Origin of the sequence: Sinorhizobium sp. CB7 (genome assembly GCF_041357635.1) — a bacterium.
Taxonomy (GTDB): domain Bacteria; phylum Pseudomonadota; class Alphaproteobacteria; order Rhizobiales; family Rhizobiaceae; genus Rhizobium.
Window position 1 is genome coordinate 341894 of the sequence record NZ_JAULLL010000001.1, and the last position, 115343, is coordinate 457236.

The 115343-nt window shown below is 60.5% G+C and carries 102 protein-coding genes (2 of these 102 running past the window's edge); 57 read left to right on the forward strand and 45 right to left on the reverse strand.

The genetic code is table 11. The features are described 5' to 3' along the window. The 3 genes from AAE029_RS01600 to AAE029_RS01610 all read right to left on the reverse strand — a co-directional run. Window positions 1–1657: the 5' portion of an ABC transporter ATP-binding protein gene (locus AAE029_RS01600; protein ID WP_371071032.1), read on the reverse strand. The gene continues 197 nt to the left of window position 1, outside the view; 1657 of the gene's 1854 nt are visible here — the first part of the coding sequence; its start codon is at window positions 1655–1657; the stop codon falls past the left edge of the window. A 203-nt stretch (window positions 1658–1860) separates the two neighbouring features. Beyond that, window positions 1861–2685 carry an alpha/beta fold hydrolase gene (locus AAE029_RS01605; protein ID WP_371071033.1) on the reverse strand — a complete coding sequence of 275 codons (825 nt, stop codon included), beginning with the start codon at window positions 2683–2685 and terminating at the stop codon, window positions 1861–1863. A 96-nt stretch (window positions 2686–2781) separates the two neighbouring features. Beyond that, on the reverse strand, window positions 2782–3528 hold the full coding sequence (locus AAE029_RS01610) for an isochorismatase family protein (RefSeq protein ID WP_371071034.1): 747 nt from the start codon (window positions 3526–3528) through the stop codon (window positions 2782–2784). Between the two features lie 223 nt (window positions 3529–3751). On the opposite strand from AAE029_RS01610, the gene AAE029_RS01615 reads away from it, so the two are divergent. The 4 genes from AAE029_RS01615 to AAE029_RS01630 all read left to right on the forward strand — a co-directional run bounded on the left by AAE029_RS01615 (window position 3752) and on the right by AAE029_RS01630 (window position 6991). Further along, window positions 3752–4756 carry an ABC transporter substrate-binding protein gene (locus tag AAE029_RS01615; protein WP_371071035.1) on the forward strand — a complete coding sequence of 335 codons (1005 nt, stop codon included), beginning with the start codon at window positions 3752–3754 and terminating at the stop codon, window positions 4754–4756. Between the two features lie 27 nt (window positions 4757–4783). Further along, window positions 4784–5566 (forward strand): ABC transporter ATP-binding protein, encoded by a 783-nt coding sequence (locus AAE029_RS01620; RefSeq protein ID WP_371071036.1) that lies wholly within the window; start codon window positions 4784–4786, stop codon window positions 5564–5566. A 10-nt stretch (window positions 5567–5576) separates the two neighbouring features. Further along, window positions 5577–6407, forward strand: a complete 831-nt coding sequence (locus AAE029_RS01625) for an ABC transporter permease (RefSeq protein WP_371071037.1) — start codon at window positions 5577–5579, stop codon at window positions 6405–6407. A 98-nt stretch (window positions 6408–6505) separates the two neighbouring features. Further along, window positions 6506–6991 carry a TIGR02444 family protein gene (locus AAE029_RS01630; protein WP_371071038.1) on the forward strand — a complete coding sequence of 162 codons (486 nt, stop codon included), beginning with the start codon at window positions 6506–6508 and terminating at the stop codon, window positions 6989–6991. Window positions 6992–6998: 7 nt separating this feature from the next. On the opposite strand, the gene AAE029_RS01635 is transcribed toward AAE029_RS01630, so the two are convergent. The 3 genes from AAE029_RS01635 to AAE029_RS01645 form a co-directional block, all read right to left on the reverse strand. Further along, window positions 6999–7571: a UbiX family flavin prenyltransferase gene (locus AAE029_RS01635; RefSeq protein ID WP_371071039.1), complete on the reverse strand. Its 573-nt coding sequence runs from the start codon at window positions 7569–7571 to the stop codon at window positions 6999–7001. Window positions 7572–7603: 32 nt separating this feature from the next. After that, window positions 7604–8299, reverse strand: coding sequence for a GntR family transcriptional regulator (locus AAE029_RS01640; RefSeq protein WP_371071040.1), 696 nt, complete (start codon window positions 8297–8299; stop codon window positions 7604–7606). 288 nt (window positions 8300–8587) lie between these two features. Continuing rightward, window positions 8588–10222, reverse strand: coding sequence for a UbiD family decarboxylase (locus AAE029_RS01645; protein ID WP_371071041.1), 1635 nt, complete (start codon window positions 10220–10222; stop codon window positions 8588–8590). Window positions 10223–10475: 253 nt separating this feature from the next. Here AAE029_RS01645 and AAE029_RS01650 point away from each other — a divergent pair, with 253 nt between their 5' ends. The 5 genes from AAE029_RS01650 to AAE029_RS01670 are packed head-to-tail and all read left to right on the forward strand — an operon-like array spanning window position 10476 to window position 15901. Then, window positions 10476–12908 (forward strand): xanthine dehydrogenase family protein molybdopterin-binding subunit, encoded by a 2433-nt coding sequence (locus AAE029_RS01650; protein WP_371071042.1) that lies wholly within the window; start codon window positions 10476–10478, stop codon window positions 12906–12908. Between the two features lie 21 nt (window positions 12909–12929). Then, window positions 12930–13862, forward strand: coding sequence for an ABC transporter substrate-binding protein (locus tag AAE029_RS01655; protein WP_371071043.1), 933 nt, complete (start codon window positions 12930–12932; stop codon window positions 13860–13862). A 30-nt stretch (window positions 13863–13892) separates the two neighbouring features. Next, the gene (locus AAE029_RS01660; RefSeq protein ID WP_371071044.1) at window positions 13893–14543 is read left to right on the forward strand and encodes a carbon monoxide dehydrogenase subunit G; all 651 of its coding nucleotides are present in this window, start codon (window positions 13893–13895) and stop codon (window positions 14541–14543) included. Window positions 14544–14563: 20 nt separating this feature from the next. Then, window positions 14564–15055, forward strand: coding sequence for a (2Fe-2S)-binding protein (locus AAE029_RS01665; RefSeq protein WP_371071045.1), 492 nt, complete (start codon window positions 14564–14566; stop codon window positions 15053–15055). A gap of 30 nt (window positions 15056–15085) precedes the next feature. Then, a complete protein-coding gene (locus AAE029_RS01670) occupies window positions 15086–15901 on the forward strand; it encodes a xanthine dehydrogenase family protein subunit M (RefSeq protein WP_371071524.1) in 816 nt (271 codons plus the stop codon). A gap of 61 nt (window positions 15902–15962) precedes the next feature. On the opposite strand, the gene AAE029_RS01675 is transcribed toward AAE029_RS01670, so the two are convergent. The 6 genes from AAE029_RS01675 to AAE029_RS01700 all read right to left on the reverse strand — a co-directional run bounded on the left by AAE029_RS01675 (window position 15963) and on the right by AAE029_RS01700 (window position 24149). Then, window positions 15963–17012, reverse strand: coding sequence for an alpha/beta hydrolase (locus AAE029_RS01675; protein ID WP_371071046.1), 1050 nt, complete (start codon window positions 17010–17012; stop codon window positions 15963–15965). 93 nt (window positions 17013–17105) lie between these two features. After that, window positions 17106–19910: an AAA family ATPase gene (locus AAE029_RS01680; RefSeq protein WP_371071047.1), complete on the reverse strand. Its 2805-nt coding sequence runs from the start codon at window positions 19908–19910 to the stop codon at window positions 17106–17108. Window positions 19911–20090: 180 nt separating this feature from the next. Next, entirely contained in the window at window positions 20091–21011 is a 921-nt protein-coding gene (locus tag AAE029_RS01685) for an SMP-30/gluconolactonase/LRE family protein (protein WP_371071048.1), read from the reverse strand. 140 nt (window positions 21012–21151) lie between these two features. Beyond that, window positions 21152–21793, reverse strand: coding sequence for a ThuA domain-containing protein (locus tag AAE029_RS01690; protein ID WP_371071049.1), 642 nt, complete (start codon window positions 21791–21793; stop codon window positions 21152–21154). Between the two features lie 19 nt (window positions 21794–21812). After that, window positions 21813–22913, reverse strand: coding sequence for a Gfo/Idh/MocA family protein (locus AAE029_RS01695; RefSeq protein WP_371071050.1), 1101 nt, complete (start codon window positions 22911–22913; stop codon window positions 21813–21815). Window positions 22914–22949: 36 nt separating this feature from the next. After that, window positions 22950–24149 (reverse strand): ROK family protein, encoded by a 1200-nt coding sequence (locus tag AAE029_RS01700; RefSeq protein WP_371071051.1) that lies wholly within the window; start codon window positions 24147–24149, stop codon window positions 22950–22952. 245 nt (window positions 24150–24394) lie between these two features. Between AAE029_RS01700 and AAE029_RS01705 the strand changes: the two genes are divergently transcribed. The 4 genes from AAE029_RS01705 to AAE029_RS01720 all read left to right on the forward strand — a co-directional run bounded on the left by AAE029_RS01705 (window position 24395) and on the right by AAE029_RS01720 (window position 28713). Next, complete coding sequence (locus AAE029_RS01705) at window positions 24395–25693, forward strand: extracellular solute-binding protein (RefSeq protein ID WP_371071052.1); 1299 nt, start codon at window positions 24395–24397, stop codon at window positions 25691–25693. A gap of 123 nt (window positions 25694–25816) precedes the next feature. After that, window positions 25817–26743 carry a carbohydrate ABC transporter permease gene (locus AAE029_RS01710; RefSeq protein WP_371071053.1) on the forward strand — a complete coding sequence of 309 codons (927 nt, stop codon included), beginning with the start codon at window positions 25817–25819 and terminating at the stop codon, window positions 26741–26743. Then, on the forward strand, window positions 26736–27617 hold the full coding sequence (locus tag AAE029_RS01715) for a carbohydrate ABC transporter permease (protein ID WP_371071054.1): 882 nt from the start codon (window positions 26736–26738) through the stop codon (window positions 27615–27617). Before AAE029_RS01710 ends, AAE029_RS01715 begins: the two co-directional genes overlap by 8 nt. Before the next feature lie 25 nt (window positions 27618–27642). Continuing rightward, window positions 27643–28713: an ABC transporter ATP-binding protein gene (locus tag AAE029_RS01720; RefSeq protein WP_371071055.1), complete on the forward strand. Its 1071-nt coding sequence runs from the start codon at window positions 27643–27645 to the stop codon at window positions 28711–28713. Here the strand turns inward: AAE029_RS01720 and AAE029_RS01725 are convergent. Beyond that, complete coding sequence (locus AAE029_RS01725; RefSeq protein ID WP_371071056.1) at window positions 28677–29822, reverse strand: LacI family DNA-binding transcriptional regulator; 1146 nt, start codon at window positions 29820–29822, stop codon at window positions 28677–28679. The two genes, AAE029_RS01720 and AAE029_RS01725, sit on opposite strands and share 37 nt — an antisense overlap. Window positions 29823–30141: 319 nt before the next feature. Here AAE029_RS01725 and AAE029_RS01730 point away from each other — a divergent pair, with 319 nt between their 5' ends. Continuing rightward, window positions 30142–30954: an IclR family transcriptional regulator gene (locus AAE029_RS01730; RefSeq protein ID WP_371071057.1), complete on the forward strand. Its 813-nt coding sequence runs from the start codon at window positions 30142–30144 to the stop codon at window positions 30952–30954. 97 nt (window positions 30955–31051) lie between these two features. Here the strand turns inward: AAE029_RS01730 and AAE029_RS01735 are convergent, their stop codons facing one another. After that, window positions 31052–33250: an alpha-amylase family protein gene (locus AAE029_RS01735; protein WP_371071058.1), complete on the reverse strand. Its 2199-nt coding sequence runs from the start codon at window positions 33248–33250 to the stop codon at window positions 31052–31054. Window positions 33251–33625: 375 nt separating this feature from the next. Between AAE029_RS01735 and AAE029_RS01740 the strand changes: the two genes are divergently transcribed. The 7 genes from AAE029_RS01740 (at window position 33626) to AAE029_RS01770 (ending at window position 43153) form a co-directional block, all read left to right on the forward strand. Continuing rightward, window positions 33626–34723 (forward strand): LacI family DNA-binding transcriptional regulator, encoded by a 1098-nt coding sequence (locus tag AAE029_RS01740; RefSeq protein ID WP_371071059.1) that lies wholly within the window; start codon window positions 33626–33628, stop codon window positions 34721–34723. A 238-nt stretch (window positions 34724–34961) separates the two neighbouring features. Next, a complete protein-coding gene (locus tag AAE029_RS01745; protein ID WP_371071060.1) occupies window positions 34962–36581 on the forward strand; it encodes an ABC transporter substrate-binding protein in 1620 nt (539 codons plus the stop codon). 105 nt (window positions 36582–36686) lie between these two features. After that, window positions 36687–39260, forward strand: coding sequence for a hypothetical protein (locus tag AAE029_RS01750; RefSeq protein WP_371071061.1), 2574 nt, complete (start codon window positions 36687–36689; stop codon window positions 39258–39260). An 80-nt stretch (window positions 39261–39340) separates the two neighbouring features. Continuing rightward, window positions 39341–40276: an ABC transporter permease gene (locus tag AAE029_RS01755; protein ID WP_371071062.1), complete on the forward strand. Its 936-nt coding sequence runs from the start codon at window positions 39341–39343 to the stop codon at window positions 40274–40276. Beyond that, complete coding sequence (locus tag AAE029_RS01760; RefSeq protein WP_371071063.1) at window positions 40276–41160, forward strand: ABC transporter permease; 885 nt, start codon at window positions 40276–40278, stop codon at window positions 41158–41160. Before AAE029_RS01755 ends, AAE029_RS01760 begins: the two co-directional genes overlap by 1 nt. Next, window positions 41157–42161: an ABC transporter ATP-binding protein gene (locus AAE029_RS01765; RefSeq protein ID WP_371071064.1), complete on the forward strand. Its 1005-nt coding sequence runs from the start codon at window positions 41157–41159 to the stop codon at window positions 42159–42161. The genes AAE029_RS01760 and AAE029_RS01765 overlap by 4 nt, the downstream gene beginning before the upstream one ends. Then, window positions 42158–43153: an ABC transporter ATP-binding protein gene (locus AAE029_RS01770; protein WP_371071065.1), complete on the forward strand. Its 996-nt coding sequence runs from the start codon at window positions 42158–42160 to the stop codon at window positions 43151–43153. Before AAE029_RS01765 ends, AAE029_RS01770 begins: the two co-directional genes overlap by 4 nt. Before the next feature lie 15 nt (window positions 43154–43168). On the opposite strand, the gene AAE029_RS01775 is transcribed toward AAE029_RS01770, so the two are convergent. After that, window positions 43169–44104 (reverse strand): LysR family transcriptional regulator, encoded by a 936-nt coding sequence (locus AAE029_RS01775; RefSeq protein WP_371071066.1) that lies wholly within the window; start codon window positions 44102–44104, stop codon window positions 43169–43171. Between the two features lie 171 nt (window positions 44105–44275). Here AAE029_RS01775 and AAE029_RS01780 point away from each other — a divergent pair, with 171 nt between their 5' ends. The 8 genes from AAE029_RS01780 to AAE029_RS01815 all read left to right on the forward strand — a co-directional run bounded on the left by AAE029_RS01780 (window position 44276) and on the right by AAE029_RS01815 (window position 54583). Then, window positions 44276–45484, forward strand: coding sequence for an ABC transporter substrate-binding protein (locus AAE029_RS01780; protein ID WP_371071067.1), 1209 nt, complete (start codon window positions 44276–44278; stop codon window positions 45482–45484). Between the two features lie 18 nt (window positions 45485–45502). After that, entirely contained in the window at window positions 45503–46285 is a 783-nt protein-coding gene (locus tag AAE029_RS01785) for an ABC transporter ATP-binding protein (protein WP_371071068.1), read from the forward strand. Then, window positions 46285–46986 (forward strand): ABC transporter ATP-binding protein, encoded by a 702-nt coding sequence (locus AAE029_RS01790; RefSeq protein WP_371071069.1) that lies wholly within the window; start codon window positions 46285–46287, stop codon window positions 46984–46986. Before AAE029_RS01785 ends, AAE029_RS01790 begins: the two co-directional genes overlap by 1 nt. A gap of 4 nt (window positions 46987–46990) precedes the next feature. Then, window positions 46991–47878 (forward strand): branched-chain amino acid ABC transporter permease, encoded by an 888-nt coding sequence (locus AAE029_RS01795; RefSeq protein ID WP_371071070.1) that lies wholly within the window; start codon window positions 46991–46993, stop codon window positions 47876–47878. Between the two features lies 1 nt (window position 47879). Next, complete coding sequence (locus tag AAE029_RS01800) at window positions 47880–48869, forward strand: branched-chain amino acid ABC transporter permease (protein WP_371071071.1); 990 nt, start codon at window positions 47880–47882, stop codon at window positions 48867–48869. A 113-nt stretch (window positions 48870–48982) separates the two neighbouring features. Beyond that, window positions 48983–50578: a GMC family oxidoreductase gene (locus AAE029_RS01805; protein WP_371071072.1), complete on the forward strand. Its 1596-nt coding sequence runs from the start codon at window positions 48983–48985 to the stop codon at window positions 50576–50578. A 17-nt stretch (window positions 50579–50595) separates the two neighbouring features. Continuing rightward, window positions 50596–51483 (forward strand): 3-hydroxyisobutyrate dehydrogenase, encoded by an 888-nt coding sequence (gene mmsB, locus AAE029_RS01810; RefSeq protein WP_371071073.1) that lies wholly within the window; start codon window positions 50596–50598, stop codon window positions 51481–51483. Window positions 51484–51559: 76 nt separating this feature from the next. Then, the gene (locus tag AAE029_RS01815) at window positions 51560–54583 is read left to right on the forward strand and encodes a glycoside hydrolase family 38 C-terminal domain-containing protein (protein WP_371071074.1); all 3024 of its coding nucleotides are present in this window, start codon (window positions 51560–51562) and stop codon (window positions 54581–54583) included. 12 nt (window positions 54584–54595) lie between these two features. On the opposite strand, the gene AAE029_RS01820 is transcribed toward AAE029_RS01815, so the two are convergent. The 8 genes from AAE029_RS01820 to AAE029_RS01855 all read right to left on the reverse strand — a co-directional run bounded on the left by AAE029_RS01820 (window position 54596) and on the right by AAE029_RS01855 (window position 66714). After that, complete coding sequence (locus AAE029_RS01820) at window positions 54596–56707, reverse strand: beta-galactosidase (protein WP_371071075.1); 2112 nt, start codon at window positions 56705–56707, stop codon at window positions 54596–54598. A gap of 108 nt (window positions 56708–56815) precedes the next feature. After that, entirely contained in the window at window positions 56816–57691 is an 876-nt protein-coding gene (locus tag AAE029_RS01825) for a 2-hydroxy-3-oxopropionate reductase (RefSeq protein ID WP_371071076.1), read from the reverse strand. Further along, window positions 57688–58479: a 2-oxo-tetronate isomerase gene (otnI, locus tag AAE029_RS01830; RefSeq protein WP_371071077.1), complete on the reverse strand. Its 792-nt coding sequence runs from the start codon at window positions 58477–58479 to the stop codon at window positions 57688–57690. Before otnI ends, AAE029_RS01825 begins: the two co-directional genes overlap by 4 nt. Window positions 58480–58489: 10 nt before the next feature. Continuing rightward, a complete protein-coding gene (locus AAE029_RS01835; RefSeq protein ID WP_371071078.1) occupies window positions 58490–60196 on the reverse strand; it encodes an ABC transporter ATP-binding protein in 1707 nt (568 codons plus the stop codon). A 10-nt stretch (window positions 60197–60206) separates the two neighbouring features. Beyond that, window positions 60207–61397, reverse strand: a complete 1191-nt coding sequence (locus AAE029_RS01840) for an ABC transporter permease (RefSeq protein WP_371071079.1) — start codon at window positions 61395–61397, stop codon at window positions 60207–60209. A gap of 10 nt (window positions 61398–61407) precedes the next feature. Beyond that, a complete protein-coding gene (locus tag AAE029_RS01845; protein ID WP_371071080.1) occupies window positions 61408–62394 on the reverse strand; it encodes an ABC transporter permease in 987 nt (328 codons plus the stop codon). Window positions 62395–62489: 95 nt separating this feature from the next. After that, window positions 62490–64598: a family 10 glycosylhydrolase gene (locus tag AAE029_RS01850; RefSeq protein ID WP_371071081.1), complete on the reverse strand. Its 2109-nt coding sequence runs from the start codon at window positions 64596–64598 to the stop codon at window positions 62490–62492. Window positions 64599–64788: 190 nt separating this feature from the next. Beyond that, window positions 64789–66714 (reverse strand): ABC transporter substrate-binding protein, encoded by a 1926-nt coding sequence (locus tag AAE029_RS01855; RefSeq protein WP_371071082.1) that lies wholly within the window; start codon window positions 66712–66714, stop codon window positions 64789–64791. A gap of 178 nt (window positions 66715–66892) precedes the next feature. On the opposite strand from AAE029_RS01855, the gene AAE029_RS01860 reads away from it, so the two are divergent. From AAE029_RS01860 to AAE029_RS01885, 6 genes are all read left to right on the forward strand, one after another. Beyond that, window positions 66893–67933 (forward strand): LacI family DNA-binding transcriptional regulator, encoded by a 1041-nt coding sequence (locus tag AAE029_RS01860; RefSeq protein ID WP_371071083.1) that lies wholly within the window; start codon window positions 66893–66895, stop codon window positions 67931–67933. A 216-nt stretch (window positions 67934–68149) separates the two neighbouring features. Next, the gene (locus AAE029_RS01865; protein WP_371071084.1) at window positions 68150–69676 is read left to right on the forward strand and encodes an ABC transporter substrate-binding protein; all 1527 of its coding nucleotides are present in this window, start codon (window positions 68150–68152) and stop codon (window positions 69674–69676) included. A 66-nt stretch (window positions 69677–69742) separates the two neighbouring features. Further along, window positions 69743–70684, forward strand: coding sequence for an ABC transporter permease (locus AAE029_RS01870; RefSeq protein WP_371071085.1), 942 nt, complete (start codon window positions 69743–69745; stop codon window positions 70682–70684). Then, window positions 70684–71553 (forward strand): ABC transporter permease, encoded by an 870-nt coding sequence (locus AAE029_RS01875; RefSeq protein ID WP_371071086.1) that lies wholly within the window; start codon window positions 70684–70686, stop codon window positions 71551–71553. The genes AAE029_RS01870 and AAE029_RS01875 overlap by 1 nt, the downstream gene beginning before the upstream one ends. Window positions 71554–71556: 3 nt before the next feature. Then, window positions 71557–72768 carry an amidohydrolase/deacetylase family metallohydrolase gene (locus AAE029_RS01880; RefSeq protein WP_371071087.1) on the forward strand — a complete coding sequence of 404 codons (1212 nt, stop codon included), beginning with the start codon at window positions 71557–71559 and terminating at the stop codon, window positions 72766–72768. Window positions 72769–72793: 25 nt separating this feature from the next. Beyond that, window positions 72794–73306 carry a RidA family protein gene (locus AAE029_RS01885; RefSeq protein ID WP_371071088.1) on the forward strand — a complete coding sequence of 171 codons (513 nt, stop codon included), beginning with the start codon at window positions 72794–72796 and terminating at the stop codon, window positions 73304–73306. Between the two features lie 115 nt (window positions 73307–73421). Here AAE029_RS01885 and AAE029_RS01890 read toward each other — a convergent pair whose 3' ends face one another. Continuing rightward, window positions 73422–74249 carry an IclR family transcriptional regulator gene (locus AAE029_RS01890; RefSeq protein ID WP_371071089.1) on the reverse strand — a complete coding sequence of 276 codons (828 nt, stop codon included), beginning with the start codon at window positions 74247–74249 and terminating at the stop codon, window positions 73422–73424. Between the two features lie 110 nt (window positions 74250–74359). Between AAE029_RS01890 and AAE029_RS01895 the strand changes: the two genes are divergently transcribed. From AAE029_RS01895 to AAE029_RS01965, 15 genes are all read left to right on the forward strand, one after another. Next, on the forward strand, window positions 74360–75556 hold the full coding sequence (locus tag AAE029_RS01895) for an aminotransferase class V-fold PLP-dependent enzyme (RefSeq protein ID WP_371071090.1): 1197 nt from the start codon (window positions 74360–74362) through the stop codon (window positions 75554–75556). Window positions 75557–75593: 37 nt separating this feature from the next. Continuing rightward, window positions 75594–77429 carry a dipeptide ABC transporter ATP-binding protein gene (locus tag AAE029_RS01900; protein ID WP_371071091.1) on the forward strand — a complete coding sequence of 612 codons (1836 nt, stop codon included), beginning with the start codon at window positions 75594–75596 and terminating at the stop codon, window positions 77427–77429. 113 nt (window positions 77430–77542) lie between these two features. Further along, window positions 77543–78022, forward strand: coding sequence for a GNAT family N-acetyltransferase (locus AAE029_RS01905; protein ID WP_371071092.1), 480 nt, complete (start codon window positions 77543–77545; stop codon window positions 78020–78022). Between the two features lie 34 nt (window positions 78023–78056). Next, window positions 78057–79082 (forward strand): glycoside hydrolase family 3 N-terminal domain-containing protein, encoded by a 1026-nt coding sequence (locus tag AAE029_RS01910; protein ID WP_371071093.1) that lies wholly within the window; start codon window positions 78057–78059, stop codon window positions 79080–79082. 43 nt (window positions 79083–79125) lie between these two features. Beyond that, entirely contained in the window at window positions 79126–80778 is a 1653-nt protein-coding gene (locus AAE029_RS01915) for an ABC transporter substrate-binding protein (protein WP_371071094.1), read from the forward strand. A gap of 77 nt (window positions 80779–80855) precedes the next feature. After that, window positions 80856–81833 carry an ABC transporter permease gene (locus AAE029_RS01920; RefSeq protein WP_371071095.1) on the forward strand — a complete coding sequence of 326 codons (978 nt, stop codon included), beginning with the start codon at window positions 80856–80858 and terminating at the stop codon, window positions 81831–81833. Window positions 81834–81836: 3 nt separating this feature from the next. After that, complete coding sequence (locus AAE029_RS01925) at window positions 81837–82727, forward strand: ABC transporter permease (protein WP_371071096.1); 891 nt, start codon at window positions 81837–81839, stop codon at window positions 82725–82727. Then, a complete protein-coding gene (locus AAE029_RS01930; protein WP_371071097.1) occupies window positions 82724–83542 on the forward strand; it encodes an ABC transporter ATP-binding protein in 819 nt (272 codons plus the stop codon). The genes AAE029_RS01925 and AAE029_RS01930 overlap by 4 nt, the downstream gene beginning before the upstream one ends. Then, a complete protein-coding gene (locus AAE029_RS01935) occupies window positions 83539–84453 on the forward strand; it encodes an ABC transporter ATP-binding protein (RefSeq protein ID WP_371071098.1) in 915 nt (304 codons plus the stop codon). Before AAE029_RS01930 ends, AAE029_RS01935 begins: the two co-directional genes overlap by 4 nt. 162 nt (window positions 84454–84615) lie before the next feature. Then, a complete protein-coding gene (locus tag AAE029_RS01940) occupies window positions 84616–86256 on the forward strand; it encodes an ABC transporter substrate-binding protein (RefSeq protein ID WP_371071099.1) in 1641 nt (546 codons plus the stop codon). A gap of 38 nt (window positions 86257–86294) precedes the next feature. Beyond that, window positions 86295–87341: an ABC transporter permease gene (locus AAE029_RS01945; protein WP_371071525.1), complete on the forward strand. Its 1047-nt coding sequence runs from the start codon at window positions 86295–86297 to the stop codon at window positions 87339–87341. Next, the gene (locus AAE029_RS01950) at window positions 87338–88273 is read left to right on the forward strand and encodes an ABC transporter permease (RefSeq protein ID WP_371071100.1); all 936 of its coding nucleotides are present in this window, start codon (window positions 87338–87340) and stop codon (window positions 88271–88273) included. Before AAE029_RS01945 ends, AAE029_RS01950 begins: the two co-directional genes overlap by 4 nt. Continuing rightward, entirely contained in the window at window positions 88270–89103 is an 834-nt protein-coding gene (locus AAE029_RS01955) for an ABC transporter ATP-binding protein (protein ID WP_371071101.1), read from the forward strand. The genes AAE029_RS01950 and AAE029_RS01955 overlap by 4 nt, the downstream gene beginning before the upstream one ends. After that, the gene (locus tag AAE029_RS01960; RefSeq protein ID WP_371071102.1) at window positions 89100–89846 is read left to right on the forward strand and encodes an ABC transporter ATP-binding protein; all 747 of its coding nucleotides are present in this window, start codon (window positions 89100–89102) and stop codon (window positions 89844–89846) included. Before AAE029_RS01955 ends, AAE029_RS01960 begins: the two co-directional genes overlap by 4 nt. 130 nt (window positions 89847–89976) lie before the next feature. After that, window positions 89977–90417, forward strand: coding sequence for a BA14K family protein (locus AAE029_RS01965; RefSeq protein WP_371071103.1), 441 nt, complete (start codon window positions 89977–89979; stop codon window positions 90415–90417). A gap of 748 nt (window positions 90418–91165) precedes the next feature. On the opposite strand, the gene AAE029_RS01970 is transcribed toward AAE029_RS01965, so the two are convergent. Beyond that, the gene (locus tag AAE029_RS01970; protein WP_371071104.1) at window positions 91166–92059 is read right to left on the reverse strand and encodes a LysR family transcriptional regulator; all 894 of its coding nucleotides are present in this window, start codon (window positions 92057–92059) and stop codon (window positions 91166–91168) included. A 104-nt stretch (window positions 92060–92163) separates the two neighbouring features. Here AAE029_RS01970 and AAE029_RS01975 point away from each other — a divergent pair, with 104 nt between their 5' ends. Then, window positions 92164–93072 carry an NmrA/HSCARG family protein gene (locus AAE029_RS01975; protein WP_371071105.1) on the forward strand — a complete coding sequence of 303 codons (909 nt, stop codon included), beginning with the start codon at window positions 92164–92166 and terminating at the stop codon, window positions 93070–93072. Continuing rightward, window positions 93065–93328, forward strand: a complete 264-nt coding sequence (locus AAE029_RS01980) for a DUF2798 domain-containing protein (RefSeq protein WP_371071106.1) — start codon at window positions 93065–93067, stop codon at window positions 93326–93328. The genes AAE029_RS01975 and AAE029_RS01980 overlap by 8 nt, the downstream gene beginning before the upstream one ends. 31 nt (window positions 93329–93359) lie before the next feature. Here AAE029_RS01980 and AAE029_RS01985 read toward each other — a convergent pair whose 3' ends face one another. The 6 genes from AAE029_RS01985 to AAE029_RS02010 form a co-directional block, all read right to left on the reverse strand. Further along, entirely contained in the window at window positions 93360–94106 is a 747-nt protein-coding gene (locus AAE029_RS01985; protein ID WP_371071107.1) for a tyrosine-protein phosphatase, read from the reverse strand. Next, the gene (locus AAE029_RS01990) at window positions 94106–94951 is read right to left on the reverse strand and encodes a carbohydrate ABC transporter permease (protein ID WP_371071108.1); all 846 of its coding nucleotides are present in this window, start codon (window positions 94949–94951) and stop codon (window positions 94106–94108) included. Before AAE029_RS01990 ends, AAE029_RS01985 begins: the two co-directional genes overlap by 1 nt. Beyond that, window positions 94941–95873: a carbohydrate ABC transporter permease gene (locus AAE029_RS01995; RefSeq protein ID WP_371071109.1), complete on the reverse strand. Its 933-nt coding sequence runs from the start codon at window positions 95871–95873 to the stop codon at window positions 94941–94943. Before AAE029_RS01995 ends, AAE029_RS01990 begins: the two co-directional genes overlap by 11 nt. A 57-nt stretch (window positions 95874–95930) precedes the next feature. After that, entirely contained in the window at window positions 95931–97229 is a 1299-nt protein-coding gene (locus tag AAE029_RS02000) for an ABC transporter substrate-binding protein (RefSeq protein WP_371071110.1), read from the reverse strand. A 22-nt stretch (window positions 97230–97251) separates the two neighbouring features. After that, on the reverse strand, window positions 97252–98091 hold the full coding sequence (locus AAE029_RS02005) for a metallophosphoesterase (RefSeq protein ID WP_371071111.1): 840 nt from the start codon (window positions 98089–98091) through the stop codon (window positions 97252–97254). 165 nt (window positions 98092–98256) lie between these two features. Continuing rightward, entirely contained in the window at window positions 98257–98895 is a 639-nt protein-coding gene (locus AAE029_RS02010) for a TetR family transcriptional regulator (protein ID WP_371071112.1), read from the reverse strand. A 239-nt stretch (window positions 98896–99134) separates the two neighbouring features. Here AAE029_RS02010 and AAE029_RS02015 point away from each other — a divergent pair, with 239 nt between their 5' ends. Both AAE029_RS02015 and AAE029_RS02020 read left to right on the forward strand, forming a co-directional pair. After that, complete coding sequence (locus AAE029_RS02015; protein ID WP_371071113.1) at window positions 99135–99725, forward strand: ankyrin repeat domain-containing protein; 591 nt, start codon at window positions 99135–99137, stop codon at window positions 99723–99725. Window positions 99726–99829: 104 nt separating this feature from the next. After that, window positions 99830–100291: a YHS domain-containing (seleno)protein gene (locus tag AAE029_RS02020; protein WP_371071114.1), complete on the forward strand. Its 462-nt coding sequence runs from the start codon at window positions 99830–99832 to the stop codon at window positions 100289–100291. Window positions 100292–100418: 127 nt separating this feature from the next. Here the strand turns inward: AAE029_RS02020 and AAE029_RS02025 are convergent, their stop codons facing one another. From AAE029_RS02025 to AAE029_RS02040, 4 genes are all read right to left on the reverse strand, one after another. Beyond that, window positions 100419–102635: an adenylate/guanylate cyclase domain-containing protein gene (locus AAE029_RS02025; protein ID WP_371071115.1), complete on the reverse strand. Its 2217-nt coding sequence runs from the start codon at window positions 102633–102635 to the stop codon at window positions 100419–100421. 240 nt (window positions 102636–102875) lie between these two features. Then, window positions 102876–103778 (reverse strand): DMT family transporter, encoded by a 903-nt coding sequence (locus AAE029_RS02030; RefSeq protein WP_371071116.1) that lies wholly within the window; start codon window positions 103776–103778, stop codon window positions 102876–102878. Window positions 103779–103976: 198 nt separating this feature from the next. Then, on the reverse strand, window positions 103977–104459 hold the full coding sequence (locus AAE029_RS02035; RefSeq protein ID WP_371071117.1) for a DUF2380 domain-containing protein: 483 nt from the start codon (window positions 104457–104459) through the stop codon (window positions 103977–103979). Window positions 104460–104611: 152 nt separating this feature from the next. Further along, entirely contained in the window at window positions 104612–105067 is a 456-nt protein-coding gene (locus AAE029_RS02040) for a GNAT family N-acetyltransferase (RefSeq protein WP_371071118.1), read from the reverse strand. Window positions 105068–105507: 440 nt separating this feature from the next. On the opposite strand from AAE029_RS02040, the gene AAE029_RS02045 reads away from it, so the two are divergent. Further along, window positions 105508–105759 carry a type II toxin-antitoxin system ParD family antitoxin gene (locus AAE029_RS02045; RefSeq protein ID WP_371071119.1) on the forward strand — a complete coding sequence of 84 codons (252 nt, stop codon included), beginning with the start codon at window positions 105508–105510 and terminating at the stop codon, window positions 105757–105759. Between the two features lie 4 nt (window positions 105760–105763). Further along, window positions 105764–106126 carry a type II toxin-antitoxin system RelE/ParE family toxin gene (locus AAE029_RS02050; RefSeq protein WP_371071120.1) on the forward strand — a complete coding sequence of 121 codons (363 nt, stop codon included), beginning with the start codon at window positions 105764–105766 and terminating at the stop codon, window positions 106124–106126. An 85-nt stretch (window positions 106127–106211) separates the two neighbouring features. Here AAE029_RS02050 and AAE029_RS02055 read toward each other — a convergent pair whose 3' ends face one another. From AAE029_RS02055 to AAE029_RS02080, 6 genes are all read right to left on the reverse strand, one after another. Further along, the gene (locus AAE029_RS02055) at window positions 106212–107270 is read right to left on the reverse strand and encodes an ABC transporter ATP-binding protein (protein ID WP_371071121.1); all 1059 of its coding nucleotides are present in this window, start codon (window positions 107268–107270) and stop codon (window positions 106212–106214) included. 4 nt (window positions 107271–107274) lie between these two features. Further along, window positions 107275–108105: a carbohydrate ABC transporter permease gene (locus tag AAE029_RS02060; protein ID WP_371071122.1), complete on the reverse strand. Its 831-nt coding sequence runs from the start codon at window positions 108103–108105 to the stop codon at window positions 107275–107277. A gap of 4 nt (window positions 108106–108109) precedes the next feature. After that, window positions 108110–109045, reverse strand: a complete 936-nt coding sequence (locus AAE029_RS02065) for a carbohydrate ABC transporter permease (protein ID WP_371071123.1) — start codon at window positions 109043–109045, stop codon at window positions 108110–108112. 91 nt (window positions 109046–109136) lie between these two features. Beyond that, on the reverse strand, window positions 109137–110396 hold the full coding sequence (locus tag AAE029_RS02070) for a sugar ABC transporter substrate-binding protein (RefSeq protein ID WP_371071124.1): 1260 nt from the start codon (window positions 110394–110396) through the stop codon (window positions 109137–109139). 39 nt (window positions 110397–110435) lie between these two features. Then, window positions 110436–111602, reverse strand: a complete 1167-nt coding sequence (locus AAE029_RS02075; protein WP_371071125.1) for a PLP-dependent transferase — start codon at window positions 111600–111602, stop codon at window positions 110436–110438. Continuing rightward, window positions 111599–112318: a FadR/GntR family transcriptional regulator gene (locus AAE029_RS02080; protein ID WP_371071126.1), complete on the reverse strand. Its 720-nt coding sequence runs from the start codon at window positions 112316–112318 to the stop codon at window positions 111599–111601. The genes AAE029_RS02075 and AAE029_RS02080 overlap by 4 nt, the downstream gene beginning before the upstream one ends. A 311-nt stretch (window positions 112319–112629) precedes the next feature. On the opposite strand from AAE029_RS02080, the gene AAE029_RS02085 reads away from it, so the two are divergent. Continuing rightward, the gene (locus tag AAE029_RS02085) at window positions 112630–112848 is read left to right on the forward strand and encodes a hypothetical protein (protein WP_371071127.1); all 219 of its coding nucleotides are present in this window, start codon (window positions 112630–112632) and stop codon (window positions 112846–112848) included. A 117-nt stretch (window positions 112849–112965) separates the two neighbouring features. Here the strand turns inward: AAE029_RS02085 and AAE029_RS02090 are convergent, their stop codons facing one another. The 4 genes from AAE029_RS02090 to AAE029_RS02105 all read right to left on the reverse strand — a co-directional run. Beyond that, window positions 112966–113292, reverse strand: a complete 327-nt coding sequence (locus AAE029_RS02090) for a hypothetical protein (protein ID WP_371071128.1) — start codon at window positions 113290–113292, stop codon at window positions 112966–112968. Window positions 113293–113330: 38 nt separating this feature from the next. Then, window positions 113331–113990 (reverse strand): dihydrofolate reductase family protein, encoded by a 660-nt coding sequence (locus tag AAE029_RS02095; protein WP_371071129.1) that lies wholly within the window; start codon window positions 113988–113990, stop codon window positions 113331–113333. 194 nt (window positions 113991–114184) lie between these two features. Further along, window positions 114185–114661, reverse strand: a complete 477-nt coding sequence (locus tag AAE029_RS02100) for a CDP-diacylglycerol diphosphatase (RefSeq protein WP_371071130.1) — start codon at window positions 114659–114661, stop codon at window positions 114185–114187. 656 nt (window positions 114662–115317) lie between these two features. Next, window positions 115318–115343, reverse strand: partial view of a type II toxin-antitoxin system VapC family toxin gene (locus AAE029_RS02105; RefSeq protein WP_371071131.1) — the 3' portion only. 370 nt of this gene lie beyond the right edge of the window; the window shows 26 of its 396 coding nt (coding positions 371–396); its start codon lies beyond the right edge, outside the window; its stop codon occupies window positions 115318–115320.

The following is a 115343-nucleotide window of genomic DNA, read 5'->3' on the forward strand; positions in this document are numbered from 1 at the left end:
GGCGCATGGCGCTTCGGATGCGCTGCTCGGTCGCCGCGTCGATTGCTGCGGTCGAGTCGTCGAAGACCATGACCGCCGGCTTCAGCATCAGCGCACGCGCGATCGAAAGGCGTTGCCGCTGGCCGCCGGAAAGCGACACGCCACGTTCGCCGACGACGGTACCGTAGCCTGTCGGCAGACCGAGCACGTAATTGTGAAGCTGCGCGCTTTCGCTGGCGCGCTCGATACGCTGTTCCTTCGCCCAGGGGTCGCCATAGGCGATATTGTTTTCGATCGTCGTGGTGAAGAGGAAGGAATCCTGCTGTACCACAGCGACGGCGCGGCGCAGTGATTGCAGCGTCGCCTTGCGGATATCCTGACCGTCGATCGTGATCCTGCCGGCGCTGACGTCGTAGAAGCGCGGGATCAGATGGGCAATGGTGGACTTGCCGCTGCCGGGAGGGCCGACGATGCCGATGGTCTCGCCGCGTTTCCCTTCGAAGCTGACGCCATGCAGAACCTCCCGGTTTTCGGAGCCGGGATAGGCGAAGCTGACATTTTCGAACCGAACGGTACCCTCGGTTACCTTCAGTTCGCGCGCATCGGGCGCATCCTTGATCGCAATGTCGAGATCGAGCAGGCCGAAGAGACGTGAACCGCAAGTCGACGCACGGGCAAAGGAATTGACCATCAATCCGAGCTGGCGCACCGGCATCTGCAGAATAGTCATGAAGGTCAGGAAGGACGCGAGCGTGCCGACGGTGATCTCTCCCGCCATCACCTTGCCGCCGCCAATCCAGAGCACGAGGCCCATGGCCGCAAAGAACGAGAAGGTCATGGCGCTGGTGTTTGTGACTCGAATGCCCACCCGCCGATGGGCAAGTTCGAGCGCACTCTGGGAGGCCGTCTCGAATTTCGCCAGCTCATGCTCCTGTGCGGCGAAAGCGCGTACCACGCGAATGCCGCCGAGGTTCTCTTCCATGATGCGGGTCAGGACCGACAGTCGCTCCTGCAGATCGAGCCAGGTCGCGCGCAGGCGAAGCTGGGTCACCGACGAGCGCCATGCGACGAAGGGCACGAAACTCAATGCCAGCAGACCGAGCACCAAGTCGGTTGTGAGCAGCATATAGGCGCCGATGCCGATCAGCACGGTCAACAGGATCATGCGCACCAACCCGGTCGAAAAATACATACGCACGCCTTCGAGATCGAGAAGGCCGACAGTGATCAGGTCTCCTGAATGAACACTGTCATGGAAGCTGAAGCTCAGGCGTTGGATCTTCTCATAACAGGCAAGGCGCAGCTGATAGCCCATGCGGTGGCCGACCGCTTCGCTGTAATAGTTCTGGATCATAGTGAAGATGCCGCGCAATATGCTTGCGCCGAGAAGCAGGAGCGCCGTCATCAGCAGCGCGTCTTCCGCCGCCTTTCCTGCCGCACCACCGGTCACTGCCACCTGCGTATGGTCGACGGCCTGGCCAAGAAGCCGCGGGATCATCAGTTGGAATGTCGAGGCGACCAGCGTTGCGCCTATCGCAAAACCTGCCTGCCATGGATGGCGGAAGGCCATGATGGTGATGCGCACCAGAGTGTAGAGGCCTCGCCCCCAGCCCGCCGCACTAACATGCGCCAGCGAAGCGGATTGCTTCGTCGCGCGTCTTAACGCATCGCTGCTCACTTTATTTTCCAGACGATGATTGCTCGAACGCTCTCCCGGGCAGTTCGAAGGGGATTTGATTAGCGCACTAAATTTCGCCGATTCCTGTTTCGGGTTCAAGCGCTTTTTCCCGGAATCCGGAAATAATACAGCCTCCGGATGTCACTCTCTGGTAATGGGACGACCGGAGGCTGGGATTTAGCGATCGGTAAGCTTTTAAGCGATCATGCTCCGCGCGCGGCGGCGATTTCCTTCAGCGCCGCGGCAATCGTCGCCGGAACTTCGAGCGGCGAGAAATGTCGGACGCTTTCCATGATTTCCATCTTCGCGCCGGGGATATTCTCGGCGAGGTATTTCGCCATCTCCGGAGGTGTGGCGTAATCCTCCGAGCCGACGCGGATCACGCAGGGGAAGTCGAACTTCGGCAGCGCCTGGCGCAGGTCCGCAGCCCCGAGCATCGTACAGGTCGCGGCGTAGGCGGAAAGATCATTTGCTAGGAAGACCTTTACGGCCGCCTCGACGACATTTGGATTGGCCTCGCGGAAGGCGTCGCTGAACCAGCGGGTCTTCTGGAAGCCGACCAGGGCGCCAAGGCCTTCCGCCAACGCCTTGCTGCTGCGCTCCGCCCAGGCCGCCGGGGCGTTCTCGCCGTACCAGGCTGTGGTATCGAACAGGCCGAGCCCGTCGACGAGCTTGGGATGACGGGCGCCGAAAGCCAGCGTGACACAGCCGCCCATCGAGGCGCCGGCGACGACAGCCGAAGACCAGCCCACGTGTTTCATGACATCGGCGATATCGTCAGCGAACTGTTCGACGGTATAGGGACCGGCCGGCTTGTCGGAGGCGCCGTGCCCCCGGCAGTCGATAACGAGCATGTCGCCCGATCCGGCAAGTGCCGTGAGGGTCGAATCCCAGAAGCTCTTGTCCATGGCAAGAGAATGAATGAGGACGAAGCGGCTCTTTCCGTCACCTGGGACAAGACGATAGGAAATGCGGATACCGTCACGCGTGGTGGCAAAGTCTGTGGCGGCTTTGGGGGAGACAGTCACGAGAATGTCCTTTCGTTTTCCGTTTTCGGAAGGCGCGGTGATCGCACCGCGAGGATAATCCCGCCACCGGGCGGACGGTCGCGGGATCGATTCGATTTACTCTGCGGCCCTGACGGCCGGACCCTTCGGAAGATTGAACATGCCGCGCTCGAGTGTGCTCATGAAGGCGAGTACCTCCTCGCTCTCGATCACATCAGCATATTTCGCATTGAGATCGCACAGTGCCATGGCGTGGCTGGCTTCCGAACGTTCGAAGCAGGCATCTTCGACCATGGTAACGCGATAATTGTGGCTGAACGCATCGACGACGCTCGCGCGCACGCAGCCGCTCGTCGCCGTTCCCACGACGATCAGGCTGTCGCAGCCGAGAAGCGTTAGATAGCTGACGAGGTTGGTGCCGTGGAAGGCGCTTGGCTTCTGCTTGTAGATGACGAGGTCCTGGGCGCTCGGGGCGATCTGCGGCATGATTTCGTTGCCGTCATGGTTCGTACCGCCCGGCTTTTCGCCGCTTCGCGCATTCTTCCATGCCCAGCTGCCGGCATCCCAGTTATCGGCGCGGCGTATACCGGTCGTATAGATGACGGGGAGCTCCCGGTCATGGGCCACATCGATCAGCTTGCGGATGATCGGCAGTGCATCCCAGGCAGCCTCTCCGCCGGACTGGCGCCAGCGCTTGACCGATTCGAGCAGCGGCTCGCGGCGATCGCCGCAAAAAGCATAATTGACGTCGATCACAAGCAGCGCCGGTCGTTTCCCGAACCCCTGGCGCACCCCGTATCCGGCAAGCTTGAATACCTCCTTGTCCCTTTCCGTCAGGAACTTATCCCATATCCGCTCAGTCATTTTTTCTCCGTTCAGGTTTGCGAGTTCGCCGCAGTCTGGCTGCGCATCCCCCTGCTTTGTAGGTGGCGAGGGGGCAAACAAATCGCGGCTCCCACTTGACTTGTCGCACATTTGTGTTTGTATGGCAAACATACACTATGACAGAATGACAACTGTTCGTGATCATTGTCATGGTGATTTAAGCCCCTTAAGTGACAGGCGCCGGTAGGCCTACGGGAGGAGTATGATGGTGAAATTTTCTAAGGCAGCAGTGCGTTCCGGACGGATCGCGATGATTGGGGGGGTGTTCGCAGCCGTCGCTTTTGCTTCCGGCGCCAACGCCCAGGAAGCATGGAAGCATGGTATTGTGGAAGCCAAGGGTGACTCCGGCTTCCTCTTTCAGGCTGCCGAAGGTGGCTTTGCTGAGAAGCATAGTCTCAACGTCGACATGGTCGAATTCACCGGCGGTCCGACCGCCCTCAAGGCCCTGATCGCAGGCGAACTCGACAGCTTCGAAGCGAGCCCCGTTATCGCCTTTGCTGCCATGCATCAGAATGCCGACATCAAGATCATCGGTTGCAACTGGCCGGGCATGACCTATACGGTCTTTTCTTCCCCGGATATTGCCTCGGCCACTGATCTCAAGGGCAAGTCCATCGGTGTTTCCGCGCCGGGCTCTCTGCCGGACCTCTTCGCGCGTCTCGCGCTTGAAGCCGAAGGCGTCAAGGGTGCAGATGTGACCTTCGCCAATGCCGGTGGTAGCGCCGACCGCGTTCGCGCCATCAGCTCCGGTGTCGTTGCCGCGGCCGCAAGCTCGAGCGAATTTGCCGTCAACGCCGAGACGCTCAAGGTCAAGCCGCTGCTCGCAGGCGCCGAAGTGACGCCGAAGTTTGTCAAGGTTTGCATTATGACGACCGGTGAGAAGATCGCCGACCGCCATGACGACATGGTCAAGTTCCTTGCCGCTGAAATGGAAGGCCTGACTTACGCCGTCAACAACAAGGATGCCATGGTCGCTCTTGCCCGCAAGGTCGCGAACCTTCCGGCAGACGACAAGACGGCCGAATTCATCTATGATGAGGCCATCAAGTACAAAGCCATCGCTACCGATCTCGCAATTCCGATGGAAAACCTTCAGTGGACCGATGATCAGATGGTTCGCCTCGGTGCTCTCAAGAGCAAGGCGGATGTCAAAAACTTCGTTGACGACAGTATCCGCACCGAAGCCGTGGCGGTGGTGAAGAAGTAAGCTGACGTTCAGTAAGGAGGAACCTGCATGGCCCACCTGGAGGTGCAGAATATCACTAAGACTTTCCGCACGCGCGGCGGCACCGAATTCGCCAAGGCATTGGACGGCGTTTCATTCGATGTCGAAAAGGGCGAGGTGATCGCCCTCATTGGACCGAGCGGATGCGGAAAGACGACGGCGCTGCGCATCATCATGGGCCTGGAGAATGCGACCTCCGGCCAGGTCAAAGTTGCCGGCCGCCCGATTTCGGGCTGCGGGCACGATCGCGGAATGGTGTTTCAGCATGCCGAACTGCTGCCCTGGCGCAGCACGCTGAGCAATATCGGCTACGGGCTTGAGATGAAGGGCATGAAGGAGCCGGAACTGAGCCGGACCGCTGGCCACTATCTTGAGCTCGTCGGCCTCGGTCGCGCTCGCAACATGCGTCCGCATCAGCTTTCGGGTGGTATGAAGCAGCGTGCCGGCATCGCCCGCGCTCTTGCGATCGATCCCGAAGTGCTCCTGATGGACGAGCCGTTCGGCGCTCTCGATTCCCAGACGCGCGAAACACTTCATGGTGAGTTGCTCGCTATCCACGCGAAGACGGGCAAGACCATCATCATCGTTACCCATGATCTCGATGAAGCCGTCATGCTGGCGGATCGTGTCGTGGTCTTGCAGTCCGGCAGGGTCAGCCAGATCATTCCGATCGAGCTCGGCCGGTCGCGCGAAGACATGCGCGCCATCCGCACGTCCGCGGAATATTCGAAAAAGCGGACCATGATCTGGGAAGCGCTGCACGATAACGGCAGTGGCAAGAAGGCAGCCTGAGGAGGGTTTGATGTCGACAACTGAAGCACAGGGCAGCATGACTTCAAGCGCCAGCAGATCCGAACGCACGACGTGGTCCATGCCGAGCTGGATGATCACCACGATATCGATCATCATCGCTCTTGCGATCTGGGAATATTTCGGCCGGAATGCGAACCCCTTGCTCGGCACCTATCCGAGCGCGATTTTCGCGGCATTCATCGACATGTTGAAGGACGGCCGGCTGCTCAAGGCCTTCGTCGAAAGCAGCCAGCCCTTTGCCGCAGGCTATATCGCAGCGGCGATCATCGGTATTCCCGTCGGTCTCCTTCTCGGCCGCTATCGTTTTCTGGAAGCGGCCTTCGGCATTTATATCACCGCGGGCTACGCGACGCCGTTGATCGCACTCGTGCCACTGATGATCCTGTGGTTCGGCCTCGGCTTCATGGTCAAGGCCGTGATCGTGTTCCTGCTTTCCTTCTTCCCGATCTGTCTCAACACCTGGTTCGGCGTGAAGGCTGTTCCGAAGACGCTTGTCGAAGTGGGTACGGCATTCTGTGCTCCCCAGACGCAGATCATGCGCGGTATCGTTCTGCCGGCGACCACGCCATATATCATGGCCGGTCTGCGCCTCGGCATCGGCAAGGCGGTCATCGGCATCGTGATCGCAGAGTTCCAGACCGCCATCTCTGGTCTGGGCGGTATCATCATCACCTCGGCCAATGCCTTCCGGACGGCGGAGATGTTCGTGCCTGTAATTCTCATCATGGTGGTGGCCGTCGTCCTGACTGCTCTGGTCGGATGGCTTGAAAAGGTTGTCGCGCCCTGGCAGAGCGAAATTACCGGACAGGACGCGCCCTGAGGATCGGGTGAGTTCGAACAAGCCGTCGGATCGAAACCGGCGGCTTTTTTGTTTGTGGTTTGCTTGTGGCCATTGATGTGTGCGGGGAGAGCAAGACAATGGACGATACCAATCTGTGGGACTTTGCGGTCCGTCTCTACGGGATGCCTGGCGTTGCGGATACCTGCCTTGCTCTTCAGGAGGAATGCGGTGTCGACGTACCCGTGCTGCTTTTCTCGGCCTGGCTTGCCGACCGTTCCGTGGCTTTATCGGCGCCGGAAATGCGCCGGATCGCCACCGTCGTCGCGGACTGGCATCGCGAGGTGGTCGTGCCGCTGAGAACCGTGAGGCGGCGTCTGAAGTTCGGGCCGCGACCGGCGCCCGATCAGAAAACGGAAAGCCTGCGCAACACGATCAAGGGTGCGGAGCTTTCAGCCGAGCGGATCGAGCTCACTCTCCTTGAAGCGGAAGGTTTGAGCCTTTCGAGTACCGGAAAAAGCGATCCTGTCGAGAACATGATGACGGTCGTGCGTTACTACCGCGGCTGCGAACCGGACGAGCGCGCGGTTGCTGCAATAGGCCTTATTGCACGATTACTGGCGTAGCTGTGAATCACCTCTTTGGCTCTTCCTTCCAGCGTTTCACGATCGGCAGATCGATGTCGAACAAATCCAGAGCGCGGCCGACCGTCTGGTTGATGATGTCATCGATTGTCTGCGGCCGGCTGTAGAAGGCCGGCACGGGCGGCATGACGATGGCGCCATTGCGGGTCGCCTGTTCCATCAAGGCGATATGGCCGGCATGGAGCGGCGTCTCCCGGAACAGGAGAACGACGCGCCGGCGCTCTTTCAGGCATACGTCGGCGGCGCGCACGATGAGTTCGTCATTGTAGCAGTTGGCAATTCCGCTCAGCGTCTTGACGGAGCAGGGGGCGACCAGCATACCCGCCGTGCGGAACGAGCCGGAAGATACGGCCGCGCCGATATCGCGGTAGTTATAGAGCGTGTCGGCAAGGTTGCGGATCTCTTCCGCGCTTATGTCGAGTTCGTCGGATGCGGTTCTGAGCGCCGCAGGCGAAATGATCGCATGCGTCTCCACATCCGGCAGATCCCGCAGGAGCTGCAGCGCGCGCACCCCGTATATGACACCGGAGGCTCCGGTAATGGCGATGATGATGCGTCGCATGCACTATCCTAAACGGTCTTGTCCTGTAGAATTCAACCGGCTGCCTTTGCAGTCTCCTGAGAATGCAACGCCGACCGCGCCGAATTCGCCACGTGCTTTTCCGCCGCCGCATGGGCTGCAACCTTGTCGCGGCGAATGATCGCGTCGACGATCTGCTCGATCTCGGCGATGCTCTGTTTGCGCCGTTCAGGCCTGACGACCGAGCGACGGCGCAAAGGCGAGGTCAAGAGCGTCAGTTTCTTGAGCAGGTCGAAGGCGATCTGGTTGCGCGCCCCGGAGCATATCAGGTCGTAGAAGTCGCGCTTGATGGCAACGATTTCCTCGGCTGTGCCGAGCTGATAGGCGGCCTTCAGGCGCTCACTATGCGCCTTCAAACCTTCGAGCTCGGCGTCCGGCGCATTCTCGATGAACTGCTCCACGATCATGGGCTCCAGCACGCCCCGGATGCGATAGATGTTTTCGGCATCTTCCCGCGTCACCGTGACGACCGCCAGACCGCGATTGTTGAGGTCGGTCAAGACGCCTTCCGCCTGCAACTGACGCAGCGCCTCGCGCAGCGATGTCCGACTGACATTGAGCTGCTGGCACAGGTCCTTTTCGACAAGCCGTGTCCCGGGCTCAAGATAGCCGGTCTCGATCGCCCGCCGCAGCGACTGCATGATCTTGTTTCGCAGCGGCGCCGATTCCTGCTTCAAGGGTCCGAACGGCTCAAATCCCGGATGGTTCATTAACTTTCCCCGCGATGCTTCACGATTCCTGTTTCGACCCCGGCCCGCGTGAGCAAGCCGGTCATTCATGCTATTGCGCTAAAAAATGTTTGTCCGTCAAGCCGTTATACCAACGTGGATATAACGTGTCGTTTTATGCCGTCTCATTCGATGGTCCGACTAGAAGCAGATCTCCATCGCAGATGGCCGGCATTTCGGCGCAACCTGATTCGGCATGATCCTCCCTTTGCGTCCGATCTGTCCAGGAATGGACGCAGGCCAAAGATCTGCGTCCATTCGTCCTTAATATTACTTTTTCTTTTCGATGTCGCGTACCGGTGTTTCCGGCTTCATGCCGCCCTGGCGGCGCGAGTAGGTGTTCTCGCCAGTTGCCTTCCAGTCGCCAGAAACGGCTGCATCGGCGAACTGCGTCCAGAGATCACTCCAGTCGCCCAGCGAATAGCCATGCCATGGCGGCTGCGGGGTCAGGCGCGGAAGCTGCAGCTCTTCCCAGATCTTGCGGGCGCGCGTCATGTATTTCTCCGCCGGCAGAGCGAGCGGCGGCATTGGCGCCTTCAGCGTCGCATCGATCAGCAGTGTTCCCTCGGCACTCTTGGAGCCCGATTTCGGTCCGTGACCGCCGGAGCGGTATGGCGTGATGTGAACGTCGTCAATCATATTGGCGCGATAGGCGAGCGACCAGAATACGGCGTCGGCATTGCGCGAATCGATATCGTCCGAAACTGCGATGACGATCTTGCCGCATTGCGCCTGTAGCGTGGCCGCACCCTGCAGCCCGCGCCAGATTTCCGACTGCGGCGCGCTGCGATCGAATTCCAGAAAGATCACCTTGCGGATGTTGGTCAGAGGCTCATGCATGACAACGCGTTTGATACCCTTGACGTTCAGCGCCTTCTTCAGGTGGTTGAGGAAGAGGGGCTCGTAGGCGACGCGCTTCAGCACGCTTGATTCGCTCGGGGTCACCTGGCTGACAATCGATACTAGGACCGGGTTGCGCTTGCGCGTGATTGCCGTCACCCGCATCGACATGTTGAAATCCTCGAGCGCCACATGGCCGTGGCTTTCGCCGAATGGCCCTTCAGGCTCCAGAAGCACGGGATCGATCAGGCCTTCGATGACGATTTCGGCGTCGGCCGGAACTTCGAGATCGATCGTCTTGCAGCGGGCGATACGGATCGGCTGGCCGATCAGGCCGCCTGCGACTCCGAGCTCGTCCTGGTCGATCGGCAGCTTCTGCGGGCCGGTGAAGAGCACGGCCGGCGCGCAGCCGATGACGATCGCACAGGGCATCGGCTCGCCGCGCTTTTGATATTTCAGCCAGTGCTGGTATCCGCCGGCGCCGCTGAGGCGGCTTGCCATACGCACGCCGAGCCGGTCTTCGGCCTTGAGCGCTGCGCGATAGGTGCCCATGTTGCGAATGCCGTTATCGGGATCGCGCGTCACACAGAGAGTGGCGGTAAAGTAAGGGGCGCTGTCGAAGCCGGGTGTTGAGATCGGCACCGGCAGGCTGCCGAGCCCGCCGCCTTCGGCCTTCAATGCGTCACCGGTAATCACGACTTCCTGGCACGGCGCCTCGTCGACCATGACCGGGTCGATCGGGTGCTCCATTGCACGGACCCAGACATCGCCGATTTCATCTTCGGAAACGCCGAGGCCGGCGGCATAAATGGCGGGCGAAGCGGCAAGCACGCCGACGGCCACCGGAATATCGTAGCTCTCGCCCTTGGCGCCGCGCACGTCGGTGAACAGGAAGCCGCGTCGCTGCTCATCCGGCAGACCACCTTGGAACTGCCAGCGCGCCAGCGGATGCAGCTCGCTGTCCTTGTCGATCGGCACCTGTATGCGCGTCAGAAGTCCGCGCTCTTCGAGCCGTGCAAGATGCTCCTGCAGGTCCAGAGGCGCCTTTTGCTCTCTTGTCGTCATGAAAATCACGCTCCCAAAATGCGCCATTTTGCCGCCGTCGACGGCCGTCACGCGCACGATTCTATACCGTAGCCACGCTCTCGAAAAATCTCAGCCAGAGCGAACGAGGCGCAGGTGCCTCTCTTTTTCGATTGCATTACACGGCCATACTGTCATACATTATGACGAAGAGCAACAGCGCACCTGCAGTGCTCGGCGCGAGCCCGGCCTGAAGTCGCTGCCATTCAGCTTCAACGAAATACGAAGAGGTCTTATGAACAGCCCGCTCCTGAAAACTGTACCGGACACCACGGAAAGCGCGCAGGAAAAGATCAGCTATCCTGCGATCACTCCGGAGATGAAGCTTGTGCAGGAGGCGCTGTTCCGCCATGTCGGCAAGCCCATTCCCCGCAAGGAAGACAGACGGCTTATTACCGGCAAGGGCCGTTTCTCCGACGATTTCAGCATGCCAGGGCAGACCTACGCGGCGATGGTGCGCTCGCCCTATCCGCACGCCCGCATTCTCGGTATCGATCCATCCGAAGCTTTGGCAATTCCGGGCGTACTCGCCGTCCTGACGGGTGAGGACGTGCTTGCAGACGGAATCGAGCCGATCCCGCACAGCCCGGTTCCCTCGACGAAGTTCGACATGAAATTGACCGCGCCCGACGGAGGCAAGCCCTTCATCGGCCCTCATTATCTCCTGCCGGCCGACAAGGCGCGCCATGTCGGCGAAGCCGTTGCGATGGTGATTGCCGAAACTGCCGCCCTTGCTGTCGACGGCGCCGAGAAGGTGATGGTCGACTACGAGGAGCTTCCCCATGTCACCAATACGGCCGCTGCCGCAGAACCGGGCGCTCCGGCTGTCTGGGACGAAGTTCCGGATAACGTCTTCATCGAGTCGAAATTCGGCGACTGGGAAGCAACCGATGCAGCCTTCGCAAAGGCCGATCACGTCATCCGGGCGAGTTTCCACATTGACCGCGTCACCGCCGTTACCATCGAGCCGCGGGCAGCACTCGGAAACTTCGATGCCGAGACCGGTCGTTACACGCTTTATGCCGGCAGCGGCGGTGCCGTTCGCCAGAAGGGGGAGCTTGCCAAGGTACTGGGCATCGAGCCCAAGAACCTGCGCGTGCTTTCTTTTGATGTCGGCGGCAATTTCGGCGCGCGCAACCGTGCCTATGTCGAATTCGGTCTGGTCCTCTGGGGATCGCGCAAGGTCGGCCGTCCCGTGAAATTCACGGCGACGCGCTCGGAGGCGTTTCTGACCGATTATCAGGGCCGCGACCTCGTCACCAAGGTTGAGCTGGCGCTGAACAAGGAAGGCAAGTTCCTGGCAATGCGGGCTGACAATCTCAGCAACGTCGGCATGCGCGCCGTCTCGCTTTCGCCGCTGAGCAAAGGATCGGGCCTTATCACGGGTTCCTACGACATCCCCGTTGCCGCGTTGCGCGCGCGCGCTGTGTTTACGAATACGATGTGCACGCAGGCCTATCGCAGCTCCGGCCGCCCGGAGGTTACCTATGCGATCGAGCGCATGGTCGAGATCGCGGCCCGCGAGCTCGGCTTCGATCCTCTCGAACTGCGCCGCAAGAACCTGGTTCCGGTCGAGAAGATGCCATACACGAACGCGGTCGGTCAGATCTACGACAGCGGCGAATATGCAAAGAATATGGAGCGCGCGCTCGAAATGTCCGGCTGGAACGGCTTCGAGGCCCGCAAGGCAGAAGCCGCCAAGCGCGGCAAGCTGCTCGGCCGCGGCTTTGCCAATTACGTCGAATCCTCGATCGGCTCTCCGAAGGAGCGTGCCGAGATCGAAGTCAAGGATGACGGCACTATCGAAGTCGTGATCGGCACGCAGCCGAGCGGGCAAGGCCATGAGACGAGCTTTGCCCAGGTCGTCGCCGACATGGTCCAGGTGCCGGTCGAAAAGGTCTGGATCGTTCTCGGCGATACCGACATCGTCAGCGTCGGCGGCGGATCGCATTCCGGCCGTTCGATGCGTCATGCGGGGACCGTCATGGCGATCGCCTCTGCCGATCTGCTCGCCGAAGGACGGCGACGCGCTGCCGACCTCTTTGAGACCGACGTCGACTCGATCGAATTCGAGGGTAGCTATTTCAAGGTGACAGGGACCAACCAAGCGATCGACATCTTCGCACTCGGGCGTCAGACACGCGATAAGTTCGGGCCGCTTCGTGTTGCCCGCGACAACGAAATGCACACGCCGGTCTTCCCGAACGGAGCGGCCGTCTGCGAGGTCGAGGTCGATCCCGAAACCGGCCACGTGCAGATCACCGCCTATTCCACGATCGACGACGTCGGTCGCTGCATCAATCCGCTGATCGTTCATGGCCAGACCCATGGCGGCATCGCCCAGGGCGTCGGTCAGGCGATGTGGGAGCTCTGTGCGATCGACCCGACGACGGGTCAGCCGCTCGCTGGCTCCTTCATGGATTACGGCATGCCGCGCTTCGACAACCTGCCGTCCTTCAACTGCGAAATCGCCGAGGTGATCTCGCCGACCAATCCACTGGGCATCAAGGCGGGCGGCGAGGGCGGTACCACGCCTGCGCTGGTGACGGTGACCAACGCCGTCATCGATGCGGTGAAGGACTACGGCGTCACCCAGATTTCCATGCCGCTGACACCCTTTACTGTCTGGAAGGCGATGCATCAGGCCGACCTTCAGGCAGCCGAGTAATTCCGGAGGAGTTTTCAAAAAATGACTGATCAACAGACCGTGCGCGTCATCGCTTTTCCCGGCGCTCCCAATCTGCCGACCTTCGCAGCCATCGAGAAAGGCTTCTTCGCTGAGGAGAAGCTGGCGATCGAACTGACGCTCACTCCGAATTCCATGGCCCAGGCCGAAAGGACGGCCGCCGGCGAATTTGACGTCATCTTTACCGCCTTCGATAACGTCGTTGCCTATGGCGAAGGCCAGGGTCCAGCGGGTGCGGCGGTCAATCCGGAATATGAAGTCGTCATGGGTGCGACACAGCTTGAGCTTGCGATTGTCGCTGCCCCTGATGTCAAGGACTATGCCGACCTCAAGGGACGGACGATTGCGCTCGATGCGCTGTCGACCGGTTTCGCTTTCGTGCTTTACGAGATGTTCGCCCGCGGCGGCCTAAAGCCGGAAGACACCACCTACGTGCCGGTCGGCGCGACGCCGCAGCGCTGGCAGTCCGTCAAGGGTGGCGAGCATGCGGCGACGCTCACCATCGAGCCGTTTACCAGCATCGCACGCAAGTCCGGCTTCAACCTTCTCGGTCTGTCGACCGAGATCTTCGACAGCTATCAGGGCGGTGTCGTTGCCGTGCGCGGCCCCTGGGCGAAGCAGAATCCGGAGACGGTGAAGGCCTTCATTCGCGCTTATCTGAAGGGGCTCGCCTGGACCCTCGATCCGCAAAGCCGTGCGGAGGCCGAAAAGATCCTGCAGGAGAAGATGCCGGAAATTCAGCCGGCCGCACTGCAGTCCGTCATGCAAAGCCTGCTGTCACCGCGTTCCGGCCTCACTCCGGATGCGAAGATCCTGCCCGAAGGCATGCTGCGCGTTCTCGAACTGCGTTCACGCTTCGGCAAGGGCGGCAAGGCTCTGACCGATGCCGGAAAATATCTGGACCTCTCCTATTACGAGGCCGTCACCGGCAAATGATGAGACGAACAACATCGACGGAGGAGATCCATGGATCTCAAGGGTGAATACCGCATCAAGGCGCCACGCAGCGACGTCTGGGCACTGATCAACGACCCGCAGGTGCTGCGCGAGTGCATTCCGGGCTGCGACAGCCTCGAGGGCAATCCTGACGACGGCTTCACCGCGCGGGTCACCACCAAGATCGGACCGATCAAGGCGACCTTCGAGGGCGCGGTGAAGCTGAGCAACATCCAGCCGCCCGAGAGCTACACGATTTCGGGCGAAGGCAAGGGTGGCGTAGCCGGCTTTGCCAAGGGCGGTGCGGATGTGCACCTTGCCGAGGCCGAAGGCGAGACGATCCTGACTTATGCCGCCAAGGCGCAGGTCGGCGGCAAGCTCGCCCAGCTCGGCGCCCGCCTTATCGACTCGACGTCGAAAAAGCTCGCCGACGAGTTCTTCGCCAAGGTGGCAGCGCGCGCCTCGGCATCCGCTGCTACGCCGGCGTCACAGCCGACAGCCTACGAGGCGGTCATCGTTCCCGATGGAAATCCGGCGCCTGTGGCCCCGGCTGCTGCGGCAGTCGCCGCTCCGCCCGTCACTCAGGCGGGCGCAACATCCGGAAAGTCAAGCTCGATGCTTTGGCTCGTGGGGCTTGCGGCGGTTCTGGTCGTCATCGTCATCGCCGTGGCCGTCCGCTGAAACAGATCGAGGTATACCCCATGACCACCGTTACCCTTACCGTCAACGGCACGCCCCAGACGAAAGACATCGAGGACAGGACGCTGCTCGTCCATTTCCTGCGCGATCATCTCGGCCTGACGGGTACCCATGTCGGCTGCGATACCACCCAATGCGGCGCGTGCACCGTCATTCTCGATGGCCGTGCGGTCAAATCCTGTACGATCCTGGCCGTAGCCGCTGACGGCGGTTCGGTCACGTCCATCGAAGGATTGGCGGACGGCGACAAGCTGCACGACGTTCAGACTGCCTTCCATGAATGTCATGGCCTGCAGTGCGGCTTCTGCACGCCCGGCATGATCATGGCGTCCGTCGACATGATCCGCCGTCATGAGGGCGTGCTCGACGAGCATACGGTCCGCCATGAACTGGAAGGCAATCTTTGCCGGTGCACCGGATATCACAACATCGTCGAGGCGGTTCTGACGGCGGCGGAGAAATACCGCGGCGAGCATCGCGCCGCAGCCGAGTAAGCGAGAGGAGCCGAGGGCAAAGCCATGTATATGTATGAGACCAAGTACCACCGGCCGAAGACGCTCGCCGAAGCCGCCGAGCTTTACTCCAGCCTGGACGAACCGGCCTATCTTTCCGGCGGCCATACGCTCATTCCGGCCATGAAGGGACGGCTTGCGGCTCCGGCCAACCTTATCGACATCAGGCAGATACCGGAGCTTTCGGGCATCAGGGTGGAGGCCGGTCGCATGATCATCGGCTCGGCGACGACCCACGCGACGGTTGCGGCCTCGAAGGAAATCGCAGATGCCATTCCGGCGCTGAGCGCACTTGCCGGCTCGATTGCCGATGTCCAGGTCCGCCATGTCGGCACGATTGGCGGCTCCACCGCCAACAACGACCCGGCAGCCGACTACCCCTCTGCCGTCCTCAGCCTCGATGCGACAGTGCATACCGACCGTCGCGCCATTCCGTCCGACGAATATTTCGCCGGCCTCTATACGACGGCCCTCGAAGAGGGTGAAATTCTTACCCGGCTGGAATTCAAGGTCCCCATGGTCGCCGGTTATGCCAAGTTCCGCAATCCCGCGTCCCGCTACGCGCTCGCCGCAGCTTTCGTCTCGAAACATCGCGACTGCAGCGTGCGAGTGGCGATCACCGGCGCGGGAAATTCCGGTGTGTTCCGCTGGACCGAGGCGGAAGAAGCCTTGATGGAAGATCTCGTGCCGGAAGCGGTGCAGGGACTGATGCCGGATCCCGCCGACATGATGAGCGACATGCACGCCTCGGCCGAGTATCGCGCCCATCTCGTCGCGGTCATTACGCGGCGTGCGGTCGAGAATCTCGGTGGCGCGCTGATCATCTGAGACGACTATCGCGCTGGCGCAGCGACGCGGCGGCATGGGCACGCCGCGTCGTTGTAATCAGTTAATGCGTTGCTGGCTCGAGATACTGGCGCAGACTGGCGTTGATCTGTTCGATCGCTGCCTCGGTGGAAGGCACGTTGCGGATCGCGTTCAGTAGTACGAAGTCGTGAATCGTGCCGTTATAGCGAATTGCGGCGACGGTCACTCCGGCTTCCTTCAGTTTCCTTGCGTAAGCCTCACCCTCGTCGCGCAGCGGATCGTTCTCGGCGGTGATGACGAGCGCCGGCGGCAGGCCTTTGAGTTGGTCGAGACTGGCGCGCAGCGGCGACACATAGGGGTTGTCGCGGGTCTCGGCATCGGGAGCGTAGAGATCCCAGCCGTACTTCATGAATGCACGTGCCAGAAAGCGGCCGTCTCCATACTCGCTATAGGAGCCGGTATCGACGCTTGCGTCGGTCGCCGGAATGAGAAGCGCCTGGAAGGCGATCTTGGGGCCGCCGCGGTCCTTGGCCATGAGCGTCAGCGCTGCGGTCATGTTGCCACCCACTGAATTGCCGGCCACGGCGATGCGGCTTCCGTCCGCGCCGAACTCTTCAGCATGAGCCGCCACCCATTTCAGCACGGCATAGGATTGATCGAGCTGCGTGGGGAAGCGCGCTTCGGGCAAGGAGGTATACTCGACGAACACGCCGATCTGGCCGGAACCGACCACCAGATCCCGCAGAAGCCGTTGATGGTTTTGAAAGTTGCCGACTATCCAGACGCCGCCGTGAATAAACAGCAACACGCCGGGCTTACCGGCGACCCGCTCGGGTTTCATGATGTAGATCTTCACGGTTTGACCATCCTGGGTGATAGTCTGCTCGGTCGTGTTCACCCCCGACATGTCGACAGGGGTCATATTCTGAAGACCGGTCAGGATCTCCTGGGGCTTTGGCTGCGGCAGTTCCCAAAACGGGCTCGGATCCTTGTTGATCTTGGCAAGGAACGAGCGAACCTGAGGGTCGATACGGGGGTCGGTGGCGGCGTCTGGAGCCGCATGAACGGGTTGAGTCACAAGGATTACTCCGAGGCTGAGGGTTGCGAGTGAGGGCAAGAGTTTCACGGTCATTCTCTCCGAGAAGGTTGCACGCAGCCGCACAGGTAGCCCGCAAGGAGGAGCCCGCGCTTCTGTCAAATGACCAGTCCGATGATAGATTGGCGGTTAACTTTTTGGATCGCGTGGGTCGGTAAGAATGGAGCGTAGCCCCGAGCGCGAGGTGACGCCGGTCTTGGAAAAGATCCGGTGAAGGTGGTAACCGACGGTCCTGTGAGACAGATAGAGCCTGCTGCCGATTTCCTTATTCGAAAGACCCTCGGCTGCCAGTTGCGCGATGTGAAGCTCCTGCGGAGTGAGCATCTCCCACGCGTAGTCGGTTCGTCGGCGGCTGGCTTCCCCCGAAGCGCGCAATTCCTCTCTCGCGCGGTCGCTCCAAGGCAAGGCGCCCAGCGCATCGAAAATATCTCGGGCCTCGCGCAACGGAGCTCTCGCATCGACGGATCTGCGCTGGCGGCGCAGCCATCCGCCATAAGCCAGGAGAAGACGTCCTCTTAGAAATGGCCACCTCTTCGCGACCGGCCCCAGACCTTGCAGGAAGAACCGCTCGGCGTCCGCAGGCGCCGCGAGCAACGCTTTGCCATAATGCAGCATCGCCTCGACCCATGGCACCGGCGACGGAGCCGAGACACGCTCCATCTCTTCGATCACTTCACGGGCCGCTTCGGCATTTCCGGAGAAAACGGCGGCTTCCACGAAATCCGCGAGGCCGAAGAATTGAAGACCGGAATTGAAAGCCGGATCGGCAGGAGCAAAAAGACGCCGCAGATGCTCGTAAGCTTCCCAATGCCGGCCTGCGCCGATTGCAGAGATGCCCCGCGCGATCTGCAGCATTGCCAGCAGGAAACTGGCGCCGACGGACAGAACCAGGCGCTCTGCCTCAGCCGCATATGCTTGTGATTGCTCCAGATTGCCCATCATCCCGGCGAGCTTCGCTTTCACAATCGTGGCCGCGGCAATCCAAAGAGTGCCACCCGTCTCCCCGGCAAAGCGAACGGATTCTTCGGCCTCACTCATTGCCCCCGTCCAATCGCCCACCTCCATTTCGGCCCACGCCTGCGCAAAGAGTACACGCGCGAGGTCGCTGAGCCGCCCTTGATCACGCAGTGCTGTAGCGGAATCAGTCAGGAAACTTACACCGAGGTCAAAGGCGCCAATGACGTTGGCCGTACTGCCGAGGATTCGCGCAACCGTGGGATTGCCCCCGCTTGTCCCGGTGTGTCGCTGGAGCTTGTTGAATACGTCGCCCCCGAGTTGAAGCGGCTCAGCGTAAGCGGATATTGCGATCAAACGTGGATCCGCCTCTGGCAGCTTAAGGCTGTTTGCAGCAAGCAGGATGCTTTCTCGAATGTCCCTATTTGCATTGCTCCACCAGCAGCGTTGGGCTGCGCGCCAGAGCAGGTTGCTTGCCAGGTCCTTGGCGCCGGCGGCATTGGCCTGCGCGGCCAAGCCAACCAGATTGGGGATTTTCGCCGGATCGCTAACCATTGGAGGCTGGCTGATCTCACGACACCAACCGGTCCGCGCACATGCGACAGGATCAGATTCGTCCACGTCGGCCTGACGCAGCAGATGCTCCAGTAGTTCCGGCTGCCCGAGGTCGGCGGCAAGTTCGGCGGCATGCAGGAGCCGGTCGCTTTTGGCTCTTGTCGTGCTGCTCAATCGTGCCGCTTTTTCGAGAACCTCGATTGCCATGGCTACCGCCCCTCGCCGTAGTGCCCGGGCCGCCATGCGATCGTATTCGCCGGCGAGCTCGTCATCTGGTCCGATGGTCGCCGCCGCACGATGCCACAAGTGACGATCCAATTGGTCATGAACGGCCGCCGCGAGTGCTGCATGGATTCGTTGCCGCGTTGCCAGATCGGCCGCCTGGTGCATGGCCGAACGCACCAGTGGGTGTCGAAACCGCACTTCCGTTTCGTCAATCTCGATCAGCTTGGCGGCTATCGCCGGCGTCAAAGCATCAACACCAACTTGCTCACCCAACACCGCTTCTCCCGCGCGCAGGATTTCGTAGAGCGATGTCCCGTCGTTTTCTGCAGCCACGAACAGCAGAGTTTGGGTGGTAGCCGGAAGATCGGACAAACGGGCTGAGAAGGCACGTTCCAAGCGCTCCGTGAGTGGAAGCCACCTCGTATCCCCAGCGTCCGCTGTTCGCTCGTCGCGAGGCAGCTCCAAAAGGGCCAGGGGATTTCCTGAGGCCTCTTTGAGGAAGCGGCTGCGCAGATCGGTCGAAAGGCCCGGTGCATTGGCGTCCAGCAGACGCTCGGCATCGGCATCGTCAAGTCCCGAAAGTCGGAGCCGCAGCGTTGAGGCGTCGTCGAATGAACGGTTGAAGCCATCGCGCATGGCCACCAAAAGAACGACGGGATCCGAACTCAGTCTGCGTGAGATAAAGGCCAGCACCTCATAGGTTGCCTCGTCCAGCCATTGGGCATCGTCGGCAACGAGCAGAATAGGCTTGCGCGTCGCGCTTTCGGTCAGAAGGGACAGCGTCGCAAGTGCCACCAGAAAGATGTCGGGCGCGCCCGTGTCATCGTGCATCCCGAAAGCGGCCAGCAAGGCAGATCGCTGACGAGGGACCAAGCCTTCAGCCTGCTTCATCAGCGGGCGCAGTGCCTGCTCAAGTGCTGCGAACGGTAGATGAACCTCGGCCAGGACGCCAGTCATGCTCAATACCGACACATCGCGTTCGCGGCCTCGATGCTTGGCGACTTCGAGGAGTGCAGATTTGCCGATCCCGGGCTCGCCGCTGATAACGAGTGTCGACCCACCTTGGTCGATCCGCTCGATCAGATGATCGATCACGGCAATGTCCTGCTCTCGGCCTTGCAAGAATTGAGAGGCAGAATGAACGGCACCCCTGCGCTGTTTCCGAAGCGGCAAGGGTGTCTCTTTCGCCCGCTTGGCCATTGTTTAACCGTTGGTGACGCTGCACCATTTTGAAATTGACCGCGTTAACCGCATGCGAACGATTGAGTTAACTTGGTGTTGTGAGTCAGAGGACTGCAGAGACGATGTCTCTCTATGGCAATCTGCCATCCATAGACTGATCCGTAAAGCCTGCTGCGAAGACTTCGGTCCACAGCTTCTCTAGGGATATTGAGCACCCGTCGCTTTCACATAGATCGAATAAAGCGATTGCGTCGCGGCGATGAAAAGCCGGTTGCGCCGCGGTCCGCCGAAGGTGACGTTGGCAACCGTTTGCGGCACCTTGATCTTGCCGAGCAGTTCTCCCTGGGGCGAGAAGCAGTGAACCCCGTCGCCGGCGCTGGTCCAGACCCTGCCATCCGTATCGAGCCGAAAGCCATCGGGAATGCCGTTGTCGAGCGTGCAGAAGACGCGGCCGTTGGCAAGTTGCCTGCCGTCGATCACATCGAAGACGCGAATGTGCCGCGGTGTCGTGCCGTCGTCGCTCGAACCGGAATCGGCGATGTAGAGCTTCGTCTCGTTCGGCGAGAAGGCAAGCCCGTTCGGCTGGAGGAAATCATCGACGACGGCATCGATTTCGCCACCTTCGGGATCGAGCCGGTAGACATTGCGTGTCGGTTGCTCGGGCTCGCTTTTGTAGCCCTCGTAGTCGTGAAGGATGCCGTAGGTGGGATCGGTGAACCAGATGGTTCCATCCGACCGCACGACGACGTCGTTCGGCGAGTTCAGCCTCTTGCCCTTGTAGCTGTCCGCCAGGACTGTGATCGAACCGTCCACCTCCGTGCGAATGACGCGCCGGCCGCCGTGCTCGCAGGAAACGAGCCTGCCTTGCCGATCGCGGGTATTGCCGTTAACGAAGTTGGAGGGCGAACGGAAGGTCGAGACGCTGCCATCGGGCGCCCAGCGCAGCATTCTCTGGTTCGGAATGTCGCTCCAGATCAGGCAGTTGGCGTCCGCAAACCAGACGGGACCCTCCGCCCAACGGCATCCGGTATAGAGCCCTTCCAGAGCGGCACTGGAAATGATGAGCTTGCGGAATCGCTCGTCGTGGATTTCGTAAACGGATTGACTGTCCTGCGGCATCGGCGCCTCCCTGCGCTTCTGAACGGCGATCAGTTCTGAAAGAGGCGACGCTGCCGACGCCTTCTTGTTACCGATTATTCCACCATCGCTTCCGTTGCAATGCGTCCAGGTGATGCCACTTGAACGCAGGATGCTCACATCTAGCGGGCAGCCCAGTTCGCGCCACGACGGAAGATCGTCTTCATCTCAGGGACATTGAATTCCTTGGCCTGGTGGCCGAGCGAGGAATAGAAGACGCGGCCCTTGCCGTGTTTGCGTTTCCAGACGACCGGCATCACGACGCCGTCGATCCAGTAGGCATGGTCGCCCGTGAAGGTGGTCGTGGCGAGAACCTCGTTGGAGGGATCGACATGCATGTAATACTGCTCGGACGTGTAGGGGAAATCCTTGATGCCTTCCATCAAGGGGTCGTCCGGTCGGGTGATGTTGACGGTGTAGTCGATGATGTTCCCGGGATGGGCGACCCATTGGCCGCCGATGATGAACTGGTATTCGACCGATTCGCGGAAGGCGTCGCCCGCGCCGCCGTGATAGCCGGCGATACCGACGCCGTTCTGGACGGCCTCGGCAAGGTTCTTGACCTCTTCCTTCTCGATCTTCGACATCGTCATGATCGGCACGACGAGGCTGAGGTCGTGAACGGACGGATCTGCGAAGGCCTCCGTGCCGTGCTCCATGTAGACCTTGAAGCCGTCCTCCTCCAGCATGTCCTTGATGATGGTGGCGCATTCCTGTGGTTCATGGCCGCTCCAGCCGCCCCAGACGATCAATGCTTCGCGCATTGTGAACTCCTCCTGATGATTATTTCCCAAGCTGGCCGTCGACCAGGGACTCTGAAAGCGGCGCCGGACGTTCCGTCGCCGTGGTGATCGTTACCGTGCGGCCGGTTTCGGCGGCGGTGTGGAAGGCTTCCATCACTTCGAGCACGTGCAGTGCCAGGCTTCCATTCGCCCGGTGCGGCCGGTTGGAGCGGATGGCATGCGCCAGATCGGCGACGCCGAGCGAGCGATAGTTGCCGTCGGCATAGGGCGCGGTCACCTCGCGATTTTCGAACTGCCCGCCCTTCTTCAGATATTCGACCGGTCCGGCGAAGCGGTTCGGGTCCGGCACGATCAGCGTTCCCTCGGTGCCGTAGACCTCGATCGGTACATGCTTGTGGCCGGCCACATCGAAGCTCATGGCGATCTGCACGACCGCTCCGTTGGCGAAGGCCATGACGCCGGCGACATGCGTCGGCACGTGCACCGGAATGCGCTCGCCGTTGCGCGCCTCGCTGGTGATGATGCGCTCCTTGCGCGGCGTGGTCGCGAAGCCTGCCACCTGCGCTACTGGCCCAAGGAGGTTGACGAGGTCGGTGATGTAATAGGGGCCCATGTCGAGCATCGGTCCGCCGCCGACTTCGTAATAGAAGGCCGGATTGGGATGCCAGCGCTCGTGGCCCGGGCACATGAAGGTTGCCGTTCCGCCGACGGGTTGGCCGATCACGCCCTGATCGATGAGGGCGCGGGCGGTCTGATGACCACCGCCGAGAAAGGTATCGGGTGCCGCGCCGATCCGCAGGCCTTTGGTCTTTGCCGCCTCGGCGAGCTTTTTGCCTTCGGCGAAGTTGATGCCGAGCGGCTTTTCCGAATAGGCATGCTTACCGGCATCGAGCGCCTGCAAGCCCACGGCGACATGGGCTTTTGGAATGGTAAGATTGACGATGATCTCGACCTTCGGATCGGCAAGCAGCCGATCCACCGTTGAGGCGGGAACGTTGAATTCGGCTGCTTTCGCCTTCGCGAGATCTTCGTTCAGATCGGCCACGCCACGAATGTCGAGGATGGGAAAAGAGGCCATCGCCTTGAGATAGGCGCCCGAAATATTGCCGCAGCCGATGATGCCAATACCAACTTTTTCCATAGATTCCTCCAAATAAATCTGTCGCTTGCCTTTGGGTCAGGGCGCAGGTCCCGTCGTTCCCCAGGGCGATTCATAGAGCTCCCAAAGCGCCACGGCCGCGGCCCCCTGCGCCCACATGTCGTCGCTCGACTGATCGAAGACGAGTTCGGCGACGCCGCTGATCGAGGGCGGGATGGCGAGCGCATAGGCGTCGCGCAGGCTCTTGAGGAAAGGCTCGCCGAGCGCAAGGCTCGACCCCACGAGGATCACCTTCGGGGGCGCGAAAAGCGTGACGATATTGGCGATCGCGATGCCGACGGCCTCGCCGGCGCGGATCGCCGCATTGATTAGGGTGTTGTCCTCCGCCTGGATCAGGGCCTGGGCATGCGCCATGCCACGACCGAGCCGGATCGCTTCGGCAAAGCGGCCGCCAGCGGGCTGGTCGCCGAGGATGGCGCTTTCGCCGGCCTGGCTCGACAGGCGCACCGTTCCCTGCGGTCCCATGCCGAGCACGAGATCGCCGAGATTGTGGCTGAGGCCGCCGGCGCCGCGAAAGAGCTGATTGCCGTGCAGCACACCGAGCCCGATTGTCTGCTCGAGCGAGACGACCACCATGTCCTCGAGATCGCGGGCCTCGCCGAACCAGTGATGGGCAAGGGTAATGGCGTGGGCGTCGCTCTCGACGATTGTCGGCGTTGACAACCGCTCCGACATCTCGTGGGCGAAGTCGACATTGGCCTCACGGAAAATGGGACTGCTTCGCACGCGCCCCGTGCGGTGCTCAATCAGGCCGGGCAGGCCGAGACATACGGAGTCGACATCCTCCAGAGCAAGGCCGGCGTCGACGACGCAGCGCCGCACCCCATCCTCGATCAGATCGGCGATGACCGCGATCGGCTGGCGATCGACGCGGATCGCAAGCGTCAGGTTCGACAGCACCTCGCCACGAAAATTCGTGACCGCAAAGACCATGCGGTTGGCCGCGATCTTGGCGCCGACGACCCGGGCAGCATCCGGATTGATCTCGAGCATGACCCGCGGGCGTCCGCGCGAGGCTTCATTGCGAAGATCGCCTTCGTGGCGCGGCAGGATGAGCCCGTCGTCCAGCAGCGAGGCCGTAATGGCCGAGACTGTCGTCGTGGAAAGTTCCGTTCGTTCACTGATCTCCACGCGCGAGATCGGTCCGTGTCGCCGGATCGTGTCCAGCACGTTGAAGCGATTGATCGCACGCATCAATTCCGGATCGGCAGTCTTCATGGCAGCTCACATGGGGAGCATAGGGCGTCGCTCACCGGATATCCTCCCGAATTATTACGTAGCACGAATTAAATCGCTTCAGTTCTAGTCACTGAATCGCATGCCGCGCAACATGAATTTGATTGGGAGGAGACGAATTGGTCTAATTTGACGCAGGAAAGCGTCGCTTCCTATTGACAGGGAAGCGGCCAGCCCGTTTATTTAATCCGGGTACGGTAAAAAATCGCTACTGGGAGGAGCGAGATATGAATACTGTCAAAGTTTGCCGCGTTGGGCAATTCTGCGCTGCTGCCATTGGCGCGGCTGCGTTCTTTTCAAGCATGACGCCGGCATCGGCGGAAACGGTCATCCGCTGGCTTCATATTGAGTCCGTTCCGAGCATCGTCAGCACCTGGCGCGGTATCGCGGATGCCTTCGAAAAGCAGCATCCCGGCGTCAAGGTCGAGCTTCAATTTCTCGAAAACCAGGCTTTCAAGGCGAAGCTCCCGACGCTGCTGCAATCCAACGAGCCTCCGAGCGTCTTCTATACCTGGAGCGGCGGTGTGCTGAAGGCGCAGGCCGATACGGGCATGCTGCGCGACATCAAACCGGCGCTTGATGCCAATGGCGGCGCATGGCGCAATCAGCTCAGCCCGGCTGCGGTTGAAGGCATGACCTTCGACGGCAAGACCTGGGGCGCACCCTACAAGACCGGCCTCGTTTCCTTCTTCTACAACAAGGCGCTGTTCAAGCAGGCCGGTATCGACGCATCCACGATCAAGACCTGGGATGATTTCCTCGGCGCCGTGAAGACCCTCAAGGCAGCCGGTATTACACCGATCGCCGGCGGCGGCGGTGACAAGTGGCCGATCCACTTCTACTGGGGCTATCTTGCCATGCGCGAGGCCGGCCAGAAGGGGTTCGAAGCGGCCAAGGCCGGCGAAGGCGACGGCTTTGCCGGCGAACCCTTCATCAAGGCGGGCGAACATCTGGTTGAACTCGGCAAGCTCGAACCCTTTCAGAAGGGCTATCTCGGCGCCACATGGAACGACGCGCTTGCCACCTTCGGCGACGGCCGCGCGGCCATGTTGCTCGGTTTCGAGAACACCAATCTGACGCAATCGGCGGGCGCGACCGATGGAAAAGGGCAGCCGGACGACAATATCGGTCGCTTCCCGTTCCCGACGGTCAGCGATGGTCCTGGTCTCGTCACCGACAATCTCGGTCGCCTCAACGGCTGGGTGATCACCATCAACGCACCGCCCGAAACCGAGGAATTCCTGAAGTTCCTCAGCGATACGGATAATCAGCGTCTGCTTGCCGAGAAGACGAGCATGCTGCCGATCGCCAAAGGCGCCAATGACGGCGTCAAAAATCCCCTGCTCAAGGACAGTGCGGATGCGCTCGACAAGGAAACCTGGCACCAGAATTTCCTCGATCAGGATCTCGGTCCCAATGTTGGCGCTGTTGTCAACGACATGACGATGGAAATCGTGGCGGGCCAGATATCGCCAGCCGATGCCGCCCAGCAGATCCAGGACGCATATTCGCTCGAAGCGAAGTGATCCGGCTGTAGCCGGCGCCCCGCAGGTTTCGATGCGGGCGCCGGCTTCGTTGCAATCGCGGCCAATCCAGAAGGCGCGGGCCGGAAGGCGCGGGAGAACGATACTGCGATGAGTGAGACGTACATGTCAGTGAAATCAACCTCGGTCCCGGGGGCCATCGCCAGCCCGATCCGGCGAAAGCGCTCGCTGGCACGCACGAAATGGCCGGTCCTCGTCCTGTTCCTGCCGCCGGCACTGATGCTGTTCACGGTGCTCGTCATTCTGCCCATGGGCGAGGCGGCGTGGTATTCCTTCTATAACTGGAATGGATATGGCCTGCCGACACAATGGGTCGGCTTTCGCAACTATGCGCTGATCTTCCGCAACGGGGCTTTCACACAGGCGCTGATCAACAACGGCCTGATCATCCTGACCTCCCTATTGCTGCAGATTCCGCTGGCACTCTGGCTCGCCACCATGGTCTCGAGCCGCATCAAGGGTGCCCTCACATTCCGCCTGATCTTCTTCCTGCCCTACGTGCTGGCGGACGTCGCCGCCGGCATGATCTGGCGTTTCGTCTATGACGGGGACTTCGGCCTTGTCGCTGGTATCGCGCATTTCCTCGGCGTGGAAGCGCCCTTCTGGCTCGCCGACCGCGGGGCCGCCATGTATGCGATCCTCGGCGTCATCGTCTGGAAATACTTCGGCTTTCACATGATGCTGTTCATCGCCGGTCTTCAGGCGATCGACAAAAGCGTTCTTGAGGCCGCGGAAATCGACGGCGCGACCGGCTGGCAGAAATTCCGTTACGTGACGCTGCCGCTGCTTGGATCGACTGTCCGGCTCTCCGTCTTCTTTGCCGTCGTCGGTTCTCTGCAACTGTTCGACATGATCATGCCGCTGACCGGTGGCGGGCCATCGAACGCGACCCAGACCATGGTCACCTTCCTCTATAACTTCGGCGTGACACGCATGCAGGTCGGCTTCGGCAGCGCCGTCGGTGTTGTCCTCTTCATCATCTGCGTCACACTCGCCTTCAGCTACAAGCGGATATTCATGAGAAATGACTGAGATCTCAGCACCCCCAATAGATGCGGCAACGGCGCCGAGCGCCGGCCGACGCCTCGGCATCGGCACCCGGACCTATCTCTACGTATCGCTGCTGATCGTTGCCGGCCTCGTCGTCATTCCGCTCATCAGCACGGCGCTTGGCGGCTTCAAGACAATGTCGGAACTGCGCGGCAATCCGTTCGGGCTACCGCATGAATGGCAGTGGCGCAACTATCTCGATATTTTGGAAAGCCAGCGCTACTGGTTGCAGATGGGCAACTCGCTGCTGATTGCGGCCCTGACGGTGTTCCTGACGCTCACCTTCGGGGCGATGGCGGCCTTCTGCTTCGCCCATGTCAAGTTCTTTGGCGCCAACTATCTGCTCAACTATTTCCTGATCGGGCTGATGTTTCCGGCCGCCACCGCCATTCTGCCCCTCTACATCCGCATTCGCGATCTCGGTCTTCTGGATACCTATTGGGGTGTGGTCCTGCCGCAGGTGGCTTTTGGTCTCGGAATGAGCATCCTGCTTTTCCGCAACTATTTTCGAAACCTGCCGTCGGAGCTTTTCGATGCCGCCTTTGTGGATGGATGCGGCTATTTGCGCTTCTTCTGGCACATCTCGTTGCCGCTCTCGCGGCCGATCATAGCAACGGTCGGGATCATATCCTTCGTTGGGAGCTGGAATAGCTATATCCTGCCCCTGATCATGTTGAACTCGGAGTCCAAATATCCCTGGCCGCTTGGCATCATGGTCTACAAGGGCGAGTTCAGCACGGATTGGCAGCTCATACTGGCCTTCATCACGCTGACGATCCTGCCGACGATCATCGTCTTCTTCCTCGCCCAGAAGCACATCATCGCCGGCCTAACGGCTGGCGCGGTGAAGTCCTGAGCGCCTATCTATCGGAGTATCTGCAATGGCATCTGTCGAACTCAGGAATGTCAGAAAGGCCTACGGAGCCCTCGACGTCATTCACGGCGCGTCCCTCTCGATCGAGGATGGCGAGTTCATCGCCCTTGTCGGTCCGTCGGGCTGCGGCAAGTCGACCCTGTTGCGCATGATCGCGGGACTCGAGGAGATCACCGGCGGGGAGGTGATCATCGGCGGACACGTCGTGAACGATCTGACGCCGCGCGAGCGCAACATCGCCATGGTGTTCCAGTCCTATGCGCTCTATCCGCACATGACGGTCGCCGAAAACATGGGTTTCAACCTGAAGCTTGCGGGAGAGCCGAAGGCCGTGATCGAGCAGCGGGTCGGCGAGGCGGCGCGCATGCTGGCGCTCACGAGCCTCTTGGACCGCAAGCCTTCGCAACTCTCCGGCGGACAGCGCCAGCGTGTCGCCATGGGCCGCGCGATCGTGCGCAATCCGGCCGTCTTCCTGTTCGACGAACCGCTTTCCAATCTCGATGCGAAACTGCGCGTACAGATGCGCTCGGAGATAAAGGCGCTGCATCAGAAGGTGAAGACGACATCGATCTATGTCACCCACGACCAGATCGAGGCAATGACGCTTGCCGATCGCGTGGTGGTGCTGAACCAGGGACACATCGAGCAGCAGGGTGAGCCGATCGAGCTCTATCGCCGTCCCGCCAATCTGTTTGTCGCCGCCTTCATCGGTTCACCGGCCATGAACCTGCTCGATGCCGTGGTCGACGGAGTGGAAGGCCAGCCGGCCGCGCGGCTTTCCGACGGAACGGCGATCCGCATCGCACCGGAGCGCAAGGTCAAGGCCGGCCAATCCGTCAAGGTTGGGCTGCGGCCCGAGCATCTCACGCCGACAGGCGCGGGCACGATGCTGGCGGGGCAGACACTTCTTGTCGAGCCGACCGGCGCGCAGACCCACGTGGTTTTCGATCTGGCCGGGCAATCGGTGACCGCGATCGTCGATGGCGATTATCCTGCCCGCTATGGTGCCCGCTTCGAGGCAAATGTGAACAGCGACCAAGTCTATGTCTTCGACGGTGCCAGCGGGATAGCGCTATAAGGCTCGGACGTGCGCCGAAGCAGACCTTTTCGATCTGTGCTGCCGCGCTTCATGATCTCGATGCCGATATCGATGACACGTTCGCCGGTCGCATCGCCGTCGAGACGACGCCTTAAAGCAAGGATCGCCTCGTTGCCGACCTTCCAGCGAGGGGTGCGGACGCTGGAAAGGGTCGGATAAGCCGCCTCCATGAAGTCGAAATCGTTGAAGCCGGCGATCCCGAAATCTTCCGGCACACGAATGCCGCGCTGCATGCATTCGAAAAGCGAGCCGAGGGCCATGATGTCGTTGTTGCAGAAAATGGCATCGAGGCGCGGCTCGAGCTTGAACAACTGGCTGAGCAACTGCCGGCCCATCAGCGGCGTCGCGATGCGGTTAGGCTCCCAGCCGATGCCGTCGACGGCTTCTTGTGCGGCGATATTGGCTGAGCGGATCAGCCGCTGATCATAGAGTCCGGCTTCCTTGAGTGTGTCGGTAAGGCCAGTCAGGCGGCCGAGGGAACGATTGTTCATCCAGCCGCTGATGAAGCCGATGCGGCGATAGCCGCTTTCGATCAGGTGCTCGGCCATGGCCTTGCCGGCCGCATGGTGTGAAAAACCAACGATCGTATCGATCGGGTCGTCCGTCAGATCCATGATCTGGACCACCGGGCAGCCGGCGTTCTTGAGCATCGCACGCGCGCCCTCGTTCTGGTCGATGCCGGAGACGATCAGACCGGCGGGTTTCTGCCGCAGCATCTGCGCAATAAGCCGCTCCTCCTCGTCAGGTTCATACCGCGTGTTGCCGATCTGGATCTGCAGGTTCGTCTTTTCGACACCGTCATAGATGCCACGGATCACATCGGCGAAGATGTTCTGCGTCAGCGCCGGAACAAGGACGCCGATGATGTCGGTGCGGATGGAAGCGAGTGCGCGGGCATTGAGGTTGGGAACATAGTCGAGTTCGCGGATTGCCTTCTCGATGCTGTTGCGCAGCGTCTCGGACACCTGCCCGGGTGCGCGCAGTGCCCGCGATACGGTGATCGCGCCGACACCGGCATGTCGGGCGACATCGGCGATCGTCGGCCTTCCATCGGTCCTGCGACTGGGTAACGGATTGTCCTTTTTCATCTTTTTATCATAGCAGCAAATATCAGAATTTGGCGATGTTTCCCGCCGGACGGCAGTTATGGCTAGCCGGCCGTCAACAAATCAGGATCGAAAATTAAACATGTGCCGAGAGGTCAGGGAGCTGCCCACGCGGGCTGGAGCCGTGCCGTGCGGATCTGATGCGGCTTCGGTCAGCCATCGACACGCTATGAGCTCAACCCGAGTTGCGCTGGTTTCAAGCGGTCCGGTATCGTTGACGAGCATGATTGGTAGCGTTACCATACGCTGGCTCGGCATCGCATTCATCTTCAAGCGGGCAGCCGGAAATGGAGGAACGAGGATGGGAGAGCCTTCGGAAGAGAAGAATTTGCATGGGCGCGTTCAATCGGTTGATCGCGCCCTGATGCTGCTCGAAGCCATGGGAGAAGATGAGGAGGGCAATCGTCTGATAGACCTGGCAAGCCGGACGGGCCTTGCTCCATCGACCGTTCATCGCATCCTGACAACATTGGAACAACGCCAGTTCATCCAGTTCAATCCCAATGATCGCATGTGGCACATCGGCCGGCAGGCGTTTGCCATCGGAACGGCATTTACGCGCCGAAGCAATATCGTGGCGACGGCACTGCCGTTTTTGAGGCGCCTGCGCGATCAGACGCGTGAAACGGTCAATCTGGGCTTCATGCAGGACGGTGAAATGGTGTTCGTCGACCGGATCGAAAGTCGGGACATTATTCGCAGCGTCACCCGCGTCGGCGGCAAGGCTCCGATGACCGCATCCGCGATGGGCAAGGCAATCTTGGCGACCTGTCCGTTTGAAGAAGCGGCGGCGATCATCGAGCGTGAGGGAGGACGCCGGTTCACAGCCAATACATTGATCCAGCAGGAAGCGCTTCAGGCCAATCTGGAAGACATACGAAAAGAGAAATATGCCGTTGATGATGAGGAGTTTGTTCCCGGCCTGCGTTGCGTCGCCGCGCCTGTGTTCAATCACCGGGGAGATGCGATCTGCGCGATTTCCATCTCAAGTCTGTCGGCGAGAATAACCAGGGATCGCGTGCCGATGCTCGGGCATCTGCTTGTCGAGGCATCTCAAAAGCTAACGGTGGCGCTCGGTGGCGTGGCAAGTCCGCCAAATCTCATGGCAACGTGATACCGAAGATGGCGCTCGGCCGTATGCTGCTCGTAGACGAGCGTAGTTCTCGGGTGACCGCCGGCCCTTAAGGCGGATCGGCAGTCGGTGCTTCAGGTCAGGCAAGCCAATCGATGACGACCATCTCATGGTCGAAGACGTCACCGACCTCGATCACGACTTCATGCCCATCCGTTCCGACCTTCGATTTTCGTCCGCTGACCCTGAGGCTTGCTTCCATCGGGGCATCGCGACCGGGCTCCTTGCGTAAGCGCAACGTGACCGGGCCGATCGGCAAAAGCTCGTTCTGCCGGCCCGGCACACGGGAGGTCAGGACGCGATTGTTCAGATGAACAATCTGCCGGTTCTCCTGCCGGTAGAGCGTGGCCGTCACCAGACCATGTGTCCCCTCGAGCTTCAGAAGCGAGCGATCGCCAAGCATCCAGTTGACGGCATTCGCAATCAGGCGCGCATGCTCGAACTGGTCGTCCCGCGCAAAGCATCGATCGAGATCCGCCACGAACCAGACGAGCTTGCCGCCGCCAGCGGTCTCGCGAACGGTGATGCATGGCAGATCGATCCGCGGCTTGCGCATCCAGGACGTTTCCGGCGGATAGATCGGGAAATCCGGTATGAAGGTTGCCAGCACCTTCACGTCGTCATCGACGCTCACAGCCGGAAGGAAGCCTCCGAAGGGAAGGGTGTCGGTCTCTTCGAATCCGGCAAGGATAGGGTGCCGGTTTCCGTCGGGCGCAGGCGCAGTACGATCCGTCGGGCCATGGATCTTGGCGCGGAGTTCCGGCGCAAGGCGCAGATAGGTATGGCGCACGCTGGTCTCGATATCGGGATTGGCGGCCTCCTGATCGCCGTAGCTGTCGCTCTTTCGATGAACGCCGAAGAGTTTCCCAAGGGCGAAATCCGCTTGCTGGTCGCCGAACTCGCCATAGAGGCTCGTTTCCGACGAGGCGATGACCGAGCCGCCCTGAGCGGCAAAGGCCTCAACGGCCGCGACCTGCGCCTCCGACATGGCCCCGAGATTGGGAAGGATCAGGACGCTGAAGCGGCCTGCGGCCTTGCCGATATCGTCGGCGTGTACGGGAAGATAGGTGATACCGGCCCTGTCCAGCGCCCTGACGGTGCCGCGATAGGGGTTCATCGTCCGGGCGCTGGCCTTGTCGCGACCATGAAAATCGTGATTGCCCTGCGACCAGACCACTCCGACGTCGGCCTGCGGCTGACGGTTGATGAGGATCTCCTCATTGGCCTCGTGCCATTTGAAGATCGGCTCGGCAGTCTTGTACTGCCGGCGGTCCTCGTGCATCGAACCGATGTGATGCCACCAGGGCTGGATGCCGCCGGCAAAGCCTGACGACGACCAGAGTCGCACCTCGGCAGGCGGCATGCTCGCAAGCCGGAACGCCGGCGATCCAAGCTGGTACTGCGGGGTGCTTTCCGGAATGAGCTTGTCCCAGCCGCCGACCTCGTGCAGCCGCTTGCCGACTTCCGTATTATCCTCGAAGCCGTCGATACCGTTGCGGCGCTGGTGATCGAGCATAACGATCGGGCTACGGGCAAGGATGGAGGGCAGGTCGATGAACCGATTGCAGTTGTTGAGCACGTCGCCGCTGATCATGCCCATCCAATGGCAATCCTTGCCGCCGGCTTCCGTGGTGATCCTGTTGTTGAGCTCCCACAGCTCCGTCCGGCGCTTGTAGTTCCAGCGGATCCAGAGCCGATAATTTTCGTCGGCCCAGTCGTGGCGGCGAGGCAATTCGACGCCGGACCATGCGGGGAACTGCTGCGAGCAGTGCTGGCAGTAACAGATATTCTTGCGCGGGATGCCTGCCCAGCTGTTGTCGGCAAAGCCGTCGGGATGGGTGCGCTCGATAATCTCCTGCATGACCTGCGGGAGATATTCGCTGTAATAGGGCGAGTTTATGCAGGTCACGTACTTGTCGGCCTGCCGGTAGGGCTTGCCTTCGATGTCGACACAGATCCAGCTCGGATTGGCGTGGTAGAAATCCTCCGCGACGCGGTTCGAGTCCATGCGCGCAATGACCTTCAAGCCCTCTTCACGCGCCGCCTTGACGATCTCGCCATAGAGATCGCGGTCATCAAGGGCTTCGGCCCTGTGGTGCAGCGGAAATTTCGAGGGATAATAGGCGACGATCCCGCCCGCATTGACGATCACCCCGTGAATGCGTGTCCGGCGCCAATGCTCCCGCCACCATTGCTCGTCGTAACGCGCCGGGTCGATCTCGACCAGATTTGTCTGGCCCCATCGCGACGCTGTTCGGTACCAAGGCTCCGATCCCATTGATATCTCCACCCTCGTTTCAGTTGATCTACGACGCCAAACTAAATGAAACCGAAGCTTCGTCGCCGACTTTTGCAGAGAATTTCACGATGCGGAAAATACCCGCAAACCGTTCGTGAGCACCGCGAAAATATTATCAAAGAATGCCACAAACCGGCGCAATCTGCAGGCGGCGCAAGAGAGGTTATCAGCGCCGCCAGAGGATCGCGCAGGGCGATCCGGCATTCTGCACATCAGCAAAGATCGGCCGCCTGCGTTGACTTCAATGTTACTTTTTGGAATTGACTTCGTTTGCTTTGATGAACGGCAGCCGGGTCCTTGCCGGGAAACAGGGAGCCGCGGTCGATATTCCGGATAGAGCAGGGGGCATTAATTTTGCGCAGTCGCCGGACCGATGGTCGTCCCACAATCGCCGATGTCGCCCGGCTTGCCGGCGTCGGCGCAATCACCGTTTCGAGGGCGTTGCGCGATCCGTCCCAGGTTTCGGAGGCCTTGCGCAAGAGCATCGACAAGGCGGTGCGCGAACTGAACTATGTTCCCAATCTGAGCGCCCGTGCGCTTGCCTCGGTCCGAGCCGACGTCGTCGGCGTTCTGGTACCATCGCTCACCCAGAACATCTTCTCCGATGTGCTGCGGGGCGTCTATGACGGCGTCGAGGGGACCGATCTGCACATACAGATGGGCAATACGCGCTATCAGCCCGAGGAAGAGGAACGTCTGATTGCGCAGATGCTGCGGCAAAAGCCGGCGGGAATGATCGTATCGGGGACCGAGCAGAGCGAGCGATCCCGCGAAATGCTGAAAAATGCCGGCTGCCCGGTGATCCAGATCATGGACCTGACCGACGATCCGATCGACACAATTATCGGCTTTTCCCACTATGAGGCTGGAAAGGCCATGACCAGACATCTGATCGAAGCCGGATACAAGCATATCGGCTTTCTTGCCGGCTGGATGAACGGGCGTTCGCTCGGCCGCTACACGGGCTTGCGAGACACGCTGATCGAAGCGGGAATGTTCAATCCACGCCTGATGACCCCGATCGACACCGGGGAGCATGTTCCCGACGGTGTCGGTTGGGAGGCGCGCCGCTTTGCGACGGCTTTGACCGCCCGGCAGCTATTGGCGCAATTGCTCGATGCAGAGCCGAAGATGGATGCCGTCTTCTGCAATAACGACATCCTGGCGATTGGCGCCCTGTTCGAATGCGTGCAGCGCGGCGTTCGCGTGCCTGAGGACTTCGGGATCGCCGGCTTCAACGACTTTGACATCATGGAGGCTGCCCATCCATCGCTTACCAGCGTGCGCAGCCCCCGGTGGCAATCCGGCTATCAGGCCGTAATGGCCTTGCGCCGCCGTTTGAATGGCGACGACAGCGGCGATAGGATTGTCGATCTCGGGTTCGAAATCAGGAAACGCGGCAGTACGGATCGTCAGGGCTTGCTTACGCAGCAGGCGCCGACCGGAACCTGAGTACTTCCGTCCGTTGTGATCTTTGGTCACGCACGTTTTGCGTTCGTTCGCAAGGCGTTTTTGGAATAGATGCCTTTCTGATTTCGCACAAATAAGCGCCCGAACAAACTTGACGCCTTCCTTTGGTAGCGCTACCGTAGCCATGCGTTGCTCGTCGACCCATAGCTGCCGCGATCGCAAGAAAAATAAAGACTTAGCGCAGCCGGGATGCAGCGCCTCGATAAGGGAGGATCGAAGCATGGCGATTACTCGGCGTAAATTTATCGAAAATTCAGCGGCCGCCGTCGTCGGCGCCGGTCTGGCGACGAGCCTCGGAAAGGCGGCGTTCGCCCAAAGCACAGACACATTGCGAATTGCTTTTGCGGCGCGCGGATTGCGCACGATCGATCCGGCAAAATCCATCCAAGGCGTGGACAACTGGGCGATCATTCACATCCATGACAAGCTGGTCGATCTGCCGCTCTGGAAGTTCCCTGCGACCGTGGACGAACTGGTGCCGCGCCTTGCCACAAGCTGGACGTCGACTCCGGATTCCAGGTCCTGGACGCTGAAGCTGCGCCAGGGTGTGAAATTCCACAAGGGCTATGGCGAGATGACGTCGGAGGACGTCAAGTTCACCTTCGATCGCATTCGCGACGCGGTGCGCGTCGGGGGCGTGCGTCCGAAATTCGCCAATATTGCCGAAGTCGTCGCCGATGATCCCTATACCGTCACCTTCAAGCTGAGCCAGCCGGATCCTTTGTTCCTGCTCGGTGCGCTCAGCGACTATGACGGCTCGATCATGAGCAAGAAGGCAATCCTGGAAAAGGGCGAGGAGCCCATCGGCACCGATCCGATCGGGACCGGTCCCTATGTCCTCGAGACGGTGAACCAGGATCCCTCGCAGGGTGTCCTCCTGGTCGCCAATGCCGAGCACTGGGACGGCCCGCCGGCGACCCCAAAGCTGCAATGTCTTTATATTGCCGACACGACGGCGCGCACGCTGGCGATCCTTTCCGGCGATGTGCACCTGATCGAGGGCGTCCGCGCGCCCGGCTGGGCCGCCTCGATGAGCCAGCGCGAATCCGACCTTATCTTCGACGTGGTAAGCCCCGGCAGCTTCTTCACCATGCAGGTCAATGTCACGGTGAAGCCGTTCGATGATGTTCGCGTTCGCCAGGCGCTGTTCTATGCCATCGACCGAGACGAGATAACGACCGCGATCGCACCGATCAGCAAGCGCACCTATGGTCTCAATCCGCCATCCTACCCCGGCGGCTTCACGGCCGAGACCATCCCGGCGGAGGTGGCTTACAAATACGATCCGGAAAAAGCCAAGGCGCTGCTTACCGAGGCGGGCTTTCCCAACGGCTTCAGCTTCAACAACGATACCTCGCAGCGCGAGGACTTCTCCGCCATCATGCTGATGATCCAGGCGCAGCTGCGTAAGGTCGGCATCAATATGAACCTCAACATCAAGGATCATACGGCTTTCCACGCCGACCAGAATATCGGCACCAATACGCTCTCACAGCAATCCTCGGCTCTGCCGCCGGTGCCGACCCAGGCGATCGTCACCTATCTGGCAAAGGGCGCGGAGGTGCGTTCGGACGGCAATGGTGGCGCCAATATGAGCCATTACGGCGTGGCTATTCCAGGCATCGATGATCTCCTTGCGAAGGCGCTCGCCGAGCCCGATCTCGCCAAGCGCCTGGAGATCGTCCGGGAGATCGAGATCAAGGCGCTGAAGGACGCCGTAATCCTGCCGGTCTCCAACAACGGCTTCATGATCGTGCGTTCGCCCAAGGTGGACCTCGGCTATCAGGTGGTCTCCGGCTACGTCAACTGGCCGCTGACCAAGGCGAAGATCAAGGCCTGATCGGGGTGGTCATCCCTGGGGATGGCTCGGAGACAGATTTGAATTCGGTAAGCCGGCGCCGGCATCGGGCGCTGCCCGTGTCCCTTTTTCCGTGAGGTAACGCCCATGGCGCAAGTCGCTTCCATCACCGTCGTTCTGCCTTCCGGTTCCCTGTCGGAGGCGGTGCGCTGGGCCGTCGACGAATTGCGAAGCCGCCTGAAGCGACGCGGCGTTGCGGTTAGCGAAGGCGACAGGGCGGGAGAGGGCCTCTCAATCGTGGTGACCGGAACGGGATCGACTGCGTCGCCCGAAGCCCCGGCCGGCATGCCGCAGGCGGCCGAAGCTTTCGCGCTCGACCGCAGCGGCGACACCATTACCGTCTGGGCGCATGATGATCGCGGCCTCGTCTATGCGCTCACGGAACTGGCCGACCGCGTGCGTTACGCTGAAGGCGAGGATCTTTTTGCCGGCACCTTTCCGCTTATCGAGCAGCCATCGGCGCGCATCCGCAGCATGGCGCGATTGTTCTGCAGCGAGGAGGAGGACAAGGTTTGGTTCTATGACAGGCAGCAATGGCGCGATTATCTCACCATGCTTGCTTCCAACCGGTTCAACCGGTTCTCGCTGACCCTGGGCATGGGGTACAATTATCCCTACCATAATCCCTGGATCACCGACGTCTATTTCTATTTCCCCTATCCGTTCCTGATGCGGGTTCCGGGCTATGACATCGATGTGCTCGAGCTTTCCGACGAGGAACGTGACGCCAATCTCGATATGCTGAAGTTCATCGGCCGCGAGGCGGCCAGGCGCGGCCTGGAATTCCAGCTCGCGCTCTGGACGCAGCGCTACGATTTCGATGATGTGCCGCGCGCCAACTATACCGTGCGCGGCGTCACCGACGACAATCTTGCCCCCTATTGCCGGGCGGCGCTGACGCGCTTGCTGCGTGAGGTCCCCGAAATCACCGGCCTGACATTCCGCGTTCATGTCGAGGGCGGCATTGCAGAAGGCGAATACGGCTTCTGGCGCGAGGCCTTCGCGGGCGTGGCGGCTGCCGGCAGACCCGTCGAGATCGACATGCACGGCAAGGGCCTCGATCACGAAATGCTGCAGATCGCGCGCGAAACCGGCATGCCCTTTGCGGCATCGCCGAAATATCTCGCCGAGCACATGGGCCCGCCCTATCACCAGTCGGCGATCCGCAACAAGGAGTATCCGCCGGAGGTGCCGCGAAGCGAGCGCGAGCAGTTGAGCGAAGGCTCGCGCAAGTTCCTGCGCTACAGCTACGGCGACCTCTTGACCAAGGATAAGGATTACAAGGTCATCTACCGCATCTGGGCCGGCACCCAGCGCGTGCTGCTATGGGGCGATCCGGAATTCGCCGCCGGATACGGCCGCAGCTCGATGTTCGCCGGATCCGACGGTGTCGAATGGTGCGAGCCGCAGAGCTTCAAGGGCCGCATGGGCACCGGCATTCCCGGCGGCCGTTTCAATTACCAGAAGCAGGGCATGCCGACCCGCTATGACTGGCAGAAGTATGACTATCAATATCGGGTCTGGGGCCGCCGGCTCTACAATCCGGAGGCCCCGCGCGAAGGCTGGATGCGCTATCTGAAGCATGAATGCGGCGATGCGGCCGATCAATGCGAGAAGGGTCTGTCCTGGGCGAGCCGCGTGTTGCCGCTCGTCACGCTGGCCCATGGCCCTTCGGCATCGAACAACCATTACTGGCCGGAAATCTACACCAACCTGCCGCTGGTCGAAGGATCGGGCAAGCGCGCCTACGGCTTCGACATGGAAGGTCCCGTACGCTTCGGCAATGCGCCAACCTTCGATTCCGCGCTGTTTGCATCGGCGCGCGAATATGCCGAGCTGCTGCTTGCCGGAAAGGAGTCGCATCGCTACACGCCACTTGACGTCGCCGACTGGCTGGAGGCGATGGCGGACGGTTGCGAAAGCGCAGTGCTGAGCGCCAAGCGGACAGCAAGCTTTGGCTCGCCGGCGGTCCAGCGTATCGTCACCGATATCCAGATCTGCGGCGGCCTTGCGCGCTTCTTCGCCGAGCGATTCCGTGCGGCCTGCTGGGCCGAACTGTTCGTCGCCACGAAGGTTTCGGCTCTGATCGAGCCGGTGCTTGATCATGCCCGGCGTTCCGCCATGGCCTGGCAGACGATCGCCGACGTCTCTCGCGACCTCTATCACGACGATCTCACCTATGGACCGCAATCCTGGCTGCGAGGCTCCTGGCATGCGCGCCTGCCGGAAATCCAGGCGGAGATCCTCGATCTCGAATCTCTGCGTGGTGCCGGCAAGCACGAGTCCGTGCATCCGAGCACGGAGGTTCAGGCCGCCATCGATGCCCTGAAGGCGCGTCGCCCCGTGACTTCAGCCGCTCTGCGCATTGAGGCGCCAAGCAGCTTTACGGCGGGAAAGCCACTTACAATTCGTCTCGAAGAGGGCGTGGACGGTGATCCGGTGTTGTATTATCGTCATATCAATCAGGCCGAACGGTGGAAATCGGCAACGATGAACCGGGACGGCAGCGGCTATACCGTGACCATCCCCGGCGACTACACCGGTTCGAAATTTCATCTGCAGTATTTCGTCAGTTCGAGGAGGGACGGACGAGCGGTGCTGACACCGGGGTTGCAAGACAATCTTGCAAACGAGCCCTATCGCACGGTGCTGCAGAACTGAGTGCCCGGACGGCCCGCGGCCAGTCCAGTCGATCTCATGCCCGGCAGAGCCGCTGGGCATGAGGAGAAGGAGGAGACCATATGGCTCGATATTTCTTGTTCAGATTGCTGGACGCCATCCCGACCATTCTCCTGGTCCTGACGCTGGTGTTTATCGCCATGCGTATCCTCCCCGGCGATCCCGCGATTGCCGCACTCGGCGATATGGCGACCCCGGAACAGCTTGCGGCATTCCGGGAAAAAATGGGTCTCAACGTGCCGCTCTGGCATCAGTATATCAACTTCGTCATCGGCGTCTGTACGCTCGATTTCGGTAAGTCATTGATGACGAACCAGTCGGTGCTCGGCCTGATCGGCTACAATCTTCCCTACACGATTGAACTGACGATCGTCGCCATGGTGATGGGGGTCGCCGTCGGCGTGCCCTTCGGCGTGTTTGCCGCGACGAACCGCAACAAGGCACCCGATTCCGCCATGCGCGGCTTCTCGCTGATCGGCTACGCCATTCCCGACTTCTATCTCGGCGCTCTTCTCCTGATCGTCTTCTCGCTCAACCTCGGCTGGTTTCCGATCAATGGCGGCGGCACGGGCTTCATCGACCGGATGCATCACGTCTTCCTGCCGGCGCTGACGCTTGCGCTGGTCAAGGCCGCTTTCATCGGCCGCCTGACGCGCACGTCGCTGCTCGAGGTGCTCGGCAAGGATTATGTCCGCACGGCCCGCGCCAAGGGGGCGCGCGAAGGCCGCGTCATCTATCGCCACGGGCTGCGCAACGCACTCCTGCCGGTGACGACAGGACTTGGTCTCAGCATGCTTGCAACGCTCTCCGGCTCGGTTGCGATCGAGCTCGTCTTTAATCGCCCCGGCATCGGCAAGCTTCTGATCAGCGCCATCTCGGAACGCGATTACGCGGTCATTCAGGGCGGCGTTGTCGTCTTCGCCATGTTCGTGGTGCTCATCAATCTGGTGATGGACCTCGTCTACATCGTCGTCGATCCAAGAATTCGGGTGAAGTGATGACAACAACAATCGAACCGGGTTCACAGACCATCGCGGAAGACCGCCGCCTGATCCATGCGATCCAGCACGTTCTCTATGGCAGGGTTTCCACCATATTCGCGGTATTCATCGTGGTCGTCTTCGTGCTGGTTGCGGTCTTTGCGCCGCTGCTTGCGCCTTACGATCCACTGACGCAAAGCATTCTCGCCATCAATCAGGCGCCCTCGATGCAGCATTGGCTCGGCACGGACCAGTTCGGCCGGGACGTGCTGTCGCGCATGATCTACGGGTCGCGCAATTCGCTGATCTTCGGTCTGACGGCGCCAACGCTGGCGGCGATCTTCGGCACGATGCTCGGCGTTACCGCCGGATATTTCGGCGGTATCACCGATCGCATCATTTCCCGCATCATCGACCTGCTGCTGGCGTTCCCCGAACTGCTTCTCGCCATCATCATCGCTGCCGTGCTGGGCGGCGGCTTCTGGAACGTCATTGCCGTCATCACGGTCGCTTTCATTCCCGGCTTTGCCCGCGTTGCCCGTGCCTCGACGCTCGCAGTCAAGCAGGAGCCCTATGTGGAGGCCGCCGTCGCGGTTGGCGTGCGCACGCCGGTGATCATCTTTCGCCACATCATCCCGAACATCGCGGCGCCGATCATCGTCCTGATGACGCTCTGGGTCGCCTCGGCCATTCGTCTGGAAGCCTCCCTCAGCTTCCTCGGCATTGGTACCCAGCCGCCGAATCCGAGCTGGGGCAATATCATTCGTGACGGCCTCAACAATCTGTTCGGTTCGCCCTGGCCGATCATCGGCGCCGGCATCGCCATCACCTGCGTGGTGCTCGCTTTCAATCTGTTCGGCGACGCCGTGCGTGACGTACTCGATCCGGAGACGGCCCAATGAAGAACACACCGCTCCTGAAAGTGGAGAACCTTAGAGTCGAGTTCGGCTCGGTTGCCAATCCCATCCGTGTCGTGGATGGCGTGAACTTCGAGATCAATGCCGGTGGCTCGGTCGGGATCGTCGGCGAATCCGGTTCCGGCAAATCCATCACCTCGCTCGCCATCATGCGGCTGGTACCAGAGCTCTGCCGTATTTCCGAAGGCCGCATCGAATTCAACGGTGTCAATCTCCTGGATCTGCCGCTCCCCCAAATGCCTGATATTCGCGGCCGCGATATTGCAATGATCTTTCAGGAGCCGATGAGTTCGCTCAATCCGGTGATGACGATCGGCGACCAGATCGGCGAAGCCCTCAAGCTTCATGAAACGATGACCCGCGAACAGCGGCGAGCTCGCACCATCGAACTCCTGAAGCTCGTCGGCATTCCCAATCCGGAGGGCCGTCTTGACGCCTATCCGCATCAGTTCTCCGGCGGCATGCGCCAGCGTGTGATGATCGCCATGGCAGTCGCCTGCAATCCAAAGCTCCTGATCGCCGACGAACCGACGACGGCCCTCGACGTCACCATCCAGGCGCAAGTCCTGGAATTGATGCAGAAGATCCGTAGTACGCTCGATACGGCAGTCCTCTTGATTTCGCACGATCTCGGCGTGATCGCGGAGGTGTGCGAGCGGGTCATCGTCATGTATGCCGGCAGGGTGGTGGAAGATGCGGATGTCCGCTCGATCTTCCGCCATCCCAGCCACCCCTATACGCGCGGGCTGCTGCAATCCATTCCGCGGCTCAGCGACGACAATACGCGTCTTTATCAGATTCCCGGTTCCGTTCCCGTCGCGGGATCTGTCAAGGCCGGATGCCCCTTCTATGCGCGCTGTCCGCTGCGCGTCGACCGATGCGCCAGTGAGATGCCGCCGATGTTCTCCTTCGGGCCGGCGCACCGGGCCGCCTGCTGGGTTACGGCCGCAGAGGTTTCGGTTCAAGCCAGGGAGACGGTGCAATGAATGCCATCCTTCGCGCAGAAGGCATCAGCAAGGTCTTTTCCGATGGCGGAGCTCTCTCCTTCGCACAGCCCAAGGATGGGGTAAGGGCGGTCGACGAGGTGACGTTCGAGATCCTCAAGGGTGAGACCCTGGCGCTGGTCGGCGAATCGGGCTGCGGCAAGTCGACGCTCGGCCGCCTGCTGCTGCGGCTTATCGAGCCCAGCGAAGGACGCGTCGTCTTCGAGGGCACGGATCTGACCTCGCTTTCCTCCGAGAAGATGCGTGCGATGCGGCGCAAGGTCCAGATGATCTTCCAGGATCCCTTCGGTTCGCTCAGCCCGAGGCGTTCGATTGCGGAAATCATCAGCGAACCGCTCGATGCCTTCGGGCTCGTACGCTCGAAGAAGGAGCGACGGGAAAGGGTTGCGGACCTGCTCACGCAGGTCGGGCTGCCGCCGAGCTACATGGACCGCTACCCGCGCCAGTTCTCCGGCGGTCAGCGCCAGCGCATCGGCATTGCGCGTGCGATCTCACTCGAGCCCGGCTTTATCGTCGCCGACGAACCCGTCTCCGCGCTCGACGTCTCCGTCCAGGCACAGATCATCAACCTGATGCAGGACCTCCAGGAGAAAAAGGGATTTTCCTTCCTGTTCATCGCCCATGACCTGGCGGTCGTGCGCCATATCGCCGATCGTGTCGCCGTCATGTACCTCGGGCGCATCGTCGAGATCGGGCCGAAGAAGGCTGTCTATTCGATGCCGCAGCATCCCTATACGCAGGCGTTGCTGTCGGCAGCACCCGAGCCCGATCCCGACCGCAAGAGCAGGCGGATCGTTCTGGAAGGCGATGTGCCGAGCCCGTCGCGCATCCCGCCCGGCTGCAGTTTCCATACACGTTGTCCGATCGCCCAGGATGTCTGCAAAATCGACCGGCCACCGTTGCGCGAGGTGTCCGCAGGCCAGTTTGCCGCCTGCCATTTCGCAAAGCCCAATCCGATCCCGCTCCCGGCCTGATTTCTTGGCGGGAACTCAGATCCGCGATACGGCGTGGAGGGGCGCCTGTCCGAGAAAGGCGGGCGCGTTCCTGCGCACGGCTTCCGTCAGGAAATCGATGATGATGCGCACGCGCGGCACATGCCTGAGGTCGCGATGGCAGGTGATCCAATAGTGGCGCTCGAGGTCGACTTCGTTCGGCAGCACCATCTGCAGTTCAGGATAACGGTTGGCGAAGAAGTAGGGCAGAACGCAGAGGCCGAGGCCGTTCCGCGTGGCGGTCAACTGCGCGAAGATGCTGGAGCTTTGAAATTGCGGCTTGATGCGGGGATGGATGTCGTCGAGATAGTCTAGTCCGGGCGCAAAGATCATGTCCTGGATATAGCCGATGAAGACATGGTTCAGGAGATCGTCACGGCAGGTGATCGGCGGGTTGCGCGCGAGATAGTCCCGTGAGCCATAGACCTGCAGATGATAATTGGTCAGCTTCTCCGAGAAATAGGGTCCCGCTTTCGGCGGATCGAGGACGACGGCGAGATCGGCCTCCTTGCGCGAGAGAGACATGATCTGCTGGATCGTCACCAGTTCCAGAGAGATGTTGGGATGGCGCAGATGGAAATCCTGCAGGATCGGAGCGAAGAAGAAATTGGCAAAGCCCTCGGGTGCGCTGATGCGCACGACACCGCGCTGGGCCATGGCGCCAGCGGCAAGATCAGCTTGCAACCGCTCGGTCTCCTGCTCCATTTTCTCGGCCGTATCGACGAAGCGTTGGCCCATGCTGGTCAGCACATACCCGCGCGGATTGCGTTCGAAGAGCTTCACCTTGAGGGCGAATTCGAGCCGGTCGATCCGGCGTGCGACGGTCGCGTGGCTGGTCCGCAATTGCCGCGCAGCGGTCGAAAGCTGTCCTGATCGCGCCACGGCCAGAAAGAATTGCAGATCGTCCCAGGTGAAATGCAGTTGATGGGTCATCGGCTTTCTCTGTTCAAAAATGAACAGATACTGTTTGGAATTAATTGTAAACTCCCCTTGCACCTGCGTCTAATTTCCGTGATCGTAGGGAGTGGAGCAGCCGTTTTGAGGAGAACGGCTCATCAATTTTGAACAGACCCGCAATCTGGCCAGTCTCTGGGAGGAGATAATATGCGAAAGAGTTTCATTGCGTCGCTTGCAGTCCTGCTTGCAAGCAGCACGGCGGTGCTTGCCGATGGCGCATCCGACGGCAAGGTGAAGATCGGAATTCTGAACGACCAGTCCGGCGTCTATGCCGATTTCGGCGGGAAATCCTCCGTCGAGGCTGCCAAGATGGCGGTCGAGGATTTCGGCGGCAAGGTGCTGGGCGTTCCGATCGAGATCGTCGACGCCGACCATCAGAACAAGCCGGACATCGCCTCCAACATTGCTCGGCAATGGTATGATACGGAACAGGTCGACGCCATCATGGAGCTGACGACCTCGTCGGTAGCGCTCGCCGTTCAGGCGATCGCCAAGGAAAAAAAGAAGATCGATATCGTCACGGGTGCGGCGACGACGGAACTCACCGGCAAGCAGTGCTCCCCCTACGGGTTCCACTGGGCCTATGACACGCACGCGCTTGCGGTCGGCACCGGCGGCGCCCTCGTCAAGCAGGGCGGCGACAGCTGGTTCTTCCTGACGGCGGACTATGCCTTCGGCTATTCGCTGGAGCAGCAGACGAGCGACTTCGTCAAGGCGAACGGCGGCACGATCGTCGGCTCGGTTCGCCATCCGCTGTCGACCAATGATTTCTCATCCTTCCTGCTCCAGGCGCAGTCATCGGGTGCCAAGGTCATCGGTCTTGCCAATGCCGGTCTCGATACCTCCAACGCCATCAAGCAGGCGTCCGAATTCGGAATCACCCAGGGCGGACAGCATCTTGCGGCATTGCTCTTCACGCTTGCCGAAGTGCATGGTCTCGGCCTGCAGGCGGCCCAGGGCCTGACGCTGACCGAAGGCTATTACTGGAACCGCGACGATGAAAGCCGCAAGTTCGGCGAGCGCTTCCACGAGCGGACCGGCAAGATGCCGAACATGGTCCATGCCGGCACCTATTCCGCCGTGATGCAATATCTGAAGGCTATCCAGAAGGCCGGCACCGACGATACGGAAGCCGTTGCCAAGGAACTGCATCAGATGCCGGTCGATGACTTTTTCGCCCAGAGCGGCACCGTCGGGCCAAACGGTCGCATGATTCACGACATGTATCTCCTCCAGGTGAAGAAGCCCGAGGAAAGCAAAAAGGATTGGGACTATTTCAACGTGCTGGCGACGATTCCCGGCAAGGAAGCCTATATCGATCCCGCCAAGAGCGGCTGCGATCTGGTGAAGTCGTAACGGTCGCGGAAAGAGGCGATGTCGGCCTTCCCGATGCAGACTGATAATACGCCGCGGGTGGTGCTTTCCGCCCGCGGTCTCCGCCGCGATTTCGGTGGCTTCACGGCGGTGAAGAATGTCGATCTCGATGTCCACCATGCCAGCGTCCACGCGCTGATCGGGCCGAACGGCGCGGGCAAGACGACGGTCTTCAATCTGCTGACCAAGTTCCTGCAGCCGACCCATGGCACGATCGAGCTGCTCGGCACGGACATTACCAACACGCCGCCGGACAAGGTGGCCCGCATGGGGCTCGTGCGTTCGTTTCAGATTTCGGCGGTCTTTCCGCATCTGAGCGTGCTCGACAATATCCGCGTCGCGCTCCAGCGGCCGAACAATCTCGCCCATCAGTTCTGGCGGCCGCTTTCGGCCCTCGACAGCCTCAACCACAGGGCCGATGAACTCCTTGCTGCCGTCGGTCTGATGAAGGAGCGCAATACGATAGCCGCCGATCTGTCATACGGCCGCAAGCGGGTCCTGGAAATCGCCACGACGCTGGCGCTGGACCCCAAGGTCCTGCTTCTCGACGAGCCGATGGCCGGGATGGGGCAGGAGGATGTCAGCGTCGTCTCCGAGATCATCCGCAACGTCGCCCGCGATCGGGCCGTGTTGATGGTCGAACACAATCTTTCGGTCGTCGCCAATATCTGTCACCATGTCACCGTGCTCCAGCGCGGTGAAATCCTGGCGGAAGGCGACTATGCGGCCGTCAGCCAGGATTCGCGTGTGCGCGAGGCTTACATGGGTTCGGAGGAGGCCTGATGAGCACGCTTCTGGATATCAAGGGCCTCAACGCCTGGTACGGCGAAAGTCATGTTCTCCACGGCATCGACATGGCGGTCGGCGAGGGCGAGACGATCACGATCCTCGGGCGCAACGGCGTCGGCAAGACGACGACGCTGCGCACGATCGTCGGCATCGTGCGCGCCCGCAAGGGAAGGATCCATTTCGGCGGAACCGACATGATGCATGTGCCGTTGCACAAGACAGCGCATCGAGGCATTGGCTTCGTGCCGGAAGAGCGCGGTATCTTCTCGAGTCTCTCCGTCTCCGAAAACCTGATGCTGCCGCCGGTCGTTGCCAATGGCGGCATGACGATCGATGAAATCTACGAGCTCTTTCCCAACCTCTATGAACGACGCAACAGCGCCGGCACCAAGCTTTCCGGTGGAGAGCAGCAGATGCTCGCCATCGCCCGCATCCTTCGCACGGGGGTGCGCATGCTCCTTCTGGACGAGCCGACGGAAGGGCTTGCGCCCGTCATCGTCCAGCGCATCGGCGAGGTGCTGAAGAAACTTAGGGAGCGCGGCATGACGATCCTTCTCGTCGAGCAGAATTTTCGCTTTGCCAGCCGCATCGCAGATCGCTTCTATCTCATGGATCACGGCAAGATGGTCGCGGAATTTCCGGTCCGAGAATTGCCGCAGCGGATGGATATGCTGCACAGGGTTCTGGGGGTCTGACGTCATGACGATGATTTTCGGCATTCCCGTACAGGCGCTCCTCGGCCAGCTTCTGATCGGGCTGATCAACGGCTCCTTCTATGCGCTGCTGAGCCTCGGCCTCGCCATCATTTTCGGCCTGTTGCGTGTCATCAATTTCGCCCACGGCGCCCAATACATGCTCGGCGCTTTCGTCGCTTATCTGCTGCTTGCCTATCTCGGGATCGGCTACTGGCCGTCGCTGATCCTGGCGCCTGTCATCGTCGGCCTGCTCGGGGCGATCGTCGAGAGGCTTTTCCTGCGGCGGCTCTACGATCTCGACCCGCTCTACGGGCTGCTTTTTACCTTCGGACTGGCGCTCGCGGTCGAAGGTACGTTCCGCTATGTCTATGGCTCTTCCGGTCAGCCCTATGCGACACCGCCGGCCCTTACAGGCGGGGCGAACCTCGGCTTCATGTTCCTGCCGATCTATCGCGGCTGGGTGGTTGTCGTCTCGCTGGTCGTCTGCATCGGAACCTGGCTGCTGATCGAGAAGACCAAGCTCGGCGCCTACCTGCGCGCCGCGACCGAAAATACGGTCCTCGTACAGGCCTTCGGCGTCAACGTGCCGGTGCTCCTGACCTTGACCTATGCGCTCGGCGCCGGCCTTGCTGCCTTCGCCGGCGTGCTGGCCGCACCGATCTACCAGGTCTCGCCGCTGATGGGATCGAACATCATCATCGTCGTCTTCGCGGTGGTCGTCGTCGGCGGCATGGGCTCGATCATGGGTGCGATCATAACCGGCTATGTGCTCGGCGTCGCGGAAGGCCTCACCAAGGTCTTTTATCCGGAAGCCTCGAACATCGTGATCTTCGTCATCATGGCAATCGTGCTTCTCATCAGGCCCGCGGGCCTCTTCGGCCGGGACGCGTGACATGGCAAACATAACCGATACGCTCAGAACCGAGAAAAGCCGCACTGCCGTGTCGGTGCAGGCGGGTTTTCTGACAATTGGGCTGCTGCTTCTGCTGCTTGCGCCGTTTTTCTTCTACCCGATCTTCCTGATGAAGCTGCTCTGCTTCGCACTCTTTGCCTGCGCCTTCAATCTGCTGCTCGGCTATACCGGCCTGCTCTCGTTCGGCCATGCGACCTTCTTCGGCGGTGCGGCCTATTTCACAGCCTACACGGTCAAGGAATGGGGCCTGCCGCCCGAACTCGGCATCGTCGTCGGCGTTGCCGGAGCTGCCTTCCTCGGCTTGGTCATGGGGTTTTTCGCGATCCGTCGCCAGGGCATCTATTTCGCCATGATTACGCTGGCGCTTGCGCAGATGTTCTTCTTCTTCTGCCTGCAGGCCGAATTCACACATGGCGAGGACGGCATCCAGTCGGTCCCGCGCGGTCATCTCTTCGGCTTCATCGACCTGAACAGCTCAACTAACATGTATTATTTCGTGCTGGCGGTCTTCGTCATCGGCGTGCTGATCATCTGGCGCTTCATCAACTCGCCCTTCGGCATGATCCTGAAATCGATCCGTGAAAACGAGGCTCGGGCGACCTCGCTCGGCTATTCAGTGGCGCGTTATAAACTCGGCGCATTCGTCATGTCGGCAGCGCTTGCCGGTCTTGCCGGTGCGGTCAAATCGCTCGTCTTCCAGTTCGCCACGCTGACGGACGTCGCCTGGCAGATGTCGGGCGAGGTGATCCTGATGACGCTGCTCGGCGGCATCGGAACGCTGATCGGGCCGCTTTTCGGCGCAGGGCTCGTGGTCGTCCTGGAGAATTATCTCGCCACATCCGAGTTTCCGGTCACCATCATCACCGGCATCGTCTTCATGATCTGCGTGCTGATCTTCCGGCGCGGTATCATCGGCGAGTTCTACGCCTCGCGATTGGGACGAAAGCTGGGTTTTGATTATCGCCGCTAAGCGGCTCGCCATTGAGGCCGGACGGAGGCTCCACCCGGCCCTCAAGACTTGAACCTTCGGGAGATCGACCTGCGCAGCAAGTGCTTCGCGTAAGTCTCGTCGCGGAGTGGAGAATGGATCGTTACGACTATATCATCATCGGTGCGGGCAGCGCCGGCTGCGTGCTCGCCAACAGGCTTTCCGAGGACCGCAACAACCGCGTGCTACTTCTGGAAGCGGGCGGTCGCGACAATTACCACTGGATCCATATCCCCGTCGGTTATCTCTACTGCATCAACAATCCGCGCACCGACTGGTGCTTTACCACCGCGCCGGAAAAGGGGCTGAACGGCCGATCGCTGAACTATCCGCGGGGAAAAGTGCTCGGCGGCTGCTCCTCGATTAACGGCATGATCTACATGCGCGGGCAGGCACGTGATTACGATCTCTGGCGGCAGATGGGATGCAACGGCTGGAGTTGGGACGAACTGCTGCCCTTTTTCCGAAAATCAGAGGACTACTACAAGGGCGAGGACGAGATGCACGGTGCCGGCGGCGAATGGCGGGTCGAGAAGGCGCGCGTGCGCTGGGCTGTGCTCGATGCCTTTCAGGCGGCGGCGAAGGAAGCCGGCATCCCGGAGACCGCTGATTTCAACCGCGGCAACAATGAGGGTTCCGGCTATTTCGACGTCAACCAGCGCTCCGGCATTCGCTGGAATACGGTCAAAGCCTTTCTCCGGCCGGCGAAGAAACGGAGCAATCTGACGGTGCTGACCAAGGCGCAGGCGCGCCGGCTGCTGATCGAGGAAGGCGCTGTCGTCGGCGTGGAATTCCAGCACGACGGTACGGCGAAACGCGCCTACGCCAGCAAGGAGACCGTTCTATCTGCCGGCGCGATTGGTTCGCCGCATATATTGCAGCTTTCAGGTATCGGCCGCGGCGACGTTCTCCGGGAGGCGGGCATCGATGTGACAGCAGAAGCAAAGGGCGTCGGCGAAAACCTTCAGGATCACCTGCAACTCCGCCTTGCCTATAAGGTGACAGGCGTGCCGACCCTGAACGAGAAGGCGACGCGGCTGATCGGCAAGGCGGCGATCGGCCTCGAGTATCTGGTCCGCCGATCGGGCCCGATGGCCATGGCGCCGAGCCAGCTCGGCATCTTCACCCGTTCGGGTCCGGACAAGGAGACGCCGGACCTGCAATATCATGTGCAGCCGGTGTCGCTCGATAAATTCGGCGATCCCGTGCATCCCTTCCCGGCGATTACGGCGAGCGTCTGCAACTTGCGGCCGGAAAGTCGCGGCTCGGTTCATGTGAGCAGCCCGGATTTCGCCGCGCAGCCGATCATCAGCCCCAACTATCTCTCGACCCAACGCGACCGCGATATCGCCGTGCGCGCGATCCGCCTGACGCGCAGGATCGTGGCGCAGCCTTCCTTTGCCCGCTTCAGGCCGGAGGAATTCAAGCCCGGTCCCACCTATCAGAGTGACGCCGATCTAGAGCGGGCGGCCGGCGACATTGGCACCACGATCTTCCATCCGGTCGGCACCTGCCGCATGGGCGGCGATAAGGACAGCGTCGTTGATCCGCGTCTGAAGCTCAGGGCACTTTCGAAGCTTCGCATTGCGGATGCCTCGGTCATGCCGTCGATCACGTCGGGCAATACCAACTCACCGACCATCATGATCGCCGAGAAAGCGGCGGCGATGATCCTGACGGACAACAGATGAAATGGGAGGATAGAAGCATGGCAGGGATTGCATTTATCGGATTGGGCAATATGGGCGGGCCGATGGCCGCCAATCTCGTCAAAGCCGGCTTCGACGTCACCGGTTTCGATCTGGCTGCGCCGGTCCTGAAGGCGGCGGAAGCAACCGGAGTAAAACCGGCGAGCGTTCTCAGCCAGGCGATCGCGGATGCTGAAACCATCGTGACGATGTTGCCGCAGGGCAAGCACGTGCTGACGGTCTGGAGCGATATCCTGCGCTCGGCCCCCCATGAGACGCTGATCATCGATTGCTCCACGATCGATGTCGAGAGCGCGCGCAAAGCGCATGAGATGGCAAAGGCCAGCGGATGCCTGTCGCTCGACGCGCCGGTCTCCGGCGGTACCGGGGGAGCCGCCGCCGGCACGCTGACGTTCATGGCGGGCGGTTCGGACGAGAGCTTTGCCCGGGCAAAACCGATCCTCGAGGCGATGGGCAAGAGGATCGTCCATTGTGGCGAAGCCGGCGCCGGGCAGGCGGCCAAGATCTGCAACAACATGATCCTTGGCGTATCGATGATCGGGGTCTGCGAGGCCTTCGTGCTCGCCGAAAAGCTTGGCCTTTCGCATCAGGCTCTCTTCGATGTTGCCTCGACCTCATCGGGCCAATGCTGGTCGATCAACACCTATTGCCCCGTGCCTGGGCCGGTTCCGACCTCACCCGCCAACAGCGGCTACAGGCCGGGCTTCGCGGCGGCGCTGATGCTCAAGGATCTGCGGCTGGCGCAGGAGGCAGCGCTTGCAAGCGGCGCCTCGACACCCCTTGGTGCGGAGGCCGCACAGCTCTATTCCCTCTTTGAAAAACAGGGAAATGGCGGCCGTGACTTTTCGGCGATCATCGAGATGTTTCGGGAGCAGACATCGGGCTGAGGTTGGATTATGGTCGGCGCCATCCCGTTTAAAGCCATGACCGAATTGGCCGTGGCCGACCCCATGGCAGGTTCCTATGCATCTTACCGTCGCCCAGCGACTGGCACGTCTCAAGGTCCGCGTCGCAGAGCTTCTCCATTGGCGAAACCGCGCCATCCATCCCATTGGCGGATGGACCTTCGACGGCGAGCCCATCGCGCTCGGAGAGCCATGGCCGCGCAGCAAGGGCGTTGTGCATTTCTCGGCCTGGACCGAGTTGCCGGCCAACTGGCCGCACGAGGAGGCGAGACTGCAGCTCGATCTCGGCGGCGAGAGTCTGATTACGCTTTCCTATGCCGACGGCCGGGCGGAAACCTTCGGTCTCGATCCTTATCACCAGGAATTTCCGCTGAAGGAACGGGCTTTCCTGATCACCAGCGAGAGCGTCGCCCGCTTCCCCTTCGGTGAACCCAATCGCGCGCCGAGGCTCAACCGTGCCCGGCTCGCCTGGCTCGACCAGCCGGTTCACCGGCTGCATCTCCTGCTCACCCAGATCATCGAAGCTGTCGAAGCCCTTGGCGACCATGAGGTCGTGCCGCACCTGCTCACCGCCGCCGAGAAGGCGCTTTATAGCCTCGACTGGCCGTCGGCGACCGCCGGCTATGTCTCACGCACTGCGGAGAGCGAAACCCAGCAGAAGATCTGGGAGTTGCCGGAGCTCGTGGAAAATCCCCCTGCGTTAACCGAAGAGGAGCGTGCGAGCGTCGTTGCCGTCCATGCGAGGCTTTCGGCGCGATTGCGGGAATTGAAAGCGGACTACCCGCCGCAGGGCGAATTGCTGCTGACTGGTCACGCCCATATCGATCTCGCCTGGCTCTGGCCCTACGACGAGACGCGCCGCAAGACCCGCCGCACCTTCCATACGGCGCTCTCGCTGATGGAACGGTCGGAGGATTTCCGGTTCAATCAGTCGACCGCGCATTATTACGCGCAGATCGAGGAGGACGATCCGGCGCTCTTTGCCCGCATCAAGGAGAACGTGGCCGCCGGCAAGTGGGAAACCATCGGCGGCATGTGGATCGAGCCCGACACGATCATGCCAACGGGTGAAAGCCTCGTGCGCCAGATCCTCTACGGCCAGCGCTATTTCGAGAGGACCTTCGGAGCGCGTCATACCGTCTGCTGGCTGCCGGACTGCTTCGGCTTTTCCGGCGCCTTGCCGCAGCTCCTGCGTCAGGGTGGCATCGAGAGCTTTTTCACCATCAAGGTCAACTGGAGCGAAACCAATCGTTTTCCCTATGATCTCTTCTGGTGGGAAGGGCTCGATGGCAGCCGTGTGCTGACCCATACCTTCGACAATCCGATGCAGGGCTATAACGGTTTCGTGCGGGCGGACTGCTATTTGCCCACCTGGAAGAATTTCCGTGCAAAGACGCTGCACAGGACGTCGCTGCTTGCCGTCGGCTATGGCGACGGCGGTGGCGGCGTTACCCCGGAAATGGTCGAGCGCGAGGTGCAGCTTCGTGATTTTCCCGCAATTCCGCAGGCTCGCTGGGGCAGGGTGTCGGATTTCTTCGCTGCCGCCCATAAAACGGCCAAGCGGGAGCGGCTTCCGACCTGGTCCGGCGAAATCTATCTGGAACTGCACCGCGCGACGCTGACGACACAGAGCGGTGTGAAGCGCGAGCATCGCAAGGCGGAGCGGGCGTTGATCACGGCAGAGACATTGGCCTCGATGGCCCACCTTCTCGGCGCCCAGGCGCCGCGAAATCTCGAAGCCGATTGGCGTGTCGTCCTGAAGAACGAATTCCACGACATTCTGCCAGGATCGGGCGTGCGCGAAGTTTATCAGGATGCCGAGCGTGAGCTTGGCGAGGTGATCGCCTATGGCGGTGCCGAACAGCGGGCTGCCATGGCACGTATCGCAGCGCAGCTCGATAAAGGGCCGATCGCTGACGCCCTTGTCGTCGCCAATCCGACCCTGGCCGCGCGGCCATTGTGCGTCGGGTTCAATGATGGCAGCCAGATCGCGACTGCCGACATCGTGCCGCCGCTTTCCGTCGCCGTCTTCGATCTGTCGGCTTTGAGGCCGGCCGCCGCCTTGTCGGCAAGTCCGACCCGGCTCGAGAACGATCACCTCGCGATCACGGTCGGCGCCGACGGGACATTGACCAGCCTCATCCACAAGAAGACGGGCAGGGAGGCGCTATCGGAACCCGCCAACCAGCTCTGGGTCTACACAGCTGACAAACCCAGAAAGTGGGACGCCTGGGATATCGATGCCGACTACGCGGAAAAGGGTAGACAGCTTGCCGCCGAAAGCGTGGAGGTCGCCGAAGACGGGCCGCATCGGGCTGCTATCAGGGTGCGCTATCGCCATCGCGATTCGACGGTGACGCAGCTCTATGTGCTGACGGCGAATGCCAGACGCCTCGACGTCGAGACCCATATCGACTGGCATGATCGCCGCACATTGTTGCGCAGTCTCAATCCCGTGGCTGTCCGGTCGAGAATGGCGACCTTCGAATGCGCCTATGGGGTGGTTAATCGCCCGACGCACACGAATACGTCCTGGGATGCCGCGATGTTCGAGGCGGTGGCCCATCGTTTCATGGATATCAGCGAACCGGACTTTGGCGTGGCGCTGCTCAATAATGCCAAATACGGCCACAGCGTGCGTGGCGACGTGCTCGGCATCAGCCTGGTGCGCGGACCGATCTATCCCGATCCGCTTGCCGATGAGGGCGAACAGGCCTTCACCTATGCGCTGATGCCGCATGCCGGGAGCTGGTATGAGGGCGGCGTGCGGGAAGAGGCGGAAGCGCTGAACCAGCCGCTGGTGGCGATCACCGGCACGGACCTCGCCCCCGGCATCGTCACGCCGCTGGCCATTTCCGGAACGCCGGTGGCGCTCTCGACCATCAAACCGGCGGAGGAAGGCGAGGGATTGATCTTGCGGCTCTATGAGCCGGCCGGCCGGCGCGGAGCGCTTGCCATCAGGCCACCGGTCGGATGGCGGCTGGGCGAGGCGGTCAATCTCATGGAGGAACCGGCGGAGAGAGCCGCCGGTCAGGATATCATGCCTTTCGAGGTGCGGAGCTGGAAGCTCGTTCGCAGTTAAGCTGTCTCGATATCAGCCGATCGGCAAGATCAGCACGTCGCGGGCGGGAATCTCGACCGTCGAGCCACCAGCATGCGTATGACCGGTCGGCCATGACGCCTTCCCGGAAGAGAGCGTACCCAGTCCTTCTGACAGTGTAATCTCGCTTGTCTGCGCGGCACGTGTCGGATTGACGAGCCAGAGGTAGCTGCCCTTCTCGCCCTTATGGACGCGGGCAACGAGCGCCGGATTGGAGAGGGTCACGTGCCGTCTCCTGCCACTCCAGCGAAAGAGTTTGGCAAAGAATGCGCCGTTCTTCTGCCCGCCGCTGCGGTAATAGGCGACGGAGGGATTGGTGCCGATCAACAGCGTGCGGCCCCTGCCGAAACTGTTTTCGACGATCGCCAGGCGGCCGTCGTCGAAATGGCCACGCGCCGTTCCTCCCGCAAGTGCATAGGATTGCAGGAGACCGCCGCCGGCGACGGCTTCGCCGTCGAGCTTCAAGTGAATGCGATCGCCGATGTCGGGCATGAATTCGACCTCTTCCTCGCGTGCGCCGAATACCCTGTCGAGCCCCATGTTCGGCTGGACCGTGCCGACATGGCCGCGATCGCCGAAATAGCCGGGGCAAGCCTCCGCGATCAGCGTGCCGCCGTTTTCCACCCAGGTCGCCAACCGCTTCGCCTGCTCGTCGGTGAACATGATCGGATAGGGGAAATAGAGGAAATCATAAGCATCGACATCGTCGATATGCACCCAGTCCGGCTGGACGCCGTTTTCGAGGAAAGCCCGATAGGCGCCCCACATGGCTTCCGGATAGGGCTTTTCCTTGCGGTCGTAGTTCAGAAGATAGTCGAACTCCTGCGTTTCACGCACGACGAGAATGCCGATCTCGCCGCGCACGGGCTTTGCTTCCCAAAGTGCCGACTGCGCAGGATCGTTCGCCCATTTCGCCATGCTGCTCGCCATCTCCGAGCGCGGCGTGCGCGAACCGTCCATGCCATAGGAGCCGAAGGCGCCGAAAAGCGGGCCATCGAGCAGCGGCCGCCAGCGCAAATTGAGAACGCCACGGGCGCCGCCTGCCAATGACGTCATGCTCCAGAGGCGGACATCCTCCGGCTCGGCGACACGGCCATCCTCCTTGTCGCGGCCGATCACCTGCGGCTGCAGCCAGAGCGGCCCGCCCTGGCGCTCAGCATGCCAGAAAGGTTTGCCGCGGGCGGCCGCACGGTTGATGTCGACCCCATACCAGTTCTTCCAGGCCTCTGCGCCCTTGCGGGCCTGGATCCAGGTGAAGCCGTAGATCTCCACCTTGGATGCGGCAAGCCAGTCGTCGCAGCCATTGGCCGCCATATTCGGGATCGCACCGGAAATGCCGTGGGCGGCGATGACATTCTTCCGGTCGACGGCGCGGATCGTGTCGATGCGCCACTGCATCTGGTCATAGAAATTGTCGCGCTTGAACTGCAGCCAGTCGATGCATTCCGGATAGGGGGCCATATGCACCGGCGGCTCGATATCGTCCCATTCCGCATAGCTGTAGCGGTGCCAGGCCTTCGCCAGCGCTTTCAGGCTTCCATATTTCCTTTCCAGCCAGACGCGAAAGGCGGCCTTCGCATAGTCGCTGTAGTCGACGTCGGCCGAATAGTTGCATTCGTTCCAGACGTCATAGCCGTAGATCGCCGGATGGTCCTTGTAGCGGGTGGCGAGCGTTGTCAGGAAACGGCCGGCAGCCTCCTTCACGTCAGGGCAATTCAACGTTAGGGCGCCGGCACCGCCGCCATTGTTGGAGAAGCCGCCTGTCGCGGCCGAAACGCCCATGTAGGAGCCGAGCTTGCTGCCGTCGGCATTGATCTGCAGGGCATGGGCATATTTGCGCACCGCCCAGTCAGGCACGGCATGGATGAGCTCGGCAATCACCGTTTTGATGCCGTTGGCTGCGGCAAGGTCCATCTGCCGGTCATATTCTTCCCAGTCGTAGACGCCAGGGGCGACTTCGATCGCGCTCCACATGAACCAGTGGCGGAAGATGTTGATGCCGTCTTCGGCAGCGACGCCATAGTCGCGCTCCCAGTCTTCCCTGGGCGGGTTCGACTTGCGGAAATAGACGGCGCCATAGGGAAATTGGATATCGTTTCTGAGCATGTCCTGTCCTTCTTCAATCTTTGTTTCGGACAAAGCTTCGCCGTCCGGAGGATCGATCCGGTCCGTGGCGGTCAGGTTTTGGTCCGAGGTTTCTGAAAGGCGTCCTGTCTAGCGTGGTCCTCCAGCGAGGAGTTCCAGGGTTCGGATGAGCGCGGAATGGTCGCGCTCGCCGTCGCCATTGGCGATGGCGGCGTTCATCAGCTGCTGGGTTGCGGCGGTGTTGGGCAGCGCCAGGTCGAGGGCGCGGGCAGCATCGACGGCGAGCGTCAGGTCCTTGCGGTGTAGGTGGATGCGGAAGCCCGGCTCAAAGGTCTGCTTGACCATGCGCTCGCCATGCACCTCGAGGATGCGCGAGGCGGCAAAGCCGCCCATCAGCGCGGCTCGTACTTTGGCCGGATCGGCGCCGGCCCGTTTGGCGAACAGCAGCGCCTCCGAGACAGCCTCAATGGTGAGGCCCACGATAATCTGATTGGCGACCTTGGCCGTCTGACCGTCGCCGACGCCGCCGACCAAGGTGATATTCTTACCCATCTTTTCAAACAGCGGCTTCGCCCGGTCGAAGGCTCTTTCCTTGCCGCCGACCATGATCGTCAGCGACGCCGCCTTGGCACCGACCTCGCCGCCGGAAACCGGTGCATCGAGATAATCGCAGCCGAGTGCCTCGATCCGCTTGGCAAAGCCTTTCGTAGCGACCGGCGAGATCGAGCTCATGTCGATGACGAGTTTGCCCGGGGCGAGCCCGGCCGCAACCCCGTCGTTGCCAAACAGCACCGCCTCGACATCGGGCGTATCCGGCAGCATCAGGATGACGATATCAGAGGCTTCTGCCACCGCCTTGGCACTTGGCGCCGCTCGCCCACCTTTGGTGACGAGATGCTGCGAGGCCTCCTTTACCCGACTCAGATGCAACGTGTGGCCGGCATCGATCAGGTGCTCCGCCATCGGGCGTCCCATGACGCCCAGTCCGATAAAGCCGATGTTCATTGCTGTCCTCCCTTGCGGTACGGCGCCATCCATCCGAGCCCCTCGCTGGTGCCGGCCTTCGGCTTGTATTCGCAGCCGACCCAGCCGGCGTAGCCGAGACGATCGAGCTCGGGCAGGATGAAGCCATAGTTGATCTCGCCCGTGCCGGGTTCGTTCCGGCCGGGATTGTCGGCGATCTGTACATGGGCGATTTTGTCCTTGAGCCGCGTGAAGGTCGGCATCAGGTCGCCCTGCATGATCTGCATATGGTAGAAATCGTACTGGATGAGTAGGTTGTCGGAGCCGACCTTGTCGAGGATGCGCTCGGCATGATCAGTGGTCGACAGGAAGAAGCCGGGAATGTCACGCCGGTTGATCGGCTCGATCAAAAGCTTGATGCCGGCATCAGCGAGCCGCGGCCCGGCATATTTCAGGTTATCGACCAGCACCTGTTCCAGCGTGACCGGATCGGCATCCTTGGGGACCAGCCCGGCGATGACGTTGAGCTGTTTGCAACCGAGCGCCTTGGCATAATCCAGCGCCAGCGCGATCCCGTCGCGAAATTCCGCTATCCGGTCGGGCAGGCAGGCAATGCCGCGCTCGCCGCCGGCCCAGTTGCCGGAGGGCACGTTGAACAGCGCCTGTGTCAGGCCGTGCTCCCTGAGCATGGCGGCGACGGTCTCCTTCGGCGCCTCATAGGGGCCGAGATATTCGACCGCTGCGAAGCCATCGCGGGCAGCGGCCGCGAAGCGATCCAGGAACGGCAGCTCCTGATACAGAAACGAGAGATTGGCGGAAAAACGGGGCAAGAAATTCTCCTCAGTTTGCCGGGGCGACGAAGCGATGCCGATGCAGCATGCGCTTGTCGCGCGGGTCTGGATTGGGAACGGCGGAGATGAGGCTCTTGGTATAAGCCTCCTGCGGCACGGTGCAGATCTGTTCGGCCTCGCCGATTTCAACGATCTTGCCGCGATGCATGACGGCGACACGGTCGCAGAAATAGCGCACGACGGAGATGTCATGCGAAATGAAGATAAAGCTCAGATTCAGCCGCCGACGGATATCGAGCAGGAGATCGAGGATCTGGCTGCGGATCGAGACGTCGAGTGCGGAGGTTGCTTCGTCGGCTATGATGATGCGCGGATCGAGTGCAAGAGCACGTGCAATGCCGATGCGCTGCCGCTGCCCGCCGGAAAAGGCATGCGGGTAGCGTTCCATCGCGAGCGGATCGAGACCGACCAGCCGCATCAGCTCGGCGACGCGATCTTCCAGCGCCTTGCCCTTGGCGAGACCATTGACGATCAGCGGATCGCCGATCACTTCCTTGACGGTCATGCGCGGATTGAGCGAGGCGAAGGGATCCTGGAAGACCAGCCGCACTTCGCGGTGGAAATTCCTCAGACCGCGCTTGTCGAGCCCGGTCACATCAATCTCGTGACCGTCATTGCTGCGGTAGGTGATCGTGCCGGAGCTGGGCTCCACGGTGCGCAGGATCAGCCTGCCGAGCGTCGTCTTGCCGGAGCCGCTCTCGCCGACGATGCCGAGGTTTTCGCCGGGATAGAGGTCGAAACTTGCACCGTCGACGGCACGCAGAGCATTCTGCTTGCCTGGCCAGCCGAAGATCTTGTTCAGGTTGCGCACCGAGAGGATCGGCTGTGGTCCCTCCACGAGTTTTGCCGCCGCTGGCGCCTTGCCATCCTGATGATGGGTGAGCTTCAAGGTCGAGGCAAGCAGCTGGCGCGTATAGGGGTGGCCAGCCGCATGATAGATGGCGTCAACGGGGCCACGTTCGACGATCCGGCCAAAACGCATGACGGCGACCTCGTCGGCGACTTCCGCAACCACGCCCATGTCATGCGTGATCAGCAGCATGGCCATGCCACGCCCGACCTGCAGACGTTTGATGAGATCCAGGATTTCCGCCTGCGTGGTGACATCGAGGGCCGTCGTCGGCTCGTCCGCGATCAGGATATCCGGATCGCCGGCAAGCGCCATGGCGATCATGGCGCGCTGGCGCATGCCGCCGGAGAATTCGAACGTATAGCGGTCGGCCATCCTGTCCGGATTGGGAATTTCGACCTGCCGCAACAGTTCGACCATCCGTTCCCGCGCGGCCTTCTTGTCGAGATTGCTGTGGAGCCGGATCGCCTCGACGATCTGTGAGCCGATCGTATGGACGGGCGAAAGCGAGCTCATCGGTTCCTGGAAAACGAGGCCGATACGACGGCCGCGGATCGATCGCATCGCTCGCCCGGACGGATCGAGCGTCGTGATTTCGGTTGCCCCTTCGCCCTGCCGGAGCAGGATGCTTCCGCCGACGATCCTACCCGGCCTGTCGACGATCTGGAGCAGAGAGCGTGCGGTCACACTCTTGCCCGAGCCGCTTTCGCCGACGAGGCAGAGGGTCTGACCGCTCTTGAGGTCGAAGCTGACATTTTCGACCGCATGCAGGATGTGCGTGCGCAGCTTGAAATCAATCGACAGGTTTCTGACCGAAAGCACGACGTCATCGGCAAGTTCCGTCATGGCTTTCTCCTCAATTGTCGTAAGGGTCGGCGGCGTCGCGAAGTCCGTCACCGAAGAAGTTGAAGGAGAGAACGGCGACGACGACCGCGAGCGCCGGCCAGATCAGCAGCCAGGGTGCGGTTGCGACCGTGCGGATGTTCTGTGCATCCTGCAGCAGCACGCCCCAGCTCACCACCGGCGGCTTGAGGCCGATGCCGAGGAAAGACAGCGAAGTCTCGGCGACAATCATCGTCGGGACTGCGAGCGTGACGACAGCGAGGATATGGCTCGTCAGTGACGGCAGGATATGGCGGAAGATCAGTCGTGCCTCGCTCGATCCGTCAAGCTTGGCCGCTACGACGAAGTCCTCGCTGCGCAGTGCCAGGAAGCGTCCGCGTACCTCGCGCGCCAGGCTCGTCCAGCCGAGCAGCGAGACGATGATGGTGATGACGAAATAGACGTTGGCAGGCGACCATGTCAGCGGGATCGCGGCGGCGAGCCCGAGCCAGAGCGGGATTGTCGGCATGGCGCTTACCACCTCGATCATCCTCTGGATAAGTGTGTCGACCCATCCGCCGTAGAAACCCGAAATCGAGCCGAGCACGACGCCAAGGATCAGTGAAATGGCAACGCCGACGAGGCCGATCGACATGGAAATGCGCGTGCCGTAGATCAGCCGCGAGAAGACGTCGCGCCCGAGACGGTCGGCGCCAAGCAGATACATCGGATCATTGGGATTGATCGGCCCGATCAGATGCCGGTTCAAGGGGATGAGGCCCCAAAGTTTATAGGCGGGACCTTTGACGAAAAGGCCGACCGGTACGACCTTGGTGTCGTCGACGACGAAAGTCCGGCGCAGCGCCACCTTGTCGATCTCCACCTTGTAGCCTTTGACATGGAAATTGAATGCCGTGCTGCCGTCCGGTTTTGTGACGAAGAAGGCGAGGGACTGCGGCGGCGCATAGGTGTATTGCGGCCGCGAGGTCGCCGGCAGGGCAGGGGCGAGGAATTCGGCGAAAAGCCCGATCATGTAGAGGATCAGGATGATGATGCCCGCCGTCATGGCGACCTTTTGGCGGACGAGTTTGCCGGCGATCAGCCGCCATGGGCCGATAGCGGCGGTCGAGACCGCCTTGCCCTGCTTCAGCGGGCTGATCGAGGGCCCGTCGGCAACGACGTGAACCCGGCCTGCATGCGTTCCAAAGGTGTCGTGTGTGCTCATCGTATCGCCCTCAATTGAAGCGAATGCGCGGATCGAGCAGCGCAAGCAGGAGGTCCGACACGAGCATCCCGACGAGCGTCAGCGCGCTGAGCAGGAGGATGAAGCTGCCGGCGAGATACATGTCCTGGGAGACCAATGCGCGGAAGAGCAATGGTCCGGCCGTCGGCAGGTTCAGGACGATGGCTGTGATCGTGACACCGGAAACAAGATGCGGCAGCACCCAGCCGATCGCGGATACAAAGGGATTGAGCGCAATCCGCACCGGATATTTCAGAATGACCTTGTATTCCGGCAGGCCCTTGGCGCGGGCGGTGATGACATAGGGCTTGTGCAATTCATCGGTCAGGTTCGCCCGCAGGATGCGGATCAGGGCGGCGGTTCCCGATGCCCCGATGATGATGATCGGGATCCAGAGATGGGCCAGGAAGTCTCCGACCTTAGCAAGCGTCCAGGGCGCGTCGGCAAATTCGGGAGAGTTCAGCCCACCGACGCTCTGGCCAAGATATTTATAGGCGACATACATCAGGATCAGCGCCAGGATGAAATTGGGCACCGCCAGGCCGATGAAGCCGAAGAAGGTGAAGACGTGGTCGCCGACGGAGTGGCGGCGCACGGCCGAATAGATGCCGATCGGGAGCGCCACGACCCAGACAAAGAGGAGACTCAGCAGCGAGATCACCAGGGTCGAGCCCATGCGGCCCCAGATGAGGCCCGCCACCGGCTGGTTCCATTCGAAGGAGTAGCCGAAGTCGCCGCGGCTGAGGATGCCCCAGATCCATTTGAAATACTGGACGTAGAAGGGATCGTCGAAGCCGTAGATCGTCTTCAGCCGCTCGATCTGGGCCGGGTCGACCGTCTGGCCGCTGTCGCTCATCGTGGCGATCATCGAGGTCAGGTAATCGCCCGGCGGCAGCTGAATGATCAGGAACGAGATCAGCGACATGCCGAACAGCGTCGGGATCATGTAAAGCACGCGCTTGAAGATATAGCCAAGCATCGGATAGTTCCTCCCGTTGGGAGCGCCGCTTCCGGCGCTTCCGCGGACCACCTCTTTCCGCACCCGGTCCCTGGACCGGGTGCACTCCTCCAATCTCACTTCCAGGTGAGATGCACGACCTCCAGTCTTTCGATGCCGGGCACCTCCACCAATGCCCTCGCGTCCTTGACGCTGAAGGACGCGGCGCGGTCGGCGACGACGAGCCATGCCTTCGCCACCGATTTGCCTTCAGGAATTTCGAACGAAATTCTCTGCGCCGCCAGCGGAAAATTCTCGCGGATCGGGCCCTTCAGCATCATCGGATTGGTCAGGTTGAAAAGGCTGAGGGCAACACCAGAAGAGTTCTCACGCAAGGCGAGATCGACGACACCCTGGCCCGCGACCGTGACGCGCGGCGTCTTGCCAAGTGCCCAGCGCACCGCATTGGCGATCAGGCGGGCATGATCGACTGCCATGACTTCCCAGAAGATCTCCCCGATGTTCCAGGGAATGTAGACCGTGCGTCCGCCCTTGCCGGTTTCACGCGCGATGACGGCCGCCCCTTTCGGCTCCTCGCGCGGATAGACTTCCTCCATCGGCAGATCCGGGAAATCGGGAACGTAGAGGAAGGGCGTCGTCGCACCGGCGCCGGGTTCGACATCCAGGAGCCGCGTGCCGCCCATGATGCGGCCGGCGCCGTCATAGCCGGCATTGACAGGGTGATCGCCGGAGAGCGCCACATAGGTATTCTTGACGATACCGCGCGGTCCCGAAACGAAGCTTGCGCCGAGAACGTCAGCGAGGCCGAAATTCGCGCGTTTCTTGCCGAGCTCGTCACGAAGCGAGGTCTCATAGGCTGCAACGATGCTGCCGCCGCGGTCGACATAGCCGCGGATCGCCTCGCATTGCGCATCCGAGAGGCACGAGACATTGGCGAGCACGATCAGCTTGAAGCGATCGAGATTATCCTTCGTCAGCACCTGATCGGAGAGAAGTTCGAAGGGTAGCCGCGCTTCGACCAGGGCATGATAGAAGCCGAGATCGTGCTTCTCGGCGCTCGGGCGTTCTTCCGGCGCCCAGTGACGCAGCGTCGTCGACGGGTCGATGACGGCGATCTCGGCTGTCGGCTTCATGCTTTCGATCACCGGCTCGATTGCCGCCTGCAGCGCGAAGGAATCGGCGACCGGCTCGACCCAGCGCTTGTCGGGAACGACGCCATTGAACTTGGTGAACCAGGCATAGAGGCCGTGTGCCGTGCCGTCATTGATCCAGAGCTGCATCTCCTCGCCGGAGGTGACCGCGTCCTTCCAGCGATACTCTTCCTCCGGGCCGATCGAGGTGATGAGCACGACGGGCCGGTCGGGGAAGGTGGCGCGAATGCGCTTGCCGTTGCGGCCGGCCGACCAGCCGAGCTCGACGCCGCGGCGGCCCTGATGGTCGACGACTAGGAAAGGGCAATGCCTGGCGATGACCGAAAGGTCGAATTCCATCAGCGAGGCGCCGCCCATGTTCGGGATGAAGCTCGCATGCGGGCGGATCGCCTTCACCGCGTCGTCCCATTGCGCGATCATGTCGGTCAGCACCCGGCGACGCCACTGCACCCAGGCCTGCCAGGCAGGATCCCCGGCGTCAGACGCTTTCGGCAGCGCGTGGCCGAACATGTCCTTGAAGCGGCGGGCGCTGTCCTCGCTGTAATCGACGCCATGCCCCTGCCAGCGGTTGGCGAAGACTGCGTCGATGTCGTATTTGCGGACGATCTCCTTCACCACCTCGGGCATGAAGACGGTGTTGTAGTCGCCATAGGCGTTGGTGACCCAGACGTCGGGAAAGGCCCAGTGGCGGCGAGGCTTGCCATTGACATCGATCGCCACCCATTCGGGATGGGCCTTTGCGGCATCGTCGTGGATGGCGTGCGGATCGACTCGGGCCATGACATGCATGTCGAGCTTGCGCGCCGCATCGACCAGCGCCCCGAAGATGTCCTTATCCCCGAGATATTTGCTGACATGGTGATAGGGAATCTCGCTCGGATAGTAGGCAATGTAGCCGCCCGCGCTGAGGCAGACCGCGTTGGATTTCGTGCGCTTGAACACGTCGATCCAAAAGGCCGGATCGTATTTCTCTGGATCGTCCTCGACGAAGGTGAGCTGCGTCCACCGCGTTGCGGTCCTGAACCAGTCGGGGGTTCTCAGCGTATCGGTGTTCTGTTTCCTGGCGTCGAGCATTCTGTCCATCCATCTCTAGGAGCAATTTCAGGAAAAGTGCGAAGCGGTTTTCCGTCGGGAATTGCGCAAAAACAAAAAGTTAGAGCGGGTTAGCGTTTCCATGAAAAGCTGAGACGCTCCAAGGCAAAAGGGAACCGTGGCGCCGGCCGCAAAGGCCGGCGCTTCAATTTCAGTTGGTTTCCTGAGCGGCTCAGGCCTTGTAGAACTGCTCCGGCATGGTCGGGGCAGGCGTCGGCCAGCCGAAGGAGTTCGGCATGGTCCGCGTGATGTTCTTCATGTTGTTCTTGACGATACCGTAGCCATCCGGCGGCTGCGAAATCCCGAAGACGTAGAAGTTATCGGCGGCGGACTGCAGGATCTCCTTCATGATCTCTGCCTGGCGGGCAGGATCCGAGGTCGCCACCAGCTTGTTGTAAAGTTCGAATTGCTTCTTCGTTTCTTCCGGTGGCTCGATTGCATTCTTGTTTTCGCGGTCGCGGTACCAGAGCTGCCAGCCGGGCGCATACATCGCATTGTTGTCGGTGGGCACGTAGTAGCGCGGATCGAGCATCGCCGCGAGGCCGCCATTGGCTCCGAACTGGTGCCCAGTCGCGTCGAAATCGCGGCCCTGGCGGACGCGTGTTTCCCAAAGCGAGCGGTCCATGCTGCGCATCTGCGCATCGATGCCGACCGCCTGGAACATCGGAATGATGAGCTGGAAGAGATCGAGAAAGACGGCGCGCGCCTGATCGATCTCGAAGATGATTGTCAAACGGCGTCCCTGATCGTCGAGCCGGAAATTCTGGTCGTCGCGCTTGGGCACGATCTCGTCAAGCATGGCATTGGCCTTGTCGACATCATAGGCCGTGAATTGCGTGGCGAGCTGTTCGTTGTAGAGCGGATCACCCTGCTTGATCGAAGGTTGCGCCGGCGCGCCCTGGCCGACCAGAACGGCATCGATCAGCGACTGCCGGTCGAGAGCCGTCGAAAGCGCTGCGCGGAAATTCTTGTTCTGGAAGAGCTTCCGCTTCGTCTCGTCGTTGTGGTTCAGGTTCAGGATGAAGCACATGACATTGGCTTCGGTCGAGGTCAGCGTGTAGAAATCATAGCCACCCTGTTCACGCGCATCGTAGAGCACCGACTTGTTGTTCGGCGTGGCGATATACTGGTCCATCAGGTCGATTTCGCCCTGCATGGCCTTCAAAAGCAGAACCTGCGGATCGGCGACCATCTGGTAGACGATGCGATCCATGTAGGGGAGCTGGTTTCCGGCGGTATCGACCTTCCAGTAATAGGGATTGCGTTCGGCAACGGCGCGCTCGGTGTTTTCGCCCGGCGCGATCGTGAACATCCAGGCATGCAGGCAGGGCTTCTTCGACGAGTTCAGGAAGAAGGCATTGTCGTCCTGGAAGCCGGCCGCACTCTGGAAGGAAGCGATCCAGCTGTCGAAGCCGCGCTGTTTGGCAAGGTCGTTGGCTTTCGGATTGTAATCGATGTGGAACTGCTCGAGATAGTGCTTCGGGCAGCGTGTCGTCTGGTCGAGATTGGACCAGGCTACCTGCAACGGAAACAAACCGTTAGGTTCCGCAAAGATAACCTTGAAAGTCTGCTCGTCGACGATCTCGAGCGTGGCCGGCTTGCCGCGCGACTTCCAGTGATTCTGGCCGACGAAGGCGACACGATCATCGGTGAGCACGGTGTCGTACCAGAACTTGATGTCTGCCGTGGTGTAAGGCTGACCGTCGGACCATTTCATGCCCTTGCGCAGGCGGATCGTATAGACCTTCGAATCCGCGTCACCTTCGAAAGATTCGGCAACGTTGAGCGTCACGCCCGACCAGTCCGGCGTATAGCGCAGCAGCGGTTCATAGGCCTGATAGCGGAAAAGCATGGAGAGCGAGCCGCCTCCGACCAATGCCATGTTCCAGTCGCCGCCATATTTGCCGACGCTTTCCACCGGCTTGATGACGAGCGGGTTTTCCGGCAGACGGTCCTTGATGGGCGGCAGTGCTCCGCTTTTGACCTTTTCCTTCAGAATATCGGCTTCCTGGTAATCCAGGGCGAAAGACGGCAGGGCCGGCAGAATAAGGGCGGCCGAAGTCCCGGCCAGAAACGCACGACGTCTCAGCTTGATCATAGGGTCTCCTCCAAGATAGCCAAACCCTTATGTTTATTTTCCTTCGAGGTTTGGATATCAAAAGAAATATATTTTTGCATTTGTTAGGTAAAGTGTTATGTTGTATTAGGAGCGATTTTTGTATCCTGCCGGTGCTTGTGGTGCTATCGCAGCCGGAAAATCGTAAGAAGGCAGTTGGATGAAGAATAAGGATCGCGTCACTTTGCAGAGGATCGCCGAGGAGGTCGGCCTCTCGAAATATGCCGTCTCGCGCTCGCTCGCGGGCAAGAGCGGCGTGAGCGAGGAGACGCGCGAGCGCATCAGGGAGACGGCGCGGCGCCTCGGCTACAGCAAACCGCTCTCGCAGCCTGAAGTGCGCGACATCACTCTCGTCTTTCACGATATCGATGTCGTCAACAGCGAGCTTTACATGCAGATGCAGAATGGCGTGCAGCGCGAGGCACAAAGGCTTGGTCAGCCTTTGCGCATCCGCTGGACGCATAGTCCTGAGAGTATTTCCGATCTCGCCGATGTGAGCGCCGGCCTGATCCTCGTCGGACCGCACGATCGGCAGGCGATAGAAGCCGCCGAGGCCAAGGGCGTTCCGGTCGTCCGGTGCGGCTGGGTGGAAGCGCTTGAACAGGCCGATCAGGTGACCGGTACCGATCACGAAGGCGGCCAGGCAGTTACTCAATATCTAATCGGCCTTGGCCATCGTACGATTGCCTATGTTCACGGCACGCCCGGCTATCGCGGCCGCCTGGAGCGTTTCTACGGCGCACGCGAGATTGCCGAGCGGCACTCCGACGTGTCGCTGCATGTCATGCAGTTCGAGGAGCAGGGCGGCTTTGTCGGTGCCTTCAGGGCATTGAGGGACAGGGGCGTGAATCCGACTGCCTTCTTCTGCGCCCATGACGGCCTTGCCCTGACCGTCGTCTCGGAACTGCTGGCGCTCGGTTATCGGATACCTGATGATATTTCCGTTGTTGGCTTCGGCGATTTTTCTCCGGCAACGCAGATATCGCCGCAGCTGACGACCGTTCGCGTCGAGGGGCAGGAGATAGGAGCCGCCGGTCTCAGGCTGCTTCTCGAACGCATCGAGTCTCCGCGTCTGCCCAATGCGCCGGCCCGGCGCATCTGTATCGCCTCGCGGATCATCGAGCGCCGCTCGGTTGGGCCCTGCCGAACGGACGGCAACCGCCCAAGTCCGGAAAAGCCGCTCGCTCCAGCCATTTCCTGAACCCTTCCGGCCTCACGAACCCGCCGCTCAGGACGTTCGTCGCATGGGCCTGAGCTGCGACCGTCACATCGAAATCGCTGTTCTTACGCATTTGATCGACTGTGGCGGCGCCGTCGAAGCGTTTCATCTTTCCCGATTGACAGGCCTCTCCTGTTCGCTATTCTATTATAAAAGCCAGTATAACATAATTGTGGAACATTAAATGGGAGTATCCGCATGAAAACTGTACTTGCATTCCTTCTTGGAACAGCGCTCGTCGCATTGCCTTCCGCGCTCATGGCGCAGGAGAAGGGCGGCGTCATCAATGTCGCGACGATCGGCGAGCCGCCGACGCTCGATCCGATGTCGTCGACGGCCGATCTCGTCGGCATCGTGACGCAGCACATCTTTGAGACGCTCTATACGTTCGACAAGAATTGGAAGGTGACGCCGCTTCTGGCCGAAAGCCTGCCTGAAATCAGTGCTGATGGAAAAACCTATACCATCAAGCTCAGGACCGGCATCAAGTTCCACGACAATACCGACATGACATCGGAAGATGTCGTGGCCTCCCTGAACCGCTGGACGAAGATCGCCTCGCGCGGCAAGCAGGCGGCCGGCTTCATCGATTCCATCGCGGCGATCGATCCGGCAACGGTCAAGATCACGCTCAAGCAGCCCTATGCGCCGCTGACCTCGCTGCTTGCCTTCAACAATTCGGCCGCGATCATCATTCCGGCCGAGAAGCAGGACGAGCCGATGAAGGAATTCGTCGGAACCGGTCCCTACATGCTGAAGGAACGCAAGGCGGACCAATATATCCAGCTCGTGCGCTTTGACGGCTACAAGTCGCGCGATGGCGAGAGCGATGGATACGGCGGCGCGCGTCACCAGTATCTCGACGAGATCCGCTTCGTCCCGGTTCCCGATCCGAATACCCGCGTCGAGGCAGCCGTTTCCGGTCAATATGATTATGTCGACTCCATTCCGGTCGAATCTTTCGACAAGCTGAAGGGATCGACCGCATCGCAGCCGGTCATGCTGAAGCCCTTCGGCTATCCGGTCTTCGTCTTCAATACGAAGGACGGCATCAACAAGAATATCGAAATCCGCAAGGCGATCCGTCAGGCGCTCAGCATGGAGGACATGTTGGCCGCCGCCTTCGGCAGCACGGATTTCTACACGCTTGACGGTGATATCTATCCTGAAGCCTATTCCTGGCATACCGACGCCGGCGTGGAGGGTGCCTATAACGTCGCCGACCCGGAAGGTGCGGCCGAGGCATTGAAGAAGGCGGGCTACAATGGCGAGCCGCTTCGCATCCTCACCAGCCGCCAGTACGAGTTCCACTACAAGATGGCCCAGGTTGCGGCCGAATATCTGAAGATGGCAGGCTTCAACGTCGACTTGCAGGTGGTCGATTGGGCCACGCTGACCCAGCGCCGCACCGATCCGAAGCTCTGGGATATCTACATCACCCATAGCCCCTTCCTGCCCGAACCGGCGCTGATCGGCTCGCTTTCGACCAGCTCGCCTGGCTGGTGGGATACGCCGGCCCGCAAGGCGGCAGTCGATGCCTTCACCTCAGAGGTCGATCCGGACAAGCGCGTGGCACTCTGGGCAGACGTTCAGAAGGCCATTTATGCCGATGCCCCATTCATGAAAATTGGTGATTTCAATGCGCTTGCTGCGGAATCGACCAAGCTTGAAGGTGTCAATCCGGCCCCCTGGCCCTATTTCTGGAATGCTTCGATCAAGAAGTAACGGTGATGCACGAGGCTGGTTGCTCTGCAGCCGGCCTTTTCCCCTTGTCCTGAGGATCGGACATTCATGATACGTTACATCCTACAGCGCCTGTTCGGCATGATCGTCGTGATGTTTCTCGTCGTCACGATCGTCTTCGTGATCGTGCGCGTGACGCCCGGCGATCCGGCCGCCGTTATGCTCGGACCGGATGCGACACCGCAGGATATCGCTGAACTTCGAACCCGACTCGGCCTCGACCAGTCGCTTCTCGTCCAATACGTCTATTACATCGGCCAGCTCCTGAAGGGCGATCTCGGTCAGTCGATCTTCCTCAATCAGCCGGTGACGGCGGCATTGTTCGACCGTGCCGAACCGACCTTCTTCCTGACGGTGTTCTCGCTGCTGATCGCCAGCGCGATTGCCCTGCCGATCGGCATCTATGCCGCCTATCGTCGCGGCTCCCTGGTCGATCAGGCAGCAACGACGGTCGCAATGCTCGCCGCCAGCATTCCGAGCTTCTGGCTCGGCCTCATCCTGATGCAGTTCTTCGCCGTCCGCTTCAACCTTTTTCCGGTGTCCGGCTATGGCGGGCCCGGATCGAGCTTCCTCGACCGCATGTATCATCTGACGCTGCCCGCCTTCGCGCTCGGCATCGTTTCCTCGGCGCTGATCCTGCGCTTCACCCGCGCCTCGATGCTTGACGTGCTCGGTGACGACTATATTCGCACCGCCCGGGCCAAGGGCCTGATCGAGCGCCGTGTCGTCCTGAAGCACGCGTTGAAGAATGCACTGATCCCGATCCTGACCGTCATCGGCCTGACCGCCGCCGTGCTGATTTCCGGCGCGGTGGTCACCGAGACCGTCTTCGGCTTGCCGGGCGTCGGCAATCTCGTGGTTTCCGCGGTGCTTCGCCGCGACTATCCGGTCATCCAGGGCGCCTTGCTGGTCATCGCCGCGCTCTACGTGCTGATCAATTTTGCGATCGACATGCTCTATCTGCTGGTCGATCCGAGGGTGCGCTACTGATGGCCGATATTACTTCAAAGCCCATACAGACAGAGCGCAGCAAATTCTTCCGGCGTTTGCTGAAGCGCAGGACTGTGGCCGTTGGCGTGCTGATCCTCGCCATCTTCGTGCTGCTTGCAGCGCTGGCGCCGTGGATTGCGCCTTACTCGCCGTCGAAGCTTTCGATCGTCAACCGGCTGAAGCCACCGAGCGGCACCTTCTTCTTCGGCACGGACGAGTTCGGTCGCGATATCTTCTCACGGACCATCTATGCAGGGCGCCTGTCGCTGCTGGTGGGCGCGGCGGTGGTTGCGCTTTCGGCCATCATCGGCGTGACGCTCGGCCTGCTCGCCGGCTTCTTCAAGAAGCTCGATGCACCGATCGCCCGCCTGATCGACGCGATGATGGCCTTTCCGGACATCCTGCTGGCGATCGCGTTGGTCGCAGCCCTCGGCCCTTCACTTGCGACCGTCATCATCGCGCTCTCGATCGTCTATGCACCGCGGCTGGCGCGCATCGTGCGAGCCTCGACATTGGTGATCCGCGAATTGCCCTATGTGGAAGCCGCAAAGGCGCTCGGCATTTCGACGCCGCACATCATGACGCGGCATGTGCTGCGCAACCTGCTCTCGCCGATCCTGGTCCAGGGAACGTTCCTCTTTGCGAATGCGATGCTCGCCGAGGCGGGGCTCTCCTTCCTTGGCCTCGGCGTCAGCCCAGAAATCCCGACCTGGGGAACGATGATCGCTGCGGGCCGGCAATATATCGGACAGGCCGACTGGATGACGCTCTTTCCCGGCTTTGCCATCATCCTTTCCGTGCTCTCGCTGCAGATGGTCGGCGACGGGCTGCGGGATATTCTCGATCCAAGACTCAGAAAGGATTTGTAATCCATGTCTTCCGCTGACAAGGCGATGAAGCCGCTCCTCATCACCAATGTGAAGCCCATGGCTTTCGGTGCCGGCGCTCCGAGCGGCGCGGTCGACATTCTCGTCGACGCAAACGGCCGGATCGCCGAGATTGGCCGCGAGCTTGCCGCCGCAGGCGACGTACAACGCATCGACGGCAAGGGCGCCTGGATCTCGCCGGGCTGGGTCGATCTGCATGTCCATATCTGGCATGGCGGCACGGATATCTCGATCCGTCCGTCGGAATGCGGCGCAGAGCGCGGCGTCACCACGCTGGTCGATGCCGGATCGGCCGGCGAAGCCAATTTTCATGGCTTCCGCGAATACATCATCGAGCCCTCGAAAGAGCGCATCAAGGCCTTTCTGAACCTCGGCTCCATCGGTCTCGTAGCCTGCAATCGCGTGGCGGAGCTTAGGGACATCCGCGATATCGACCTCGACCGCATTCTTGAGGTCTATGCTGAAAACAGCGAGCACATCGTCGGCATCAAAGTGCGCGCCAGTCATGTGATCACCGGTTCCTGGGGCGTCACTCCGGTCAAGCTCGGCAAGAAGATCGCCAAGATCCTAAAGGTTCCGATGATGGTGCATGTCGGCGAACCGCCAGCCCTCTATGATGAGGTTCTGGAGATCCTCGGCCCGGGCGACGTCGTCACCCACTGCTTCAACGGCAAGGCCGGCAGCAGCATCATGGAGGACGAAGATCTCTTCAATCTTGCCGAGCGTTGCGCCGGCGAAGGCATTCGGCTCGATATCGGCCATGGCGGCGCGTCCTTCTCGTTCAAGGTGGCTGAGGCTGCGATCAAGCGCGGCCTGTTGCCGTTCTCGATCTCGACCGATCTGCACGGCCATTCGATGAATTTCCCGGTCTGGGATCTGGCGACGACGATGTCGAAGCTGCTTTCCGTCGGCATGCCTTTCGACAAGGTCGTCGAGGCCGTCACCCATGCACCGGCTTCGGTCATCAAGCTCTCGATGGAAAACCGGCTTTCCGTCGGCGCCGAGGCCGAGTTCACGATCTTCGATCTTGTCGATTCAGAGCTGGAAGCCACCGACTCGAACGGCGATGTTTCCATTCTGAACAAGCTGTTCGAGCCGCGCTTCGCTGTGATCGGCACCGAGGCCATCGCTGCCAGCCGCTACATCCCGAGAGCCCGCAGGCTCGTCCGCCACAGCCACGGTTATTCCTACCGGTGAGAGCCGGATCTAATCAGAAAATCGCATGACAGGAGTTTGCGTGAACCAGTCTCCAGCATCCGCCGGCAAAATGCAGAGCGCGCCCTACCAGCGGCTCGCCTCGCTCGGCATCGAGCTTCCGCCGTCGCCGCCGCCAATCGCCAATTTCGTGACGCATGTGCGTGAAGGCAACATGCTCTATCTTTCCGGCCAGGGGCCGCGGGAAGCCGATGGTTATTTGCATGCGGGCAAGGTCGGCGCCGATGTCGGCGTCGGCGAGGCCTACAAGCACGCCCGGCTGACGGGCATCAATCTGATCGCCGTCATGCACGATGCGCTCGGCGATCTTTCGCGCGTGAAGCGCGTCGTGAAACTGCTCGGCATGGTCAATGCCGTGCCGGAATTCGGAGAACATCCGAGCGTCATCAACGGCTGTTCGGATCTCTTCATCGATGTGTTTGGCGACGCCGGCCAGCATGCACGTTCCGCCGTCGGTTTCGGCTCGCTGCCGGGCAATATCACCGTGGAGATTGAGGCGATCGTCGCCTTGCACGACTAGAGCGGTTCAGCTTTTCATGGAATCGCGGAACCGCTCTAGCTCTTTGTTTTTACGCAATTCCGAACGGAAAACCGTTTCACACTTTTCCTGGAATTGTTCTAAGAGGAAAAGGACCTCAATGGCTGCGCCAGCCCATCAGCTTTTCGATCTTCTCCGCCGAGGCCATGACCTGCGAGGTGTAGTGGCTCTCGTCGGAAAAGGCTTTTTGCTCGGGCAGCACGATGGAAATCGTGGCAACGCACTTTCCGTCACGATCGCAGATCGGCGAGGCGATGCAGGCCACCGCATAGTCCGATTCTCCCGCCTGGATCGAGAGCCGCGTTTCGAAAGCGGTGGCGGCCGCCGCAGACAGCGTGTCCGGGTCGATCTCGGCGCGTCCAGTCGGCGAGGAGCGGGCACAGCGCCTGAAAAGCTCGATGCGTTCGGCTTCGGCGAGGTGGCCGACCAGCAGCCGGCCGGACGCCGTCCAGTTCAGCGGGACACGGGTACCGACGCGCGAGGCCACCTGGAAATGGCTCGGACCGTCGGCCATGGCGAGAACGAGCATATGGTCGCCATCGCGACCGCAGACCTGCACGGTTTCCCCGGCCTGGCGGCAAAGGTCGTGCATTTCGTGGGTGGCGATGCTCATGAAATCCAGCGAGCGCGCATAGGCGAGCCCGTAATGATAAAGTCGCGCTCCCAGCCAAACGGTGCCGTCGGCATTGCGGGTGAGCATGTTCTTTTCGACGAGGTCGTCGACGATCACGTAGACGGTCGAAAGCGGCGCCTTTACGGCCTTGGCGATGGCGTAGACGCCGGCAGGGGCGCCGGTCTCGTAGAGGTAGTCGATCACCTGAAGAGCACGGTCGATGCCGCTGACCCGCGACCGGCGGGGCGTCTTCGCACCACTCTCGAGATCGCGTTCATCGGAGTAATCGACGGATGATGTGTTCGTGTCCAAGCTGCGGCTCCCATACCAAATTCGAGAACTCATTACATTACTATGGCATAGCTGTCGATGCGGCAAATTCGCAACCGCAGGCTTCAACAGCAAAAAATCTGGAGATGAATATGTCAGATGACGTCCGCCCATCCATCGGCCTGCGCCCGGTCATAAACGTGTCGGGCACGATGACCAGCCTCGGCGCTTCGATCGTCGTTCCCGAGGCAATCGCCGCGATGTCGGCCATCCTGCCGCAGTTTGTCGAGATCAACGACCTGCAGCGCAAGGCGAGCAGCGTGATCGCACGGCTGACAGGCGCCGAAGCGGGCTTCGTCACGGCGTCGTGCTCCTCCGGCATCAGCCTTGCGGTGGCGGCGACGATCACCGGCAACAATCTTCTGGCGATCGAGAAGCTGCCGGATGTGACGCCGGAAAAGAACGAGATTCTCGTTCAGATGGGCCATGTCGTCAGCTATGGAGCGCCGGTCGACCAGGCGATCCGTCTTGCCGGCGGCAAGGTCGTTCTGATCGGCCAGGCGACGTCGACGCATCGTCATCACATGGAATATGCGATCACCGAGAAGACCGCGGCGGCTGTTTATGTCGTTTCGCACCATGTCGTCGACTACGGCATGCTGAGCCTTAAGGAATTCTGCGAAATCGCCCATGCCAAGGGCGTTCCTGTCATCGTCGATGCCGCCTCGGAATATGATCTGCGCATCTTCCTGGAACAGGGAGCGGACATCGTCCTCTATTCCGGCCACAAGTTCTTGGGCGGCCCAACCTCGGGCATCGTCGCCGGCAGGAAGGAACTGGTGCGCGACGCCTTCCTGCAGAATATGGGCATCGGCCGCGGGATGAAAGTTGGCAAGGAAAGCGTCTACGGTGTCATGGCCGCGCTTGAGGCCTGGGAGAAGCGCGACCATGCCGGCATTCGCGCCCGCGAAACCAGCTACCTGAAGCTCTGGCAGGAAACGCTCGACGGCCGTCCGGGTGTCAAGGCCCTGATCGAGCCGGATCCGACCAACAATCCGCTCGACCGCATGCGCGTGATCCTCTCGCCGCAGGAAGCCCACATCACGGCCTGGGATCTGGCCGATGCGCTCGCTCGCGGCAATCCGCCGGTGATCGTTCGCGATCACGAAGTCGAGCACAGCTACTTCTATCTCGACCCGTGCAACCTACATCCCGGTCAGGAAAAGGTGGTCGCCAGCCGTCTGGCCGAGGAGCTCGACAAGGCCCGCGCCTCGAACGAAATCATCGCCACGCCGCTGGAAGAGCGCAGCAAGCGCCGCTTCGCCGGCCTCTTGCGCTGGCCGGATTGATCCGGCCGGTCCTGCCGCACGAAGAGAGGAACCGAACATGACCAACCTCCAAGCCCGGGCGATTGAGACCGCGCAGCCCGTCCTCGCCGTCGAGGGACTGACGACTTCGTTCCTGGTGGACGGCGAATGGAAACCGGTTGTTCGCGATGTCTCCTTCACGGTGGCGCCGGGTGAGACGGTGGCGATCGTCGGCGAATCCGGCTCCGGCAAGAGCGTCACCTCGCTCTCGATCATGCGGCTTCTGCAGGCCGATTCCAGCCGCGTCGAAGGTCGCATTCTCCTTGGCGGCCGCGATATCCTGGCGCTGCCTGAAAGCGAGATGCGGCAGGTGCGCGGCAATGAGGTCGCAATGATCTTCCAGGAGCCGATGACGAGCCTCAATCCGCTCTTCACGATCGGCGACCAGATTTCCGAAGCGCTGCTCTGCCATACGAAGATGAGCAAGGCGGAGGCGCGGACTGAGACCATCCGGCTTCTCGAAAAGGTGCGCATCCCATCGGCCTCGTCTCGCTTCGACGAATATCCGCACCGTTTCTCCGGCGGCATGCGCCAGCGCGTGATGATCGCCATGGCGCTTGCGAGCAAGCCGAAGCTTTTGATCGCCGACGAGCCTACGACAGCGCTCGACGTGACGATCCAGGGGCAAATCCTCGATCTCATCAAGATGCTGCAGGAAGAGGAGGGGACATCCGTCCTCTTCATCACCCACGACATGGGCGTGGTCGCCGAGATCGCCGATCGCACGGTGGTGATGTATCGCGGCGAGCAGGTGGAAGCGGGTATCACAAGCGATATCTTCTTCCGGGCAAGGCATCCCTATACGCGGGCACTGCTTTCAGCGGTGCCGGTGCTCGGCTCGATGAGCAGCTACAAGCGGCCATTGCGGTTTCCTGTCGTCAATACGCAGACCGGCGAATCCGATGTGCCGGTCGAGGTGGCCGATACGGTCGTGTCGACTAAGCGCCCAATCCTGGAAGTCAAAAACCTCGTCAAGCGTTTCGATATCCATTCCGGCCTGTTCGGCAAGCTGAGCGGCCGCGTCCATGCGGTCGAAAACGTCTCCTTCGACCTTCACGCCGGCGAGACGCTCTCGCTTGTTGGCGAATCCGGCTGTGGGAAGTCGACCACCGGCCGCGCCATCATGCGCCTCATCGAACCGCAGAGCGGATCGGTGCTCGTCGAAGGCAAGGAGCTGCTGACGCTCGACAAGAGGGGTCTGCGCGAGATGCGAAAGTCCGTGCAGATGATCTTCCAGGATCCCTTCGCCAGCCTCAACCCGCGCATGACGGTGGGCGCGGCGATCGCCGAGCCCTATCTCGAACATGGCATGGGCACTGCGAAGCAGGCGCGCGATACCGTCGCCGATCTGCTCGTGAAGGTGGGGCTCTCGCCGGACATGTCGTCGCGCTATCCCCATGAATTCTCGGGCGGCCAACGCCAGCGCATCTGCATCGCGCGGGCGCTCGCGCTCGAACCTAAGGTGATCATCGCGGATGAAAGCGTGTCGGCGCTCGATGTGTCGATCAAGGCGCAGGTCATCAATCTGATGCTCGATCTGCAGCAGAGCCTGAACCTCGCCTTCCTGTTCATCTCGCACGACATGGCTGTGGTCGAGCGCGTCAGCCACCGCGTCGCGGTCATGTATCTCGGCGAGATTGTCGAGATCGGGCCGCGTGCTGCCGTCTTCGATAATCCGCAGCATCCCTATACGAAAAAGCTGATGTCGGCGGTGCCGATTCCCGATCCGGATCGTCGACGCGAGCGCCGTGGTACCGTGAACGAGGAGCTCAAGAGCCCGATCCGGCCCGTGGACCATCAGCTCCAGCCACTGAAATATCTGGAGGTTTCGCCCGGACACATGGTGGCGCTCTAGGCTCGGCTGCGCCGCAAAATCGCAGTTGACAACCCCGTGCAAATAACGAACTCTATCACATTAAAAGGGGATAAATTCCATAATAATGGAATTATAGAATAAGGGGACTGCGAGTGCCTGATCTTCTTGTGAACCTGTATGCGACAAAGCTCGCCGAGCTTCACGACATGGCCGGGCAGGTTCCTGTCGATATCAGACCAGTCCTCGCGCCGGAAATGCATGTCGTTGTCGAATGGGTGCGCGCCCATTTCAGCGACAATTGGGCGAGCGAGGTCTCGGTAGCCATCACCCGTCAGCCCGCTGCCTGTCTCATTGCCATCGATCAAGGTAAGCTCGTCGGCTTTGCCTGCTACGACACGACAGCGCGCGGTTTCTTCGGTCCGACCGGCGTCCAGCCGGATAGTCGGGGGAAGGGGATCGGCCTCGCGCTCTTTTCCGCTTCACTGCAGACGATGAAGACGCTCGGCCATGCCTACGCCTTCATCGGTGATGCAGGCCCTGTCGATTTTTACGCTAACGCCGCCGGCGCCATCGAGATACCGGCGGAGAACAAAGGCATTTACGAAGGCATGCTTCGCGGCAAGCGCAGCTAACCAAACGAAAATTAATTGAGGAGGATCAGCACTCGTGTCCGCATCAACGCCTCTCGCCCTTTTCGTCGGCATTCCAAATCCCACGCTTTCGCCCGACGAGATCGCCCTTTTTCGCGAAACGAATCCTTTCGGCCTGTTCGTTGGCCGCCGGAACCTGCGCAATCCGGATCAGGCCAAGGCTCTGATCGAAAGCTTCCGGGAGGCGGTCGGCCGCGATGACGCTCCGGTCTTTACCGACCAGGAGGGTGGCCGCGTGCAGCATCTGGACGCTGGGCCTTGGCCGATCTTCCGCAGTTTCCGTCAGTTTGCGGACCTTGCCCATCGCGACTTCGATCTCGGCAAGAAGGCGCTGCGGCTCTCCTCCCGGGCGATGGGCACGATGATGACAGAACTCGGACTTTCCAGTGGTTGTTCTCCCGTCCTCGATCTCGTGTTCGAGACGACGAGCGCGGTCATCGGCGAGCGATCCTTCGGCCCTGACCCCGACTTCATCACGGCGCTCGGCCGTGAAGTGGTCGACGGCCTGCTCGAAACAGGAAACCTACCCGTCATGAAGCACATCCCCGGTCACGGCCGGGCGACACTGGATTCGCACAAGGAGCGGCCCTTCGTCGACGCATCGCGCGAAACGCTGATGGCAACCGACTTCAAGCCGTTCATCGCCCTCAAGAACACGCCCTGGGCAATGGTCGCACATGTCGTCTATACCGCCTATGACCAGGAACTGCCGGCCTCCGTCTCACCCGTCATGCATGACGTGATCCGCAACGAGATGGGCTATGGGGGCGTTCTGATCTCCGATTGCATCTTCATGCAGTCGCTTTCCGGCACGCTGCCGGAACGCGTCGCCCAGGTGCTCGATGCCGGCTACGACGTCGCGCTTCACAGCCATGGCGACCTCGCCGAAAGCGAAGCGGCCGCCAAGGCTGCCCGCCCGCTGAGCGATGCCGCCCAACGGCGCATCGCAGCCGCAAATGCCCGCCTCGGCAAAGAGAAGGTCGACGTCAGATCGGCCCATGCCGAAGTCGAGGACATCTTCGCGCGCAGTCTCGTCGCCTGACAAGCCTGCCGCTTCTCATCCATATAAAACAGGGGAATGCAGAATGTCGAAAAAGCATATTTTCATAGCAGCGACCGCGCTCGGCCTTCTTGCCGCGCCGGTCATGGCGCAGACGGTTCTCACCGCCAATATCGAGCCGGCGACGACCTGGGTCCGGAACTTCAATCCGTTCAATCAGACCTCGGCACGCCAGAGCACCTCGGATTTCATTTATGAGCCGTTGGTCGTCTTCAACCGCTTCGACGGCAACAAGCCCAATTATCGCCTTGCGGAAAGCTTCAAGCTTGCCGACGATCTGAAGAGCATCGAATTCAAGCTCCGCCCGAACCTGAAATGGTCGGACGGCCAGCCGCTGACGGCGGCCGACGTCAAGTTCACCTATGATTATCTGAAGAAGTTCCCCGCGCTCGATTTCGTCAGCATCTGGACTTTCATCAGCGGTGTCGAGGTCGTCGATCCGCAGACGGTGCGCTTCACGCTCGTCAACCCGAATTCGCTTGCGGCCGACCAGCTGGTGCAGATTCCGATCGTTCCCGAACACGTCTGGAAGGATGTCGCCGATCCCGTCACCTTCGCCAACGAAAATCCGGTCGGCAGCGGACCGCTGACGGAGATCCCGCGCTTCACCGGCCAGACCTATGACCAGTGCCGCAATCCGAACTACTGGGACGCCGAGCATCTGAAGATCGATTGCCTCCGCTTCCCGCAGCTTGCCGATAACAACCAAATCCTGGCAGCAACCGTAGACGGTACGCTTGACTGGGGTGTGTCCTTCATCCCCGACATCGAAAACGTCTATGTTGCCAAGAATCCGGAGCATTTCCATTTCTGGTACACGCCAAGCAGCATGGTCGCCTTCCTCTTCAATCTCGAAACCGCGAACGAGAGCAACAAGAAGGCCTTCAACGACGTCAAGTTCCGCCGCGCCGTCAGCATGGCGCTCGACCGTCAGGGCATGATCGATGTCGCAGGCTATGGCTATCCGACGCTGAACGAAGACCCGTCTGGCATGGGTGAACTCTACAAGAGTTGGTCGGACCCGTCGGTGCTTTCCGATTTCGGCAAATACGGCAAATATGATGTCGATGCGGCGAAGGCGCTTCTCGACGAGGCCGGCTATGTCGACAAGGACGGCGATGGCTTCCGCGACAATCCTGATGGCAGCAAGATCGCCTTCTCGATCATCGTCCCGAACGCCTGGACGGACTGGATCGACACGGTGAATATCGCGGTTGAAGGCCTCCAGGCAGCCGGTCTCGATGCCAAGATCGCCACGCCAGAGGAGGCGGTCTGGACCGGCAACCTCATCAACGGCAATTTCGACATGGCGATCAACAGCCTGCCGGCTGCAGCCTCGCCCTATTACCCCTATGTCCGCGCCTTCAAGGAGTCCGACAAGGGCAAGACCCGCTTCACGGCGCAACGCTGGTTCAATCCGGAGCTCAGCAAACTGCTCGTCGACTTCACCCGCACGGCCGATCCGGCCAAGCAGAAGGAAGAGATGAACAAGGCACAGCGCATCGTTGCCGAAAACCTGCCGATGATGCCCGTCTTCAACAATCCGAACTGGTACCAGTACAACACGACGCGCTTCACGGGATGGTCGACGCCGGACAATCCCTTCGTCAACCCCTCGATCTCTCGCACCAACCCGGCGCGGCTGCTCCACCTCCTGGCGCTGGCGCCGGCAAAGTAGAGATCGTGATCGGCGGGGGTGGCTCTACGGCGCAAGGCAACGCGCAGTAGGCCGCCCCCGCGCGAGGGGAGAGACACATGGCATTCCTGCTCCGCCGCCTGGTCTTCTATCTGGCAGCCTTCATCGTCGCCGCAACGATCAATTTCTTCCTGCCGCGACTGATGCCCGGCGATCCGGTCCAGATCATGTTCTCGAGCGCCGGCGCCGAGCTGTCGCCGGAGAACCTGCAGGCTCTGAAGCTAACCTTCGGTTTTGTCGACGGTCCGGTGTGGCAGCAATACCTGACCTATCTGCAAAGCATCTTCACCGGAGACCTCGGCCGCTCGATCAAGTATTTCCCTTTGCCGGTCACCGAGGTTCTCGGCCATGCCCTGATCTGGACGATCGGGCTCATGGGAACGGCGACGATCGCTAGTTTTACGCTCGGAAGCTTTCTCGGCATCCTCGCCGCCTGGCGTCGCGGCAGCCTGTTCGATGTCGTGGTCTCGGTCGGCGCCATATTCGCGACATCGGTACCGGCGGTTGTCACGTCGCTGATCGTTCTTTTCGTTTTAGGCTTCACGCTCGGCTGGTTTCCGAACGGCTATGCTGCCGATCCGGCGCTCGATCCGGCATTTTCCGCCGCCTATATCGGCAGCGTGATCTATCACGGCATCCTGCCGATGATCACGCTCTGCACGGTCCTGACCGGCGGCTTCGCCGTGACCATGCGCAACAACATGATCAATCTCCTCGGCGAGGACTATATCGTCATGGCTCGCGCCAAGGGTCTCTCCGACCGTCATGTGATGCTGTGGTATGCGGCGCGCAATGCCCTGCTGCCGACCGTCAGCAGCCTTGCGATTGCGATCGGCACCATCCTCGGCGGTTCGCTGGTAACAGAGGTCGTCTATAATTATCCGGGCCTCGGCAACATCCTCTATCAGGCGATCCTCGCCCGCGACTATCCCGTCATCCAGGGCCAGCTTCTGATCATGACCGCCACCATGCTGGTTGCGAATTTCATCGTCGATATCAGCTATGTGCTGCTCGATCCGCGTTTGAAAGGAGCATGAGCGATGATGACGCTTCTCTCCGGACTTGCCCGCAATCGCAAGGCGCTCGTTGGTGTCGCCGTTATCGCGATCATCGTGCTGATCGCGCTCGCAGCACCCCTCCTGACGCACTATGATCCGGGCGCTCGCACAGGTCGGCCGCATCAGGCGCCATCAGCCATGCATTGGCTCGGGACGACGCGTCTCGGCCAGGATGTCTTTGCGCGGCTGATCTATGGCGCGCGCACCTCGCTTGCGGTCGGATTCGGCGCCGGACTTCTGATCACCGCGGTCGGGACCGCGCTTGGCATCATCGCCGGCTATCGCGGCGGCAAGACCGACGAGGTGATCAGCTTCTTCACCAATATGGTTCTGGTCGTTCCGAACCTGCCGCTGCTTCTCGTGCTCGCCTCCTTCATCGGCCAGGCGAGCCCGCTGGTGATCGCGGTCATTCTCGGATTGACCTCCTGGGCCTGGGGTGCACGTGTGACCCGTGCCGAAACGCTCTCGGTCAAGCAGAAGGATTTCGTCAAGTCGGCCGAGATGATGGGTGAGCCGCGCTGGCGCATCATGACCTTCGAGATCTTCCCCAATCTCATTTCGATCGTCGGCATCAATTTCATCGGCAGCGTGATCTTCGCCATCATCACGGAAGCGACGCTTGAATTCCTGGGTCTCGGCGATCCGCAGGCGATATCGTGGGGAACGATGCTCTACAATGCCCAGAAGGCCTCCGCTCTTTCGGTCGGCGCGTGGTGGGACATCCTGACGCCCTGCTTTGCGCTTGCGGTTCTCGGCATCGGGCTGTCGCTTCTCAATTTTGCCGTCGACGAGATCGCCAATCCGCGCCTTCGAACCGGCAATCGGCTCAGCCGATGGTCGTCCCTGATCCGTGCGGGGGAGGGACGCCTGTGACGGAACCACTTCTTTCGGTAACGAACCTTACCATCGACTATATCGGCGAAAAGACCGATTTCCGGGCCGTCGACGACGTCAGCTTCGATGTCGCGCCGGGTGAAGTCTTCGGCCTTGCCGGCGAATCCGGCTGCGGCAAGAGCACGATCGCCTTTGCCATCAGCCGCCTGCACAAGCCGCCGGCGCTGATCCGCAAGGGCAGCCGCATCCTACTGGAAGGCCGCGACGTGCTCGATCTCGACCAGAAGCAGCTGCGCGATTTCCGCTGGCGCGAGGTCGCGATGGTCTTCCAGAGTGCCATGAACTCGCTCAATCCCGTCCTGCGGGTGGAGGCGCAGTTCTACGATGTGCTGCGGACCCACAGGGGGCTAAGCAAGGCCGAGGCACGCGAGCGCACGGCCGAGATGCTGCGTCTCGTCGATATTTCCCCTGACCGCATGCGGGATTATCCGCACCAGTTCTCCGGCGGCATGCGCCAGCGCATCGTCATCGCCATCTGCATGGCGCTGAGCCCCAAGCTTGTGGTGATGGATGAGCCGACGACGGCGCTCGATGTGGTCGTGCAGCGGGAGATCCTGCAGCGCATCAACGAGCTTCGCCGCAGGTTCGGTTTTTCGATCCTGTTCATCACACACGATCTCGGCCTAATGGTGCAGTTCTGCGATCGGATCGGCATCATGCTTGCGGGAAAGCTCGTGGAGCATAACACGGCGGCCAATATCTACCGCGCGCCGCAGCACGACTATACGAAGCGCTTGTGGGCATCCTTCCCGTCACTGCATGGAGCGAAGCTCCTGGAGAGGGTCTCGCCATGACGGCTGCCGCCATTTTGACGCTCGACAAGGTCAGCAAACATTTCGGTCACGGCGCCTCGATCGTGCGCGCGGCTCGATCGATTTCCTTTTCGCTCCATGCGGGCAGGGCGCTTGCCCTCGTCGGCGAATCCGGCAGCGGCAAGACCACCTGCGCGCGCCTCGTGATGCTGGAGCATAGGCCGAATGAAGGACGCTTGCTTTTCAAGGGCGCGCCGGTCGAGGCCGATCATGGAAAGGCGCTCGCGAGTTATAGGCGGGCGGTACAGATGATCTTTCAGGATCCTTTCGCATCGCTCAATCCGGCCCATACGATCGCCTATCACCTGCGCCGGCCCCTGCAACTGCATCGTCACGAGTTGAAGGGCAGTCAGATCGATGAGGCGGTCGAGGAGCTGCTGACGCGCGTGAAGCTCGATCCGAAGGTCGTTGTACTGAAGCATCCGCATGAGCTCTCCGGCGGTCAGCGGCAGCGCATCAACATCGCCCGGGCGTTGGCAGCCGGGCCGGAAATCATCGTTGCCGACGAGCCGACCTCGATGCTCGACGTTTCCGTCCGGCTCGGTGTTCTCAATCTGCTGAACGAGATGAAGCGGGACATGAAGCTCGGGCTTCTCTACATTACCCACGACATCGCAACAGCGCGCTATGTCGCCGAGGAGATCGCCGTCATGTATGCGGGACAGATCGTCGAATGGGGCGATGTCGATCGCGTGATCGGTAATCCGATGCATCCCTATACACGCCTCCTGCTCTCCGCTGTACCGGATCCCGAGATCCGTTTTGAGGATTCACAGGGGCGTCTCGAGCCGGCCGAAGTCGAGCGCATTCGGGCAATTTCGGCGGTGCTGCAGGACCATGTCATCGAGGTCGAGCGGGGTCATTTCGTGCTTGCGTCCGAGACTCTGAGCTGACAATCAGGAGTTGATTGCTGCTCTCGGGAACGTTGGCTATGGTGACCGTTCATCTATGCGAGTCCTGCGGGGAAACAGGCTTCGCATCGAACCATCCGTCCGGGTGGGTGGATGACTACAAAATCGTTCGAACCAAGAACTCAACCAGGGGAACGAAGCATTATGTTCAACAAAATCAACCGCAATGCGCGCCTTCTTGCCGCCGGCGCCGCCCTTTCTCTTTTGATGATGACGGCGCCCGGCGCCTATGCCGAAACGCCCAAGGACACGCTCGTCGAGGGCTTTGCGATCGACGACATCATCACCATGGATCCGGGTGAAGCCTTCGAATTGTCGACGGCGGAAATGACGAGCAACACCTACAGTCTTCTCGTCCGTCTCGACATCAATGACACCAGCAAGGTCAAGGGTGATCTGGCCGAGAGCTGGAGCGTATCCGACGATGGCCTGACCTATACCTTCAAGCTGAAGCCGGGTATGAAATTCGCCTCCGGCAACCCGATTACGGCCGAGGACGTCGCATGGTCCTTCGAGCGCGCCGTCAAGCTCGACAAGAGCCCGGCCTTCATCCTGACCCAGTTCGGGCTGACCGGCGACAACGTCACGGAAAAGGCCAAGGCAACGGATGAAAATACCTTCGTCTTTACTGTCGACCGGCCCTATGCGCCGAGCTTCGTGCTGAACTGCCTGACGGCGACCGTTGCCTCCGTGGTCGACAAGAAACTGGTGCTCGACCATGTGAAGGCTGTGACGCCGACCAGCGACTACAAATACGACAACGACTTCGGCAATGAATGGCTGAAGACCGGCTATGCCGGCTCCGGCCCTTACAAGCTGCGCGAGTGGCGGGCCAACGAGGTGGTCGTGATGGAGCGAAACGACAATTTCTACGGCGAAAAGGCCAAGCTCGCTCGCGTCATCTACCGTTTCATGAAGGAAAGCTCGGCACAGCGCCTGGCACTTGAGGCGGGCGATATCGACATAGCTCGCAATCTGGAGCCCGGTGATTACGAAGCCGTCGCCAAGAACGCCGATCTTGCCACAACGAGCGCTCCGAAGGGCACCGTCTACTACGTCAGCCTCAATCAGAAGAACCCCAATCTGGTCAAGCCGGAAGTACAGGAAGCCTTCAAATATCTCGTCGATTATGATGCGATCGGTTCGACCCTGATCAAGGGCATCGGCGAAATTCACCAGACCTTCCTGCCGAAGGGCGTCCTCGGCGAACTGGACGAGAACCCCTATAAGCTTGATGCCGCCAAAGCCAAGGAACTCCTGGCCAAAGCCGGCCTGCCGGACGGATTTTCCGTCACCATGGACGTGCGCAACACGCAGCCGGTAACGGGTATTGCCGAATCCATGCAGCAGACCCTGGCGCAGGCCGGTGTAAAGCTGGAAATCATCCCCGGCGATGGTAAGCAGACGCTGACCAAATACCGCGCCCGCAATCATGACATGTATATTGGCCAATGGGGCATGGATTATTGGGATCCGAATTCCAATTCGGACACTTTCACCGGCAATCCCGATAACTCCGATGCAGGCACGGTCAAGACGCTCGCCTGGCGCAATACCTGGGAAGCGCCTGAGCTCGACAAGGAAACGAAGGCCGCACTTCTGGAAAAGGATAGCGCCAAGCGCGCTGCCATGTATCAGGATATCCAGAAGAAGTTCCTGGCCAACAGCCCGTTCGTCATCATCTTCCAGCAGGTCGAGGTTGCCGGCTATCGCAAGAACCTCAAGGACTTCAAGCTGGGCCCGAGCTTTGACACCAACTTCGTCTGGCCGATCGCCAAGGAATAGTCCGAAGGATTCGTCCGTTGAGTTCTGTCGGCAGAAGAATGGAGGCGCGGCCCGCTAAAGGCCGTGCCGTTTCCATTGCCCTGGGAATCCTGCGATTCCTCGTTGTGGCGGCTACGACCTATCTCGGCCTTCTCGCCGTGACTTTCTTTATCGGCCGTGTCGTGCCGATCGATCCGGTGCTGGCGATTCTCGGCGATCGCGCGCCAGCCCATGTTGTCGAGCGGGTGCGCCGCGAGCTTGGTCTCGATCTGCCCCTCTATCAGCAGTTCTATATCTATCTGAAGGCTGTCCTTTCCGGCGATTTCGGCACATCGGTGCTGACGACAAACCCGGTGATGACCGATATCCGCCGCGTCTTTCCCGCCACGATCGAGCTTGCGACGCTCGGAACGCTGATCGGCGCCGTCATCGGCATCCCGCTCGGCGTCCTTGCCGCCGTGCGCCGCGGCAGCATTGCCGACCAGATCGTCCGCGTCATCGGCCTCGTCGGCTATTCGGTGCCGATCTTCTGGCTGGCGCTGATCGCGCTTGTCATTTTCTATGCGCGGCTGCGGTGGGTCGCCTTTCCCGGGCGTATAGACGTCGTCTACGAATATACGTTCACGCCGGTCACCGGCTTTTACCTCATCGACAGCGCATGGCAGAGGCAGTGGGATGTCTTCCGGGATGTCTTCCGTCACATCATCCTGCCGGCGTCGCTGCTCGGCTATTTCTCGCTCGCCTATATCAGCCGCATGACACGCAATTTCATGCTGAATGAGCTGAGCCAGGAATATATCGTCGCCGCTCGGGCGAAAGGCCTGTCCGAAACCCGGGTGATCTGGATGCATGCGCTGCGCAATGCCGCCGTGCCGCTGGTAACGGTGATCGCGCTTTCCTATGCCGGCCTTCTTGAGGGTTCCGTGCTGACGGAAACCGTCTTCTCCTGGCCGGGTATTGGCCTCTACATCACGAATTCGCTGCAGAATGCCGACATGAACGCCGTGCTCGGCGGCACGATCATCATCGGCACGGTCTTTGTCAGCATCAATCTCCTGTCCGACCTTCTCTACTGGACACTCGACCCGAGGACGCGAAATTCATGACGAGCCCGGCCACTGAAGCGGCGCCGATGACGCGGCGCGAATGGCTGCTTTCCGACCGGCCGCAATCGCGCCTGCAGGCACGTCTCGGCCGGACCTATGTGACCTGGCGGCAGTTTTCGGAAAACCGGCTGGCGCTCGTCGGGCTGGCGATCATCATACTTCTTCTCTTCGTCGCAGCCTTCGCCGGCCTGATCGCCACGCATTCACCCGTCGCCGGCGATCTCGCCAGGGCACGGCTCCTGCCGCCGGGGACGGAGGGCTATCTCCTCGGCACCGACGATCAGGGGCGCGACATCTTCTCGCGGCTGGTCTACGGCTCGCGATTGACACTTTTCGTCGTCGTCCTGGTTGCGATCATTGCCGCGCCGATCGGGCTTATCGTCGGAACGGTGTCGGGATATGCCGGTGGCTGGATCGATGCGGTCCTGATGCGCATCACCGATATTTTTCTGGCCTTTCCGAAGCTCGTGCTTGCGCTTGCCTTCGTCGCGGCACTCGGTCCTGGAATCCAGAATGCGATCATAGCGATCGCGATCACCTCCTGGCCGCCCTATGCCCGCATCGCCCGTGCCGAGACGCTGACGATACGCCGCTCCGATTATATTTCGGTCGTGCGCCTGATGGGCGCTTCACCAATGCGCATCATTCTCCGGCATGTCATGCCGCTCTGCATTTCCTCGCTCATCGTCCGTGTGACGCTCGATATGGCCGGCATCATCTTGACCGCTGCCGGGCTCGGCTTTCTCGGCCTCGGCGCGCAACCGCCGTTGCCCGAATGGGGCGCGATGATCGCATCGGGGCGCCGCTTCATTCTCGATCAGTGGTGGGTGGCGGCGATGCCGGGCATTGCGATCCTCGTCGTGAGCCTCGGCTTCAACCTGCTCGGCGATGGCCTGCGCGATGCACTCGATCCGAAGGGGAGCGGCCGATGAGCCCGCTTCTGGCGATCGAAAATCTCAAGGTGCGCTATCCGACCCGCACCGGCGTCATAGAGGCGGTGCGCGGCGTCTCCTTCACGCTCGGGCGCGAGCGCCTCGGCATCGTCGGCGAATCCGGTTCCGGCAAATCGCAGACCGGCCGCGCCATCATGGGCCTGACGCCGCCGCACGGCATCGTCACCGCCGACCGCATGGAGTTCAGCGGCATCGACCTGCTTTCGATCTCCGCCGGAGAGCGGCGGCGAATGCGCGGCAAGCGCATTGCCATGGTGCTGCAGGATCCGAAGTATTCGCTGGATCCGGTCATGACCGTCGGCAGGCAGATCGTGGAAACCCTCCGCACCCATGAGAAGATCGGACGGAGCGAAGCCCGCGCCCGTGCGCTCGCCATGCTGGAGGCCGTGCAGATCCGCGATCCGGAGAGGGTCTTCGATCTGCATCCGCATGAGGTTTCGGGCGGCATGGGCCAGCGCGTGATGATCGCCATGATGCTGATCGCCGAGCCGGAACTGCTGATCGCCGACGAACCGACCTCCGCCCTGGACGTCACGGTCCAGCTCGACGTGCTGCGTATCATGGATCGGCTGGTCTCCGAGCGCGGCATGGGGCTGATCTTCATCTCCCATGACCTGCGTCTCGTCTCTTCCTTCTGTGATCGCGTCATCGTCATGTATGCCGGCAGGATCGTCGAGGAGCTCGCGGCTTCGGAACTGAAGAATGCGAAGCATCCCTATACGCAGGGGCTGCTCAATTGCATGCCGCAGATTGGCGAAGACCGTCATCCGCTCCCCGTTCTCGACCGCAGACCGGAGTGGGCCCTATGACGGCAGCCATTGCGATTGATGGTGTGAGCGTCATCTATGACCGGTACTATGCGCTCGATGCCGTCAGCATCGAGGTGGCGAGAGGCGAATCCTTCGGGCTCGTCGGTGAATCGGGTTCGGGCAAGTCGACACTGCTGCGCGCGATCGCAGGTCTCGCTCCCGTCAGTGACGGTACCATCCGTGTCGGCGGCGAAGTGCTCGATGGTGCCGGGCGCAGCAAGTCCTTCTATCGCAACGTCCAGATGGTGTTCCAGGACCCATACGGCTCGCTGCATCCGCGCCAGACGGTCGACCGCCAGCTGCTGGAGCCGCTCGCCATCCACGGCATCGGCGACAGTGACCGGCGCATCGCAAAGGCGCTCGACGAGGTGGGCTTGGGTTCCGGTTTCCGTTTCCGCTACCCGCACCAGCTTTCCGGCGGACAGCGCCAGCGCGTCGCGATTGCCCGGGCTTTGATCCTGGAGCCGACGATCCTGTTGCTCGACGAGCCGACCTCAGCGCTCGATGCCTCGGTACAGGCGGAGGTGCTCAATCTGCTGGAACAGATAAGGAAAGACCGCCATCTGACCTTCGTCATGGTCAGCCACGATCTCGGCGTGGTCACGCATATGTGCGAGCGGCTGGCCGTGATGCGCGACGGCACCGTCGTCGAGCGGCTGACGGCGAAGGAGTTGGCAGCGGGGTCGGTTATGCAGGACTATACGCGTAATCTCATGCTGGCCAGCAAGGGGTTTGTTCGCTAACTGTAATTCAACCTGTGCAAGTATCGCGCGGAATTTTCGTATTTTATTAAGAAAATTTAACCCTACATTCAGGTGGTGTTCATCCGCTGGGATAGAAAATACTGCAGACGAACAACCACTAGGAGATGAAATGCAAGGGTCTGCCAAGAAACTTGCGGTGCTGGCGCTTTCCGCGATCGTGACCGCAACAAGCATTATCCCGTCCTACGCCATTCCAATGCCCCAGCCCGATCTCGGCGGTGCTCGCGTTGCGGGCGTGCAGGAGGTTCAGTATTACCATCATCGTCCGCCGCCACGCCGCGGCTGGTACCACGGTCACCGTGGCTATGACCATTATCGCCCCGGCTATCGTCGCCACAGCGATGGATGGTGGTATCCGCTGGCAGCCTTCGGCGCGGGTGCGATCATCGGCGGCGCAATCGCCAGCCAGCCGTCGCGGCCGGCCGAAGCCGGCATCAATCCCAGACATACGGACTGGTGCTACAGCCGCTATCGTTCGTATCGGGCCTACGACAACACCTTCCAGCCCAATTACGGTCCGCGCCGACAGTGCTATTCGCCCTATTACTGAGAGCATCGGCATTTGCTATGCATTTAGCCGAAACATGCGAAGAAGCGGCAACACTTTGAATCCGCTAATAAGCCCCGAAAATCGTTCCTGATTCTCGGGGTTATTAGATCGATCCTTGTAGAAGCGGAAATTAGACGGCATCGCCCATGCCGGGATTCGTTTTCACGCCCGGGGTGCAAGGCTTCGCATGGCGGTTGCGTTCACCACGCAACGCTTCACCGCGATCGAAGAGTATCTTTGACTATGGTTGGATCTCTACAAGCTGGATCCAATCAAAGAGCCGGCCACTAAGACAATGCCGACGGCCGCGATCAGCCCAATGTAGATCATAAAACTCAGACGTTCATCTCTAGCAGGATCATCCATGGCTGCCTCCTTCGCGCGCTGGTTTCATTGGGACTGATCTAACGCGTGAGGCGCCGGCTGGCCCTCTGGCTCGCCTGGGTGCCTGCTCAATGTGAAGGCAACCGCAATGGCGCAGGCGGCCACCAGAATAGCCGCCACGAAAATCATCATCCGCCGCGATGGTCCCGGCCGTTCTGATGCCATTGTCCACTCCTCTGTTTGAGCGTCCAATAACCGATTACGCCGCATGCCAAGAGGAATGCAGCGGTAAATATTAAAAGGGGAAGGTATCCTTCGAGCATGGTGCTTCCTCTTTTGGAGGGCAAACCAATGCGTTGGACATTTGTTCCTCTCGGGTCGATAGCGTGTGCAGCGATCTGCTTCAGGAGGCGCGCGAAACGGACTATAGGTCGGCCAGCTTTAACCGCGATGCTAAAAGATCGACGAAAGTCCGGACCTTCGCTGGAGGTAGTCTGTTCTCCTGCCAAAGAGCGTGGATCGGCACCGGGCTGGGCTCGAACTCCTCCACCACGGGCTCGACCGCGCCGGTTGCAACCAGGTTCTTGATCTGCCAGAGCGGCGAGTATCCCAGGCCGAGGCCTTGGCTTACGGCCGAATAGATTGCCGCCATCGTATTGGCTCGGAACGAGCCGTTGACGGTAACTGTGCGCGGCTTTCCCCCGATCTGAAACGACCATTGGCCTGGCCGATGGTCGACCGTGCGAACAATGCACGAGTGCCGGCGCAGATCAAAGGGATGCATCGGGCGCCCGTGCCGTGCAAAATAGGATGGTGCGCCGAACACCACTCGCCGGAGCGCTCCTAAACGTTTTCCCTGCAGGCCTGAGTCCGGCAAATCCGCAATGCGCACCACCAGATCGAGCCCCTCCGCGGCCAAATCCGAGAATGCGTCGGACAGCTGGAGATCGACGTGGACTTTCGGATGGACACTCATGTATTCGGCGATGATCGGAACCAGAAAATCAGGTCCGAACAGGACTGGCGCACCAATGCGCAGGATGCCGGACGGTTCTGAGCGCCTGTGGTTGGCTTCGAGCTTTGCTTCCAAGATCTCAGCAACGGCGGGCTTCACGCGTCTGTAGAAGGCCGAACCGGCCTCGCTCGCGGTGCATTGACGCGTGGTTCGGTGAACGAGTTGGACACCGACGTCCTGCTCCAGCGTGGCAAGAGACCGGCTGACCGCCTGAAGCGATCTGTCGAGGCGGCGGGCTGCCTCGGTCAAGCTGCCGTATTCAACCACCGCCAGGAAGGTTTCCAGATCTTCAAGTCGACTCATTCTATTATCTCGATAACAGAGACAAAGAATTACATTCTGCAACAATTGTGCCGACATCCGCAAGAATCTAGCTTGAAAGGGCAAGGAAAAAGCGGAGAAACGTCATGCAATCAGATAGTCCTATAGTGCTGGCGGTCGGCGCCACCGGAAAGTTCGCCCGGTTGATCGTGCCCGAACTTGTCCGGCGCAATGCGAAAGTGCGGGCGTTAGTGCGAAATCCCTCTGAGGGGGACAAGGCACTCTCGCTGGGCGCGACGGAGTTTGCGGTCGGGGACCTGCGAGATGCCGATAGCCTGACCAGAGCGCTGGACGGGGTGAACGGCGTCTTCCATATCGGCCCGGCCTTTGCTCCCGACGAAGCCGCGATGGGCGTGACCCTCATCGAAGCTGCGGAAGAGGCCGGCGTGAGGAAATTCGTCTTCTCATCCGTTATCCAGCCGACGAACACGCGTCTGGAGAACCACGCGAGTAAGATCCCGGTGGAGAATGCGCTCTACTCGTCGCGTCTCGAATACACGATCCTCCATCCGGCAAATTTCATGCAGAATATTGGTATGTCATGGCCGATAATTCTTGAGAGCGGCAGCTTCTCGGAGCCGTTTCCCAGGGAAGCCAAGGTCGCGCGGGTGGACTACCGTGACGTAGCGGAACTGGCTGCCATCGCCTTGACGAGCGATAGGCTCGCTTATGCGACCTTGGAGCTTTGCGCAGGCATGTTCGACCGATACGAGATTGCGGCAATCATGTCGGATGAGCTCGGCAGGACTATCGAAGCGTCTGAACTGAGCTTTTCAGAATGGGTGGCCAGCGCTCGACTTCCCTACGGCGATCGCGAACTGCAACTGCTTGCGAAGGTTCACGAACATTATCGCAAGTACGGCCTTGGCGGAAACAGCCTGGCGCTTGCCGCAGCCCTCGGGCGTAATCCTCGCTCGCTTCGCCAATATATAAGCGAACTCGTGCGGGGGCAGGCATCTGCCGCATCGACGCGGGAGGAGGCAAAGCATGGCTGACTTCGGACAGCAGCGTCGAATAAAGAAACTGCCTCCTTCCTATGGGGTGGTCGTCATGCCTTTGGTGCTCTCCGTTCTTATGTCTGCCATCGTGTCGGCTGTGGCGACCGTGGTCAGTACGGGGATCGGACCGATGTTCGTCGCCAACTGGCCCGGCGCGTGGGGAGCTTCATGGCTGGTCGCGTTTCCCAGCCTCCTCATTGTACTTCCGATCGTGCGTCGGATCGTTTCTGTGATCGTCGAACTGCCGCGATGAGTTCTCTCGACCGGCCTTGGAGCCGGCGGTGTTAATCCAGCACACGGCGACGGAGTTTCTCAAGATCTGCCGAAGATAGGCCGATATGCTGCCCATAGGATGGCAAACCGCCGTAAATCCTCCTGACATGGTCGAGCATGGTGCGCATCGTCCCCGGGTCGCTCGCCAGAAACCGTTCGACCAGTGCAGGATCGATGCCATTGCGAAGCGCCTTTTCGCGCAACCGCTCGATCAAAGGGCCGGCGATTGTTGCCGTCAGAGCGTAGTCCTCGATGATGGCATCCTCTTCGACGCCGGCAATGGCAAGCAGGATCGCTGAAATAACTCCAGTCCGATCCTTTCCGGCGCTGCAGTGGAAGAGGACAAGGCCCTCCGGGGCGTCCGCAATCGTGCGCAGGACCTCGGCGATGGCCTGCTGGCAGGTATCGATGGCTTCGCAATAGCGTGCAGCCATGTCGAAAGGATCTGGGCCAGTCCTTACGGCCTCGATTGGTGCGAGTGCGGAGAAGAGAGGCATGTTGTGGTAGCGCACGCGACGATCGGCGTGGAAGGGATTCGCTTCGAGCGCGATCTCGTGAGCGTTGCGCAGATCGATCACCGTCAGGAGTCCTTCGGCCAGCAGGGTGTCGACATCCGAAGCGGTCAGGAGATGCAGACCATCGCCCCTGAGGATTGACCGCCAGCGCGTGATGGTGCCCGTGCCGGTGGCGTAGCCGCCGAGATCGCGGACATTATGGGCGCCTTCAAGGGCGATCAGGCGTTCATAAGGCATTGTCATCAGCGGATTCCCGATTTCATGAAGGATTCGATGACCTGTCGCTGCAGGACCAGGTAGATGAGGAGAATCGGCAGGCTGGCGAGCGTGGCGGCAGCCATCAGCGGTCCCCAAAGATTGCCTTCCTGCGTCATGAAGGTCTGGAGGGCGATCTGGACGACCGAGTTTTCGATCTTGCGCGATAGAAGCAGCGGCCAGAAATACTCGTTCCAGGCCGAAATGAAGGCAAGGATGGCGAGCGAGGCGATCGGCGCGCGCATGTTCGGCGTCACGATTTCCCACAGGATGCGCCAGCTTCGCGCACCATCCATCCGCGCCGCTTCGAGGACCTCCGTCGGAAACGAGCGCATGGCGTGGTAGAGCAGCAGGATCGCGAAAGCCGCGACGGCATTCGGGATCACGAGACCGCTCAGCGTATCGAGAAGACCGAGCCTCGAGGCAAGCACATAGTTCGGGATCATCGTGACCTGAAAGGGTACGAGCCATGAGAGCGCGATCAGTCCGTGCATGACGCCGGCAAGGCGCATGCGCCACCGTACCAGTGCGTAGGCTGCCAGAAGGCCGGTAAGCACCTGCAAGGCCGCGGTCGCCATCGCGACAATGGTCGTATTGGCGAGGATATGCAGCATCGGGACCCTTGTCAGTACGAAGACATAGTTCTCGAGCGACGGTCGGGACGGCCATAGCTCGGTCGAGAAGATATCGTTTTCCGCCTTGAGTGAGCTGACGATCATCCAGTAGATCGGAAAGACGGCCAGGAAAGAGAGCAGGATCATCAGCGCATGCACGCCGAGGCGCCGGGTGGTGCTGCCGCGCTTTGACACGGGCGGGCTCTGCTTAATTGTCATAGACGGCATGCCTCTTCATGAAGCGCAGGCAGAAGAAGGCGATGACCGCAAAGCCCGCAAAAGTGATCATCCCGGCGGCTGCGCTCCAGCCGGCCGCAAGCGTTTCGAAGCCGTATTCCCACAGCAGGTAGAAGATGTTGGTCGTCGATTTCAGCGGGCCGCCATTGGTCAGAACGTTGATATAGGCAAAGCTCCACTGCGCGCCGAACAGGATCGTCATCATCGAAAGCAGCAGGATCGTCGGCGAAAGCAGCGGCAGGCGGATGTCGCGGATGATCTGCCAGGGACGGGCGCCGTCCATGCGTGCCGCCTCGACATAGGAGGGATTTATGCCGGCATTGGCGGCGGAAAAGAGCAGTGTCGAAAAGCCGATCAGCTTCCAGCCGGTGATCCAGGTGAGCGTTGCCAGTGCATAGGTTGGATCGGTCAGAAAGCCGATCCGGCTTAAGCCCATCGCCCCGAGCGCGTGATTGACGAGACCGTGATCGTCGTTGAGAAGCCAGCGCCAGAGTATGGCAGTGACGACGGGTGCCACGATCATGGGCACGAAGATCAGGGTTCGGTAGAGCATGCGGGCGCGACCCTGTAGATCCTGCGTCAGCATGGCGACGAACAGCGGAATGATTACCGACATCGGGAACAGGCCGATGATGTAGAAAACCGTGTTCCAGAGCGCGGTGCGCATTTCCGGCAGCGCGAAGAGGCGCTGATAATTGGCCAGTCCGACAAAGCGCTGCGGCGATGTCGGCAGCATGTTCCACTGGTAGAAGGAAAGCTTGAAGGCTTCCGCTAGCGGAATATAGGTCCACATGAAGAGCAGGATCAGCGCGGGCGCAAGATAGAACCACGGCACCACATGGGCGCTGCGGTCGCGGTTTGCGATGCTCAAAGGTCGCGCCAGATCGGCTTGGATATCGGTCATGGAAATCGTCCGGAAGAATGCCGGCAAGAGACACAAGCTCTGGCCGGCATGCCTCTGTTATGGCATCAGGTTCTGCGCATCGTCCTGGGCGGTCTTCAATGTTGCGACCGGATCGCCGCTGCCGAAGACGGCTTCACGGACGGAGTCCATCATCATCTTTTCCACCTGCCGGTAGTTCGGGCCGGGGAAAGCGATGTTGGCGGTCAGGCGGTTCAACTGCTCGAGATTGGGCCTGATCATCGGATTTTCCTTGACCCATTCGCCGAGATATTTCGGATCGTCGACGATATCGAGGCGCAGCGGCAGATAGCCGATCTTGCTGGTGATGATCGTATAGGCTTCCTTGCTCGTCAGGAATTTCAGGAGCTCATAGGACGCGCGCTGTTTTGCTGGGTCCTTGCTGAACACGAAAAGGGCGCTGCCCGAATTCGTCGGCGCCGTCGGCTTATCGCCGAAGGAGGGCATGGCGGTGACGCGCAGATCGAACTTGTCCTTGGCAGATTTTTTAAGGCTGCCATAGAGAGCGCTGGTGTAAAGGAACATGCCGAGATTGCCGCTCGCCATCGTATCGGAGGGGCTTGCCACATCGAGACGCGCATGTGCGCCGCTGTCGACCATGTCGCGCAGCATTTTCACGGCTTCCGCCGCATTGCTGTCGGCGAAGGTCAGCTTGTTTCCATCGCGGACCTTGCCGCCGTTCGACATCACGATCGCCTGATAGACGAAGGTGCCGTCGGCCGGGCCGTAGGCGCCGGGAAAGAAGCCGTTCTTGCCGGTCTTTTCCTTGATCGCTTCGCCGGCCTTCTTGATGTCGTCCCAGGTCTTGGGCGGGTTTTCAGGATCGAGGCCGGCCTGTTTGAAGAGATCGGCATTGTAATAGAGGATCGGCGTCGAGAATGTATAGGCGAGACCGTAGGTCTTGCCGTCGACCTTACCGAGATCGAGGCCCTGAGGGATCATGCCCGAGAGATGCTCCTTCAGCTCCTGCGGGTCGACCATGTCCTCGAGCGCATTGGCGCCGAGATCACTGGCGATATAGATGAGATCGCGGAAGACGAGCTGGGCGACGTCAGGCTGCTGCCCGGCGACGATATCCGCCTGCACGCGGCTCATGATTTCGTTCGAGGGGACGGCCACGGTCTCCACGGTGATGTAGGGGAATTTCTGCTTGAAGGCAGCCAGAAGCTCCTTGGTCGCCTCGGCACCGGCGCTCGCTGAAGCAAGATTGTAATTGTAGAAGCTGATCGTCACCGGCCCGTCGACCGACGCCGGCATTGCGGCAAAGGCTTGCGTGAAGGGCATCAGGGCAGCGCCGGCAAGCGCCGCCATCAGCTTGGAAAAGGTTCTGCGCAGCATTGGTTGGTTTCTCCAGCAGGGATTATTCGGCGGTTACGGGAACGGCCCGTTCCAGTAGCATTGCGAGCGGATAGATGTTGAGTTCGGCGCGGTCCGAGGGCAGCGGGACGAAAGCCATCGTCAGGCCGGACGGGCGTATCGTGCCGATGCCGAAAGAAGTGCCGCGGACCATGCGCAGGACGTCCGTGCGCAGGATATCGGTTGCCGCGTGCTGGCCCGTGCCGACGATGACCGGAATGCCGTGCCAAAAGGAAACCCGGTCGTGATGAATATGGCCGCTCAGAATGCCGATGATGTTGCGGCCTTTCAGCAGGCCGGCGAGACGTTGCGACTGAGGAAAATGGATCGTCCGCCAGTGGGCGGCATCCGGCTCTTCGCCGAGTGCGGGCGGATGATGCGAGACGATAAGTTTCGGCAGCTCCGGATGGTTGTCGAGCGTCCGTTCAAGCCATTCGAACTGGGCGGGATCGATGGTTCCGCCGATCAGGCCGGGCGTGCTGGAGTCCAGTGTCACGATATGGATGCCGCTGACGATGCAATCATGGTCATAGGGCGCTTTGGGAGCTGGGGCTTCAATTTCCATGCCCTCGTAGAAGCCGGGACGGGTGTCGTGATTGCCGAGCGCATAAATTACGGGCATGTCGATATCGGCCATCATCCGTTTCAGCAGGCGGAAGCTTTCGGCGTCACCGCGGTTGGTGAGATCACCGCTTGCCACGACGAATTCCGGCCTGGGTGTGACGGTCTTGATCAATGCGAGCACCTGGCGAAGCGTCTCGACCGTGTCGCTGTGAAGGTGATCGTCATCGGATGTGCCGATGTGAAGGTCGGTCAGATGGATAAAGGTCGTTTGGCTCGGCACACGGATCTCCATTCAATGTCGGCTCGGCAAATGCGGCAGGAGGACGCCTGTGCACCTGTCATCATCGCGAATACGCAGGCATTGGGAGGCTGCAGTCGCATTTGAAATGACCGATAGAGGAGCTTGTTATCGTTGCCGTGACGGATTTCGAACGCTGTTCGAGACTCAGCTGATACGACGGAACATCGGCGCGATGACTTCCACCATGCGGGCAATCACCGTATCCGGATCGTCGAAGTCGATGCGGTGATCCGTCATGACTTCGGTGCGGGAACGGCTGCGCGTCACCTGCGAACGAATGCCGAGCGCGCAGTTGAGACGCCAGCCGATATCCACCTCGTCGAGCCAGGGCGCGATGCGCCTCAGATGGGGAATGAAGGCTTTGTGATGCTCGATATTGTCGATGATCCGGCGATAGTACGCGACTTCGCGATGGCGTTGCGCGAGCAGCGTGAAGTGCGAGAGCACGGGATAGCTGGAACTCGGATCAAGGCTCCAGCGGATGGAAGGACCGATGAGGGCGGCGATGACCTCTTCGAGATCCGCTGCGTGGGGTGCATTGCGTTCGACCGCCTTTCTGAGAAGCGTCAGGCGCTCGGCGTTCAGACGAAGATAAACCCGCTCGGCCACCGCCGCGATCAACGCTTCCTGTGATCCGAAATGATAGCTGATCGCGGAGGGCGTGGCATGCGCCACGCCTGCGATGCGCCGCGCCGTCAATTCCTCGATCGTCTCGACGTCGCAAAGAAGATGTTCGCAGGCATCCATGAGCCTGAGCGCGGTGGGATTTGGTCGGCCGTACATTGCTGTTACCAACTCTCGTCAGTTCTGTTCTCCCTAGCATGAGGTCGGTGTCGATCAGATGACAAAATGTCTGGCCGGGCACACACTGGCGCTGACGAATGGCTTTGTCCGAACGCCAAGAAATTGTCGCCTTCAGGCATGCGTTTTCCGCTGCCGTGCAATTCTTGTTCGTCCTATATATGTATGATAGCTTAAATATAGTTCAGCTCGCGAACCCGGGATGGGGCGAAGGGTGAGTGATGAATTTTCTTTTGGCTTCCGTCATCGGTGTTCTTGTCGGGGTCTCTGTCGCATCGGCAGGACCATTGCATGATGCGGCCAGGGATGGAGACGTCGAGCGCACCAGGCAGCTCCTGGATCAGGGCGCCAATGTGGCGGAGCCTGACAGCGCCGGTGAGCCGCCCCTGATGATTGCGTCGCTTGCCGGGCATGCCGATGTCGTCGCTCTTCTTCTGGAGCGGGGTTCTGACATCGAGATTCGCAACAAGGGCGGTCTGACGGCGCTGCATGCGGCAGCCTATGGAGGCCATCTCGACGTGGTCGAGCTGCTTGTCGCCAAGGGCGCTGCCGTCAACGACGAAGAGAATTTCTACAGAATGTCGCCGCTCCATGCGGCAGCGGAAGAAGGTCATGCGGACGTGATCGCCTTTCTGCTCACCCAAAGGGCGGATGTCGAAGCAAAGGAAAGGAACGGCTATACGCCGCTTACCCAGGCCGGATGGCGCTCCCATTGGGACGCGGCCAATCTGTTGTTGAAAGCAGGCGCCGCCTGTCAGGGAGCCGACCTTGTCGGTCAGTGGCTCTACGACGAATGCACGAAGCGAAAATGAGATCTCGTGCAGCGAACGCCCTATCCGGAAATCGGAGGATTGTTATGTCTGATCATAAGCGGAACAGACGGTTCCGGAGTGCGGCGGCCGTCGGGGCGATTGCCATGCTGCTCTTCGCTCAGCCCGTTCTGGCAGAAGACTTCGTCAACACGGGTTACTTTGGCGATGTCGCAATCAAAGGATACGACCCCGTCGCCTATTTCACTGAGAATGAGGCGGTGGAGGGATCTCCACAATATTCCCACCAGTGGCTGGGGGCGACCTGGTATTTCACGAGTGCCGAGCATCGCGATATGTTCATCCGTGATCCGGCGAAATACGCGCCTCAATATGGCGGCTACTGCGCCGATGGTGTTTCCTTCGGAACAGTTACCACCAATGTCGATCCGAAAGCCTGGCGGATCATCGATGGCAAGCTGTACATAAGCTATGATCCCGGAGCTGCAGAGGGTTTTGAGAAGAACCCCACCAAGGTCGTCGATTCGCAAAAGCATTGGTCCGAAGTCCAGCAGACGCTCATATCAGAGAAGATGCAAAAGGACTGGCAGCATGCTCCCGCGAATTGATTGACCGGTAAAACGGCCGCCTTCCCTAGAGCGTTTCAGCTTTTCATGGAAGTGCAGAACCGCTCTAACCTTTTGTTTTCACGCAATTCCGGACGGAAAACCGCTTCGCACTTTTCCTGGAATTGCGCTAGCGGCCAATCGAAAAGAACTTCAGCGCCTGCGGCGTGACATGGATATATGTCATGCCCGGCTCCTCGCCGCTCTTGTTGCGATAGACATATCCGCACACCATGCGATTCAGGAAGTAGCCTGCGAACTGTTCGCAGAGCCGGTTCTCCTGGATCTCGATTGTACCGGTGATATTCGTGTTAGCGCTGCGATAGGCAGTGTTTCCGGCCTTGTCGAAAAACTGCAGGAACTGGGTGCCGTTGCGGTGCTTGCCGAGCCATGTTTTGCCACTGACCAGATCGCGCAGCTCCTCACCGGTAACTTGATCCGTTTCCGCGCCTTGGAAACCGAAGGGCCAATCAGGAATTCCCGCGGTTCGCAAACTGGTCAGATGCCGGCGGAGATCATCCTCACGCCAATAGTCATAGAGATAGCTGTAGTATGTAAGATTGCTTTCCGGAAACAGCTCCAGCAGCTTCGACTTTTCCTTTTCGGCGCGCGCCTGCTCACCCTGCTCGACATAGGCGGCAGCCAGAAATTCGCGAGCGGCCTCGGCATTGGGTAGGACATCCCGAGCGGCCTCCATTAGGGAAATCGCCCGGTCGTTATCATTTGCGATGTAGAAGACGACACCGCCCAGTAATTGAAAGCTTGGCGACGGCGAAGGGTCGAGCCGCAATGCTTTCTCCATCTCGGTCATTGCCTGTTCGTGGTCGCCGGTATGGGCAAGGATGAGCGCCAGGTTGGCGTATGCTTCCGCATCGTTTGGCTGAGCCAGCACCGCCTGGTTTGCGGAAACTCTTGCTTCCGTCTCCCGGCCATCGACAAGCTGCAGCAGGGCGAGGACCGTGTGCGCCCGTGCATTATTCGGATCGAGCTTCAGCGCCTGTCCGGCCGCATCATAGGCTATCTTCCGCGCCACGGCTGCGGACCAGAGGAAATTATAGTCGTTGCGCCAGACGTCGACAGCGACGCGCGCGATCCCCGCATGCGCGTCGGCAAAGCCGGGATCGAGATCGATGGCTTTCTGATAATAGGAGAGGGTCTCGCGATAGGTCTCGACGTCGCTGTACGTGAGCCCCGCCTGTTCCGCCCTCATATAGTAATCGTAGGCTTCGAGATTCTCGGTGGGGATCCGCGCCAGCTGGTTGCGTTCACGGTCGTTGAGCTTGACCGCCAGGGCCGAAATGATCTTGCCGATGACGTCGTCCTGGACGGCGAAGAGGTCGGTATATTGGCGGTCATAGCGTTCCGCCCAGAGGGAGAGCCCCGTAAGCGCGTCGATCAGCTTGACGTTGATACGCAGCCGCGATCCTGCGCGCTGCAGCGTCCCTTCCAGCACGTAATGGACGCCGAGTTCGGCGGCCACGTCCTGTATCTTGCCGCCCGTGTCTTGGATTGCAAAAACGGAATGACGGGCAATCACGAAGAGACCGGAGACCTTCGACAGCTCCGTAATGAGGTCATCCGTCAAGCCTTCCGCAAGGTGATCATGTTCGGCGTCGCCGCTGACGTTGATGAAGGGCAACACCGCAACCGACGGCTTGTCCGGTAGGGGATAGGCGAAGCGTTCGACGAGCGACGGCGATCGCAGAAGCGTCCACGGTTGCCACCAGGCAGCCGCGCCCGCCAAGAGGAGGCCGACCACCGCCGCGACTGCGATTGAAATGCGCCAGCGGCGAGCGTATCTGCGTGCGCCAACTGTCTTGCCCGCTGCCGCTGGATCGAGCACGACACGATAGACCCGGACGGGATCGGCGATGCTCTTGACCCTCTGCTCGCCGAGCGAAACGAAGCCGACCGGAAGCTTCGATTTGACCTGATCATAGGCCGTTCCGGAAATGGCAATTCCACCCGGTTCGGCAAGCGCCTGCATCCGGTCCGCGATGTTGACGCCGTCGCCGTGGATGTCCTCGCCTTCAACAATGATGTCGCCGAGATTGATACCGATGCGGAAATCCAGCCGCCGGTCGGCCGGTAGATCGGCATTCCGTTTGACCTTCTGCTGCTGCACCTCCACTGCGCAGCGCAAGGCATCGACCACGCTGTGGAACTCGACCAGCAGGCCGTCGCCCATGGTCTTGACCAGCCGGCCGTGATGCTGCGCGATCGTCGGTTCGAACACGTCCCGCAGATCGGCCTGGAAATGCCTTCGCGTGCCTTCTTCGTCGATCTGGCTCAGGCGGCCATAGCCGACGACATCGGCGATCAGGACGGCTGCGAGACGGCGCTCCATAGACGATCTTTCTCGGAGAGATCTACCCCATCGATATCTTACAGCAGCGACATGATCGATACCATTGTGGCCACTACAGCGCTGTGCGTCTTCGCACAAAAATCGCTGTAACACTTTGAATGCTGCATGTTCCTTAAATCGCTTCCGATTTAAGGAACATGCAGTGGCCAGTGAAAGATGAGCCTTATGAAACTCTATAAGTAAACATTATTTCTTCAGAGCGGTTTTCCGATACGGCGTTTATATTGCCAATCGGCGTGCCGAAATCGCCAGGCGACGTTCCCACCAGATTAGGCCGAGGCTCGATCCCACGATCAGCAATGCGCCGACGACGACGTTCGCTGTCGGAACTTCCGCCCAGATGAGATAGCCGTAGAGGAATGCCCAGACGAGACCGCTATATTCGATCGGCGCGATCGTCGAGGCGGGTGCGTAGCGAAAACCTTCGTAGAGCAGGTATTGGCCCAGCGCGCTAACCAGGCCGAGACCGATCATCAGGGCCCAACCGATGGCATTAGGAGATTTCCACAACCAGGGCAACACGACGCCGCAGGCAACGGCGAAAAGGAAGCTTGTCGCCATCATCTGGTTCAACGTGCTTTCCGTGCGGCTGACGAGCCGCACGAGAATAACGCTCCAGGCCCAGCAGAATCCGGCAAACAGTACCATCCCGGCCGGCACGAGGCTCGGTGCCTCTGCCGGATTTGCCGCCATTACCACCCCCGCGAAACCGCCGAGGCAGGCGAGCCAGCGCACTATTCCCACTCGCTCCTTGAGGACGAAGATGGAAAGGACGACCACGATCACCGGCGCGGAGAAATACATGGTCGTGATCTCGGCGAGACCGAGGTGCCGCGCCGCGGAATAATAGGAGAGCCAGGCCCCGAGCATCAGGCAGGCCCGAAGGATAATCGATTGCCTGTTCGGGCTTGTCAGGATCGAAGGGTGGCGCTGGCTCCGCACGATGATCGCTGCGAAGACGACGATGATCACGCTGCGGATAAATAGAATTTGCGGCACAGCATAGTCGTCAACCAGCCATTTCACCATTGCATCCTGGATCGCAAAGAGTGAATAGCCAAGACACGCCAAGGCGATCCCGGTGAGCGGACCCGGCTCGTGGTTTGTCGGTCGAGAAAACATCGAAGCCTGCGGAGGTGAAATATGGTTGAGTACAACCCGCCTATCAAAAGAGATTGCTAAAGACAATGATGTCCTACGGCATGCGACGCTTCGCCTGGAAGACGCCGGCAACCTTGATTCAATCGATCCGGTCGTCAGCATGCTCATTCGCGGCGATCTGCTGCCACGTCCGTTAACGCGGGTGTGACCTCCGTGCGGCTATTCTGGAAGGCAGTGTTTTTCGATGTCAGTTGCAGCGAATGCTGCGGCTCGCCGCCACGCCTCATCCGTATCGCCGCGGTAAGTTAGGAAACGATCGCAGGTGGGCTTATTGCTGGTCAAATCGAACACTGCGAATTTCACGTTACCGACCAGCGTGCTCAATTTATGGACTTCCCCAATCAGCATGTAATTTGCACCGGCGGTCTTCGCTTGGCTGGAAAGTGCCTCCAATCCGGCGGTTCTTGCCGTGCATTTGCCGGTCTCGCAGGTCACCGGGACGACATTCATCCTTTTGCTGGCGGAAAGGCCTTCCTGCAGCATAATCCCCATCGCTTCCAGCCGCCTTGCGTGTTCAGCACTAAGGTCCCTGACTTCCCCCGATGTATCCCTGAAATCGAAATTGGTGATCGCCAAAGTTATCGGCACTGCGGTGTCAGCGAAACCGGACGATGCACTTCCAATGGCACCGGCAAGCACCATGAAGAGCCCGCCATACGCAGGAAAGCGGCACGACCTTCGCACAGCTTGGCGTCGCACTCTCAGCATCTTCTCCTCCTCGTTGCGAGGATAGCAGCCGGGATGGTAACGGCCAATAGGCAAACTTTCTTGCAGAGGTCGCCTGGCGAGAAGCGCTATCGCAGCATGCGCCGATATTGAATGAAACCCGATCTTTCGGCGATGCGGTCATAAAGCAGCATTGCGTCGGTATTCGTTTCGTGCGTCAACCAGTAGACCCGGGAGCAGCCTGCGGCCTCAGCCGTTTCGTAAACATGCTCGATCAATTTGCGCCCGACACCCTTGCCCCTTAGCTCCGGTAAGACAAATAGATCCTGCAGGTAACAGTAGTCGCCGATGGTCCAGCACGATCGATGACGGATCTGGTGAACCATGCCGACGGCCCTCTCGCCTTCCCATGCCAACGCGCCATAGACCGGCTCATCCGGGTCGAGGAGCCGTTGCCAGGTCACGTTGGTGACCTCCTCGGCGATATCGACATGATAGAATTCCTGGTAGCCCTTCCACAGGGGTTGCCAGTCAGACTTATCTGCCCCAGTCAAAGGACTGATACGAATATCTTCGTTGCCCATTATGGCTCTCCGCCTGTTCCCGCCACGGCACGGTTTCCGTCCTGGGGTACCCGGGTTTCCGACAATGATCAACCGGGCCCCTGTCGCCGTTCTCATCGAGGAGATGGAGATATTGCGCCGGGAAGGCAACATTTACTGTCGGCCCTGCGTCCAGGACTCCGCTATCGAGGCTGGAAGGCCCTGAAGGGCAGACTATGCAGGGTCAGGCGCAGGATGATGCGTTCACTGCAATGCAAATCTGAACAGAGCTCTACCAGCTTCAACTGCGGGCTCTTGCGTTTAGGCGGGTGAACCTTTGCACGGCAAGACCGCCTAGACGTCAAACATCACCATCTGACCGCCCGCTTGCGGGCTCGTACCGCGCTTCCCTACGTTTCGGTGATGAATATTGACAATATGTGCTACGCTCTCCAAATTAGGAAGAACGAAAGGACATGCCGATGGCATCGGGAAGCATTCATGTGAAGGTGAGCGGTCAACTGCAGGCGCATATTCAGCAGCAGATTGGTGAGGATGGCCTCTATGAAAATGCCAGCGAGTATATTCGTGCCTTGATCCGTCACGATCTGCAGACCCGTGCTGAAGCATGGGAAGAATTGCAAAAGGAAGTTGCCCCCGCTATGCGCGCCGACGATAGCGAATTCGTCACCGTTACGGCCGAGGATGTAATCCGCCGAAACCAGCGCCGCTAATAGTATGGTTGCGTATCGGTTTTTTCCCCGAGCAGATGACGCTCAGGACAAGATTTGGCGCGACACCGTTGAGACATGGGGCGAGAAGCAGGCCATAACCTATATCATTGGCTTGCACGCTCATTTACAGCAGTTGTGCGATGACAAGGCGATATGGCGAAAGCTCCCGCAGAAGCTTGCGGTTCCCGCTGATATCAAACGCGAAGCCTATTTTAGCCGCTACGAGCGGCATTACCTGTTTTTCCGAGAATTGGATAATGGCGATCTCGGTGTGATGAGCATTCTGCATGAGCGGATGGACTTGCCGGTGCGTCTCCGGGAAGATTTAGCGGCGTTGTCAGGGAAAGCTCCGAGCTCCAAGACATAGGACTGCCCATCGGATGCCGAAAGGATAATCACGGCACGATTCTTCACGCAGCGTCTTTCCGGTGTACCTGCGTCTTTGATGAAAATCAGCCGGCTCTGTCGCCGTTCTCGTCGAAGACATGGAGATACTGTGCAGGGAAGGCAACATTGACTGTTGGCCCGGCGCTGAGTGCTGCGCGGTCGAGGGTGAAGACCTTGAAGGGCAGGCCATGCAGGCTGAGGTGCAGGATGATGCCGAAGCCGGTCGGTTCCACCAGTTCGACATTCGCCGTCATTCCACTGCCGTTTGCAGACATCGTCACATGTTCCGGCCGGATGCCGAGCGTCACCTTTGCGCCTTCCGCCAGATCGACGGGCTTGGAAAGCGCAACGATGGTTCCGTCCTTCAGCCGGACGTTGCCTGCCTCGTAGGTGGCATCGAGAAAATTCATGCCGGGCGAGCCGATGAAGCCGGCAACGAAGAGATTGGCGGGGCGGTCGTATAGCTCCAGGGGACTGCCGACCTGCTGCACCACCCCGCCATGCATGGCGACGATCCGGTCCGCCAAAGTCATCGCCTCGATCTGATCGTGCGTCACGTAAATCGAGGTCGCCTTGAGGTCGCCATGCAGTTTCTTGATTTCGGCGCGCATCTGCTCGCGCAGCCTTGCATCGAGGTTCGACAGCGGTTCGTCGAAGAGGAAGGCCTTGGGCTGGCGAACGATGGCGCGGCCCATGGCGACGCGCTGGCGCTGGCCTCCGGAGAGCGCCTTCGGCCGCCGTTCCAGCAACGGATCGAGCCCGAGCTTTGACGCCGCATTGCCGACAGCGCTGGCGATCTTCTCCTTGGCGGTCTTGCGCAGACGCAGGCTGTAACTCATGTTTCCGGTCACGCTCATATGCGGGTAGAGCGCATAGGACTGGAAAACCATGGCGATGTCGCGGTCCTTCGGCGCCAGCTCATTGACCCGGTTTCCGGCAATCCGGATCTCGCCGGCCGTCACCTCTTCCAGCCCCGCGATCATTCGGAGCAGCGTGGATTTGCCGCAGCCGGACGGGCCGACCAGCACGACGAATTCACCATCCCTGATGGTGAGATCGACGCCGTGCAGAACCGGCACCTTGCCGTAGGACTTGCGGATGTTCTGGATATCGATGGATGCCATTTGTCTAACCCTTGACCGCGCCGGCCGTCAGGCCCTGGACGAGATAGCGTTGGATGAGCAGGAAGAAGAGGCAGGCCGGGATGAGCGCCATGATGCCGGCCGCCATCATCTGTCCGAAATCCACCGAGAATTTCGAAACGAAAGTGAGAAGTCCGACCGGAAAGGTCGCTGCATCATTGCCGGAGATCAGCATCAGCGCAAAAAGCAGCTCACTCCAGGCCGCCGTGAAGACGAAGCCGAGGGTCGCGGCGATCCCGGGCAGCGTCAACGGCAGAATGATCTGGCGAAAGGCGGTGAATTGCGTCGCGCCGTCGATCATCGCCGCTTCCTCGAGATCCTTCGGAATGCCGTCGAAGAAGGACTGCATGAGGAAGGTGGCGAAGGGCACGTTGAAGGCAGTGTAGACGATGACAAGGCCGGTCAGGCTGTTGGTCAGGCCGAGGGGCGACAGGATCTTGAAGATCGGCGCCACCAGCATGACGAGCGGAAACATCTGCGTCAGCAGCATCAGCGCCACGATCCAGTATTTTGCCTTGAAGCGGAAGCGCGACAGGGCGTAGCCGGAGAGCGAGGCGCAGATCGTCACCGTGATCGCCGTTGACCCGGACACGATCAAACTGTTGCGGAAGAAGGTCGGGAAGGCGCTGTGCTGCAGCACGAAGGCATAGTGCTCGAAGGTCGAGCGCGACGGCCACATGCGCACACCCTCGGTATAGAGCAGGTCGTTCGGGGTCACCGAGACCTTCAACAGCCAGAAGAGCGGGAAGAGCGCAAAGACGATGTAGCAGAGAATTGCCAGGCGATGCGCGATGGTCGGAGCTAAGGATCGTCTCATGGTCTCAATCCTTGTTCAGCAGGGTCTGCCGCAGCAGGATGATCAGCATGGAATAGGCAAGCAGAAGGATCAGCAGCACCAGGGCGATCGCCGAGGCATAGCCGAAATCGAGCCGCTTGAAGGCCTGTGTGAAGATGTAGCTTGCGACGATCTGCGTCCGGTCGGCCGGCCCGCCTCCGGTCATGACGACGATGAGGTCGGCGAAGTTGGAAATCCAGACGGTGCGCAGCAGGATGGTGATGGCGATGGTCGGGGCAAGGAAGGGCAGGGTGATCGACCAGAAGCGCTGGAACCAGCCCGCGCCATCGATAGAGGCGGCCTCATAGAGGTCGCGCGGGATCGCCTGCAGGGCGGCAAGCAGCGTGATCGCGAAAAAGGGAATGCCCCACCAGACATTTGCGACGATCGGCCCCCACATCGCATATTGCGGATCGGAGAGGACATTGCCGGGCTCGCTCATCAGCCCGAGCGCGAAGAGCCAGTGCGGGATCGGCCCGATAACCGGGTTGAACAGCCATGCCCAGTTGAGACCGGCAAGGAAGGAGGGTACGGCCCAGGGCAGGAAGACCAGCGCCTGCACTACGCCACGGCCCCAGAACGGCTTGTCGAGCAGCAGCGCCAGGATGAGACCGAACATGAACTGGAAGAAGACGGATGCGCCGGTCCACCACAGCGTATTCCTGAGCGCGCCGTAGAAGGCCTGGTCCTTGGCGAGATCGCGAAAATGCTCAAGTCCGACGAAGCCGCCCGAAAAGGGATTGAGCAGCTGGATGTCGCGGAACGCATAGGAGATGCCGAGCACCAGCGGTACCAGCATCACCGCCATGATCAGGATGAGGGAAGGAGCGCTGTAGAGATAGGGCTCCGAGGCATCGGCGATGCGCTTCAGCCACGGCCTGCGGTCGTGACGGATTTCGAGCGTATCGGCGGAAATGGTCATTATGCAACAGTTCCCATTCGCGGCGCTTTCCGCGCCGTCCGTGTCGTTTGGAAAAAGGCGGCGGTAATCCGCCGCCTCGAAATTCACACGCTCACTTCTTGGCGAGGTGCTTCTGCTGCGCCTTTGTGAGGTAATCGGCCCACTGGTCCGCCAGTTCCTTCGGCGAGATATCGCCAAGGAGCGCCTGCTGCGAGGTCTTGATTGCCATCGAATCCTTGAAGAAGGCGAATTCCTCGAGATAGGTCGGCATGACCGTCGGAACCGTGTTCTTGTCGGCCAGTTCCTCGAACCAGCCCTTGAACTGGTCACCCGCGTAGAAGGGATCCTTCTCCGCGGAGCTATAGGCCGGAAGCGCGCCGATGCGCTTGTTCCACTCGATATTGCCTTCCGGCCCTTCGAGGGTGGCGATCAGCTTCCAGGAAAGATCCTTGTTCTGGCTGGTGGTGAACATCGACCAGCCGCCATAGCCAATCGTCGGGAAGGATTTGCCGTCCGGGCCCTTCGGCAGGGGAGTAACGCCGAAGTCCTCCTTCTTCATGCGCTCGGCGATCGCGATGAGCGCATCCGGGTCCTGGTCAAGGAAGGCGCAGGTGCCGCTGTAGAAGCCGGCCACGACTTCATTGAAGCCCCAGTTGACGCTGTCCTTCGGCGCATAGCCCTTCTTGTAGAGATCGACCATCCATTCGATGCCCTTGGCCCAGCCTTCGCTGTTCATGGTCGAGGTGCCGTCATCGTTGAAGTATTTGTTGTTGCCCGCCATCGAGGCAGCAAAGATCATCCAGCCGTTAAGGCCGCCCGGTCCGCCGCGCATGCAGTAGCCGTATTTGCCCGGCAGCTTGGAAATCTTTTCGGACGCCGCGACGAATTCGTCCATCGTCTTCGGCGGTTCGGCAACACCGGCTTCCGAAAGCAGCTTCTTGTTGTAGAACATGGCGCGCAGATAGAAGCCGTAGGGCAGCATATAGGCCGTGTTGTTGACGTCGCGGCCGAGCTCGAGCGCGCGCGGCGTCAGTTCCTTGGTGTGCTCCCATTTTTCGAGATAGGGCTCAAGGCTTTCGAGCATGCCGTTATTGGCGTAGAGCGAGAGCCACGTGTCCGGCATTTCCATGACATCAGGTATCTCGCCGGCGGACACCATGGTCGCGAACTTCTGGAAGGCTTCGTTCCAGGGCAGCGAGATGATTTCCACCTTCGTTCCCGGATTGGCGGCCTCGAACTTGCCGACGATCGATTTCAGCGTTTCGGTCCGCTCCGGGCTGGTGATGACCTCGACCAGCTTCAGCGTGGTGTCGGCAAGGGCCGTGCCCGCCATCATGGTGGCGAAGAGCGCTGCAGTTATCAGTCTTTTCATGCTCAGTTCCCCTTTTTTAGGTTCTCTCATCGGTTAGGACTATGAGGTGGCGGCGATCGCTTCCTCCAGATCACTCCACAGGGCCTCGGTTCCTTCGAGGCCGACATGGAGGCGTACGGACCGCGGATGAATGCCGAAGGCATGCGCGGAATTCGGCTGCGCTTTCTGCTGAAGCACGACCTCGCCCGGTACGATCAGGCTTTCATGGCCACCCCAGCTTACTCCCAGTTTGAAAAGCTTGAGGTGGTTTGCGAAGGCGCGGACATCAACGCCTTCGCGGAAGATGAACGAAAAGAGGCCAGACGTGCCGTTCAGCCCCGTGGGCAAACGATTGGCGAGCCCCGGATGGCAGACAGTCTCGACGATATCGAGCTCTTGCAGGCGGCGGGCGATCGCCAGTGCCGAGGCCTCGTGCGCCTTCATCCGGATCGGCAGCGTCCTGAGCCCGCGGATCAGCAGCCAGGCATCGAAGGGGGACAGCTTGCCGCCGAGATAAGGATAGGCTTCCGCCTTGATGCGCGCGATCATGTCCTTCGAGCCGGCAACGACGCCGGCAACGACGTCGCTGTGGCCGCCAAGATATTTCGAGGCCGAATGCAGAACGAGATCGACGCCAAGCGTCAGCGGCCGCTGGAAGAAGGGGCTCGCCCAGCTGTTGTCGATCATGGTGACGATGCCTTGCGCCTTGGCGAGCGCGGCCAATGCGCCGACATCATGCGCCTCCATCACCCAGCTCGTCGGGCTTTCCATGTAGAAGAGCTTCGCACCGGGCAGGGCTTTCGCCACCGCCTCCTCGTCGCGGCCGTCGACATAGGTTACTTCGACTTTCATCCGCTTCAGGATCGTTCCGAACAGACGGAAGGCATCGGGATAGACATGCTTGACCGCAACGATGCGGTCCCCTGGTTCGACGAAGCTCAGGACCGCAGACGAGATCGCCGCCATGCCGCTTGCAAAGCCCAAAGCATCCTCGGCACCTTCAAGCTTTGCCAGCATCTCCTCGAACATGCGCACGGTCGGGTTCAGCCCGCGCGTATAGATCGGCCGAACTTTCTCGCCGCGATAGGAGGCGATCATGTCGTCGTAATCGGTGAAGGTGAAAAGCGAGGTCTGCACGATCGGCGGCACGACCGCCTCGAAGGCATTGCCTTCATCATGGGCGACGATGAGTGAAGCAAGATCGAACGGTTCTGCGCCGTTGCTCATTTGGACATTTCCTTGATGTCTTCCTCGACGACGTCGAGAATTTTCAATGTTTCGGCGCGCGCCGCCTCCGGGTCCCGGGCGGCGATCGCGTTGAAAAGCGTGCGATGAAAGGGAAAGGACCGGCGGGCAAAATCCTGCCTGTCGAAGGGATGCATCCAGAAGCGCTCGAAGGCCTCGCGCATCTGTCCGAGAAGCTGGCGAAACAGCGGATTATGGGTGGCGTCGTAGACGGCAAGATGGAAAGCAAGGTCTTCCGGCCCGGAAGTCCCCTTCGCGAGATGCACACGCTCCATCTCGTTCAGCTTTTCCTCGATCGTGACGAGGTCCTTCGCCGTTCGCTTCCTGGCCGCGACCATACCAGCTTCCGCCTCGATGCCCCGCCGCACTTCCAGGGTCTGCAGCAGCGCGTCGCGCAGATGCATGGTGTCGAGGGACAAAGGCATATGGATGGTCGCCTTCGAGACTGGCTTCAGCAGATAGGTGCCGCTGCCCTTTCGCGCCTCGATGACGCCGAGCGCCTGGAAATGGCGGATTGCCTCGCGGATCGTGGAACGGCCGACGGCGAGCGCCGACATCAATTCGCGCTCCGCCGGCAGGCGGTCGCCCGCCTGAAGCTTCGCATCCTCGATATAATTCGCGAGCGCGTCGGTCACCTGACGCGCACGGTCGATCGCCGGGAGCGGCTGGATCAACGGCCTGTCGCTTGTTACCCTCATGGTTCCCCATTTTCTTATTCAGGCAGTCGACCTTCAAATTGGTCTGACATCTTAGCATTTCGCAACGAAGGGGATGCGTCAAGATAGAAGTGCGATAAATAGATTCTCCGCAAATGCTCAGCTGATCGAATGGAAGGGGTGGTGCGCAAATGATGGGATTTCGACCTTTTTGGCGAAATGAATGCGGGAAACGTGTATTTGCGGATGGCAACGCGCAGACTGTTCGAGCTTTGGTTTTGGGGCGCTTTCTAGTATTGAGCCATTCGATAGCCGCGACTGCGGCATAGGCCGAGACGGAGCAAAGCCAATTGATGGCCAAAGATAACCCGGAAATGGCCGCCCTTTTTAAGGCGGTAGCCGAAAGCCCAAAGCGCGACAACAGCGTATATCACAAGGCAATGGCCGAGGCTCGCCATGCTTTCGAAACTGCCGAGCTAGCCTTGGGTCGAACTTTTCGGGTACAGACCAAAACCAAAATGAAGCGCAACGGCGATTACGTCGTGAAATGGACTTTCAAGCGGCTAGGGTAAGTGACGAGCGTGTTCATGCCGACGATCAGAGCCCTGTGATGGGTTTGGCATAAAGCGGCGCGTTCGAGCGCTTCCAGCGCTATGACCTGAGATTCCCCGGCGGCTGAAGGATGCGGCTCAGCGCTCCGCAGCCAGTGCTTCACGGATTCGTTCCGGTCCACCGGTCATTCGCCGGGCAAATGGCCGGTCGGGATCGACAACACGCCAAAAGGGAGCGCTGCCGTCCTGGCTGATGCGCACCAGGTGCCGCTGCATGGTCACCGGGCAGCACGCATCGGCTCCGTATTTTGCCGCGAGTGCACGCCTTAGCTCCGCCAGGTCCGACAAATGGCCGGGCTGCGCTGCCCGCAGCTCGTCAACGACCATCCTTTCGCTTGGGATCAGCATGCTCTGCGTCTGGCTTTTGCCTTTGCGCCGCGTCTTGATGACCGGAACGTCCTCCATGACTCACCTCTCAAAATGGCGTCTAAGAAACATACCCCTCAGCTCAGGTTCCTGCGCCGCTCCAGTTCTGCCTCCGTCGGCTGTTCGAATTCGAACGAGCCGGTGACGATCTCGCCCGCGCGGACATATTTGTTGGTCGTTACGCCGGAGCCGGAGACCCGCGAACTCATAAGTTTCAGCGCGCCCGGCAAAGCGCCGTCGCCGAACAATTTCTTGCCCTTGCCGAGCACGACCGGAAAGAATGAGATATGGAGTTCATCGACCAGGTCGGCTTTGAAGAGCGTCTGCAGAAGGACGGTCGATCCCTGGGTCAAAAGATCCGGCCCCTCTCCGCTTTTCAGCGTCTTGAGTGCACCAACCACGTCGGCCCCCAGCGTCTGACTGTTCTGCCAGCTGAGCTTGAAGTCCGGATTGCGGGTCGCGACATATTTGGTGATGCGGTCGAACAGCGGACCGATCGGATCATTGGCATCTACATAGGGCCAATGCGCAGCGAAAATGTCATAGGTCTTGCGGCCGAGCAGAAGGTCGAACGGCTTGGCGAACATCTCGCCCACAGCCTCTCCCATCGCTTCGTCAAAATAAGGGGCAGCCCAGCCGCCATACTTGAAGCCACCGATCGGGTCTTCGTCCGGGCCGCCAGGGGCCTGCATGACGCCGTCGAGACTGACGAATGCACCTGTGATGATTTTTCTCATGTCTGCTCTCCGTGGTCGAGCCCTCGTGGCCCATCTACATGTCAAGGACGTCTGACCACGGCCCGCGCCGACAACCGCCAGGAAATTTCATCTCGTGATTCGTCAGCCCGGCCCCCAAGGCGGGCGGCGGGTTCATCACAACTTCAATCAGTTGCCTCCGGCGGAGCGGATCGACGTAGGCGCAGATAATTTGCCTACCCCGTCGCGCTTTTATCCTCAGAGGGCGGAAGCCCTCTGCAATCATGATCTTGGAGCTCTTCCGCCGATCCGAGGTTGAGATTCAGGAGATTGCGCCTTGTTGCCAGGAGAATGAAATCACCGGACTGCGATATGGTCATGGCAAGGCTGAATTTGCCCATGTCCTCGCCTGCGCCCGCAATTCCGTCCGACAGCAGTTTGAATGGCCCGAATTCATGTAGCTCCTGTGCCGTCGTGGGACGAATCCAGTAGTCATGGCCGAGAACACCACCGGCGACAGGTTTCCAGAACGGAGGATTATTCTGGTCGACGGCATCGATTCTCTTTCTGACGGTGTCGAGGACGCACGACATATGGACGTGGAGCCAGTCCTGCGTACGACCGTATTCGGAATTGATTGCGAGGATGATCCTGCTGTCCGGTATGGAGCGGCCGAAGCTCGCAGAGAGGATACCTCGCTGCTGCCATGCCAATTCGAAATAGTTCGGAGTCTGATCATTGAGAAGAGCTGGGCTTCGAAGTTGGCGATGATCTTGTCCAGTGCGGCGCCGGACGATTTGTTGAAGCTGTGCCAGAATTTAACCGTCGTCTCCGCCTGAGCGGAGCCAACCGCCGCAAATAGGACGAGCGTGCTTGCCGCAACCATGGTTTGCAATTTCCGTGACATGTCGTTTTCCCTCTGCAAAAAAAATTGCACTGTGCTTTGGCGAGGTTTAGCGTCACGTCGAGACAGTTTCTTGAAGGCTGTGCGAACTTTTGATGACGGAGGAGTGAGGTGTTGTCTTGAGCACCCCTAGGTACCCGGGCCGCATCAAGCTTGCCTCATCCGCCCGGTGGAGAACATTGGCTCGCTAGGCTTCTTCGTGATCGCCCATGAGCGTTATTTGCTGGCGGTGGCCAAGGATGACGTCCGTCGGAGGGATGAAGTGGGGACTGCGGTCAGAAGATCATCGCCTTTTCCCGGCAGAATCTCTCCTACACAGAGCGCTACTTCGCCAAGACTGTCTACGGACGCAGGCCGTCGCTGTCTGATTGGGCTCTCCAGGAGGCTTGGCCTCGACTTTGTTCCGGAATGGACGCGGGAGCTTCCGAAGCGCGGCTTCGAGCTCAAGAAAGTGAGGGGAGTGGGCTACGCCAATGGAAGGTCTGTTTTCC

Excerpts from the sequence above, each read along its gene's own strand:
- AAE029_RS01610 (WP_371071034.1), bottom strand. The coding sequence starts at position 3,528 with ATGACTGAGCGGATATGGGATAAGTTCCTGACGGAAAGGGACAAGGAG.
- AAE029_RS01615 (WP_371071035.1), top strand. The coding sequence starts at position 3,752 with ATGATGGTGAAATTTTCTAAGGCAGCAGTGCGTTCCGGACGGATCGCG.
- AAE029_RS01620 (WP_371071036.1), top strand. The coding sequence starts at position 4,784 with ATGGCCCACCTGGAGGTGCAGAATATCACTAAGACTTTCCGCACGCGC.
- AAE029_RS01625 (WP_371071037.1), top strand. The coding sequence starts at position 5,577 with ATGTCGACAACTGAAGCACAGGGCAGCATGACTTCAAGCGCCAGCAGA.
- AAE029_RS01630 (WP_371071038.1), top strand. The coding sequence starts at position 6,506 with ATGGACGATACCAATCTGTGGGACTTTGCGGTCCGTCTCTACGGGATG.
- AAE029_RS01635 (WP_371071039.1), bottom strand. The coding sequence starts at position 7,571 with ATGCGACGCATCATCATCGCCATTACCGGAGCCTCCGGTGTCATATAC.
- AAE029_RS01640 (WP_371071040.1), bottom strand. The coding sequence starts at position 8,299 with ATGAACCATCCGGGATTTGAGCCGTTCGGACCCTTGAAGCAGGAATCG.
- AAE029_RS01645 (WP_371071041.1), bottom strand. The coding sequence starts at position 10,222 with ATGACGACAAGAGAGCAAAAGGCGCCTCTGGACCTGCAGGAGCATCTT.
- AAE029_RS01650 (WP_371071042.1), top strand. The coding sequence starts at position 10,476 with ATGAACAGCCCGCTCCTGAAAACTGTACCGGACACCACGGAAAGCGCG.
- AAE029_RS01655 (WP_371071043.1), top strand. The coding sequence starts at position 12,930 with ATGACTGATCAACAGACCGTGCGCGTCATCGCTTTTCCCGGCGCTCCC.
- AAE029_RS01660 (WP_371071044.1), top strand. The coding sequence starts at position 13,893 with ATGGATCTCAAGGGTGAATACCGCATCAAGGCGCCACGCAGCGACGTC.
- AAE029_RS01665 (WP_371071045.1), top strand. The coding sequence starts at position 14,564 with ATGACCACCGTTACCCTTACCGTCAACGGCACGCCCCAGACGAAAGAC.
- AAE029_RS01670 (WP_371071524.1), top strand. The coding sequence starts at position 15,086 with ATGTATGAGACCAAGTACCACCGGCCGAAGACGCTCGCCGAAGCCGCC.
- AAE029_RS01675 (WP_371071046.1), bottom strand. The coding sequence starts at position 17,012 with ATGACCGTGAAACTCTTGCCCTCACTCGCAACCCTCAGCCTCGGAGTA.
- AAE029_RS01680 (WP_371071047.1), bottom strand. The coding sequence starts at position 19,910 with ATGGCCAAGCGGGCGAAAGAGACACCCTTGCCGCTTCGGAAACAGCGC.
- AAE029_RS01685 (WP_371071048.1), bottom strand. The coding sequence starts at position 21,011 with ATGCCGCAGGACAGTCAATCCGTTTACGAAATCCACGACGAGCGATTC.
- AAE029_RS01690 (WP_371071049.1), bottom strand. The coding sequence starts at position 21,793 with ATGCGCGAAGCATTGATCGTCTGGGGCGGCTGGAGCGGCCATGAACCA.
- AAE029_RS01695 (WP_371071050.1), bottom strand. The coding sequence starts at position 22,913 with ATGGAAAAAGTTGGTATTGGCATCATCGGCTGCGGCAATATTTCGGGC.
- AAE029_RS01700 (WP_371071051.1), bottom strand. The coding sequence starts at position 24,149 with ATGAAGACTGCCGATCCGGAATTGATGCGTGCGATCAATCGCTTCAAC.
- AAE029_RS01705 (WP_371071052.1), top strand. The coding sequence starts at position 24,395 with ATGAATACTGTCAAAGTTTGCCGCGTTGGGCAATTCTGCGCTGCTGCC.
- AAE029_RS01710 (WP_371071053.1), top strand. The coding sequence starts at position 25,817 with ATGTCAGTGAAATCAACCTCGGTCCCGGGGGCCATCGCCAGCCCGATC.
- AAE029_RS01715 (WP_371071054.1), top strand. The coding sequence starts at position 26,736 with ATGACTGAGATCTCAGCACCCCCAATAGATGCGGCAACGGCGCCGAGC.
- AAE029_RS01720 (WP_371071055.1), top strand. The coding sequence starts at position 27,643 with ATGGCATCTGTCGAACTCAGGAATGTCAGAAAGGCCTACGGAGCCCTC.
- AAE029_RS01725 (WP_371071056.1), bottom strand. The coding sequence starts at position 29,822 with ATGAAAAAGGACAATCCGTTACCCAGTCGCAGGACCGATGGAAGGCCG.
- AAE029_RS01730 (WP_371071057.1), top strand. The coding sequence starts at position 30,142 with ATGGGAGAGCCTTCGGAAGAGAAGAATTTGCATGGGCGCGTTCAATCG.
- AAE029_RS01735 (WP_371071058.1), bottom strand. The coding sequence starts at position 33,250 with ATGGGATCGGAGCCTTGGTACCGAACAGCGTCGCGATGGGGCCAGACA.
- AAE029_RS01745 (WP_371071060.1), top strand. The coding sequence starts at position 34,962 with ATGGCGATTACTCGGCGTAAATTTATCGAAAATTCAGCGGCCGCCGTC.
- AAE029_RS01750 (WP_371071061.1), top strand. The coding sequence starts at position 36,687 with ATGGCGCAAGTCGCTTCCATCACCGTCGTTCTGCCTTCCGGTTCCCTG.
- AAE029_RS01755 (WP_371071062.1), top strand. The coding sequence starts at position 39,341 with ATGGCTCGATATTTCTTGTTCAGATTGCTGGACGCCATCCCGACCATT.
- AAE029_RS01760 (WP_371071063.1), top strand. The coding sequence starts at position 40,276 with ATGACAACAACAATCGAACCGGGTTCACAGACCATCGCGGAAGACCGC.
- AAE029_RS01765 (WP_371071064.1), top strand. The coding sequence starts at position 41,157 with ATGAAGAACACACCGCTCCTGAAAGTGGAGAACCTTAGAGTCGAGTTC.
- AAE029_RS01770 (WP_371071065.1), top strand. The coding sequence starts at position 42,158 with ATGAATGCCATCCTTCGCGCAGAAGGCATCAGCAAGGTCTTTTCCGAT.
- AAE029_RS01775 (WP_371071066.1), bottom strand. The coding sequence starts at position 44,104 with ATGACCCATCAACTGCATTTCACCTGGGACGATCTGCAATTCTTTCTG.
- AAE029_RS01780 (WP_371071067.1), top strand. The coding sequence starts at position 44,276 with ATGCGAAAGAGTTTCATTGCGTCGCTTGCAGTCCTGCTTGCAAGCAGC.
- AAE029_RS01785 (WP_371071068.1), top strand. The coding sequence starts at position 45,503 with ATGTCGGCCTTCCCGATGCAGACTGATAATACGCCGCGGGTGGTGCTT.
- AAE029_RS01790 (WP_371071069.1), top strand. The coding sequence starts at position 46,285 with ATGAGCACGCTTCTGGATATCAAGGGCCTCAACGCCTGGTACGGCGAA.
- AAE029_RS01795 (WP_371071070.1), top strand. The coding sequence starts at position 46,991 with ATGACGATGATTTTCGGCATTCCCGTACAGGCGCTCCTCGGCCAGCTT.
- AAE029_RS01800 (WP_371071071.1), top strand. The coding sequence starts at position 47,880 with ATGGCAAACATAACCGATACGCTCAGAACCGAGAAAAGCCGCACTGCC.
- AAE029_RS01805 (WP_371071072.1), top strand. The coding sequence starts at position 48,983 with ATGGATCGTTACGACTATATCATCATCGGTGCGGGCAGCGCCGGCTGC.
- mmsB (WP_371071073.1), top strand. The coding sequence starts at position 50,596 with ATGGCAGGGATTGCATTTATCGGATTGGGCAATATGGGCGGGCCGATG.
- AAE029_RS01815 (WP_371071074.1), top strand. The coding sequence starts at position 51,560 with ATGCATCTTACCGTCGCCCAGCGACTGGCACGTCTCAAGGTCCGCGTC.
- AAE029_RS01820 (WP_371071075.1), bottom strand. The coding sequence starts at position 56,707 with ATGCTCAGAAACGATATCCAATTTCCCTATGGCGCCGTCTATTTCCGC.
- AAE029_RS01825 (WP_371071076.1), bottom strand. The coding sequence starts at position 57,691 with ATGAACATCGGCTTTATCGGACTGGGCGTCATGGGACGCCCGATGGCG.
- AAE029_RS01835 (WP_371071078.1), bottom strand. The coding sequence starts at position 60,196 with ATGACGGAACTTGCCGATGACGTCGTGCTTTCGGTCAGAAACCTGTCG.
- AAE029_RS01840 (WP_371071079.1), bottom strand. The coding sequence starts at position 61,397 with ATGAGCACACACGACACCTTTGGAACGCATGCAGGCCGGGTTCACGTC.
- AAE029_RS01845 (WP_371071080.1), bottom strand. The coding sequence starts at position 62,394 with ATGCTTGGCTATATCTTCAAGCGCGTGCTTTACATGATCCCGACGCTG.
- AAE029_RS01850 (WP_371071081.1), bottom strand. The coding sequence starts at position 64,598 with ATGCTCGACGCCAGGAAACAGAACACCGATACGCTGAGAACCCCCGAC.
- AAE029_RS01855 (WP_371071082.1), bottom strand. The coding sequence starts at position 66,714 with ATGATCAAGCTGAGACGTCGTGCGTTTCTGGCCGGGACTTCGGCCGCC.
- AAE029_RS01860 (WP_371071083.1), top strand. The coding sequence starts at position 66,893 with ATGAAGAATAAGGATCGCGTCACTTTGCAGAGGATCGCCGAGGAGGTC.
- AAE029_RS01865 (WP_371071084.1), top strand. The coding sequence starts at position 68,150 with ATGAAAACTGTACTTGCATTCCTTCTTGGAACAGCGCTCGTCGCATTG.
- AAE029_RS01870 (WP_371071085.1), top strand. The coding sequence starts at position 69,743 with ATGATACGTTACATCCTACAGCGCCTGTTCGGCATGATCGTCGTGATG.
- AAE029_RS01875 (WP_371071086.1), top strand. The coding sequence starts at position 70,684 with ATGGCCGATATTACTTCAAAGCCCATACAGACAGAGCGCAGCAAATTC.
- AAE029_RS01880 (WP_371071087.1), top strand. The coding sequence starts at position 71,557 with ATGTCTTCCGCTGACAAGGCGATGAAGCCGCTCCTCATCACCAATGTG.
- AAE029_RS01885 (WP_371071088.1), top strand. The coding sequence starts at position 72,794 with ATGACAGGAGTTTGCGTGAACCAGTCTCCAGCATCCGCCGGCAAAATG.
- AAE029_RS01895 (WP_371071090.1), top strand. The coding sequence starts at position 74,360 with ATGTCAGATGACGTCCGCCCATCCATCGGCCTGCGCCCGGTCATAAAC.
- AAE029_RS01900 (WP_371071091.1), top strand. The coding sequence starts at position 75,594 with ATGACCAACCTCCAAGCCCGGGCGATTGAGACCGCGCAGCCCGTCCTC.
- AAE029_RS01915 (WP_371071094.1), top strand. The coding sequence starts at position 79,126 with ATGTCGAAAAAGCATATTTTCATAGCAGCGACCGCGCTCGGCCTTCTT.
- AAE029_RS01920 (WP_371071095.1), top strand. The coding sequence starts at position 80,856 with ATGGCATTCCTGCTCCGCCGCCTGGTCTTCTATCTGGCAGCCTTCATC.
- AAE029_RS01925 (WP_371071096.1), top strand. The coding sequence starts at position 81,837 with ATGATGACGCTTCTCTCCGGACTTGCCCGCAATCGCAAGGCGCTCGTT.
- AAE029_RS01935 (WP_371071098.1), top strand. The coding sequence starts at position 83,539 with ATGACGGCTGCCGCCATTTTGACGCTCGACAAGGTCAGCAAACATTTC.
- AAE029_RS01940 (WP_371071099.1), top strand. The coding sequence starts at position 84,616 with ATGTTCAACAAAATCAACCGCAATGCGCGCCTTCTTGCCGCCGGCGCC.
- AAE029_RS01945 (WP_371071525.1), top strand. The coding sequence starts at position 86,295 with ATGGAGGCGCGGCCCGCTAAAGGCCGTGCCGTTTCCATTGCCCTGGGA.
- AAE029_RS01950 (WP_371071100.1), top strand. The coding sequence starts at position 87,338 with ATGACGAGCCCGGCCACTGAAGCGGCGCCGATGACGCGGCGCGAATGG.
- AAE029_RS01955 (WP_371071101.1), top strand. The coding sequence starts at position 88,270 with ATGAGCCCGCTTCTGGCGATCGAAAATCTCAAGGTGCGCTATCCGACC.
- AAE029_RS01960 (WP_371071102.1), top strand. The coding sequence starts at position 89,100 with ATGACGGCAGCCATTGCGATTGATGGTGTGAGCGTCATCTATGACCGG.
- AAE029_RS01965 (WP_371071103.1), top strand. The coding sequence starts at position 89,977 with ATGCAAGGGTCTGCCAAGAAACTTGCGGTGCTGGCGCTTTCCGCGATC.
- AAE029_RS01970 (WP_371071104.1), bottom strand. The coding sequence starts at position 92,059 with ATGAGTCGACTTGAAGATCTGGAAACCTTCCTGGCGGTGGTTGAATAC.
- AAE029_RS01975 (WP_371071105.1), top strand. The coding sequence starts at position 92,164 with ATGCAATCAGATAGTCCTATAGTGCTGGCGGTCGGCGCCACCGGAAAG.
- AAE029_RS01980 (WP_371071106.1), top strand. The coding sequence starts at position 93,065 with ATGGCTGACTTCGGACAGCAGCGTCGAATAAAGAAACTGCCTCCTTCC.
- AAE029_RS01985 (WP_371071107.1), bottom strand. The coding sequence starts at position 94,106 with ATGACAATGCCTTATGAACGCCTGATCGCCCTTGAAGGCGCCCATAAT.
- AAE029_RS01990 (WP_371071108.1), bottom strand. The coding sequence starts at position 94,951 with ATGACAATTAAGCAGAGCCCGCCCGTGTCAAAGCGCGGCAGCACCACC.
- AAE029_RS01995 (WP_371071109.1), bottom strand. The coding sequence starts at position 95,873 with ATGACCGATATCCAAGCCGATCTGGCGCGACCTTTGAGCATCGCAAAC.
- AAE029_RS02000 (WP_371071110.1), bottom strand. The coding sequence starts at position 97,229 with ATGCTGCGCAGAACCTTTTCCAAGCTGATGGCGGCGCTTGCCGGCGCT.
- AAE029_RS02010 (WP_371071112.1), bottom strand. The coding sequence starts at position 98,895 with ATGTACGGCCGACCAAATCCCACCGCGCTCAGGCTCATGGATGCCTGC.
- AAE029_RS02015 (WP_371071113.1), top strand. The coding sequence starts at position 99,135 with ATGAATTTTCTTTTGGCTTCCGTCATCGGTGTTCTTGTCGGGGTCTCT.
- AAE029_RS02020 (WP_371071114.1), top strand. The coding sequence starts at position 99,830 with ATGCTGCTCTTCGCTCAGCCCGTTCTGGCAGAAGACTTCGTCAACACG.
- AAE029_RS02025 (WP_371071115.1), bottom strand. The coding sequence starts at position 102,635 with ATGGAGCGCCGTCTCGCAGCCGTCCTGATCGCCGATGTCGTCGGCTAT.
- AAE029_RS02030 (WP_371071116.1), bottom strand. The coding sequence starts at position 103,778 with ATGTTTTCTCGACCGACAAACCACGAGCCGGGTCCGCTCACCGGGATC.
- AAE029_RS02035 (WP_371071117.1), bottom strand. The coding sequence starts at position 104,459 with ATGGTGCTTGCCGGTGCCATTGGAAGTGCATCGTCCGGTTTCGCTGAC.
- AAE029_RS02040 (WP_371071118.1), bottom strand. The coding sequence starts at position 105,067 with ATGGGCAACGAAGATATTCGTATCAGTCCTTTGACTGGGGCAGATAAG.
- AAE029_RS02045 (WP_371071119.1), top strand. The coding sequence starts at position 105,508 with ATGGCATCGGGAAGCATTCATGTGAAGGTGAGCGGTCAACTGCAGGCG.
- AAE029_RS02050 (WP_371071120.1), top strand. The coding sequence starts at position 105,764 with ATGGTTGCGTATCGGTTTTTTCCCCGAGCAGATGACGCTCAGGACAAG.
- AAE029_RS02055 (WP_371071121.1), bottom strand. The coding sequence starts at position 107,270 with ATGGCATCCATCGATATCCAGAACATCCGCAAGTCCTACGGCAAGGTG.
- AAE029_RS02060 (WP_371071122.1), bottom strand. The coding sequence starts at position 108,105 with ATGAGACGATCCTTAGCTCCGACCATCGCGCATCGCCTGGCAATTCTC.
- AAE029_RS02065 (WP_371071123.1), bottom strand. The coding sequence starts at position 109,045 with ATGACCATTTCCGCCGATACGCTCGAAATCCGTCACGACCGCAGGCCG.
- AAE029_RS02070 (WP_371071124.1), bottom strand. The coding sequence starts at position 110,396 with ATGAAAAGACTGATAACTGCAGCGCTCTTCGCCACCATGATGGCGGGC.
- AAE029_RS02075 (WP_371071125.1), bottom strand. The coding sequence starts at position 111,602 with ATGAGCAACGGCGCAGAACCGTTCGATCTTGCTTCACTCATCGTCGCC.
- AAE029_RS02080 (WP_371071126.1), bottom strand. The coding sequence starts at position 112,318 with ATGAGGGTAACAAGCGACAGGCCGTTGATCCAGCCGCTCCCGGCGATC.
- AAE029_RS02085 (WP_371071127.1), top strand. The coding sequence starts at position 112,630 with ATGGCCAAAGATAACCCGGAAATGGCCGCCCTTTTTAAGGCGGTAGCC.
- AAE029_RS02090 (WP_371071128.1), bottom strand. The coding sequence starts at position 113,292 with ATGGAGGACGTTCCGGTCATCAAGACGCGGCGCAAAGGCAAAAGCCAG.
- AAE029_RS02095 (WP_371071129.1), bottom strand. The coding sequence starts at position 113,990 with ATGAGAAAAATCATCACAGGTGCATTCGTCAGTCTCGACGGCGTCATG.